We start from the raw sequence: 112300 nt of genomic DNA, 5'->3' as shown, positions 1-112300 counted from the left end.
AGGCGTTCCGCAAGCACTTCCTGACGTTCCTGGTGTGCTTCGCCGTGATGTGCTCCGGCATCACCTCGGCGTCGGCGGCCTCCAGAGCCTTCGCGGCCAACCTCGTCACCGGGTTCGGCCTGGACGGCGGCGACGGGCTGATCCTGGCGATCGCCCTCGGCTTCATGGCACTGGTGCTGCTCGTCAACCTGCGGGGTGTAAGCGAAAGCCTGAAGGTCAACGTGTTCCTGACGGCCGTGGAGCTGTCGGGTCTGCTGCTCGTCGTCCTTGTCAGCGGCTGGTTCATCGCCGGGGGGAACGCCGACTTCTCCCGCGTCGTCGCCTTCGAGAGCGCCTCCGACAAGAACGTCTTCCTCGCCGTCAGCACCGCCACGTCGCTCGCGTTCTTCGCCATGGTCGGCTTCGAGGACTCGGTCAACATGGCGGAGGAGACCAGGGAACCGACCCGGATCTTCCCCCGCATGATGTTCACCGGGCTCGGCATCACCGGCCTGATCTACGTCCTGGTGTCCGTGTGCGCGGTCGCGGTCGTGCCCGTCGGCCGCCTCGCCGACAGCGAGACGCCGCTCGCCACCGTCGTGCAGACGGCGGCCCCCGACTTCCCCATCTCCGACCTGCTGCCGTTCATCTCCATGTTCGCCGTGGCCAACTCGGCGCTGATCAACATGATGATGGCCAGCCGTCTGCTGTACGGCATGAGCCGCAAGGGCGTCCTGCCGCCGTTCCTGTCCAAGGTGCACGCGGTACGGCGCACCCCGCAGGCGGCGATCCTGTTCACCACCGTCATCGCCTTCGGCCTCATCACGTTCGTCTCGCTGAACCCCGACAGCCCGGTCGTCGCCCTGCTCGGCGGCACGACCTCGCTGCTGCTGCTCACCGTCTTCGCCGGTGTGCACGTGGCCGTCCTGGTGCTGCGCAAGGACACGGTGGCGGCACCGCACTTCCGGGCCGGCCGCGTCCTGCCCGTCGTGGGGGCGGTCGCCTGCCTCTACCTGGTGCTGCCGTGGTCGTCGGGACGCCCCGGCGACGAGTACCGCATCGCGGGCGTGCTGCTGCTCATCGGCGTCGCCCTGTGGGCGGTGGCCTGGTTCACCCGCGACCGCACCCCCTCCGCCACCTCCTCCGCCACCGACGACACGGAACGCCAGGCGCGGCGCTGACACCCGGCGGGCCGGGCGGGCACGCGCCTGCCCGGCTCAGCCCGCGAACGGTCCGCGGACCGCCTTGAACCGCTGCATCGCCGTCAGCCGGACCGCGAAGCAGGCGGCGGCCACCGCGGCACCGGCGTTCAGGAGGTCGGCCGCCATGTACTGCGCCACGGCCTCCCGCACCTCGGTGAGGCTGTCGCTGTCGGCGTACCGCGACGCGGCGTACCGGCCGAGCAGCGTGCCGCCGACGAACAGCCCCCACCACACGTTCACCGGCCAGAACGACGGCCGCCGGGGCAGCGGCGCGGCCGCGCCCCACATGTCGACGGCGACGCGGTACGGCATCCAGAGGTTCACCAGCGGGATCAGCCAGCCCCCGATGGCCCATCCGCGGCCGTTCCGGAAGGCGTCGGGTGTCAGCACGCCCAGGTCCCGGCGCATCAGGAAGAACCAGACGACGAAGACGACCATGCCGGGCAGGGTCACCATCCCCTGGAGGTCACCGGCCCGCTCGTACAGCGTGTAGGCGCCGTCGAGCGCCCTGCCCGGGTCGCCCTCGGTCAGCATGCGGATCCGGAGACCGGCGAACACCGCGAACAGGTCGGTCAGGGCCATGCCCGCCAACAGCACGCAGACGACGGCCAGGAGCACCTGGGACGCGGGCCGCACGGCGCCGGGCAGACGCGTGTGCGGCTGCGGCTGCGGAAGCGGATCAGAGGAAACGGACATGACGACGACCCCCCACGGGCGACGAGTGGAAACGGCCCGCGGAGATCGCGTGCGGAGGAACGATAGGCGAGGACGGCGGCCCCGTCCACGCGGTTCGCGGCGGCTGCGCACGGGCCGCCCGCCGCCCCGGGCGCGTCACTCGGGCGCGGAGGTGTCCGGAGCCGCCGGCAGCGGCCCCAACCGGCTGCGGAGGAACGGCTCCTGGGAGAGGACGGCACCCACGCTCAGGGCGATCGCCACGGCGACGCACACCACGATCAGCCAGGACAGCATCACGAAGACCGAGCCGACCGAACCGTAGTCGGCCAGCGCCCGGTTGAGGGCCCGCGGCATGTAGAAGTGCGCGGACACGGACAGACCGCTGACCGCGACCGCCGTGATGACGGCACCCGGCAGCAGCGGCTTCCACGGCACGGCCCCGCCCAGCAGCAGATGCTGCGTCCACCACCACATCAGGGCCTGCATCAGCAGCACGATCGGAAAGCCCAGCGTCGCCCCCAGCCCGAACCCGTTGTGCAGCAGCCCCTGCACGACCAGCGCGGCCAGCCACAGCGCGATCCAGGCCAGCCACCGCCACGGCGCCACCTTCGCCCGCGAACGGGGCATGACCCAGGCCCTGCGGCACAGCCGCTGCACGGCCCGGCTCACCGCGGTGGCCGACAGCAGCACCATCAGACCGCCCACCACGCCCGTCGCCTGCCGCAGATCCTCCGACGGCGGGTGGAACGTCTGCTCCACGTCCGCCTTGGCCTGCCCGGTCAGCCCGAACACCGTCGTGATGGACGTCGTCACCTGCTCCTGCACCGACTCCGGCGCGTACGCGCTCAGCACGAACAGCAGCGGCACGGCCGTCAGGAAGCACTGCGCGGCGATCCGGGTGGCCGAGTCGAAGATGTTCACCGACACCAGGCGGTCCACGATCCCGGTGATCACCGGGAACCGGCGCTCCAGCCGCGCGTGGACGGCCGTCGCCCACTCGGTCGCCGCCCGGGCACGCTCCCGCCACCAGGTGGCGCGCAGCGGTGACGCCCGACGCCGGCGAGTCTCCATCGAGCCGCTCCTTCCCACGTCCAGAGTGCGCGAGGACGCGGTGCCCGGCACCCCGTCGGCCGCCCCGTGTGCGCGGCCACGCGAAGATGCGGGCGCCAGGCGCGCGCGCGTACCCTCGACGCGTACCGTGCCCGATGGGATCGCCCATGGTCCTCGACCTGATGCTCGTCGCCCTCGCCATCACACTCGATCCCCTCCCGCTGATGGCGTTCGTCCTCGTGGTGGCGTCGGCCAGGGGAGTACGCACCGGGCTCGCGTTCATCGCCGGATGGATGGCGTGCTTCGCCGCCGTCCTGGTCCTCGTCCTGACCCTGACCGGCGGCAGACCGCCGGAACCGCGCTCACCGCCGTCCACGGCCGGCCTCGCCCTCCGACTCGCCATCGGCGTCGCGCTGGTCGCCTACGGCCTGCGCAGGCACCTGCTGCGCCGCCGCGGCCGCGAGGAGAGCGGACGGCGCGACCGCAGAGCCGAGGCACCCGCCGGCGACACGCGCGATGGATCGTCGTCGTTCCTCGGCTCCCGGCTGGAGCGGGGCGCCGTCTGGCCGGCGGCCGTCCTCGCCGTGCTGCTCCAGCCGTGGGGCCTGGTCGCCGCCGGAGCCGTCACCGTCGTGGACGCCGACGGCGACGACACCTCGACGTGGTTCGTCCTCGTAGCGTTCTGCCTGCTCGCCACCGCCAGCCTGCTCTGCGTCGAGACGTACATCGCGGTCCGCCCCGAGCGGGCCCGGCAGCGGCTGCTCGCCATGCGCACCTGGATGGCGGACCACGCCGGGCAGGCGATCGTCGCCGGCAGCGTCCTCATCGGCCTGTACCTGGTGGGGAGGAGCGTCTACGGCCTGGCCGGCTGACCGGGCGCCCGCGGTCCCGCGCGCCGATCCGGGACCGCCGCCCTACTCTGATGCGGAGGGGGAGACCGGTACCGGCACACCGGGAGGTCCGCCCCGATGGACGACTACCCCCTCATCGAGGACCACGGCCTGGTCGGTGACCTGCAGACCGCGGCCCTCGTGAGCACCGACGGCAGCGTCGACTGGTTCTGCGCCCCGCGGTTCGACTCGCCGAGCGTGTTCGGCGCCCTGCTGGACAAGGACAAGGGCGGGCACTGCACGGTCCGTCCCCGGCACGGCGCGTACGCGACCAAGCAGTTGTACCTCCCGGACACCGCGATCCTGGTGACCCGGTACATGACCGAGGCCGGCGCCGGCGAGATCCACGACTTCATGCCCGTCACCGGCACCACCGTCACCGAACGGCACCAGCTGGTGCGGATGGTCCGCTGCGTGCGGGGCAGGATGACGTTCGAGGTGGAGATCGCCCCCCGGTTCGACTACGGACGCCGCCCGCACCGCCTGCACATCACCACGCACGGGGCGACGTTCATCGCCGACGACGGCTCGAACCTCACCGTGCACCCCGTCCGGGAGCCGCACGACGAGCGGCTGCTCGACGTCCTCGCCGACCGGCGCGACGCCCTGCACTTCACGATGACGCTGGAGGCCGGGCAGGAGCGGGGCCTCGTCCTCGAATGGGGCGGCGACGGGACCTCGCGGACCATACGGCTGGCCGAGTACGAGGATATGTTCCGCGAGACCGTGCGGTACTGGCGCTCGTGGCTGCACCAGTCCCGGTACACCGGCCGCTGGCGGGAGACGGTGGAGCGGTCCGCGATCACCCTGAAACTGATGACGTTCGCGCCCACCGGGGCGGTCGTCGCCGCCCCCACCGCCGCGCTGCCCGAGCAACTGGGCGGCGAACGCAACTGGGACTACCGGTTCACGTGGATCCGGGACGCGTCCTTCTCCGTGTACGCCCTGCTCGGCCTGGGCTTCACCGAGGAGGCGCAGGCGTTCATCCACTGGCTGTCCGACCGGGTGAGGGAACGCGCCGGAGCCCGTGGCCCCACCGGCCCCCTGAACATCATGTACCGGGTCGACGGCTCCTCCGACCTCGGCGAGCAGACCCTCGACCACTGGGCGGGCTACGCAGGCTCGTCCCCCGTGCGCATCGGCAACGGCGCCGCCGGCCAACTCCAGCTCGACATCTACGGCGAGGCCCTGGACAGCATCTACTTCGCGCACCGGCACGGGCACCCGATGGGCCACCACGGCTGGACCGCGCTGCTGACCAACCTCGACTGGCTGGTCGACCACTGGGACCAGGTGGAGGAGGGCCTGTGGGAGACCCGCGGCGGGCGCCAGGACTTCACCTACGGCCGAGTCATGTCCTGGGTGGCCTTCGACCGGGCGCTGCGGCTCGCCGAGGCCAACGGGCGGCCGGCCGACCCCGACCGCTGGCGCAGGGCGCGCGACGCCTGCTACGAGCAGGTGATGAGCAAGGGCTGGAGCCGGTCCCGGCGGGCGTTCGTGCAGCACTACGGCAGCGACGTCCTCGACTCCTCGCTGCTGCGGATGGCGACGGTCGGCTTCATCACGCCCCAGGACCCGCTGTGGACGTCCACCCTCACCGCCATGGAGGAGGAACTCGTCAGCGACAGCCTGGTCTACCGGTACAACCCCGAGGCGTCCCCGGACGGCCTGGCCGGCTCGGAGGGCACGTTCTCGCTGTGCACCTTCATGTACGTCGACGCCCTGGCCCGCGCCGGACGGACCGACCGGGCGCGTCTGGTGTTCGAGAAGATGATGGGCTACGCCAACCACCTGGGCCTGTACTCGGAGGAGATCGCGCCGACCGGACGGCAACTGGGCAACTTCCCGCAGGCGTTCACCCATCTGGCCCTCGTCGACGCGGCCCTCACCCTGGACGCCGCACTCGACCGGAAGTGACCCCCCTCCCGGCCCGTCAGCCGCCGGTGGCGAACCCCGGGAACAGCGTCATCCCGCCGTCCACGAAAAGGGTGGCGCCCACCACGTAGTCGAACAGGTCGGAGGCGAGGCCGACGGCGGCGTACGCGATGTCCTCCGGGTCGCCGATGCGCTCGTAGGGGATGAGCCGCTGCAACTCCGCGCGCGCCTCGGGGGTCTGCCAGGCGTCGCGGTTGATGGGGGTCCTGATGGCACCCGGGGCGATGGCGTTCACGCGGATCTTCTTCGGCGCGAGTTCCTGGGCGAGGGTCCCCATCATCATCTGCACCCCGCCCTTGGACGCCGCGTAGTTGACGTGCCCGGCCCACGGGATGATCTGGTGCACCGAACTCATGCAGATGATCTTCCCGGCGGCGCGGGACACCTCGGGGACGACGCCGCGCCGCAGGAACTCCTTGGTGACCTCCCTCGCGCACAGGAACTGCCCGGTGAGGTTGACGTCGATGACCTTGCGCCACTGCGCGAGGGTCATGTCCGTGAGCGACGCGTCCCGCTGGAGACCGGCGTTGGCGACGAGGATGTCGACCGTGCCGAACTCCTCGATCATCCGGTTCGTCATGGCGACGACCTGGCCCTCGTCGGAGACGTCGGCCCGGTAGGCGGCCGCCCGCACCCCGTGGGACCGGATCTCCTCGGCCACGGCCTCGGCTTCCTCCGCCCCCGTCACGTAGTTGACGACGACATCGGCGCCGGCCTTCCCCAGCGCCACGGCCGTCGCCCGCCCGATCCCGGAGTTCGCCCCGGTGACCAGCGCCTTCTGCCCCTTCAGCAGCTGCGGGGGGATGACGTCACGGGGTCTGGCCTCGGGGGAACTCACGATCACGGTCTCCTGCGCTGCGCGGCCGACTGCCCGGGCCACCGCCCGGAGATCACCCGCCACCCAACCACCCCCACGCCCCCGTCTCCGCGTGGCAGGGCCCGTCGTTGCGCCGACCGGCGCAGCGTCTTCGCCCACGCGACGGCCGCTCTACGAGCTCCGGGTGCCCCCGCTCGCCTGCTGCGCCGCCGGTGCCTCCGCCGGCTTGCCCACGGGTGGGACCGCGCGGCCCGGGGGCAGGAGTTCCACCGTCGCGAAGCCCACGACCGCCGCCAGGAGCACCACCGGCGTCATCTCCGCCCCGCCCATGAGCAGGACGACCAGTACCGCGCTGCTGACCGGGAGGCGCAGCGCGGCGCCGCCCGCCGCCGCCATGCCGGCCGCCATGCCCGGCACGACGCCCAGGCCGGGCAGGGGTGACAGGAGCACACCGGCCGCCGCTCCCAGGAACAGGGCCGGGAACACCGGGCCGCCGCGCAGACTGCCCAGACACGCGGCGTACGCGGCTCCCTTGCAGAGCAGGACGGCGATCAGCGCGCCGACCCCCCACGCGTGCGGGTCCTGCGCCAGCTGCGCCAGCGTGGACTGACCGGACGACGCCACGTCCGCCGGGTCCCGGTCCGTGGCGAGGGTGTACACGGCCCCGCAGACACCGGCGGCCAGCGCGCAGACCACCGTACGGGGCACCGGGCGCCCGGCGACGAAGACCGCGGCGAGCCGCCCGGTGTTCATGATCAGGTGCACGGCGAAACCGACGGCGACGGCCAGGGGGATCGACCAGATGACGTCCCCGGCGTCGATGTGCGGTGTCGGCACGCCCAAATGCAGGGTCAGGCTGCCGGTGGACAGGCCGGTCCAGCGGCCGAACCCGGTGAAGACGAGGGAGCCGACGCCGCTGGCCAGGAGCGCCGGCAGCATCACCGCGAACAGCTGCGGTCCGCCCACCCCGGCGACCTCTATCAGGATCACCGCGCCGATCAGCGGGTTGCCGAAGATCGCCGGCAGGGCCGCGGCCGCGCCGGCCGCACCGAGCAGCGCGGCGCTCTGCGGCGTCGTCGGCGCCCGGGCCAGCCCCGCGAACAGCATGGCCAGACCGCCGCCCAGCGCGATCAGCGGGGCCTCGGGGCCGAGCGTGGCACCCAGCGGCAGGCTGGCGAACGCGGCCAGGACGACCCCCGGAAGAGTGGCCGCGGTCATCCCGGGAGCGTGCAGCCCGGCCGCCGGCACATGCCCGCCCGCGCCGGGCAGATGACGGACCACCAGGCCGACGCAGACGCCGGCGACCGCCAGCAGCGGCAGCGGCCACCACCACGGCGCCGTGTCCCAGCCCAGCGCGTCGGGCAGGTCCGCCCACAGCGCGTGCTCCAGTTCGTGCAGCCCGGCCAGGAACCAGAACGCCAGCAGGGAGACCGGAACACCGATCAGCGCGGAGAAGACGAGCGCCTTCAGGTACGCCGGGTTGCGCAGCATCGCGCGCAGCCGGTCGGCCTCCTCCGGCTGGGTCCGTCCGCCCGGCGGGGACGTCTCGCGCGCGTCCTGCTCGTCGTGCGTCAAGCGAGGATCCGGCGCTTCTGTGCCTCGAACTCCTCCTCGCTGAGCACCCCTTGGGCCTTGAGGTCACCGAGCTGCTTCAACTGGTCGATCTTGGTGGTCATGTCGTCGGCGTTCGGCACCGGCTCGGCCGGGGCGGGCGCCACGGGCGCGGCCTCCTGCCCGTAGGCGAACTGCCGCTGACGGTCCTGCTCGGCCCACCGGCCCGCCTGCCGGCGCGAGACCCGGTTGGACACCGCCGTGGCGGTCCCGGAGATGACGGCCGTGCGGGCGACCCCGCGGAGCAGTCCTGGCATGTCACTCGTCTCCCTGCTGAGATGTGCCCGGGGCGATGGCCGCCGCTGTCACCGTGCGCCGGCGGTGCCGCCCGCGGGGGCCGCCGCCTCGGCCGCGTCCAGCGACGCCTCCAGGCTGTCCATGGGGATACGGCCGCTCGCCACGAGTTCGGCACCGCCGCGCCGCAGCGCACGGGCGAGGGGAGCGGCCCACAGGTTCTCGTAGACCAGTACCGCGGCGGAGTTGCCCGCCTCCAGCGCGGCGCAGGCGTCCTCCAGGTCGCCCTGGTCCAGCAGTCCGGAGGAGGCCCCCTCGAAGATCGTCAGGTCGACCTCGTCGCCGGTGTCGCGCAGTTCCAGGGCCTCGACCGACCCGTCGGTGCCCTTGCGGACGAAGGCCAGGTCGAGGACGCGGATGATGCCCCGGTCGACCAGGTCGACGAGCAGGGGAAGCCCCTCGCCCGTCATCCGGCTGCCGGGGAACTCGACGATCAGGTAGTCGACGGGCCCCATGTCCGCGATGTCCTGGTGCATGGCCTCTCCTCACACGAACGGGTTCGGGCCCGGTCCCGACGCGGGCGGCGGGGGCGTACGCACGCAGCCCGAGTCCGGCCCTGCAGTCATTGCAGCACTCGGCCCGCCCCCCTGCATCCGGGGCGCCGCCCGACGGCCGACGGGCCGGCGGTGCCGGTTGGGCCGGTGCCGCGCGGGCACTCGGAGCGGGTCCCGACGTCTCCGCGCGCAGGAAAGTGAGGGATCACGGTGGCGAAGAACGCGAAGAAGTCCGACGACGGCCTCGCCAAAGGCGACGAGGTGACGTGGAAGAGTCACGGCAGCACTGCCGAGGGCACCGTCGAGCGGAAGATTACCCGCCGTACGGAGGCCGCCGGCCGGACCGTCGACGCCTCCGCGGAGGAACCGCAGTACGAGGTGCGCAGCGAGAAGTCCGGCAGGTCCGCCGTCCACAAGCCGTCCGCGCTGCGCAAGAAGTGAGCGGGGCCGCATGCAGACCTTCCTGCCGGACCCCGACTTCCACCGGACCGCGCTGCTGCTGGACCGGCGCCGGCTGGGCAAGCAGCGCGTGGAGGCGCTCCAGGTCCTGCGGGGCCTGACCGTGCCCGGCTACGGCTGGCGGCGGCATCCGGCCGTCCGCATGTGGACCGGTTACGAGGAGGCCCTCGTCCGGTACGGCCTGGAGATCTGCCGGGTCTGGAGGGACCAGGGGCACCAGGACAGCTGTGCCGCGTCCCTGGTCTCCGGGCTGGCGGCGCACCGCCCCGGCCCCGTCCGGGGGCAGGAGGAACTGGCGGAGGCGGCCGAGCTGCCGCCGTGGCTCGGCGACGAGGCCTTCCACGAGAGCCACCGCTCGGCCCTGGTCCGCAAGGACCCCGACGTGTACGCCGCGCTGTTCCCCGGCGTGGCCGACGACCTGCCGTACGTGTGGCCGGCCTCCGACCGGGAGCGCGCGGCCGCCGCCGGCTGACCGGCGACGGCGGAAAGGAGACGGGGCGTGCTGGGCGTGGTGCGTGACCATCTGGGACAGGCCCTGTTCCGCCGGGTCGCGGGCCCCGACGGCCCGGCGACCCGGGCCCGTATCCATCAGGCCCCCGGGCCCCGCTGGTTCGGGCCCGACCGGCCGATCCGCGCGGTCCACGGCGACGCGTCCATGTTCATCGGCGGGCTCAGCGCGCTGCTGCTGCAGTCCCTGCACCCGCTCGCGATGGCGGCCGTGGCCGGGCACTCCGGCTACCGGGGCGACCCGTGGGGCCGCCTCCAGCGCACCAGCACGTTCCTCGCCGTGACGACGTACGGCACCGCCGAGGACGCCCAGCGGGCCGTCGACCAGGTCCGCGCCATCCACGAGCGCATCCGGGGCACGACCGCCGACGGGGAGCCGTACCACGCGGCCGATCCGCATCTGCTCGGCTGGGTGCACGCCGCCGAGACGGACAGCTTCCTCCGCTCCCACCAGCGCTTCGGCGCGCACCCGCTGGACGCGGACGGCTACGACGGCTACGTCGCCGACGCCGCGCGGGTGGCACGGGCACTCGGCGTGATCGACCCGCCGCGCGACCGCCGGGAACTGGCGGCCCGCCTCGCCGCCTACCGGCCTGAACTGCGGGCCACCCCCGAGGCCCGGGCGACCGCCCGCTTCCTGCTCCTCCAGCCACCCGTGCCCCTGCCGGTACGCCCCCTGTACGGCGGCCTCGCCGCGAACGCCGTGGCCCTGCTGCCACCGTGGGCCCGGCGCCTGCTGTGGCTGCCCCGCATCCCGCTCGTCGAGGACGTAGCGGTACGCCCCACCGGTCAGGCCCTCACCCGCACCATCCGCTGGGTGATGCGCCCCCCGACCACACCCGGCCAGGGCTGACCGCACCTCGTCGCGACCGTGCGCCGCGCAGCGCGAGAGAGCCGGACAGGAGGACGCCTGGCCGCGGCCGGCGCACCGCCCGCATCCGGCCCGGGGGCCCCGCACGTCGGGTGGCCGGCAGGGTGTGCCGTGCACATCCGGGGAGCCGGCGCGCCGCCTCAGCCCTCCCGACTCGCAGGCGCCAGCGTGCCGAACGAGGCACAGGGCCGTACGGCCGAGGCTGCAGCTCGTTCGTGGCCTGCGGGTGAAGTCCGCCCGGGTCGGGTCGGTGTGTCGTCCGGGCGGTGGGGGGTGACGCCGGGCGCCCCCGGATCGGGCGTGCCCGCCTCAGCCCTTCCGCATCCACGCCCGTGTCCCGAACGAGGTGCAGGAGCGGGCCGCCAGAGCCGTCGCCGCTCGCAGGGCGTCGGTGAAGGCCGGGCCGGTCAGCTCGGTGTGTCGGGCCAGCCCGTGGGTGAGCGCGCCGTGCAGGACGTCGCCGGCGCCGAGCGTGTCCACCACGTGCACCGCGGGCACCTCCACCGTGCCGCCGCCGTCCGGTCCGGCCCACACCAGGGGGCACGGCCCCTGGCTGACGGCCGCCCAGGTGACGCCGTGGTCCCGCAGGAACCGCAGGGTGCCGTCGGTTTCCGCGGTGCCGGGCGGCCGGAAGGCCGCCGAGCACACGGCCACGTCGATGTACGGGAGCAGGTCTTCCGTACCCGGCTTCCAGCTGCCCCCGTCGAGCACGGTCCGCCGCCCCGCCGCGCGCGCGGCACGCGCCGTGGCGAGCGCCAGGGCCGGGTGGTGGCCGTCGAACTGCACGATGTCGCAGGCGGATACCAAGGCGTCCGGATCGGGGGGCGGGCCGAGCCGTTGCCCGCGGGCGTTGGTGGAGGCGACGGCACGCTCCCCGGTGCCGGCGGTGACCAGGACCGAGGACACGGCGGGCGGCTCGTCCCGGCCGGCCGCCAGGTCGGTCACGGCCACCCCCGCCCGGTCGAGGTCCGCGCGGACGGTCTCGCCCAGCGGGTGCGAGCCGACCGCGGTGAGCAGCCGCGCCACGCCTCCCAGATGGGCGAAGGTCACGGCCGCGTTCGCCGCCGGGCCGCCGGCCGTCACGAGCTGGTCCCGTGCCGTCAGCTTCTCGTCGGGGCCGGGCACCCGGTCCACGAGCTGGACGACGTCGAGCGTGCACAGTCCGACGAACAGCCCGCGCGGGCGGCCCCTCGTCCGCGGTTCCATCCCCCCTGCTCCTTCCGCCGGTGCGTGCGTACGGTGTAGCCATGGATCCTCCGGCCCCGAGGCCGGCCGCGCAAGGAAGGTGCCTTTCGGCCGTCCGGGGGCACACGGAGGACACACCGGGGCGGCACGGCGTGGCTCACAAGGGCGTGGCGGGCCCGCCTCCGGGAGTACCCGGACCGATCGCAGGGAGGCAGGACGTGGAAGGGCCGCAGGACACGGAGACCCCGCGCCGCGAGGCAGTGGCGTCGGCGCCCGCCGCGCTGTCCCAGGCCCTGGACGCCCTCGGCGCAGGCGCCTACGTCGTCGACGAGCGGGGCTGCATCCTCGCGGTGAACGCGCAGGCGGAGCGCATGCTCGGCAGATCCGCCGACGAACTCGTCGGCCAGGACGCCCACGACCTGCTGCACCGCGGCCCGCACGGCCAGCCGCTGCCGCACAGCCAGTGCGCCATGCGTCATGCGTTCCACGCGGGCAGACCGGCCCAGGGAGCGGGGGAGTACTTCGCGCTTCCCGACGGTTCCGTCCGCCCCATAGGCTGGATGATCACGCCGTACGCCGCCGGCGGCGACGAGGAGCGCACCCTGGTGCTCTTCCATCCGCAGGAGATCGTCGAGGAGCCGGCCTCGCCGCCGGAGACCCCGACCGCCCCGCTGACCGAGCTGGAGCGGCTGGCCCTGCTCGCCGAGGCCACCGCCCAGCTGACCTCGACGCTCGACACCGACGAGACGCTGCGCCGGCTCGGTCATCTGGTGGTGCCCCGGCTCGCCGACTGGGTGGTCGTGGACCTGATCACCGAGCGCGACGAGGTGTGGCGGGACGTCGTCGCCCACGCGGACGGGGCGACCCTCAAGCGGCACGAGGACCTGGAGGGGCCCATGCCGCCCGTGCTGGCGGAGTCCCAGTGGCCGCTGTCGAGGGCCCTGCGCGGGGCGTCGTCCACGGTGACCGGACCCGAGAGGTACCACCGTGAGCCGGATTCCGGGATCGCGGTCGAGCAGCGCCGCCTGTTCGACCGCACGGGCATGCACTCGGCGGCCATCGCCCCCATCCGCGGCACCCGCGAGGTGCTGGGCGCGCTGACGCTGGGCCGCGCCGAGGACCCGGTGGCCTTCACCCCCGCGGACCTCCCGCTGGTCGAGGACATCGCGCGCCGCGCCGGGCTCGCCCTGGACAACGCCCGCCTGTACCAGCGCCAGCGCAAGGTCGCCGAGACCATGCAGAACCACCTGCTGCCGCAGATGCCGGGCGTCCCCGGCCTGGAGATGACGGCCCGCTATCTGCCCGCGCCCGACGCCTCGCAGGTGGGCGGCGACTGGTACGACGCCTTCCCGCTGTCCGACGGGGCGACCGCGCTGGCCATCGGCGACGTCGTCGGCCATGACCTGGAGGCGGCGTCCGGCATGGCGCAGCTGCGCAACATGCTGCGGGCCTACGCCTGGTCGCAGAACGAGCCCCCCAGCCGGATCGTGACCCGGCTCGACGAGGCGATGGAGCACATCACCGACGTCAGCATGGCCACCATGATCTTCGCTCGCATCGAGGCGCTGGAAGACGGCACCTGGCGTCTGTCCTGGACCAACGCGGGACATCCGCCGATGCTGCTCATCGCCAGGGACGGCGTGGCCCGCTTCCTCGAGGAGGGGCACGGCGTGGCCCTGGGCACCGGGCTGCGCGCCCGGCGGCCGGACGCGCAGATCGTGCTGGAGCCCGGCTCCACCCTCGTGCTCTACACGGACGGCCTCGTCGAGGAACACGGCCAGATCCTCGACGTGGGCCTGGACCGACTGCGCCGGCACGCGGCCGCGTACGTGCACCGGCCGCTCACCGTCCTCGCCGACCAGGTGCTGCGCCGCGTCCGCCCCGCCGACAACGACGACGACGTGGCGCTCCTCGCGCTGCGCGCCCCGGCCTGACCGGCACCGCCCCAAGAACCATGCGCGCACGACTTGTTGACGCGTGGTCGACCACAGTGGTTCAGTGGCTCAGTCACTGAACCACACCCGGGCTGGGGGCCTCGAATGGGAGCACTGCCGCGCGAGACGGTCGTCGACGTACTGGAGCAGCGCCTGCGCGAACGGATCCTCGCCGGGCGCCACCCCGCCGGGAGCTATCTGCCGCCCGAGAGGGAACTCGCCGACGAGTACGGCGTCAACCGCACCACCCTCAAGCACGCGTTCGGCCGCCTGGTGCACGCGGGCCTCCTGGAGACCCGGCACGGAGTGGGCACGCGCGTCCGCGACTTCCTGCGGCTGGGCGGGGCGGACCTGCTGCCGATGCTGGTGCGGCACAGCCCCGACTGGATCGGGGAGATCTTCGAAGTGCGCCGCAGCATCGGCGCGTTGATCTCCGAACGCGCCGCCTCCCGTGCCACGGACGCCCAGATCGCCGAACTGCGCCGGCTCGTCGCGGCCGTCGCGGAGGCCGACGGTGGCGAGGACGCGCAGCTCGCGGACGCCGAGGTGCACCGCGCGCTCGCCCGAGCCACCGGCAACCGGGTGTACGTCCTGCTGACCAACACCCTGTTCAACGCCTATCTGCCGGTCCGCTCGGCCCTCGTGGGGCCCTTCCAGGACGCCCGGGCCGCCCACGACCGGCTGGCCCCCGTCGTCGAGGCCGTCGCCGCGCGGGACGAGACCGCCGCCCGCACGGCCGCCGGGGCCTACCTGTCCACGACGGAACGCGTCATGCTCGAAGGACTGGCCTCCGCCGGCCGGGGTCGCGGCGGGGACCGGTGAGCGCCCGCGGAACGGAGTTCCGGGAGACCCTCCTGGGCCGTGTACGGCTGGACGGCGAGGACCGCGAACGCCCCGTCCGCCTCGACCTCGTGGCCCGCGCCGGCACGGTGGTGCTGCCCCACCGCACCACCCGGGCCCGGCTCACCGGCCGCGTCCGGATCGCGGGTCGCGCCGACGACGCCGAAGCCGTGGGGGAGTTGGAGATATCCCCGCTGGCCCGGCGCAGGATCCGCTACCGGATCACCTTCACCCTGGAGGGCCGGCGCCTCGAACTCGACGGCTGGAAGTCCCTCTCACCGGCGCGGCCCGTCACCTCGATGACCGTCCTGCCGTACAGCCTCCACGAGGACGGGCGGCCGGCCGGTCAGGGCACGCTCCGCTTCCCGCTCGGCACCGGGCTGCTGCCGTTCGTCGCGAGCTTCCGCTTCCCCCGGACTTCCGCGCACGACCCCGGACGGGACCTCGCGGCCCGCTGGGACGGGCGGCCGGGCCGCACGGAGGTCTGGTACACGACCCTGACCGACCCGGCGACCGGCACCGGGGTCTGGCTGCACCACGAAGTCGTCGCCCCCACGGACGGATCGGCCGCCTACGCGCACGGCTGGGCCGCCCTCTTCCCCCAGGACGGCCCGGTGCGGCACGCCCGGTTCGGGCCCGTCCCCGCGACCGGCGGCACCGACGGCTTCACCGCCGGCGACGTCCGCGTCGCCCCCGGAGCGCTGTCCGGCAGCGCCGGCCCGCTCACCTGGTCGCTCACCGAGACACCGCAGGGCCCGCCGGTGCGCACCTTCCCCCGCTGGTCCTGGCGTCACCCCTGGCTGCCCGCCAGCCACATGCTCCCGGCCTCCCGCTGCCGCTACACCGGGACCGTCCGGCACGGCGACGGCGAAGAGCTGCGCCTGGACGGCGCGTTCGGGGCGAGCGCCCGCATCTACGGCCACGGCAACGCCGCACGCTGGGCGTGGCTCCACGCGGACCTGGGCGGCGGCGACGTCCTCGAGATCGTGGCCGCCGTGTCCACCCGCCCCGGACTCGACCGGCTGCCCCCGCTCGTCTTCCTGCGCCTGCTGCGCGGCGGACGGACCTGGCCGGGGCGCGCCGAGCGCAGCGCGGTGGGCTGGGCGGGAGCCGGCCGGTTCACGGCCGACCTCGCCCTGCCCCGCTGGCGGGTGACCGGCCGGGCCGGACTGCGCCGGATCCGGGTGACGGTGACCCAGCCCGAGGAGCGGACCCTGGCCCTGGACTACACCGACCCCGACGGGTCAGCCGCGGTCTGCCGCAACAGTGAGAGCGCCGACGCGGAGATCCACCTGGAACGCTGGTGGGGGAGATGGCGGCCGGAGGCGCACTGGCGGCTGGCGGGCACCGCCCACGCGGAGGTCGGCGAGCGATGAACCCCCGTACGGACACCGCCCTGCCGGCACTCACCGCCGCGTTCCTCGGGGACGACGGCACCACCGACTGGGTGCGGGGTGTGCCACGGCGTCTGCGGACGCTGCTGGACGCGATGCCGCGCTCCGCCCGCACCGCCGTCCACGGAGCGGCCCTCGCGGTCGACGCGTACGCTCTGGCCCGCACCGGCCGCCGTCTCACCGCGCTGGCCCCCGGGGAACGCGAGCGCCTGCTGGCCCGGCTCGCCGCCCACCGGACCGCCCTGCCGGTCCTCGACGCGCTCAAGGTGCCGGTGCTGCTCGCCGCCGGGACGGAACGGATGCTGCACCGCGAGGCACCGGCCGCGCGGCCCGCCGCCGACGACCCGCCGCTGGACTGCACGCCGTCCGCGGCCTGGCCCAACCGGTCCACCGCCGACGCCGTCGTCGTCGGGTCCGGCGCCGGGGGTGCCATGGCGGCGCGCACCCTGGCCCGCGCCGGCCTGCGGGTCGTCGTCGTGGAGGAGGGTGAGCACCACACCACGGCCTCGTTCGCGGGCCGGACGCCGCTCGACCGTTTCACCGGGCTGTACCGGGACGCCGGAGCCACGATCGCGTACGGCGCCCCTCCGCTGGTCGTCCCCACCGGCCGCGCGGTGGGTGGCACCACCGTCGTCAACTCCGGGACCTGCTACCGCACTCCGGACCACGTCCTCACCCGCTGGCGCACCATCCACGGCTTCGCCGCCGCCGACGGTCTCACCACCCACCTCGACGAGGCGGAACGCACCCTGCGCGTCGCCCGGCAGCCGCTCGACGTCCTCGGCGAGAACGGCCGGCTCGCCCTGTCCGGCGCCCGGCGCCTCGGCTGGGCCGCGGGCCCCCTGCGCCGCAACGCGCCCGGCTGCCAGGGCTCCTGCCAGTGCGTCGTCGGCTGTCCGACCGGCGCCAAGCAGAGCGTCCAGCTCTCGGTGCTGCCCGACGCGTGCGCGGCAGGCGCCCGTATCGTCACGGCCGCCCGCGTCCGGCGCCTCCTCGTCGACCGCGACCGGCCGGGCGGCCCCCGGGCCTCGGGCGTCCTGGTGAGCCGCCCCGACGGCAGCGAACTGGAGATCCTCAGCCCCCTGGTCGTCGTGGCGGCCGGCGCGCTGGGGACCCCGCAGCTCCTGCGCCGCTCCGGCCTGGGCGGCCATCCGGGACTCGGACGGAACCTCAGCGTCCACCCCGCCATCAGCGTCGCGGGCCGCTTCGGCACCCCCGTCGGCGGCGGGCAGGCCGTTCTGCAGAGCGTCGCGGTGGAGGAACTGCACGCCGACGGCATCCTCATCGAGGCGACCGCCGCACCCCCGGGCATGAGTTCATTCGTGCTGCCGGGCGTCGGACGCGCCCTGCGCGACGCGCTGGAGGACACCGAACACCTGGCGACCCTCGGGGCGATGGTCGCCGACCGCCCGTCGGGCCGGGTCCTCGGCCGGCACGGCACCCTGCTGCGCTACGCCCTGGCACCCCGTGACGCGGGCCGTCTGCTGCGCGCCCAGCGGGCCATGGGCCGCCTGCTGTTCGCCGCCGGCGCCGAGGAGGTCCTGACCGGCGTCCCGCACGCCCCACGCGCCGGCGACATGGCGCAGCTGGAGGCCCTGCTGGCGGACGTGGCGGTACGGCACCTGCATGTGTCCGCGTTCCACCCCACCGGCACGGCGGCGGCCGGCGCCGACGAGGACCGGGCACCGGCCGACCCGGAGGGACGGCTGCGGGGCGCGCACGGCGTGCTGATCGCCGACGGGTCCGTCCTGCCCAGCTGCCCCGAGGTGAACCCGCAGCTCAGCATCATGGCGGCGGCCCTGGCCGTCACGGACCGCTGGCTGGCCCGGACCTGACCGGGCGGGTCGTGGAAGGCCGGGGGCGGCGGCACCGCCCCCGGCCGTGTATCAGGGGAGCTTGACCGCCAGGAGGTCGACCGGCCGGATGTCCGGTGCCTCGCTGAGCAGCGTCGCGGCGTTCTCCGTCAGCGCGGCCGCGATCCGGCCCCGCAGGTGCTCCTGACGCCCCTGCTCGTCCGCGAACGTGTCGAAGACGCCGAAGGTGGTCTCACCCTGCCGGAACGCGAACCACGTCACCGTGTGCTCCTCCTGCCGGGCCAGCTCCACCGCGTCCCGCAGCAGCTCCGCGACCTTCTCCGCGTGCTCGGGCCTCGCCTCGATGCGGGCCAGCAGTCCCAACGTGCTCATGTGGTGCTCCAGTTCGTGATGGTCGTCATGGTCGGGATGGTCGTCACGGTCGTCACGGCCGTGACGGGAGGGGTGCCGGTACCGGGCACCGGATGTCGTCCGGACACCCCTGAATCTAGGGCGCGGTCCGGAACCCGCCCAGCGTCGGGAACGACGTGTCCGATACCGTTCCCGACATGGATGTGGCGGTGCTGGCGTACGACGGTGTCTTCGATTCCGGGCTCGCGGCCCTGCTCGACGTGCTCGACGGGGCGAACGCGATGCGCGAGGAGCTTCCCGAACCGCCGCCCGCCTGGACGGTGTCCACCGTGGGCTTCCGCCGGCGGGTCCGCACCGGCGCCGGGCACCTGGTCGAGACCCGCCCGGCCGCCACGGCGAAGGACGCCGACCTGCTGATCGTCCCGGCCCTCGCCGAGCGCCGCCCCGACGCCCTCCTCGCACAGGTCTCGGGTCCGGCCGGGGCGCCCCTGCGGCAGCTGGTGGCCGAGACGCGGGAACGCCGTGTCGCTGTGGCGTCGGCCTGCACGGGCACGTTCCTGCTGGCCGAGTCGGGTGTGCTCGACGGGCGCCGGGCGACCACCAGCTGGTGGCTGGCGCCGTACTTCCGTACGCGCTACCCGCGGGTGACGCTCGACCAGACCCGCATGGTGACCACTTCCGACGGGGTGACCACCGCGGGCGCGGCGTTCGGGCACGTCGACCTCGCGCTCGCGGTGGTGCGGATGAGGAGCCCCGCCCTCGCGGAGCTCGTCGCCAGGTATCTGGTCATCGACGAGCGGCCCTCCCAGGCCGCGTACACGATCTCCTCGGCCCTCGCGCAGAGCGATCCGACGCTGGCCGCCTTCGAGCGCTGGGCCAGGATCCATCTGGACCAGCCGCTGTCGATCGGCGACGCGGCCCGGGCCCTCGGCGTCAGCGAGCGCACCCTCCAGCGGGTCGTACGCCGCACCCTCGGCACCTCGCCCGTCCGTTTCGTGCAGGACCTGCGCGTGGAACGCGCCTCCCATCTGCTGCGCACCACGGACCTGCCGCTCGAGGTGATAGCCCGCAAGGTCGGCTACGAGCACGCCACCACGCTCCGGGTCCTGCTCCGCGAGCGGACGGGTGAGACGGCGGGAGCCCTGCGGGGCCGCTGACCGCCCGTCGCCCGCCCCCCGCCGTCTACCGGCAGCCCCGTCTCCCGTCTTCCGTTGCCCGTCTCCCGTGCCCCGTACGGGAGTTCACCGCGGTCGATATTGGTTGAGTCGTTGACAGGTCCATACCAGGGCGGGACGCTGAGAGCGCTCTCAGATCGTCGATCCCCCACTCGAACGGAGACGGAGCATGGGCAAGACACTCGAACGCCGGATCGCGGCCGCGGGCCTGTCCCTCGCCACGATCCTCGGCGGCACGCTGCTGGCGGCCGGGACGGGCGCACCCGCCCACGCCGCCGTCCCGGCGACCATTCCGCTGAAGATCACCAACAACTCGGCGCGCGGTGACCAGGTGTACATCTACAACCTCGGCACCGAGCTCTCGACCGGACGCCAGGGCTGGGCCGACGCCGGCGGTACCTTCCACCCCTGGCCGGCGGGCGGGAACCCGCCGACTCCCGCGCCGGACGCCTCCATCCCCGGCCCCGCCGCCGGACAGTCGACGACCATCCGGATGCCGAAGTTCTCCGGCCGCGTGTACTTCTCGTACGGGCGGAAGCTGGAGTTCAAGCTGACCACCGGCGGGCTCGTCCAGCCCGCCGTGCAGAACCCCAGCGACCCGAACCGCGACATCCTGTTCAACTGGTCCGAGTACACGCTCAACGACGGCGGCGTGTGGCTCAACAGCACCCAGGTCGACATGTTCTCGGCGCCCTACTCCGTCGGCGTGCAGCGCCCCGACGGCAGCACCGCGACCGCCGGCAGGCTCAGGGCGGGCGGCTACAACGCCGTCCTGAACGGACTGAGGAACCAGCCCGGCGGCTGGGGGAACCTGATCCAGACCCGCTCCGACGGCACCGTGCTGCGCGCGCTGTCCCCGCTGTACGGCCTGGAGACCGGCGCGCTGCCCGCCTCGGTGCTCGACGACTACATCAACCGGGTCTGGCAGAAGTACTCCTCGGCCACCCTGACGGTGACACCGTTCAGGGACCAGCCGAACACCAGGTACTTCGGCCGGGTCTCGGGGGGCGTCATGCGCTTCACCAACAGCGCGGGCGCGGTCGTGACCCAGTTCGAGAAGCCGGACGCCTCCTCCGTCTTCGGCTGTCACCGCAAGCTCGACGCGCCCAACGACCAGGTGCGCGGCCCGATCTCGCGCACCCTGTGCGCGGGATTCCACCGCTCCACCCTGCTGGTCAACCCCAACCAGCCCGACGCGTCGTCGGACGCCTTCTACCGGGACGGCGTCACCGACCACTACGCGCGGGTGATCCACTCCCAGATGGCCGACGGCAAGGCGTACGCGTTCGCCTTCGACGACGTCGGCAACCACGAGTCCCTGGTCCACGACGGGGACCCGCGCCAGGCGTCGATCACCCTCGAGCCCTTCAACTGATCCCTACCGAACGCACGCCGCCGGCCGCCGGGAGCCCGTCCCCCGGCGGCCGGTGGCGTGTCGCCAGCCCTCTTGCTTGCAAGCGCGCTCTGGAAGCCGATGCGTCCAGTGGGCGTACGCAAGGGATGCCGCGGGGTACCCGAACACGTACGAACTGACACGGGAAAGGGCTGTAGGCATGCAGATCGATCTGACGGGCCGCACCGCGCTGGTGACCGGTTCCACCCAGGGCATCGGCGCGGCGATCGCGGTCGGGCTCGCCCGCGCGGGGGCGCGGGTGGGCGTCAACGGCCGCAGCCCGGACCGTGTGGAGCGCAGTGTCGCCGAGTTCAGCAGCCGGGCGCCCGGCGCCCGCCTGGTCCCGGTGGCGGCGGACGTGACCACGCAGGAGGGCGTCGACCGGGTGGCCGAGCTCCTCCCGGAGGTGGACATCCTCGTCAACAACCTCGGCATCTTCGGCTCCGCCGACCCGTTGGAGATCAGCGACGAGGAGTGGCGGCGCTACTTCGACGTCAACGTGCTGTCGGCCGTACGGCTGATCCGCCGGTACCTGCCCGGCATGGCCGAGCGGGGCTGGGGGCGGGTGCAGAACATCGCCAGCGACTCGGCGATCGTGACTCCCGCCGAGATGATCCACTACGGCATGTCCAAGACGGCCCTGCTCGCGGTGAGCCGCGGATTCGCCAAGCAGGCGGCCGGCACCGGGGTCACCGTGAACTCCGTCCTCGCCGGCCCCACCCACACGGGCGGTGTGGAGGACTTCGTCTACGAGCTGGTGGACAAGGACCTGCCCTGGGACGAGGCGCAGCGGGCCTTCATGCGCGAGCACCGGCCGCAGAGCCTGCTGCAGCGCCTGATCGAGCCGGAGGAGATCGCCAACATGGTCGTCTACCTAGCCTCCGACCACGCGTCGGCCACGACGGGCGGCGCGGTCCGGGTCGACGGAGGGTACGTGGACTCGATCCTGCCGTGACGGCCGTACACGAGGCCGGGGGAGCGCGCCCCACGCGTGGGTCGAGATCATCCCAACGGCCTACGGACCGAACGATTCACCAGGTGAACGGGGCGCGCGGGGCCCGGAGCGCCGGGGGCCCGGCGGAATGCTGAGGGGCGTACCGACCCATCGACGGGCGGGGACGTCCGGTCCGCCGCCCGCACCGGCCAAGGAGTTCCCTTGAGTTTTCGCCGTACGCTGACCGGCGTCCTCGGTTCCGCCGCCCTCGCGCTGACCTCCCTCGGGATGGTGACCGCCCATGCGGCCCCGGCCGCCGCCGACCCCTGCGGCTTCTACGAGACCAGCTCCGACGCGTACTACAACCACTGCACGTCGGACGGCTCCCGTGTGGTGATCCAGGTGCGGGTCGCCTACGCCGCCGACTACGAGCGCTGTGTGGCGCCGGGCCGCACCTGGCTGGGCTCCGCCGCCAAGATCCAGGGCGCGCACTACGTCGGCCGCACCTGCTGACGGACCGCCGGAAGGCGCCAGGAGCGGCCCCGCCCCCCACCGGCCGTGGTGGGGGGGCGGGGCCTTTCCGCCGTCCGGGTCAGTCCGGCTGCCGGGCGGCCGCCTGGCGGGTGCGCTCGTAGTGGCGTCTGGCCTTCATGCGGTTGCCGCACAGGGCCATCGAGCACCAGCGCCCCTTGTTCGTCTTGCTGCGGTCCAGCAGGAACCGACGGCACTCGTCGTTGGCGCAGGGGCGCAGTCTGCCGGGCATGGCCTGCTGGAGCGCGCCCCAGGCCAGGACCGCCTCCACGGCCAGGCGCCGGTCGGCGGGCGGCCTCGGCTCCCAGGTCACGCCCTCGGCGTCGACGCGCGGATGCGAGGTGACGCCCTCCAGCAGCGGGCCCAGGGCGGTGGCGGGAACGTCATCGCGGACGACCCGCTGGAGCAGGTCGCGTGCCTCGACGAGATGCCGGTGCTCGGCTGCGGTGCCGCTGCCGCCGTGCTCCCGCTGCCAGGCGCGGGCGGCCTCGGGGTCGGCGAACACATCCGCCGGGGTGCCGTCGACCACCGGGGTGGTGTTGAGGAGCTCCACCAGCGTGTCCTGCTCCATGCGTCCGCCTCCTCACCGATCAGTTCGCCCAGCGCAGGCTACAGCGTGCCTCCGCCTCTCGATTGTAACCCTTGAAAGTGTGTTGACAGGTTAGGTCGGCCGTGGTCGACTGTGCTTATAACCGCCGAACGGCTCTAGAGGGGTTAGAACAATGGAGTACGCAGTGCACCACCGCACCGCCACCGTCGACGGCCTGGAGGTCTTCTACCGGGAGGCCGGCGATCCCGGCGCGCCCACCGTCGTGCTGCTGCACGGCTTCCCGACCAGCTCGCACATGTTCCGCGGCCTGATCCCGGAGCTCGCCGACCGCTACCGCGTCGTCGCTCCGGACCACATCGCGTTCGGCAGGTCCGCGATGCCGGCGCTCCAGGACTTCCCGTACACCTTCGACGCGCTCGCCGACATCACCGAGGGGCTCCTGCGGCAGCTGGGCGTCGACCGGTTCGCGATGTACGTGCAGGACTACGGCGCCCCGATCGGCTGGCGCCTCGCCCTGCGGGACCCCGGCCGGATCACGGCGATCGTCACCCAGAACGGCAACGCCTACGAGGAGGGGCTCGTCCCGGCCTTCTGGAAGGACGTCTTCGCCTACGGCGAGCGCCCCGGCCCCGACACCGAGCCCCCCATGCGGACCGCCCTCACCCCGGAGGGCGTGCGCTGGCAGTACCTCACCGGCGTGCCGGACCCGAGCCTCGTCAGCCCCGACGCCTGGACCCACGACCTGGCCCTGCTGGACCGGCCCGGCAACGACCTGATCCAGCTGAAGCTGTTCCGCGACTACCCCATGAACGTGGCCCTCTACCCGGAGGTCCACCGCTGGTTCCGCGACACGCAGGTCCCGCTGCTCGCCGTCTGGGGGGCCAACGACCCGATCTTCGGCCCGGCGGGCGCGGAGGCGTTCCGGCAGGACCTGCCCGACGCCGAGATCCGTCTGCTGGACACCGGGCACTTCGCCCTGGAGTCGCACCTGGGCGCCATCGCCGGCGCCGTGCGCGACTTCCTCGGCCGCGCCCTGGCATGACCCCGAGCACCGCACCGGCGGCCGAAGGAGAGGAGACGGTCCGTATGAACGCGTCGGGCTTCCACGAGGGGGAGCGGACTGTCCAGGCGCGGGCGGGCGCCACGGAGGAGGCGGCCCGGCTGCACGGCATGCTGCGGCCGCCGTGGCTGGGCGGCGGGCTGCGGGCGGCCCTCGCCGCGCGGACCTTCGCCGTCCTCACCGCCCGCGACCGGGACGGGGCACTGTGGATCTCCCCCCTCACCGGCCGGCCGGGGTTCCTGGACGGGGACGGCACCACCCTGACGGTGATCGCCGCGCCCCCGGCCGGTGACCCGCTGCACGGCCTGCCCGTCCCGCAGCCCGCCGGGCTCCTCGCGATCGACCTCGGTCTGCGGCGCCGCATCCGTGTCAACGGCAGACTCACGGACCGTACGGACGGTGTCCTGACCATCGAGGCCGAGCAGGCGTTCGGCAACTGCCCCGCCCACATCCGCCCCCGCCTCCTCACCCCCGACGCCACCGCCCCGGCGGGCCCGCCTGCGCCCGAGGCCGTCCGGGCCGCGCTCGACGACCGGGACCGCGAGCTGATCTCACGCGCCGACACCTTCTTCCTCGGCACGACCCATCCCGCCCGGGGCGCCGACGCCTCCCACAAGGGTGGCGCGCCCGGCTTCGTACGGATCGACGGCGGGGAGCTCTGGTGGCCCGACTACGCCGGGAACAACCTGTTCACCAGCCTCGGCAACCTCGCCGTCGACCCGGCCGCGGCCCTGCTGTTCCTCGACTTCACCACCGGCCGCACCCTGCACCTCGGCGGCGAGGCGACGGTCGAGTGGCTCGACCCCGCGGACGCCGGGGACGAGGGCGGCACCGGGCGGCGGGTCCGGTTCCGGCCCCGGCGGGTGCTCGGCGGCCTCGTCCCGCTGCGCGAGGCGGCTCCCGGCCCGTGATCGACATGAGCGCGGGCGCCGGACCGTCTTGACTGGTACCGGAAGGAGCACCCGGATGCCCTCATTGCTGTCGGTCAACGTGGGACTGCCCAAGGACGTGCCCTGGCAGGGCCGGACCGTCCACACGGGCGTGTGGAAACACCCCGTGCCCGGACCGGTCATGGCCCGCCGGCTCAACCTCGACGGCGACGGCCAGGGGGACGCCCAGGGCCACGGCGGGGAACAGCGCGCGGTGCTCGTCTACCAGATCGACTCCTACCGTCACTGGCAGCGGCACCTCGGGCGGGACGACTTCGTCCCCGGGCAGTTCGGGGAGAACCTCACCGTCGACGGCCTCTCCGACGACGAGGTCTGCATCGGCGACCGGTACCGGATCGGCGAGGCGGAGTTCGAGGTGAGCCAGCCCCGGGTGACCTGCTACCGCGTCGGCCTGCGGATGGGCGTGCCCGAGATGCCCGCGCTGCTCGTAGCCCACCACCGGCCCGGCTTCTACATGCGGGTCGTCCAGGAGGGGCTGATCCGGGCGGGCGACCCGATCGTCCGGACCCGGACCGGCCCCGGCGCGCTGACCGTCGCCGCCACGGACGCCCTGCTCTACCTCCCCGGCCGCGACCCGGCCCTGCTGCGGCGCGCGCTCGCCGTCCCCGCGCTGAGCCCCGGCTGGCAGGGTTCCTTCCGCGACCTGCTGGCCGCCGAGGAAGGCGGGCCCGCCGCCGACGGGCCCGCCTGGGAGGGCTTCCGGACCCTGCGGGTGTCCGACGTGGTCGCCGAGACGGACACGGTCGTCTCCCTCCACCTGACCTCGGCCGACGGGACACCGCTGCCCGACGCCCGCGCCGGCCAGTACCTCACCGTGCGGGTCCCGGGCAGCGGAGGGCCCGCCCCGATCCGCAGCTATTCGCTCTCCGCGGTGCCCGGCGCCGACGGCTACCGCATCAGCGTCAAACACGAACCGCACGGCAACGCCAGCGGCTACCTCACGACGGCACTGCGGCCGGGAGCCGTCCTCGACGTCGCGGCGCCGCGCGGCGACTTCGTCCTGGAAGGCGGCACGGAACCGGTCCTCCTCGTCTCCGCCGGCATCGGGGTCACCCCGGTCCTGGGCATGCTGCACGAACTGGCCGCCCGTTCCCCCGACCGGGACGTCTGGTGGCTCCACGGCGCCCGCGGCCCACGCGAGCACCCCCTGGCCGCCGAGGCCCACACCGTGCTCGGCTCCCTGCCGCACGCCCACGAGCACGTCTTCTACAGCGCCGCCACCCCCGAGGAGCGGGACCGGGCCCACGCGGCCCCGGGACGGCTCACCCCGGACGCCGTCCGGGCCCTGGGCGTGCCGTCCGAGGCGAGCGCCTACGTCTGCGGGCCCACGGCGTTCATGACCGACATGCGGCAGGCCCTCGCCGACGCGGGCGTCGACCCGGCCCGCGTCCACACGGAACTCTTCGCGACCCTGCCACCCATCACCCCCGGCCTCACCGGGACCGAGGCTCCGTCCCCCCACCCGCCGGCAGGGCCGCCCGGCACCGGACCGCGGGTCACCTTCGCCCGCAGCGGTGTGACCACGCCGTTCCCCGACGGGGCGCGCAGCCTCCTCGACCTCGCCGACGCCTGCGACGTACCGGCCCGCTGGAGCTGCCGTACCGGGGTGTGCCACACCTGTGTCACCCCGGTCCTGTCGGGCGAGGTCGGCTACGCGCCCGCGCCGCTGGAGCCGCCGCCGGCCGGACAGGCCCTCATCTGCTGCTCGCGGCCGCGCACCGACGTCGTCCTGGACATGTGAGTCAGGCGGGGCCGGCGCGCAGGAGGACGAGTTCGGCGTTCAGCTCGCGCAGGAACCGTACGACGACGCCCAGTTCGTCGGGGGAGAAGCGGCCGAGGGCCGTGTCGGTGCGTTCCGCCAGGGGACGGAAGTAGTCCCGGGCCAGGGCCCTGGCCGGCTCGGCGTAGTGCAGGTGCACCACCCGGCGGTCGCCCGCAGCACGGACGCGGTGGATGTGCCCCGCCCGCTCCAGACGGTCGAGGCACGCCGTGACGGCGCCGGACGTGAGGTTCAGCTGCCGGCGAAGCCGGCCGGGGGTCATCGGACCGGCCTCGGGATCGGCGTCGAGGATCGCGATGAGCGCCTGCATGTCGGTCAGGTGCAGTCCATGCGCCTGGGCGAACTCCTGCGTGACGCGGTTGAACTCGCTGTTCATCCGGCGCAGAAGAACGGCGAACGACTGCAACCCTGTCGGGTCGTCCGCCGGAACAGTGGGGGAGGGCACATCGGGACCGCTCATGAATGCAGTATAAGATCACTCAATGAGTGAGATACTTTGCCATTGAGTTAACTTGACTACCGCATGGGATGCTCATGAGAACCGCACCGCGCTGGGCCCGGTGGCTCGTCCCCGTCGTCCTGCTGCTCGTCTGGCTGGGCGTCGGAGGAGCGCTCGGGCCCTACGCAGGCAAGCTGGGCGAGGTGGCCACCAACGACCAGGCCGCCTTCCTGCCCCAGAGCGCCGAGTCCACCCAGGTGCTCAAGGCGCGGGAGGCCTTCGACCAGTCCGAGACACTGCCCGCCGTCGTCGTCTGGACGGCCGACGGTGGGCGGGTCTCCAAGGCCGAGCAGGCCGAGGCCACCCGGGCCGTCGCCAAGCTCGCTGGAGAGCCCGGCATCGTGGGCCGGCCGTCGCCCGCGCTGCCCTCCGACGACGGCGAGGCCCTCCAGGCCGTCGTCCAGCTGAGGCCCGACCTCGGCGACGCCCTGGAGCCCACCCTCGACGCGGTCCGCGACGCCGCCGGAAGCGTGTCCGGCACCACGGCCCAGATCGCCGGACCGGCCGCCAGCCAGGCCGACCTGTCGGACGCCTTCGCGGGCATCGACGGACTGCTCCTCGGCGTGGCCCTGGGCGCGGTCCTGGTGATCCTGCTGCTGGTCTACCGCAGCGTGCTGCTGCCGCTGCTGATCATCCTGGGCTCCGTCTTCGCCCTCTCTCTCGCCTGCGCCGTGGTCTACGTCCTGGCCGACCACGACGTCGTCCGGGTCGACGGACAGGTGCAGGGCATCCTCTCCATCCTGGTGATCGGCGCCGCCACCGACTACGCGCTCCTGCTGGCCGCCCGCTTCCGGGAGGAACTGGCCCGGAGCGGTGACCGGGCCGACGCCGCCCTCGCCGCGGTGCGCCGCTCCTTCGGGGCCATCACCGCGAGCGCGGCCACCGTCGCGCTCGGCCTGCTCGCGCTGCTCGCCAGCGACCTCACCAACAACCGCGCGCTCGGACCGGTCGGCGCCATCGGCATCGTGTGCGCCGTCCTGTCGACGCTCACCTTCCTGCCCGCCGTGCTGGCCCTCCTCGGGCGCGCCGCCTACTGGCCGTCGAAGCCGCAGCCGCCCGAGGAGTCCGCGCAGGGCCGCGGCGTGTGGCGCCGGGTCGCCGCCACGGTGGACGGCAGGCCCCGCCGCACCTGGGTGGTGACCGCGCTGATCCTCGCGGTCTTCGCGGCCTTCTCGCCCCAGCTGTCCTCCAAGGGCGTGCCGCTCGACGAGATCTTCGTCAACGACGCGCCGTCGGTCTCCGCCCAGCGCACGCTCGGCGAGCACTTCCCCGGCGGGTCCGGGAACCCGGCCGTCATCATCGCCGCCGCCGACCGCGTCGACGAGGTGACAGCCGCGGCCGAGGACACCGAGGGCGTGGCGTCCGCCGGCGCCGTCTCGAAGTCCGGCCGTCCCGGCGGCGGGGAACCCCTCGTCGTCGACGGGCGCGTCCGTGTCGACGCCACGCTGAAGGCCGCCGCCGACAGCGACGCCGCCAAGGCGGCGGTCGAGCGGCTGCGCGCGGAGGTGCACGCCATCCCCGGCGCGGACGCCCTGGTCGGCGGCTATACGGCGCAGCAGTACGACACCCAGGAGACCGCGGCTCGCGACCGCACGGTCATCGTGCCGGTCGTCCTCGCGATCATCCTGCTGATCCTGATGCTCCTGCTGCGCTCCCTGCTCGTCCCGGTGCTGCTCGTCGCGACCGTCGCCCTGAACTTCCTGGCGACGCTCGGGGTGTCCACGCTCGTCTTCGAGCACCTGCTCGGCTTCAGCGGCACGGACGCGTCCGTCCCCCTGTACGGCTTCGTCTTCCTGGTCGCCCTCGGCGTGGACTACAACATCTTCCTGATGTCCCGGGTCCGCGAGGAGGCGCTGCTGCACGGCCACCGGGAGGGCGTGCTGCGCGGCCTGACCACCACCGGAGGCGTGATCACCTCCGCGGGCGTGGTGCTCGCCGCGACCTTCGCGGCCCTCATGGTGATCCCGCTGGCGTTCCTCGTGCAGATCGCGTTCATCGTCGCCTTCGGCGTCCTGCTGGACACGCTCGTGGTCCGCTCACTGCTCGTCCCCGCGCTGATGATCGACATCGGGCGGCGGGCGTGGTGGCCCAGCTCCCTGGCCCGGCGCGAGACCGAGCCGACGGAGGCGGTCAAGGAGACGGTGTGACAGCGGGCGGGGGCTCCTCGGACAACCGGGGAACCCCCGCCCGGGCAGCGGAGCCCAGCCCCGACGGCCTGCCGCACCGGCCGGACCCGACGCCGCGCACCAGCCGTCAGGCGCGGGCGGCCCGCCGCGCCTGATCACGGATACAGTTCCCCGGCCGTGGAAAGGAGCCGGGATGAACGGGCCGACGGAACTGTACGGTCTCGCCGCCGGTCTGATGATCGCGCTCGTCACCGCGCCGGTCGGCGTGTCGGGCGCGGTGTTCCTGCTGCCCGTGCAGCTCAGCGTGTTCGGCGTGCCCAGCCCGGCGGTCACGCCGACCAACCTGCTGTACAACGTGGTCGCGGGCCCCGGCGCCCTCCTGCGGCACCTGCGGGAGGGCACCCTCGGCGGCCCGCTGGTACGGCTGCTGGTGCTGGGCACCCTCCCCGGCGTGGTGATCGGGGCCGTCGTCCGGGTCTTCGCCGTCCCCGGCGCCACCGTGTTCCGGCTCCTGGTGGCCGGGCTGCTCGCACCGCTGGGCCTGTGGCTCGTCGCGCGCACCCTGTGGCCCGCCCGGACGCCCCGGCGCGCACAGCCGTCGCCGCGCGCCGTCACCGCGCTGGCCCTGGCGGTCGGCATCGTCGGCGGGATCTACGGCATCGGCGGCGGCTCCCTGCTCGGACCGGTCCTCGTGGGGCGCGGCATGCCGGTCGCCGTGGTCGCCCCGGCCGCCCTCGCATCCACGTTCGCCACGTCGGTGGTCGGCGCGGCGGCCTTCGCCGTGCTGTCCCTCACCGGCTCGGGCGACGTCGCCCCCGACTGGTCCCTCGGCCTGGCCTGCGGCGTCGGCGGGCTGATCGGCGGCTACCTCGGGGCGTACCTCCAGCCCCGGCTGCCCGAGCGGGCGCTGCGTCTGCTCCTCGGCGCCCTGGCCGCCGGCGTCGGGGGCCTCTACCTGGTGCGGGGACTGGGCTGAGGGAGCGGCCGGGCGCTGCGCGAGCCGCGCCCGGCGCCCGCGCCGCTCACCGGACGCCCGGCAGCCCCGCAGCTCAGGGCAGGGCGAACAGCTTCGCGGCGTTGTCGTGGCACACGGCCCGCAGCCACTCCTCCCCGAGTCCCAGCCGTTCCAGCGCGTGGAGCTGATGGACGTACGGATAGGGGATGTTGGGGAAGTCGGAGCCGAGCAGCACGCGGTCGCCGAGCGCCGCGAGGCGGGGGAGCGCCCCGCGCGGGAACGGCATCAGGTCCTCGGAGAAGTCGGTGAACGCCATCGTGGTGTCCAGCCGCACCTGCGGGTACCGCTCGGCGAGACCGAGGAAGTCCTCGTACTCGGGCATGCCCAGATGGGCGACGATCAGCCGCAGTCCGGGATGGCGGGCGAGCACCCGCCCGATCGGGCCGGGACCGGTGTGCCTGCCGGGCGCGGGTCCCGAACCGCAGTGGACCACCACGGGGACGGCGGCCTCCGCGAGCAGCCCCCACGCCGCGTCCAGCAGCTCGTCCGCCGGATCGTACGCCCCGACCTGCACATGCGCCTTGAACACCCGGGCGCCCGCGTCGACGGCCTCCCGGACGTACGTCTCCACGCCGGGCTCGGGGAAGAGGGTCGCCGTGTGCAGACAGCCGGGGGTGCGGCCGGCGAAGCCGACGGCCCAGTCGTTGAGCCAGCGGGCCATGCCGGGCTTGTGCGGGTAGAGCATCGCGGTGAACGCCCGCACTCCGAAGTCCCGCAGCAGGTCCGCGCGTTCGCGCTCCTCCGCCCGGTAGGTGATCGGCCACTCGACACCGCCGGTCAGCGGCCCCAGCGCGTCGAAGTACGCCCACACCTTGCGCAGGACGCGCTCCGGCATGAAGTGGGTGTGGACGTCGATCAGACCGGGCAGCCCGAGCCCCTCCCAGAAGCGGCGGACCTCCAGCGCCTCGGCGCCGCGGCCCGGCACGGCGGGCTCGGCGGAACCGATGCGGGGCTTCTGCGGCGAGCGGTGGTCCGTCATGCCGTTCACGATCACCCCCGCCGCCCGGACCGGTCCACTCCCTTCCCCTGTGCCGAAGCTCACGCCGCGGGCGGCTGGGGTCTTTCGTTCGGATCAGGCCGGACCCCGCGAGCCCGGCCTGATCGGCAGGACACCCCCTAGGCCTCCGCGCGCCGGCGCACCATCTCGTCGATCCAGACAGGCGCGAACGGCGAGGTGCAGCCGGGGGACGTCGGATAGTCCTTCAGCACCTCCAGCCGCTCGCCGACGGCGATCGCCCGCGCCCGGTACCCGGGGTGCTCGATGCCGATCTGGGCCAGGCAGTGGTTCATCGCCCACTGCAGCCGCGGCGGGGCGTCCTTCATCTCCGCCTCGATCGTGTCGAGCAGCCCCGGCAGGTCCAGGCCGTCCGGCCGCCTCGCCACCCGCTCGGTGGTCAGCGCCCAGCCGGCGCTCGCGACCACGGGGTCCGGATCGGCGAACCAGGCGACGCGCAGCTCCTCGGCGTGCGGGCTCTTGCGCACCACGTACGTCACGAGCCAGTCGTGCACCTTGGGGGTGCGCGCCTCCCGCAGCATCCCGTCCAGCTCGTCCCGCCCGAACGCCTTCGGACGGCAGATCAGCAGGGCCAGCAGCCGCGCCGCCGAGTCACCCGTCGCCCACAGCTCGCGCGCGAGCTCCTGCTGCGTCTTCAGCCGCTTGGCGACCGCACGGAGCCTGCCCAGGTTCACGCCGTGGTCGTCGCCGTGCCGCTCGTTCACCGCGCGTGCCCTGGGGTCCTCCAGCGCGGCAAGCTCGGCCATCACCCCGGTCACCGTCGTACCGGTCCCCGCCGCCTCCGCCATCACGGCCTCCCGTCGAAACACGCCCTGCTGTGCGCGGGCAGCATACGGCGCCGGTTGGACGTCCGGAGTGCGGGAACCCGGGCGGCGAAGCGGACCGCCGACGCGGTCCCGGCATCTGGGAGGTCTCCGTGGCCGTACGCCATCGTCTGATCCACGTCGGGCCGAGTGCCGTCTGGGACGTCCTCTCGGACGGCACCCGGTACGCGGAATGGGTCGTGGGCACCGCGCGGTCCGAACCCGTACGCGGACAGTGGCCGCAGACGGGCTCGGCCATCCGCTTCGAGATCAGGATCGGCCCGGTCCGCCTGGTCAACGAGACGGTCGTCCGCCGGTACGAGGAGGGCCGCCTGCTGGAGCTGGAGGCCAAGGCGGGCCCGCTGGGCACGGCCCGCATCTCCATCGAGGTCCGGTCGTGGGGCGAGAAGACCCTGGTCATCGTGGACGAGCACCCCCTTCAGGGCGCCGGCGGCCGGCTGCACAACGCCGGCTTCGAGGCACTGATCCAGCTCCGGCACCGACCCATGCTCGCCCGTCTCGCACGGCTCTGCGAGAGCGAGGCGAACCCGGACGCGCGGCCGGACCGGCAGGACACCGCCGGTCCCGCGGAGGCTCACGGAGCCGGCCATGCCTGACGCCGTGGTGATCGGCGCCGGCCCCAACGGTCTGGTCGCCGCCAACGTCCTCGCCGACGCCGGATGGCACGTGGAGGTGCTGGAGGAGCAGCCGGAGCCGGGCGGCGCGGTCCGTCACGACCGGGGGGTGGACCCCGACTTCGTCAACGACCTGTTCAGCTCGTTCTACCCGCTCGCCGCCGCGTCGCCGGTGCTGGCCGGGCTGCGTCTGGAGAACCACGGACTGCGCTGGAGTCACGCGCCCAGCGTCGTCGCCCACCCCCTCACGGACGGCAGCTGCGCCCTGCTGGACCGTGACGTCGACGTCACCGCCGCGTCGCTGGAGGCGTTCGCACCGGGCGACGGGGACGCCTGGCGGCGCCTGCACGACATCTGGGAGCGGCTGCGCCCCGACCTGCTGGACACCCTGTTCACGCCGTTCCCGCCGGTGCGGGCGGGGGCGCGGCTCGCCCTGCGGCTGCGGGCCGCGGGCGGACTGCGCATGGCCCGCAGCCTGGTCCTGCCGGTGCGCCGCCTCGGCGAGGAGGAGTTCCGCGGCCAGGGCGGGCGGGTCCTGCTCGCCGGCAACGCCCTGCACGCCGACCTCGCCCCGGAGTCGGCCGGCAGCGGCGGCTTCGGCTGGCTGATGACGATGCTGGGGCAGACGTACGGCTTCCCGGTGCCGGCCGGCGGATCCGGCGCGCTGACCGACGCCCTCGTGCGGCGGCTCCGCTCGCTCGGCGGCGAGGTGCGCTGCGGACAGCGTGTGGAGCGGGTCGTCGTGCGCGGCGGACGCGCCGTCGGCGTACGGACCGCCACCGGCGACGCCGTGGCGGCCCGCCGGGCGGTCCTGGCCGACCTGTCCGTGCCCGCCCTCTACGGCGACCTGGTCGAACCCGAGCATCTGCCCCCGCAGACACTGGACGACCTGCGGCGCTTCCAGTGGGACTTCGCCACCTTCAAGGTCGACTGGGCGCTCGACGGGCCGGTGCCCTGGCAGGCCGAGCAGGCCGCCCGCGCCGGCACCGTGCACCTCGCCGACGGCGTGGACGAACTCACCCGCTTCGCCGCGCAGATCGCCATGCGGCAGGTCCCGGACCGCCCCTTCCTGCTCTTCGGCCAGATGACCACCTCCGACGCCTCCCGCTCCCCGCTGGGCACCGAGTCCGCCTGGGCCTACACCCACGTGCCCCACGACATCCGCGCCGACGCCGGGGACGAGAACATCACCGGCATCTGGAACGCAAAGGACCAGGAACTGATGGCCGACCGGATGGAACGCCAGGTGGAACGCTTCGCTCCCGGCTTCCGCCGGCTGATCCGGGCCCGTCGCGTCCTCGCACCGCCGGCCCTGCAAGCCCTGAACGGCAACCTGATGGGCGGTGCCATCAACGGCGGCACCACCGCCATGCACCAGCAGCTCTTCTTCCGGCCCGTCCCCGGCACCGGCCGTCCGGAGACCCCCGTCCCCGGGCTGTTCCTGGCCTCCTCCGGGGCTCACCCGGGCGGCGGAGTGCACGGCGCGCCCGGCGCGAACGCCGCACGCGCCGCCCTGCACCGCAACCGGCCGCCCGGACTGGCCCGCGCCCAGCGCTACCTGAGCGGCCGCGACCGCACCGGCACACGACGATGACCTCACGCCCCACCCACCGCTGACCGCACGACGCCGTCGAGGAGAACGATGACCGCGCACGACGACGCCCCCGCGACCCACGACCGCATCCGGCCCCGCCCCGCCGGGGTCGACGACCAGACCGTCGAGGCACTCGGGGCGCTCTCGAAGGCCTTGGAGACCACCGAGCGGGCCCGCGGTCGCCTCTACGACTTCCACCAGCTGACCGGGACCGCCGACCTGCAGCTCGACCGCGCGGTCGAGCTGCTGCGCGAGGCCGGGCATCCCGAGTGGGCCGAGAAGGTCCGCGAGGAGATCCTCGGCCGCAACGTCATCCCCGGGCACTGGACGTTCCAGATCGTCGAGGCCTACAACGCCACCTACTACCGCCCGTTCCAGGAGCTGGAGGCGCGTGCGCTGCGAGAGCTCGCCGACGGCACGGACCACCTGTTCGAGGCGGAGATGAAGGAGGAGCGCCGGACCCCCGGCCACCCCCACCACACGCCGGTGCCGCCGACCGAGGAGTCCTGACGCCGGCCGTGCCCGGCCGCACCGGCGACCGCGACCGCCGTCGCAACCGAGAGGAGGGACCGCCCGTGCGCAGCAGCCCGCTCGCCGACCGGACGGTCGTCGTCACCGGAGCCGCCCGCGGCCTGGGCGCCGCCATGGCCCGGCAGATCGCCGGACGCGGCGCCCGCCTGGCCCTGCTGGGCCATGAGAAGCCGGAACTGGAAGCACTGGCCGAGGAACTGCCGGGACCGGCGCTGGCCGTCGAGGCCGACATCACCGACCCCGACGCCCTCGCGGACGCCGCCGCACGGGTACGGGCCGGGCTCGGTCCCGTGTCCGCCGTGGTGGCCAACGCGGGGATCGCCGAGGGCGGGCCCTTCCCCTCCTCGGACCCCGCAGACTGGGCCCGCGTCGTGGAGGTCAACCTCACCGGCAGCGCCCACACGGCACGTGCCTTCCTGCCGGACCTCTTCGACACCCGGGGGTTCCTCCTCCAGGTCGCCTCGCTCGCCGCGATCGGCGCCGCGCCCCTGATGAGCGCCTACTGCGCCTCCAAAGCGGGCGTCGAGGCCTTCGCGCACTCCCTGCGCGCAGAGGTGGCGCACCGCGGGGTCGGCGTGGGAATCGCCTACCTCAACTGGACCGACACCGACATGATCCGGGACGCCGACCGGTACGCCGTCCTGCGCGAACTGCGCGGCCACATGCCACCGCCCGCACGCCGGGTGTACCCGGTGGAGCAGATCGCCGCCCGTCTGGTCACCGGCCTCGAACGCCGCCGTACGGCCGTCTACGCCCCGGCGTGGCTGCGCCTGACCCAGCCGGTACGCGCGGCGATGCCCCCGGTCGTGCTGCGCGTGGCCCGCCGCGCCATGCCCCGGCTGGAGGCGGAGATCCCCTTCGACCACACCGGCCTCCTGGGCGCAGGCGGAGAGGCCGACCGAACGGCGTCCGCCGGGCGCCGCTGAGGGCGGCTCCCGGCATCCGGCGTGATGGGCTCGCCCGTCAGGCGCACGGCCGCGTGGGCCGCCGTGCCGGCCAGCCTCGACGGTGGGCGCGCCGGGCGCCGCTGAGGGCGGCTCCCGGTATCCGGCGCGTGTGTCCGGCGTTTCGGGGGCCTCAGGCGGTCGGGACCGGCTGAGGAGCCGGCGTCGGGTGTTCGCCTGTCAGGCGGAGGGCCGCGTAGGCCGTCGTGCCCGCCAGGGTCCCGAAGGTGAGCGCGGCCGGGACGTGGGCGCCGAGGGCGGCCAGGAAGTGGGTCGGGCCCCAGACGCCCAGCGTGTCGTCGAGCGGGATACGCAGCACCTGGCCCGTCAGCAGGGCCAGCACCGTCGCGCAGACGCCGCCGGCCGCCATCGCGGGGAAGGTGACCCGGGTCAGCAGACCCGGCAGCAGCCGCAGGGCCCACCACACCACCGCCAGCATCAGCACGTCGACGAGGCGGTACACCAGCCAGTCGCCGAACGGCGTGGTCGACGGGCCCGTCCAGCCGCCGAGGATCAGCCACTGGCGCAGCAGGTCGCCGGGCTCGGACAGCCGGCCCGAGCCGCTGAACGCGGTGTGGATGCGGGCCGCGACCCGGTCGTAGGAGAGGATCAGCAGGGACACTGCGACCACGGCGGTGCCGAGGGACGCGGCCAGGCGGGCGGGGCGGGCCGGCACTGCGGGCCGGGGCGGTGTCTCCCCGTCCTTGGCGACGGCTCGCCCCACCAGCACCGTGAGCCCGGCGGTCAGCAGGGCCACGAGCACCGCCACCGGTCCGCTCGACTCGACACCGGCGGCCAGCTGCGGCAGGAACCGGTAGCTGCCCCGCCCGCCCGAGGCGATCAGCCACGGGGTGGAGACGGCGGCCGCGAGCGTGCCGGCCACCGGCCCCCACGCCCACAGCGCGAGCAGCGTGCCGGGCGTCCGCCCGTGCGAGGGCGGCATCCTGCGCAGGAGGAGCAGCGCGCCCGCCCCGTAGAAGACGAAGAGCGCCACGAATCTGATCTGCATCCCGGTGCGTCGCAGATCGGAGTACCCCGGGGTCCCGCTCACCCCCGTGTCGTCACCGGCGGGGGTCAGCACCGACGCGTCGTAGGCCCAGGGGGCGAGCCAGCGGCGCAGCTCCTGGACGGACTCGATGCCGAGCGCGCGGGTGGCGCCCTGGAGCTGGAGGGCGTGGGCGCTCGCGCCCGCCCACCACAGCAGCAACGTGATCAGTATGGCCCCGGCCACCGCCGGTATCGCCGCGCGCCGGTATGTCATGTCGTCCCCCGTCGTCCTGGGCCGGCCTTGGGTTGGCAGGCAGCGGAAGGATAGACGGAGTTGATCTTCGGACGTGGCCCCCGTGACCGAAACGCGACCCCGGGGCCGCGGGTCAGCCCCGCCCGAACTTCTCCCGGGCCGCGGGGGTGACCGGGGTGAAGAAGTTCACGAGGGTCCCGTCGGGGTCGCGGAACAGCAGGGACCGGTTGCCCCACGGCATCGTGGTGGGCCCGGCGACGACGTCGTCGACGACGCCCGCCAGGTTCGCGTGCACGCGGTCCACGTCGTCGACGAGGAACTCGATGATCACGCTGTGGTTGTCCGCCGGGCGGGCGGACCCCGGGGCGAACAGCGGGACGGTGCCGGTGCCGGCGATCGCGAGGGTCGCCGCCGGGGTCCTGAGCTCGGCGAACTCCTCGGTGGCCCAGGCGGCGGGCACCCCCAGGACGCGCTCGTAGAACGCGACGAGGCGGGCCACGTCGGCGGTGATCATACGGACGGAGACGAACTGCATGGGGCTCTCCCGGGTCGTGCTGGACGGCTTGCACCGCGAGGCTAGGCGAGATAGAGGACAGAATCGGTCCTGTATCCGCGGTAGGTTTCGGCGTATGTCCCGACCGACCGCCCGCGTGCTGACCCTCCTGGAGCTGCTGCAGTCCGGCGGCACCCGTACCGTGGCCGAGCTGGCCGAAAGACTCGGCGTCGAGGGGCGCACCGTGCGGCGGTACTTGGAACAGCTGATCGAGCTGGACGTCCCCGTGGAGTCGGTGCGCGGGCGCTACGGCGGCTACCGGCTCGGCCCCGGCCACCGGCTTCCCCCGCTGATGCTCGGCGACGAGGAGGCGCTGGCCGTGCTGCTCGGCCTGGTCGCCGGGCGCCGGGCGGGGCTGACCGCGGCCCAGCGCACGGCAGCCGAGACGGCGTCGGCGAAGATCCGGCGCGTGCTGCCCCGGCACCTCGCCCACCGGCTCGACGGCCTCCTGCAATCCCTCTCCTTCACCGACGCGCCCGAGGAGCAGGACACCCCGGACGCCGGGGTGCTGCTGGCCCTCGCCGACGCCGTGCGCCACCGACGGCCCGTCGCGATCCGCTACACCGACCGCGAGGGGCGCCGCAGCGACCGCACCCTGCACGCGTACGGGATCGTCGCGCACGCGGGTCGGTGGTACCTCACCGGCCGGGACCCCGGGATCGACGAGGACCGCACCCTCCGGCTCGACCGCATCGCGGGCGTGCGGGCCCTGCCCGGCTCGTTCCCCGCGCCGGAGGGACCCGGTCCGGCCGAGCGCGTCGTGTCCGGGTTCGCCACGGCCGCATACCGGCATGAGGTGACCCTGCGGATCCGGGCGACGGCGGGCGAGATCCGCGCCCACCTGCCCGCCGGCGTCGCGGTCCTGGAGGACACCGGGGCCATGGACGGCCAGGACGGGGCCGACGGGAGCTGGCTGAGGGCCGAGCTGCGGGCGGAGCGGCTGGACTGGCTCCCTCCGGTGCTGGCCGCCCTCGACCGGCCCTTCGTCGTCGAGCGCCCCGCCGCCCTGCGCGACCTCGTCGCGGCGCTCGCCGACCGCCTGGCCGCCTCCGCGCGCCGCACCTCGCCCCGGGGACCGGCCTGAGCGGCACGCCGAAGGGGTGCCCGGGGAGCCGTGGCTCCGGGGACACCCCTCGGTCGCCGCTCTGGTTCAGAAGTCGGTGGAGAGACCGCTGACCTCGGCGATGCCGCGCAGCTCCTCCGTCTCCTTGTGCCGTTCCCTGATGTACTCGGCGATCTCGCCGAGGCGTTCCGGGTCGGAAGCGGTGGTGGCGTCGGTGACGATGCGAACGGGACCGGTCTCGTCGACGTCGATCTCGACCACCTCGTTGTCCATGCGGCCGGTGACCGCGGTGGCGATCACGAGGGCGGCCTCTTCACGGACCTCTTGGGGCAGGTCGTCGGCCCCGGAGTCGAGCGCGAGGTCGAGGCTGGACAGGCGCTCCTCCTCGATCGCCTGGAGCACGGGCTCCACCAGGCGTCGCAGGAGGCGGTAGTCCTCCGTGTCCATCCGAATGCGCAGGAGGTCCAGGTACACGTCCACGGGCCGGCCGTCGCCTTGCGGAATCTCGAATTCGCTCATTCGCCCCGTGTTTCCCGCGCGGCGCGGCTCACACACGACGCCAGCGGGCGAGTGCGAAGGAGAAGATCCCGAACAGCACCAGGCCCGCCGCCACGCACACCAGCAGCCACGGCCCGAGCGGCGTGTCGGCGAGGCTGCGCAGCGTGTCGTCCACCCCCTTCGCCCGGTCCGGCTCGTACTCGACGGCGGCACGGACCGCGAAGACGCCGGCCGCGGCGAACACCAGACCGCGCGCCGCCCCGCCGGCCACCCCGGTGACGTCGACCAGCCGCCGGGTGCGGCGGCTCATCCGGCCCAGCTGGAGCTTGTCGTGGTACTTGCGCATGACCGCCCGCGCCCCGATCCAGACGCCGGCGGCCACGACGCCGATCCCGGCCGCACCGACCAGCCACTGACCCCCGGGCAGCTCCAGCGCCCGTGCGGTCACGTCCCGCGACTGCTTGTCGCTGGACCCGCCGCCGCTCTGGTGCCGGGTGGCCGCGAAGTACAGCACGGAATAGGCGACGAAGACATAGAACCCGCAGCGGACCGCGGCCAGCAGCCGCTTGCGCGGGCTGCGCCCGTCCTCACCGAGGGAACCGAAGACGGCCTCGCTCAGCCGCCACAGCGCCATGCCGACCAGCCCGATGCCCAGCGCCCACAGCAGGACCGCGCCGAACGGCCGCTGCGACAGCTCGGCCAGGGCACCCCCGCGGTCGGCCTGCCGGCCGGTGCCGCCGAACGCGACCTGGAGGGCCAGCGCCCCGACCAGCAGATAGATCACCCCACGCGCGGCCAACCCGGCCCGTGCCGCCCCCCGCGTGACCGAACCCCGCGCGGCCCGCCGGGCCCGCAGCCCTCCGGCCGACGCCATCGCACTCGTGTTCATGTAGACCTCCCGGACATGCGGATGCCCCGGCGGGGCCACCGCACACGCGGCGCTTCCATCCGGGCCGTCCGGGACGTGACCGGCGGGAACGCGGGTGCCGGGAGGGGCGTGTGTGCCGGAGGGGTCAGCCGCCGGTCCGGTCGAAGGTGAGATGGGTGACGCCGCTCGACGTGGTGACCGTGTCGACGGTGTAGTCCTTCTCCAGGTCCTCCAGCCCGTCCCAGAGCCGGACGCCCCGGCCGAGCACGATCGGCACGACCACCACGTGCAGATGGTCGATCAGCCGGGCGGCGAGGAAGTCCCGGATCACGGTGGCACCCCCGCCGATCCGCACGTCCTGCCCGCCCGCGGCCTCACGCGCCGTCTCCAGCGCGGCGGCCGGCGAGGTGTCGAGGAAGTGGAACGTGGTGCCGCCCTCCATGGCGACCGGCGGCCGGGTGTGCCGGGTGAGCACGAACGTCGGGGTGTGGAACGGCGGATTCGGCCCCCACCACCCCTTCCACTCGGGGTCCTCGTGCCAGCCGGGATAGCCGTACTTGCCGGCGCCCATGATCTCGGCGCCGATCCCGGGTTCGAACCGCCGGACGAACGCGTCGTCGGGGCCGCTGGTCCCGCCCTTCTCGCCGCTCCTCTCGCGCCACCAGCGGGTGGCGAACATCCACTGGTGCAGCCGTTCCCCGGCATGCCCGAACGGCGCCTCGCGGCTGAGTCCCTCGCCCGTGGCGAAGCCGTCGAGCGAGACCGAGAAGTTGTGCACACGGGCGAGTGACATGCGGCGGCTCCCTGCTCCTGCGGTCGGAGATTCCATGCTCCTGCGGTCGGAGGTTCCACGCCCCAGCTTGGCCGCTCCGCGTCCGCCGCGCAGCGAAACGGCGCACGGCGCGTCGCGCCCGCCACGAGACCGGTGACATTGCCGGTCCCCGCGGGCCGCACGGTCCCCGACAGTGACACGGCCAGCCCACGGCGGGCCCCGCCGCGGGCACGCGGCCGACTCCCCATGTCCCGCGTGCCCGTGGCGCCGGCCGCCCGCCATGACAGAGAGGACGACCCGTGCAGCTGCACCCCCACAGCACCGAGCCCGCGAGGCGCCGGACCGGACGCCTGGCCGGCGCCGCCGTGGCCCTCGCCGCGCTCCTCGGACTCGGCACGCTCGGTGGTCCGGGCGCCCACGCCGCCGACAATCCGTACGAGCGCGGACCGGCTCCGACCACCTCCAGCATCGAGGCCCTGCGCGGCCCGTACGCCGTGTCGCAGACCTCCGTCTCCTCGCTCTCGGTCACCGGATTCGGCGGCGGCACCATCTACTACCCGACCTCGACCAGCGACGGCACCTTCGGCGCCGTGGCCGTCTCGCCCGGCTTCACCGCCTACGAGTCGTCGATCGCCTGGCTGGGACCGCGGCTCGCCTCGCAGGGCTTCGTGGTGTTCACCATCGACACGAACACCACCGTCGACCAGCCCGACTCGCGGGGCCGCCAGCTCCTGGCCGCGCTGGACTACCTGACCCAGCGCAGTTCGGTGCGCGGGCGGGTCGACGCGAGCCGCCTCGGCGTCATGGGCCACTCCATGGGCGGCGGCGGCAGCCTGGAGGCCGCCAAGACCCGTCCGTCGCTCCAGGCGGCGATCCCGCTGACCCCGTGGAACCTCGACCAGAGCTGGCCCGAACTCACCACCCCGACCCTGATCTTCGGCGCCGACGGCGACACCATCGCCCCGGTCGCCACCCATGCCGAGCCGTTCTACAGCGGCCTGTCCTCGAGCCTCGACCGGGCGTACCTGGAGCTGAACGGGGCGACCCACTTCACGCCCAACACGTCGAACACGACGATCGCGAAGTACAGCATCTCCTGGCTCAAGCGGTTCATCGACAACGACACCCGCTACGAGCAGTTCCTGTGCCCGCTGCCCCGGCCGAGCCTGACCATCGAGGAGTACCGGGGCAACTGCCCCCACACCTCCTGACATCGCACAGACCGGGGCGGTGGACGCGCGCACGGCGTCCACCGCCCCGTTGTGCCCGGGCACGGCCCCCGGCGCGGACGGCTGGGCGCCGGCACAGTCCCGCCACGCCGCCACCCCCGCCAACGCGCAGGTGACGCCCGGTATTTCGGCCCGGCCCGCACGGACGCGGGCCTTCCGCGTCGCGTTACGCGCCCGTAACGTCACGGGAATGACCACAGACAGGAGCAGCACGCGGACGGCTCCCCCGGGGCGGGGCCGGACCCGTGAGGACGGCGCCGGGCCGGTCGTGGTCGACCGGGGGCGCCTCGAACTCGCTCGAGGCAGGCGGCAGTTGTTCGACGGGCCGGTGGACGACGCCCGGGAGAGCCTGCTGCTGGCCGCGTCCCTGCTCGCCGCCGACGCCCCCGAACTGGCCGAGGCGGCCCGGATGTCCGCGGCCGAGGCCGCCTGGGCGGCGGGCGACATCGCGGCCTGCCTGAGCACCCTTGACGGCGACGGTCCGGCGGACGCCTCCTCCGGACCGCGGTGGGCCCGGGACGCCTTCCTGCGGGACCACCGCGACGGCATGCGCGCGCTGCTGGCCCGGCGCCCCGAGCAGGCCGTCGGCCCGCTGCGGCGGGTGCTCGACCGCGCCCGCGCGGACGACCGGCCCGAACGCCTGCTGCGGGCGGCGTCCGCGGCTCTGCTGCTCGGGGACCTGAGGGAGGCCCGCGCCGCCGGCGCCCGCGCCCTGGCCTCGGCCCGCAACGCGGACTGCGCCGCGTCGGAGGCGCGTGCCCTGGAGTACCTCGCCTACGGCGAACTGCGGGCCGGCCGACACGCGCAGGCGCGCGCCCACGCCGAGGAGGGCGTCCGGGCCGCCGCGCTGGCCGGGCACCGCAACACCGCGGCCAGCCACCACGCCATGCTGGCCCTGGCCGCCTCGATCGAGGGCGACACGGGCGCGGTCGAGGGGCACGCGGCGACCGCCCTCGCCGTCGCCCGCCGGCACGGCCTGGCGCAGGCGGCGACCCTCGCCGAATGGGCCGTCGCCCGCGCCGATCTGGCCCGGGGCCGCCCTCTGGACGCCGCCGACCGGCTCGGGCCGCTCGTCGGACCCGGCGCCCGGCGCGGGCACTTCGCCGTGTGGATGCTCGCCGTACCGTGCCACGTGGAGGCCGCGGTGCTCGCCGGGCACCCCGAGGACGCGCGGGCGGTCCTCGGCGACCTCGAGCTGTGGGCGGCTTTCGGCGCCGACCCGCACGCCCCGGCGCAGCTGGCCCGCTGCCGGGCCCTGCTCACCCCCGGCGACCGCGCCGACGCCCTCTACCTGCGGGCGCTCGCCCTGCACGACGAGGCGGGCGGTGACTTCGAGCGCGCCCGCACCGAGCTGCTGTACGGCCGCTGGCTGCGCCGGCGCCGGCGTCTGCGCGAGGCCCGCGCCCGCCTCGGGGCCGCCCTGGTCGGGTTCGAGCGCTGCGGCGCCGGCGCCTGGGCCGAGCAGACCCGCGGCGAACTGCGGGCCAACGGCGCCGCGTCCAGGACCGAGCGGGCCGCGGGCCTGGCCCGGCTCACTCCGCAGCAGCTGCGCGTCGCCCGGTACGTGGCCGAGGGCGCCACCAACCGCGAGGTGGCCCAGCGGCTCGCCGTCAGCACCCGCACCGTCGACTACCACCTGCGCAACGTCTTCGCCGCGCTCGGCGTCCGTTCCCGTATCGAACTGGCGCTCATGGTCGGCCAGGAGGACCGGTGAGCCGTGCCGGGACAGCCCCGCGCGGGCGGCCGCGACCGGCCCCAACCGAAGAATACGGCTGCACACCCCTAGGGACCGACCGGACGGTATGCCATCCTTCGATGCAGGACGATTCGGGTGGCGACCGCCGCACGGGCAGCGCACCCCGCCGGACACCGCTGAGCCGGCCCGGCGCCGGAGCCCTGCCGGGAAGCCGAGGCTGGGGGAGGACCGCGATGCATCCTGCCGTACGCGCACGCGCCATGATCCGCACCGGACCGGTGCCCGTGCCGCGGCAGCGGGCCCCGCGCCTGCGGTCGCTGATCGACGCCGACGCGCTGCGCGTCCTGCACCGGGCGGCCCGCGTCCTGCTCGACGACCTCCCGGCGCTCACCGACCGGCTCCTGGCCGCCCTCGGCGAACAGGAACCCGCCTACCGCACCGCGCTGGCCCACGACCACGGCGCCACCTGGGAGGAGGCCCACCGCTCCCTGCGGCACAGCGTCACCTCCCTGCTCGACCCGCGCGGCACCCGCGACGCCGCGCACCGCTGCACCTGGCGGATCGGGGTCGCCCGCGCCGAGCAGGGGCTCCCGCTGGACGCCCTGCTGCACGCGTTCCGGCTCGGCGGCTCCCTGGTCTGGCAGCGGCTGGTCGAGGAGACCTCCCGCTCGGCGCCCGAGGACGTCCGGCTCCTCGTGCACGTCGCCACCGACGTGTGGGACTTCGTCGACGAACACTGCGGCATCGTCGCCGAGGCGTACCGACACACCGAGCGGCAGCTCGCCTGGCGGCGCGAGAACCGGGTGCGGCTCCTCGCGGCCGCCCTCCTCGACGGCACGAGCCGCATCGCCGACCTGCCGGAGACCGCCGAGGGCCTGCGCCTGCCGGAGCAGGGCCGCTACGTCGTCGTCGCGGTCGCCGGCGGCCGGCCGCAACTGCCGGCGGGCGTCCGCGCCACCGCCGTACCGCCCGGTGCGAGCGTGTACTGGCACTCAGGAGGGGATGTGGACCACGGCATCGTCCTGGTCGGCGACGAGGGAAACGACGGCGACGACGGCGACGACACGGACGGCCGCGACCCCGTGGAGGCGCTGGGCCTCACCGCCGACGGCGTGCCCGGGCGGCGCGTCGGCGTCGGCGGCACGGTGAACGGCCTGGCCGCGGTCGGCGACGCCCGCCGTCTCGCCGACCTCGCGCTCGGCATCTGCCCGCCCGGGGGCGGCACCGTCCGGCTCACCGAGCATCTGCCCGAGGCCCTCGTGGTCTCCTGCCCCGAGCTGGGCGCCACCCTCACCCAGCAGGTGCTAGGCCCGCTGCTGCGCCTCGATCCGGCCGACCGGGACGTCCTGCTGGACACCCTGACCGCCTGGTTCGACTGCGACGGCTCCGCCCAGCGGGCCGGGGAGCGGCTGTACTGCCACCGCAACACCGTCCTGAACCGGCTGCGCCGCTGCGAACAGCTCACCGGCCGCTCCCTGGCCCGCCCGGTCGACGTGGTCGAGATCAGCCTCGCCCTGACGGCCCGGCGCCTGCTGCGCGGCTGACCGGCCGCGCCCGCCCCGGCCGCCGTACGGAGATGCGCGGCCGGGCACCGGATGGTGCACTCGGGTGAGGAGGCCGGGGGGCCGGTCGGCTGGAGGCGCCATGGCTGACAGGGGACACCGGCGCGGGCCCCTCCCGCCCGCGCCCCGGCCCTGGCCGCGCGGCGGCGTGCGGACCAGGGTGAACGCCGTGGCCTTCCGCGTCGCCTCCCTCGGCGTGCGGCACGCGGTACGGCGGCTGCCCGAGGTGCTCAGCGAGGGCGAGACCGTGCAGCTGCTCGCCACGGGCGCCCACGGCCGCGGCACCGGCGTCCTCGTCATGACGGACCGGCGCCTGCTCCTCTACGGCCACGGCCTGCTGACGCGGACGGTGCAGGAGTTCCCGTACGACCGGATCAGCTCCGTCCAGTGGACCGGCGGCCTGCTCACGGGCACGCTGCGCGTCGTCGCGGCCGGTGGCGGGACCGAGCTCCGGCAGGTCCCCCGGGACCAGGGCACGGCCTTCGCCGACCTGCTGGGCCACCGCCTCGCCGCCGGCGGCCCGCCCGCGCCCGGCTCCGCCGGCCACGTCGCCGCGCGCCTGGCCACCTTGGACGGACTGCGCGCGTCCGGCACCATCACGGACCAGGAGTACCGGGACCGCAGGACGGAGATCCTGAAGAGCCTCTAGGGGGTGTCTTGCCCGGCCTGATCGGCAACACACCCCCTAGGGGGTGTCCGGACTCGCGGCCGCGGAGCCTCCAGGTGTGCTGTTCCGGCTCCCGGCGGTGCTGGCCCGGCTCCCGGCGCCAAGGGCCTGGTGGGCACCCGCACAACCCCGGGCCACCCCCGTTGGGACCGCGCAGCGACCTGGGGCGCGGGCCTGTACCGGCCGGTCGCGGGCGTGCTGTCGTGGGCTGCCCCTCCCCCCGACGCACTCGTGCCGCGCGGCACGGATCCGAGGAGACGTGATGCCCGAAGCACCACCGGACGACGAGCCGGCCCTGCGCGTCGAAGCCCTCGACGTGACCTACGGCCGGGCCGTGTCCGCCCTGCGTTCCGTGTCCCTGACCGTCCCGCACGGCTCGGTCGTCGCCCTGCTCGGCGCCAACGGGGCCGGCAAGACGACCCTCCTGCGCGCCGTGTCCGGCACGCTGCGCCTGCACCGCGGCGCCGTCACGGCCGGCCGGATCCGCTACGGAGCCACGGAACTCGACGGACGCGACCCGGTCGCCGCCGTGCGCGCCGGGGTCGTCCAGGTACCCGAGGGCCGCCGTGTCTTCGCCGGGCTCACCGTCGACGAGAACCTGCGCACCGGCGGCCTCGGCCTGGGGCGGCGTAGACCGGCGCAGGTCGACGAGGCCCGCGACCGGGTCTTCACCCTCTTCCCGCGGCTGGCCGAACGCACCCGGCAGGCCGCGGGACTGCTCTCCGGCGGCGAACAGCAGATGCTCGCCATCGGCCGCGCCCTGATGGCCGCGCCACGGCTGCTCCTGCTGGACGAACCCTCCCTGGGCCTCGCCCCGCAGATGGTGTACCGGATCGCCGAGGTCGTCCGCGAGATCAACGCGCAGGGCACCGCCGTCCTGCTGGTCGAGCAGAACGCGGGCATGGCGCTGTCCCTCGCCGACACCGCCCACGTCCTGGAGGTCGGCGAGGTCCGGCTGTCCGGGCCCGCCGACGAACTCGCCCGCACCGACGCCGTACGCCGGCTGTACCTGGGGGAGACACCGGAGCCCGGCGACGCCGGCGGGGCGACGAAGACCACCGAGGGGCAGGGAGCCGCGTGACCGTCCGCACCACCGCACCGCCGGAACTGGCCGTGACGGACGTGACCGTCCGCTTCGCCAGTCTCACCGCCCTGGACACGGTGTCCTTCACCGTCGCCCCGGGCACCGTCCACGCGCTCATCGGCCCCAACGGAGCCGGCAAGTCCACCTGCTTCAACGTCCTCTCGGGACTGTGCCGCCCGGCGTCCGGCACCGTACGCCTCGGCGGCGCCGACCTGACCCGGCTCGCCCCGCACCGCATCGCCGCCCTCGGCGTGGCCCGCACCTTCCAGAACATCGTCACCACCCAGGGCACCGTCGCCGACAACCTGATGCTCGGCCGGCACGCCCTGTCCCGGGCCGGCTTCGCAGCCAGCGCGCTGCGCCTGCCGCACGCCCGCCGCGAGCAGCGCACACACCTCGCACGGGCCCGCGAGATCGCCGAACTCACCGGCCTCGCCGAGCACTTCGACAGCCCCGTCGCCCTGCTGTCCTACGGCGACCGCAAGCGGGTGGAGTTCGCGCGCGCCCTGTGCCTGGAACCGAGCGTCCTGCTGCTGGACGAGCCGGTCGCCGGGATGAACGCGGCCGAACGCGCCCGCGCCGTCGAGGTCGTGCACACCGTACGCGCCGAACTCGGCCTGTCCGTCGTCCTCGTGGAACACGACATGGGCCTGGTGATGCGGCTCGCCGACGAGGTCACCGTCCTCGACTTCGGCCGGGTCATCGCCCACGGCACCCCCGACGAGGTCCGCGGCGACCCCGAGGTGCTGCGCGCCTACCTCGGCACCGGCGCCGACGAGGAGGACGCCGCATGACCACCTTCCTGGACACCCTATTCAACGGCCTCGCCCTGGGCGCGGTCTACGCCCTCGTCGCCCTCGGCTTCGTCATCATCTTCAAGGCGTCCGGCGTCATGAACTTCGCGCACGGCTCGCTGCTGCTGCTCGGCGGCTACCTCACCGCCGTGCTCCACGACGACCTCGGCTTCGCCGCCGCCCTCGCCGTGTCCGTCCTGGTCACCGCGGCCGTGGCCGGCGCCATGGACCGCTTCCTGCTCCAGGCCGGCGGGGGAGCGGACCCGCACACCGCCCACGTCCAGACCATCGTCACCATCGGCGTCGACATCGTCATCCTCACCGACCTGTCCCGGCGCATCGGCGGCGACCTCCTCTCGCTCGGCGACCCCTGGGGCGACGACGTCAGCGCGCTGGGCCCGGTCACCGTGGCCGACAGCCGGATCGCCGCCATCGTCGTCTCGGCCCTCGTCATCACCGGCGTCTTCGCCCTCTTCCGGTACACCTCCTGGGGCCTGTCGCTGCGGGCCGCCGCCGAGGACGTCGAGGCCGCCTCCCTCATGGGCGTGCGGCTGGTGCGGGTCCGGATGCTCGCCTGGTGCCTGGCCGGCGCCCTCGCGGCCCTCGCGGCCGTCTTCCTCGCCGCGTTCCCCGCCCCCGGCCTGGAACGGACGACCGGGCAGATCGCCCTGAAGGCGTTCCCCGCGGCGATCCTCGGCGGCATGGCGTCCCCGCCGGGCGCGCTCGCCGGCAGCCTGCTGATCGGACTCACCGAGGCGCTCGTCGCCGGCTACCAGTCCGAACTGCACGTCCTCGGCGAGGGGTTCGGAGACGTCGCCCCCTACGCGGTGATGGTGCTCGTGCTGCTCGTCCGGCCCACCGGGCTGTTCGGCGGAAAGGCGGCGGTCCGTGTCTGAACGACCCTCCCGCACCCGCGCGCTGCGCCTCGGCCGGACCTTTGCCGCCGTGGCCGTCCTGTGCGCCCTGCCCTTCTACCTGGACGCGTTCTGGCTGCGCATCGGCCTGTTCTCGATGGCCGCGGCCGTCGGCGCGGTGGGCCTCGGCCTGCTGTCCGGCACCGCCGGCCAACTCTCCCTCGGCCACGCCTTCTTCCTCGCCGTCGGCGCCTACGGCTATGTGTGGCTGGCCGGCGAGCCCGGACCGGGGCTCCCGACCTCCGTGGCCGCCGTGCTGGCGGTGCTGCTGGCCGGGGCGGCGGGCGGGCTGTTCAGCCCCGTCGCCGGCCGGGTGCGCGGCGTCTACCTGGGCGTCGCCACGCTGGCCCTGGTCTTCCTCGGCCACCACGTCCTGCTCACCGCGGACTCCGTGACCGGCGGCTTCAACGGCCGTTCCGTGCCGCCGCTGGAACTCGGCGGGTTCTCCTTCTCCAGCGACTCCGAACTGACGCTCCTGGGCGTGCCGTTCGGGGCCGAGGAGCGCCTGTGGTACCTGGGGCTCGCCCTGTTCGCGGTCACCTGGTTCACCGCCCGGGGGCTGCTGCGGGGCCGTCCCGGACGCGCCCTGGTGGCGCTGCGCGACAGCGAGACCGCCGCCGCCGTGATGGGCGTCGACGTCGCCCGCCACCGCGCGGCCGCGTTCGTGGTGTCGTCGATGTACGCGGGCCTCGCCGGGGTGCTGCTCGCGCTGGCCTTCCGCCGGGTGGTGCCCGACTACTTCGGACTCGTCCTGTCCATCGACTACCTCGCGATGATCGTCATCGGCGGGCTCGGCTCGGTCGCGGGCGCCACCGCGGGCGCGGTCTTCGTCACGGCGCTGCCCCTGCTGATGACCCGTTACGCCGACCAGCTCCCGCTCGTCGCGGCCCCGGGCACCGACGACGGCACCGTCGGCCCCACCGAGGCCGCCCGCTACCTCTACGGCGCCGCGATCGTGCTGATCCTCCTCTTCGCCCCCGACGGACTGCACGGCCTGGCCCGCCGCCTGCGCGCCCGTCTGCGCCGCATCCGCGCCGCGCCCCCGCCCGCCGGCGCCACCGCGCCCTCCCCGTCCCCCGCGTCAGCCGTACGAGCCAAGGAGCCCACCCCGTGAAGCCCACGCACGACCCCGCGCACCGCGCCGCCCCCCGCACCAGGACCCTCCTGGCCGCGGCCCTCGCCGCCCTGCTGCTCGCCGGCACCGGATGCAGCTCCAAGGCCGACTCCTCCAAGAACGCCGGGGAGGGCGCCGGCGGCATCAAGACCGGCCCCGGCGTCACCGACAAGACGCTCAGGCTGGGCGCGCTGACGGACCTCACCGGGCCGTACGCGACCCTCGGCAAGAGCATCGTGCAGGCCCAGCAGATGTGGGCCGACGAGGTCAACGCCGACGGCGGCATCTGCGACCGGCGCGTGGAGATCGTCGTCAAGGACCACGGCTACGACGTCCAGAAGGCGGTCACCGCCTACGCCGACCTCTCCTCCGACGTCGTCGCCCTGCCCCAGGTCATCGGCTCGCCCGTGATGGCCGCGCTGCTCGACGACATCGAACGGGACAAGGTGCTGACCTTCCCGCAGGCCTGGGCAGCCTCCCTGCTCGGCAAGGACTCCGTGCAGGTCCTGGGCACCACCTACGACGTCGACATGATCGCCGCCGTCGACTACCTCACCCGCACCAAGAAGGTCGCGAAGGGCGACACGATCGGGCACGTCTACTTCGAGGGCGACTACGGCGCCAACGCGCTCGAAGGCTCCGAGTGGGCCGCGAAGAAGGCGGGTGTGAAGGTCGCCGGGCAGAAGATCAAGGCGACCGACACCGACCTGTCCGCCCAGGTCTCGGCGCTGCGGAAGGAGGGCGTCAAGGCGATCCTCATCAGCGCCGGGCCCGCCCAGACCGCCTCGCTGGTCGGTGTCGCCGCCTCACGGGGCCTGAAGGTGCCCGTGGTCAGCAGCGCCCCCGGCTACGCCCCGCAGCTGATGAAGACACCGGCCGCGCCGGCCCTCGCCGCCCTGCTGCACATCGTCAGCGCGGCACCCGCGGTCAGCTCCGACCTGCCCGGGGTGCGCGAGATGGTCGCCGCCTACCAGAAGAAGTACCCGGGCTCCCTGCTGGACGCCGGGGTGCTGTCTGGCTACAACGCCGCCCGGATCCTGGGCGACGACCTGAAGAAGGCCTGCGAGAAGGGCAGTCTGGCCCGCGAGGACGTGGTCGCGGCGCACCGCGGGCAGTCCGCGGTCGACGTCGGCCTCGGCACGGCGCAGGACTTCTCCGACAAGGCCCGGCCGGCCAGCACCGAGAGCTATGTGCTCAAGCCCGACGCCAAGGCGGTCGGCGCCGTCGTGAACGAGGAGGACGCGCAGACCGCGCCCGGGGTGAAGGAGTACCTGGACTCCCGCGGCTGACGACGCGCCAGGCCGTCCCCGTACGGGACGGGCGGGCCCCGGCGGCCCCCGCCCGTCCCGTACGATCAGCCGGTCCCCAGCCGCGCGAGGAGAAGTTCCCGGTGACCTCCGTCGTACCCCCGTCCCGTCCCGCTCCCTCGCCGACGCCGGTGGAGCTGCTGACCCGCACGGAGGACGGCGAGTCGCTTGGTTCCCTGCTGTGGCGGGCCGGGGAGGGCTGGCGGATGATCAGCAACGCCGTCCTCGGCGGGGGCATCGGTGAACGCGCCTGGGTCCTCAACGCGCAGGTCGCCCACGGCTACCGGCGCACCGACCCGGACCGGCACCTCGCCGGACTCGCCCGGGACGCGGGCGCGCACGGGCCGGGCGTCGGGCTGATGACGGCCGCGGACGTCCGGGCGTACGGCAGCGGGCACGACGGCGGGGTCACGGCCGTCGCCACCGCGGGCCTCGGCGTGCGCGGCTGGGCGGCGGACTGGACGGAGACCGCCTCGCCGGCCGTTCGCCCCGGGACCGTGAACATCGTGGTCGCCGTGCCCGTGGCCCTGACCGACGCGGCCCTGGTCAACACGGTGATGACCGCGACCGAGGCGAAGGTGCAGGCGCTGGTCGACGCCGGGCTCGACTGCTCCGGCACCCCCACGGACGCCGTGTGCGTGGCCGCGCGCCGCCCGCGCCCCGGCGAGGAGACGCACGCGTTCGGCGGGCCCCGCTCCCTGTGGGGTTCCCGCGTGGCCCGCGCGGTCCACCGGGCGGTCGGCGCCGCGAGCCGGTGAACCTTTCCGGTCACAGCACTAGCTCTCCGTCGGACCACCGCTCGCCGTGACCTCACGGCCGGTGTCCATGCCCCGCAGCGCCTGCCGCACCGACCACAGGACGGCCACGAAGGGCACGGCCACCACCGCGCCGATGAACCCGGCCGCGATGGCCCCGCCCACGACGGCCAGAGCCACGACGACGGGGTGCAGGCTGACCGCCCAGCTCAGCACGAGGGGATGCAGCACATGCCCCTCGAGCTGCCCGATGACGACGATCAGGGCCACCACGATCAGCGCCGTCATCGGCCCCTTCGCCGCCAGCGCCACGACGGCCGCGACGGCCAGCGCGACGGGTGAGCCGATCAACGGGATGAAGGCGGCCGCGAACTCCAGCAGCGCGAGCGGCACGGCGAGTGGCACCCGCAGCGCGAGCAGGGCGACCCCGACGAGCACGGCGTTGGTGCCCGCGACCAGCAGGATGCCGTGCGTGTACCCCGTGAAGGTCCGCCAGGCGGCCCGGCCCGCCACCCCGACCGGCCGTCGCGCGGACGCGGGGAGCTGGTCGCAGATCCACCGCCACTGCCGGTCGCCCGAATGCGTGAAGAACACGGCGCAGAACAGCGCCAGCGCGAGCACGGTGAGGACCTCCACGAGCCGGCTCGCCCCGCTCACGGCCTCACTGATGACCGTGGAACGGTGCTCGGACAGCAGGGTGCCGATCCGCTTCTGCACATCGCTGAAGGTGTCCTCGGGCAGCCGGAACGGCGGCCCCTCCAACTGGTCCTCGATCCGGTCGATGCCCTTCTCGAACTCGCTCTGCAGGCCCCTGCGCTGATCGGCCACCGTCTCGGCGACCAGCACCAGCGCCCCGATCACGAGCGCGAGGGCGCCGACGAGGGCCGTCGCCACCGCGAGCGGCCGGGGCAGCCGGCGGGCGAGGAGCCCGGTGACCGGCCGCAGCACCGTGGTGAGGACCAGCGCCAGGAACACGGCGACGGCGATCCGGTGGAACTGCCCGAGCACCGAGAAGGCGGCCCGTACGACGACCGCGACCGCGATGATCCGCCACGCGTAGGCGGCCGACGTCCGCAGCCAGCCCGGCACGCCCGTGCCCGCGCCGCCCGGGCGACCCGGCGGCGGGGAGGACGGATCGCGGGAGGTGGCCATCTCCAAGCCCCCTACCACCGGGTGTCCGGCGGATCGCGGACGGCGCCGGGAATTCGCCCGAAGGCCGGTACCCCACGACAATCAGGAGATGTACGGCATCTCCGGCCGCCCGGTCGCGTCATGCCGTGACGCGTCGCCGTGGGCGCCGGCCCGGGAGGACATGCTGATGGGCGCTGAGGGTTCGCCGCCGGTGCGGACGGCGACGCACCGCGGGCACCGGCCGTGACCGGCCCGGCGCGGCGGACCGCGATCCTGCGCCGGGCGGTGCGCGTGGCGCTCGCCGCGTCCGTGGGCTTCTACACCTGCCTGTACGGCTTCGACGAGCCGGTGCTCGCGCTGTACGCGCTCTTCGCGCCGATCTCGCTGGGCCTGCTGTCCACCGTCCCGGGCTCCGGGCGGCAGCGGGCCGCGGTCATGCTCAAGGCCCTGCCCGTGGGCCTCGCGCTGGTGGCGCTCGGCACCGCGCTGGCCGTGCACACCTGGGCGGCCGTGCTCGGCATGCTCGTCGTGGGCTTCCTGCTGGCCTTCGCGGCCGTCGCGGGCCCCCGCCCGGCCGGGGCCGCCCCCGCGCTCCAGCTGTTCTACATCCTCGCGTGCTTCCCGCCGTACGACCCCGGCGCGCTGGGGCTGCGGCTGGCGGGACTCTCCCTCGGCGTGCTGCTCCTCGTGCTGTGCGAACTGTTCGTCCTGCCGGACCCGCCCGACCCGACCTACCGTGCCGCGCTCGCGGCGGCACTGCGGACGGCCCGCGACGCCGTCACGGGGGAGGCCGTGCTCTCCCCGCAGGCCCTGCGCGAGGCGGGGGCGCGGCTGCGGCTGTCCGGGGTGGCGCCCGCGCAGCGGCCCGCCGGACCCGGACGCGCCATGCGCGGGCTGGCCCAGGCGGGGACCGCCGGCCGCCGGCTCCTCGAACTGCTGGCCCATCTGACCGAGACCGGCGAGCTGCGCGCCCTCGCCACCGGGGGGCAGGGCGCGAACGGCACGGACCGGGCCCTGCGTTCGCTCCTGCCACGGGTGACGGGCCTGCTCGACGAGACCGTCACCGCGTTGCGCACCGGCCGCGCCGCGCCCGGCCCGCACCGCATGGACGAAGCGATCGAGGACTTCCAGCGCATCCGCGTCCGGCAGGCCGCCGGACCCGCCGAAGAGGTGCCGCCCGCGGACGTGCTGCGCCGGCAGGCGCTGCTGCTGTCGATCGCCGAGGCCGTGCGCACCCTGGAGATCTCCGTGCGGGTCGGCCTGGACGGGCGGCGTACCGCGCCCATCGACCCGCCGGTGCTGTTCTGGTACACGTACAGCACCACCCCGCGGCTGTGGCTGCGGCGGATCACCGGGAACCTGACACCGCGTTCCGTGCAGTTCCACAACGCGTTGCGCATCGCGCTGGCGCTCGCCGCGGCACGGCTCGTCGCCGGGTCGCTCGACCTGGCCCACGGCTTCTGGGTGCTGCTGACCGTGCTCACCCTGAGCCGGACCACCGTCGGCGAGACCTGGGCGGCGATCCGCCTGGCCGTCCTCGGCAACCTGCTGGGCGCCGTCACCGCCGGGGCGCTGCTCATCGGGCTGGGCCGGCACACCGACGCCTACGCCGCGATGCTGGCCCCCGCCATGCTGCTCGCGTTCTCCGTGGGGCCGCTGCTCGGCATCGCCTGGGCGCAGGGGCTGTTCACGCTGGTGGTGTCGTCCGCCTTCGCCCAGATCACCCCGGCGTCCTGGCAACTGGCCGAGGCCCGCGTCGTGGACGTCGTCACCGGCAGCGCGATCGGACTGCTGTGCGGACTGCTGGCCTGGCCGTCCGGTGCGCGGGCGGAGGCGCGCCGCACCATGGCGGGGCTCCTGCGCGAGTGCGGCCCCCTGATCAAGGGCACCGTCGGCATGCTCGCCGCCGTGCCGCCCGGGTCGGTGCCGCCCCCGCCGACGCTGCCCGCCCTGCACCGGTACCGGCTCGCGGAGGCCGCCTACGCGCAGTTCCGCAGCGAACCCGGGGGCGGCGGGCACGGCGGGGCCGACTGGCAGGCCGTCCTCATGACCGCGCACCACGTCTTCCTGGGCGCCCAGTGGCTGCCCCGCTTCGACCTCCCCGTCGCGGCGCTGCCGCCGTCCGCGGCCGACCGGGAACGGGCCGGCGCCCGGGCCCTCGCCGAGACCACCGACCGGCTGGCCGCGCTGTGCGCCGGTGAACCGCCGCCGCCCCGGCGGACGGACCCCCCGGCCGAGCGCCCGCCGGGGCCGCCCACGCCGGCGCTGGTCGACCTCGACACCTGGCTGCGCGGCCTGGCCGCCCAGCTCGGCCGGATCGAGTCCCGGCTGCCCGGAGCGCTCGCACCCCCTGGCGGTTCGAGCGGGCGAAACCCCGTGCCGTAGCGCGGGAACGTGCCCGGGCGGTGGTCCACTGGGAGTCCGTTTCACTCCGACATGTACCGGTTCCGGTCGGCACGGGACCTGGGACAGCCGGGTGAGCCGCGGGCCCCGGGGGTACGCGGGCCTCACCTTCACGGCCGCGTTCGGCCCATGGAGTGCATTCGGCCGGCAGACCGAGCAGGCGGGGAACACATGGGCGCATCCACACCCGAGGCGTCGGCAGAAGTGCAGGTGTGCAGGTGACGGAGAGTGAGAAGGGGTCGTGCATGCTGGAACTGAGGCCGACGGCAGCCGACGCGGCCCACGAGCCCGGGACGGCCCTCGACGCCGCCCGCGGTGTCGACGCCGTGCTGGACGACGTCCTGGACACGCGACTGCGGCAGGCCCACCAGGTGGACCCGGTCCACGCCGAGGACGTCGCCGGCCGGGTCGCGGCCCTGATCCGCAGAGGCGGCAAACGGCTGCGCACCGCGTTCGTCTGGTGCGGATGGCGGGCGGCCGGCGGCACGGGCGACGCCACCGCCGTCCTGCGCACCGGCGCCGCCCTCGAACTCCTCCAGACGTGCGCGCTCATCCACGACGACCTGATGGACGGCTCACCGCTGCGCCGGGGCGGACCCGCGATGCACGTGGAGCTGGCCCGCCTGCACACCGCCGCCCGGATGACCGGCTCGGGGGAGTCCTTCGGCGCCTCCGCCACCGTCCTCGCCGGCGACCTGGCCCTCGCCTGGGCCGACGACCTGCTCACCGAGACGGCCATGCGCCTCCCGCACGGCCCGCGGCTGTACGAGGAGTGGCGGGCCATGCGCGGCGAGATGGTCGCCGGGCAGTACCGCGACCTGCACGCCCAGGCCACCGGCACGTCCGGCGTCGAGGAGGCGCTCACCGTCGCCACCCTGAAGAGCGCCCTGTACACGGTCGAACGGCCGCTCGCCCTGGGCGCCGCGCTCGCCGGGGCCGACGCCGGGACGGTGGACGCGCTGCGCCGCGCCGGACGGGACGCCGGGCTCGCCTTCCAGCTGCGCGACGACCTGCTCGGCGCGTTCGGCGACCCCGCGCTCACCGGGAAGCCGGCCGACGACGACCTGCGCACCCGCAAGCTGACCTATCTCCTCGCCGTCGCCGTCCGGCTCGCCGACGCCTCCGGCGACGAGGAGGCCATGGCGGCGCTCGCGCCCGGCCCCGCCACGCGGCCGGACGACGCCGTCGAACGGATGCGCAAGGCGCTGGAGTGGACCGGCGCCCGCGCACTGACCGAGACGAAGATCGCCGAACTGGCCGCGGCGAGCCTGCGGCACTTCGAGGAGACCGGCGCGGACACCGCCGTGCGCGAGGAGTTCGCCGCGCTGGTCGCGCGGGTCTCGGGCGGCGTCCCCGAGCGGACGGAGGACATCGCGTGAGGACCGTACCGGGACCGACGGAACACGTCGTCGTCGTGGGCGCCGGGCTGTCCGGCCTCGCCTGCGCCCTCCACCTGCTGGGCGCCGGACGCCGGGTCACCGTCGTCGAACGCGACACCGGCCCCGGCGGCCGGGCCGGACGCGTCCAGCTCGGCCCGTACGCCGTCGACACCGGACCCACCGTCCTGACCATGCCCGACCTGGCCGACGAGGCGTTCGCGGCGGTCGGCGACAGCCTCGCCCGGCACGTCGAGCTGATCCCGCTGCACCCCGCCTACCGGGCGCTGTTCGCCGACGGCAGTGCACTGGACGTGCACACCGACGGCGCGGCCATGGAGGAGGAGGTGCGGCGGTTCGCCGGGCCGGCCGAGGCGGCGGGCTACCGCGACCTGCGCGGCTGGCTCGAACGCCTCTACCGGGCGCAGATGGGCCGCTTCATCGACGCCAACTTCGACTCACCGCTGCAACTCCTCGGCCCCGACCTGGCCAGGCTCGCCGCCCTCGGCGGCTTCGGCCGCCTCGACCGGCGGATCGGCCGCTTCCTCGGAGACGAGCGGCTGCGGCGCGTCTTCTCCTTCCAGGCCCTGTACGCCGGGGTCGCGCCCGCCCGCGCTCTCGCCGCCTACGCCGTGATCGCCTACATGGACACCGTCGCCGGCGTCTGGTTCCCGCGCGGCGGCATGCACGCCCTGCCCCGCGGAATGGCCGACGCGGCCGCCGAAGCCGGCGCCGACCTGCGCTGGTCGGCCGAGGTGGACGCGCTGGAGCAGTCCGCCGGCCGGGTCCGCGCGGTACGCCTCGCGTCCGGCGAGCGCATTGCCTGCGACGCGGTGGTGCTGACCTGCGAACTGCCGGCCGCCTACCGGCTCCTGGGCCGCACCCCGCGCCGCCCGGTCCCGCTGCGGCACTCCCCGTCCGCCGTGGTCCTGCACGCCGGAACCGACCGCACCTGGCCCGGCCTCGCCCACCACACGCTGTCCTTCGGCGCGGCGTGGGAGTCCACCTTCGACGAACTCACCCGCACGGGCGACCTGATGAGCGACCCCTCCCTGCTCATCACCCGCCCCACCGCCCACGACCCCGAACTGGCCCCGCCCGGACGGCATCTGCACTACGTCCTGGCCCCCTGCCCGAACACCGACGTCGGCCCGTCCGCCCCCGCCTGGCGCGACCTCGGCCCCCGCTACCGGGACAGTCTCGTCGCCGAGCTCGAACGGCGCGGCCTGACGGGCTTCGGCGCGAGCGTCCAGGAGGAGATGCTGGTGACCCCGCTGGACTGGGCCGCCCAGGGCCACGCGGCGGGCAGCCCCTTCTCGGTCTCCCACACCTTCGCGCAGACCGGCCCCTTCCGGCCCCGCAACCTCCTGCGCGGCCTCGACAACGCCGTCCTGGCCGGCTGCGGAACCACCCCCGGGGTGGGCGTGCCCACGGTGCTCGTCAGCGGCAAGCTCGCCGCCGCCCGCATCACCGGCGTCACCGCGCGCCGCCGCCCGCCCCGCGCCCGTGCCCTCCCGCCGACCGGGCGCCTCGCGTCCGCCCCGACCGTACGAGGTACCGATGTCCCGTCGTGAACTCGACGCCGCCCGGATCACCGACCCCGCGCTGCGCGACGCCTACCTGCGCTGCCGGACCCTCAACGCCCGCCACGGGCGCACCTACTTCCTCGCCACCCGGCTGCTGCCGGTGGAACGCCGCTGCGCCGTGCACGCCCTGTACGGCTTCGCGCGCTGGGCGGACGACATCGTCGACGACCTCGACCGCGGCGGCACCCCGGCCGAACGGGACGTGCTGCTGCGCCGCCTGGAGAGCGACCTCGCCCACGGACTGCGCGCCGGCGGCGGCGACGAACCCGTGGTCCGCGCCGTCGCCGACACCGCCGCCCGGTACGGCATCGACACCGCGCTGTTCGCCGACTTCATGGCCTCGATGCGGGCCGACCTGACGGTCACGGACTACCCGGCCTACGCCGACCTGCGCGCCTACATGCACGGCTCGGCCGCGGTCATCGGCCTGCAGATGCTGCCGGTGCTCGGCACCGTCGTACCCCGCGAGGAGGCGGCCCCGCACGCCGCGGACCTCGGCGTCGCCTTCCAGCTCACCAACTTCCTGCGGGACGTGGGCGAGGACCTGGACCGGGGCCGCGTCTACCTGCCGGCCGACCTGCTCGCCGCGCACGGGGTGGACCGGCCCCTGCTGGAGTGGAGCCGCCGCACCGGCCGGCGCGACCCCCGCATCCGCGCCGCGTTCGTCGCCGCCGAGGCCCTGACCCGCGAGGTCTACCGGGCCGCGGAACCCGGCATCGAGATGCTGGAACCCCGCGTCCGGCCCTGCATCCGCACCGCGTTCACCCTGTACGGCGGCATCCTCGACGCCATCGCCGAGCAGGGTTACGACGTCCTGCACCGCCGCGCGGTCGTCTCCCCCGGCCGCCGCGCGGCCACCGCCGCGGCCGGCGCCGTCCGCATCCTCGCGGCCCGCCGCCACACCACCACCCGCGCCGCGCACCCGGCCCCCCGGGCCGGGCAGCCGGCGCCGCATACGAAGGGGCAGGCACGGTGACCCGACGACCGGACGACGCCCGCTGGACCTCACCGCTGCGCTTCCGGCGCCCGCCGGACTGGGCGCGGCAGCAGCCCTCCTGGCGGCAGGCCCGCCCCGCGCTCATCGCCGACGCCCTCAAACGCGCCTCGGCCCGCCCCTCCGGCAACTGGTTCGTCGTCGGCGCCTCCCGGGACATCCGGACCGGTGAACGCCCGTACGGCCGAACGGTCGGCGGCGTCGAGGTCGTGCTGTGGCGCGGGGAGGACGGGACCCCGCACGCCGGGTCCGGGATCTGCCCGCACCTGGGGGCGCCGCTGCGCGACAGCCGCGTGGTGTGCGGCACGCTGGTGTGCCACTGGCACGGACTCGCCCTGGACGGGGCGCCGTTCGCCGGCTGGGAGCCCTACCCCGTGCACGACGACGGCGTCCTCGTCTGGGTACGGCTCGACCAGGTCGGCGGCGAGGAGCCGCTGGAGCGGCCGGTGGTGCCGCGGCGCCCGGCCGGGGGCGCGCTGGACGCCGTGTTCACGGCCGTGGGGGAGTGCGAACCGCAGGACGTGGTCGCCAACCGGCTCGACCCCTGGCACGGCTCGTGGTTCCACCCGTACTCGTTCGTCGACCTCAAGGTGGTCGGCTCACCGGACGGCGACGGTGACGACGCGTTCGTGGTCGACGTCTCCTTCCGGGCGCTGGGCTCCTGGGTGGTGCCGGTGCGCGCCGAGTTCACGGCACCCGACCCGCGCACCGTCCTCATGCGCATCACCGAGGGCGAGGGGGCGACGTCCGTGGTGGAGACCCACGCCACGCCGCTGACCGCCGAGGGCGCGAGCAGGCCGCGCACGGCCGTGGTCGAGGCGATCGTCGCCGCCTCCGACCGCCGCGGCTTCGCCCTGGCCAGGGCCGCCGCCCCGGCACTGCGCCCCCTCATGCGCCGCACGGCCGGACGCCTGTGGCGCGACGACCTGGCCTACGCGGAACGGCGCTGGACCCTGCGCAGCACGGGGCGCTTCCCCGGCTGAGCGCAGGGCGGGCGCCTCAGCGGGCCGCCAGCGCCCGCAGCACCGGTGACCGCCCCGCGCGGGGCACCGTCCACAGCACCTGGCCGCGCACCCCCCGCGCGGCCAGCAACGCGTTGGCCGCGAGGAAGCCCGTCGTGGCGGCCCGTTCCATCAGGGCCACGGGAAGGTCGCAGCGGACGGCGTCCCCGGCCAGCGTCAGCCAGGGGTGCGGGGTGCGGACCCGGGGCCGGCGGTCGTACGAACCCACCGGGAACAGGGGGCAGTCGGCACGCCACTCGTGCCGGGCGTCCACCACCCGAGCCTCCCGGGTCTCCGGATACACCTCGTGCAGCCGTTCGAGGAGACCGCGCTCCACCTTCTCGTGCCGGCCGCCGGTGACCGCGTAGGCGTGCAGTTCCACCACCGAGCCGCCCGTCCGCCGGGCCCAGCGCCGGGCCTCGCCCTCGTAGCGGTCGAGGACGCTGATGTTGTCGAGGCCGTCGTAGCCGCTGGTGCCGAGGAAGCCGGGCCGTTCCGGGCGGACGGGCCGGTCCAGCCAGAGCCGGGACACGAGGAACGGCGGGGCCGTCCGCAGCGCGTCGACGTCCTCCCGCCAGTCCTCCGTCCCCAGTGAGGGCGACGCGGCGACCAACCGCCGAAGCGCGCCGGGATCGAGGGCGAGCACCACCGCGTCGTGCGCCGTGGCCCCGGAGCCGGTCTCCACCTCGGCGCCGCCGCCAGCGCGCGGCTCCACGGTGTGCACGGGCGTGCCGGTGCGCACGACCGCGCCCAGCCGCTCGAGGTAGTCGCCCAGCGGCTCCCACAGGGCCTGCGGGAACGGCTCGTCGGGCACGTCGAAGAGCAGCCCCTCCGACGAGCCGAGGAAGTAGATGTGGAACATCAGCAGCAGCTCGGCCGCCGACAGCTCCGCGGGGTCGGCGAAGAAACTCCGGGAGAACACCTCGAACGCCAGATGGTGCGCGGTCTCCGGGAAGCGCACCCCGTCGAGGAAGCGCGTCGCGCTGATGCCGTCGAAGCGCTCGTACACCTCCGGCACGCGCACGTCGAGCAGCGGCAGGGCGGCACGCGCGTTCATCGCGGCCAGGTCGCGCCAGCCGAAGGTGGGGCTGAGGACGACGAAGCCGAGCGCGCTGAACGGCGGGGTGCGCGGCACCTTCGCGAAGCTGTCGGTCAGGCCGCCGCTGTGCCGCAGCGGGTAGTCCGGCAGCGGGGTGAGCCGGTCCAGCCCGGGATCGGTGCGCCGCAGCAGGCCGCGCAGGTTGTAGTACTGGCGGAAGAACGCGTGGAACCCGCGGCTCATCGTGACGTCGGAGCCGTCCGCCAGCCGGGTGCGCGTACCGGCGAGCCGGCCGCCCAGGGACTGCTCCCGCTCGTACAGGGTGACCCGCGCGCCCCGCTCGGCCAGCAGGGTGGCCGCGGCGAGTCCCGCGATCCCGCCGCCGATCACGGCGACGGACGGCGCGTCCCCGGCCGCGAACCGCTCCCGTCCGGGCGCGGGCATCAGTACCTCGGCCTTGCGGTCGCGGCCGCGCCGGGCCGCGGCGGGGCGGGTCCGGGCGCTCATCGGGCCTCCTCCGGCCGTGCGGAGGAGCCGTTACGGGCGAGGAAGGTGTGCACGATGCCGGTCTGCCACCCGGCGACGGGCAGTGCCCGTACGTCCGTGAAGCCGGCCCGGGCCAGCCGGTCCGTGAACTGCGGGACGGTGTCGAAGCCGAGGACGCTGTGCCCCAGGTGCCGGTACAGGACGCGGTCGCCCGTGAGGCTGCCCATCGGGACGATAACCCCGTCGCACACCGCCCGCCACAGCGCCCGGTGAACCGCCGAACCGCTGAGGCTGTACTCGTGGACGGCCAGCCGCCCGCCCGGCCGCAGCAGGGAGGACCGGACGGTGCCGAGCACCTGGTCGGGGTCGGTGACGTTGCGGAACAGATAGGCGGCGAACACCGCGTCGTACGGGCCCTCGTCGGCCGTCACGGTCTCCTCGGCCGTGCGGTGCAGGAACCGCACCCGCTCCGGCCAGGGCTTGGCGAGCGCCCGGCGCAGCATGCCGGACGACGCGTCGACCGCGGTGATACGGGCGCGGGGCGCGGCCCGCAGCAGGGCGCGGGTGGAGGCGCCGGTGCCGCAGCCGAGGTCGAGGACGTGCAGCCCCTCGCCGCCCCGGGGAAGCCGCAGCCGCCGTGCCGAGCGCAGGAGTTCGGCGCGGTAGCCGGGGTTGAGCGCGGTGAGGCGGTCGTAGGTGCCCGACGCGTGGTCGAAGGCGCGGGCCAGGTCGTGGTCGCGCAGCAGTGTCATGGGAGGCGGTCTCCGGATCGTGGTGCTGGGTGGGATCGGCGGGGCAGGAAGGGCAGTTCGAGGGCGGTGCGCAGCATCGGGCCCACGGGACCGCGCAGTCCGATGGACCACTCCTCGCGGAGCGTCGTGCCGCCGTCGAGGAACCGCAGCAGCCGCTCGGCCGGGGTGTGGGCGAACAGGCCGGTGAAGAAGGCGGGTCCGTCGATCCGGCCGGTGTCCAGGGCGCGCAGCATCACCGCGTCCATGGCCAGGGCCCGCCGCCCGTGCGGCGCCGGCACGCGCGGGCGGCCCGCGGCCAGGGAGGCGGCGACCGCCAGGCTCTGGCGCTGGGCGGCGGCGAAGGTGTACCCGGTCGAGGGGCGGGTCGCCCCGCCCGCCGTGCCGATCCGGTACACCGACGGCCCGACCCGCACCGGGAAACGCGCGTCGGTCATCGGCACGACGCCCTGCTCGGCCGTCTCCACGGCGAACGCGCCCAGCCCGAGGACGTCGTGGCAGTACCGGTCGAGGGCCTTCTCGTAGGCCGGGGTCGTCAGGGGCGTCCGGGAGAACTCCGTGTACTCGACGAGGGCGTGGTCGGGCGTGAGCGGCAGGACGTACCCGAAGGCGAGCCCGTGCACGGGCTGCGGCACCCGGAAGTCCATCAGGTCGGCGACGGCGGGGTCGAACCGGGGCCGTGCCGTCCGAACGAACCAGCCGCGGAAGTGCTGGAGCAGCCGCGTACGGGCCGGAGGCAGGGCGGTCAGGGGCCGTGAGTCGAAGACGAGGCGGGCCCGCACGGTCAGCGGACTCCCGTCCGGCGCCGTGCAGTCGGCCTCCGCCCCGCCGGGCGTGTCACGTACGGCACCGGCCGTGGCGCGCAGGACGCCGCAGCCGGGCCGCTCCGCCAGCCGGGCGTGCACGTACTCCTCGAACCGCGTCGAACGCAGCATCCGGTAGCGCAGCGGGGACGGGTCGACGGTGTGTGCGGCGCCGTCGCCGCCGTGCACCCGCAGCCGCGGCCAGGACGCGCTGACGACGCCGTCGAGGCCGCACGTGCCGTCGTCCCAGAAGCACCAGGTGCGGACCGGAGGACGGGACGGGCCGTCGGGCGGCTCCACGACGAGCACGCCCGCGCGGCCGGTCCCGGCCAGCCGGTGCGCGAGGGAGAGCCCGGCCGCACCGCCGCCCAGGACCAGCACATCGGTCTCCCGGACTGGAGTCGCGTTCATACGGCCCCCCGGAGGGGGGCGGTGCGCACAAGGGGGCCGTCGCTGGTCACGCCTCGCTCCGGATCCGGGGGCCGGTCGCCGTCTCGGTACGCCCCCTCTTCCGGCCGCCGCCCGCCGCCGGATGCACCCGGGCCGCACCGGGGGACACCGCGCACGCGCCCCGGCACCCGGTCACCGCGGCTCCCGTCCGGACAGGCCGTCATGGTCCTCCTCGCCTCGTCGCGACCACAGCTACCGCGCCGGACGGGTCGCCGGCGGACGGCCCGCCCGTGGCCCCGGCACGGCCCACCCGAATCGCCCTGCGCGATGCGCGTACCCGCCGCGCGGCGGTCGAGACGGCCCCGGTCACCCCGGCATGCGCTGCTCCACGGCGGCGACCGCCTCCTCCAGGCTCGTCGGGCGGGGCATCCCGGGCATCGGGGCCCCCGCCCAGCCCGGTCCCAGGGGCAGCACCACCGGCCTCCGGCGTGCCCCCCGCACACCCCACTCCATCGCGGCCACGTGCTGGGCCAGCGGCCGGCTCGCCGTCGACCGGCCCTGGGCCCACAGCCCCACCACCGCGGGCCCGGTCCGCCGTACGGCCGCCACCAGCGACCCGGCCGGCAGCGCCCCGCCGAACATCCGCACGGGGACGCCGCGTTCGGTCAGGGCGGCGGCCAGCACCTCCAGCGGCAGCGTGTGGGTCTCCCCGGGGACGCACGCGAGCACGGCGACGGCGCCCGGACGGTTCGCGGCCACGGGCCGCGCGCCGCGCCGCAGCGCGCCGGAGACGTGCCAGGACAGGAAGTGCTCCACCTCGACGTAGCGGTCGCCCGAGCTCTCCCACTTCCTGCCGACCGCCTGCAGCGTCGGCATGATCACCTCGGTCCAGGCGGTGACCATTCCGTGCTCCTCGATCGCTTCCGCGAGCAGGGTGTCCAGGGCGGGCGCGTCCAGCCGCAGCGCCGCGCGGGCGATCCCCTTGCACTCCTGGCGCACGTCCCCGAGACGCAGCCCGCTGCCGGCCCGGCTGCGCCCGGGCTTGCCCCGCGGGGCCGGGGAATCGACGCGAGTCCGGATGTCGCCGATGTCCTCGGGTGCCTCCTCGCGGGCCAGGCGCGCCGCCTCGGCCGGGGCGAGCCCGTTGGCGGTCAGCGCGCACATGCGCTCCAGCCGGGCGACGTCGGCCGGTGTCCAGCGGCGGTGCCTGCCGCCCGTGTGCGCGTCCGGGCCCAGGCCGTAACGCCGGTCCCAGGTGCGGACGGTGGTGGGGGCCACGCCGAGCCGCCGGGCGACCTCGCCCGTCGTCAGCCCGCCGCCGGCCCCGGCGTCCCCGTCGTCGTGCGTGCCTGTGTCCATACCGGCAGTGTACGACGCACAAACGACGCGTGTTGCCTGCGTCGTTTCGTGGTTCCGACACTGAGGGCCGCGCCGGTCAGCGGCGAAAGTCACAGCTCGTACGGCGGCCTTCCCCGGCAGACGGCGAGCGGCAGGAGGAACCGGGCCATGAGCACGCAACTGCGAACCGTCACGTCCGCGCCCCCGTCCGCCGGCGCCGCGCCGGCCGAGGAGACCCTGTACGAGGAGGAGCTGGCCCGCGGTCTGCTCGCCGCCGACGAGCAGGCCTTCGCGGCGATCTACCGGCGCTGGGGCTCTCTCGTCCACACCATGGCCACCCGGTCCCTCGGCGACACCCACGAGGCCGAGGACGTCACCCAGCAGGTGTTCATAGGCGCCTGGCGGGGACGGCACGGCTTCCGTCCCGAGCGCGGCCCGCTCGGCGCCTGGCTCGTCGGCATCACCCGCCGCAAGATCGTCGACGCGCTCGCGGCGCGCACGAGGCGCCTGACGCTGGCCGAGGTCGCGGGCCACGCCTCCACGCCGGACGTGGCCGGGGGCGTCGGGCCCGACGACGTACTGGACCGGGTCCTGCTGGTGGACGAACTGTCCCGGCTGCCCGCCCGGCAGCGACAGGTCCTCTGCCTGGCCTTCTTCCACGACCTGACGCACGCCCAGATCGCCGAGCGCACGGGCCTCCCCCTGGGCACCGTCAAGAGCCACACCCGTCGCGGCCTGTACCGGCTCCGCGGCGTCCTCGAGCAGAGCCGCACCGACGCGCGGAGCATCTAGGGTCTTTCGTCGGGATCAGGCCGGATCCCAACGAAAGACCCTGGGCGCATTGATCACGAGCGTCCCGTTCGGCTCCACCTTCGAGACACGCCCCAGGCCGCATCCGCCGCCCGCCCCGCGCCCGAAACAGCGACGAGTCCTCATGGAGGACGAGTTCACGCGCGAGAGGACGATCCATGAAGGCCCGCACCGCCCCGCCGCCCGCCGGCCGCCGTGTCTGAGGCCGCGCCCGGGCACCTGGCGCCCGCCACCCTGGTGGAGTGGGCGCTGCGCGGCGACCTACCCGGCGACGACGGAGAAGCCACACGCCACCTCACGTCCTGCGCGGCATGCCGGGAGCAACTGTCCCGGCTGCGCCGGGTCGTGACCCTCGCCCGCGAGGTCGAGGCGCGGGACCTCCCCGCGGTCCCGTCCCGGCACGTCTGGGAACGCATCGAGGAGGAACTGCGCGCCTCAGGCGAGCCGGACGGCCGTCTGCCCGACGACTGAGCCGGCGCGACGCAGGACGCCGTCAGGGCGACTCCTCGGCGGAACGGCACACCGGGCAGGTCAGCCGGCGCGCGGGCCGGCTGTGGATGACCTTGCCGGGCTGCGCGGAACCCCGCATCTGCACCGGCTCCGTGTGCACGTGCTCGGGGCAGACCGCCGCCCCGCACACGTTGCACACCGCGACCGCCTCGGTCATGCGGTCCAACTGGTTGCACTCGTAACAGTTCATATTCCGGACCTCTCCGCCGGCGCGCTCGACAGCGTCGGCCCGCCACGCTCGCCGAGGGCGGCAGGTCCCCGGCGACTGCTCCGCATGGCTATGGAATGCCCGGCGGGGCCCCACCGCAACTCAGACGCCGGGGATGGGCGCTCACCCCGGTGGACGTACTGAGCGGGACACGGCCCCCTCCGGCCGTGAGGATGAGCGGGTGCCGGGCCCCCGCGGCCCCCGCCGGACGCCCCGACGCGAGGGAGAAGCATGAATCAGACGGATCCCGCCGGGAGCGGGCTGAGCCGGAACCAGGGGCGCCCGGCCCCCGAGGACGGCCCGGACCTCCGGCGTGTCGGGGCGCACCCCGACTTCTGGTACCCGGTCGCGCTGTCCCGCAAGGTGCGCCGGGGCCGTGCCGTCGCCGCCGTCTTCGCCGGGGAACGCATCGCCCTCTTCCGCACCCGCGGCGGCATCGTGCACGCGCTGGAGGACCGGTGCGCCCACCGGCAGGTGCCGCTCAGCATGGGCGTCGTGGAGGGCGAGACACTGCGCTGCTGCTACCACGCGTGGGCCTACCGCGGCGACGGCCGCATCTCGCAGATCCCCTACCTCTCCAAGGGCGACCGCAGACCGCCGCGCGGAGTGCGCGGCTATCCCGTGCGCGAGGCGTACGGACTGGTGTTCGTCTTCCCCGGCGACCCGGAGAAGGCCGCCGTCACCGAGCTGCCCGACCTGCTGGCGTACGGGTCACCGCACTACCGGACCATGACGTTCTCCCGGACCGTGCGCTGCCACTACTCGTTCATGCACGAGAACCTCCTCGACATGAACCACCAGTTCCTGCACCGGGGCGTCGTCGGCACCCTGCACCCCGAACTGCTCGGCTACACGACCACGCCGCGCTCGGTCGAGGCGCGCTACCTGTTCACGCACGCCGGGGGCAAGCGCAACCGGGGCGCGGGCCTGCTCGCCGCCGAGGGACTGGGCGGCAAGGACTCGGCGGACGTCATGACCATCCGCACCGAGTACCCGTACCAGACGCTCGACCTGGTGCCGGAGGGCGCCGACCACCCGGCCTTCCGGCTGTGGGCCGCGTACGTGCCCGAGGACGCCGAACAGCGCACCTGCCACGCCTACGGACTGCTCATGATCGAGAAGCCGAAGGTCGCCGCCGCGCTGCACCTGGCGTGGCCGCTCATCCGGCGGTTCACCGAGCGGGTGTTCGCCGAGGACCGCACGGCCGTGGAGGCCGAGCAGCGGGCCTGGGACGAACAGGGCGAGGACCGCAACCACGAGGTGTTCCCGCTGATCCTGGACGTGCGCTCGGTGCTGCGCGGCAACGGCGTCCCGCTGGGCGCCGGCACCCCGGCGTGCGGGCCGGGCGCGTCCGGCGGCTGTGCGCCGGTGGCAGCGGGCCTGCCGCCGGCGTACGGCGGGACGGGCGTCGAGTTCCCGGCGGCCGACGGAAGCTGACCGTGCGGCCCCCGTGACGGCCGGGACGGACGCGTGGTCATGGGACAGCCGTGCCCGGGGTACGCGGCCCGGGGCCAGGGCGGCCACCGTGTGCCCGCGCGACGCGCCGGACGGCACACGGCACCACGGGAGGGCGGGCACACGACGGTGACCATCGGCGATGCGGTGAGTGCGTGGCTGGGAGCGGGGGCGCTGCTCGCGGCCGTGCTGCCACGGGTCGTGGCCGGACGGCCGCTGTCGCTGCCGCTGGTGTTCCTGGCGGCCGGCAGCGGCGTGTACCTGCTGCCGCTTCCGCTGCCCGAGGTCGATCCGGTCGCCGACCGGCTGGTCACCGAGCACGTCACCGAGATCGTGGTGATCATCGCGCTGATGGGAGCCGGGCTGGCCCTCAACCGCCCCGTCGGCCTGCGGCGCTGGGGCACCACCTGGCGGCTGCTGGGCATCACCATGCCGCTCACGGTCGGTGTGACCGCGCTGACCGCCTGGTGGCTGCTGGACTGGCCGCCCGCCGCCGCCCTCCTGCTCGCCGCGGTCCTCGCGCCGACCGACCCGGTGCTCGCCTCCGAGGTCCGGGTGGGGGAGCCCACCGAGGACCCGCACGACGAGGACGAGGTGCGCTTCTCCCTCACCAGCGAGGCGGGACTCAACGACGGCCTCGCCTTCCCGCTGACCTACGCGGCGCTGGCGCTGGTGGCCGCCGCGGGCAGCGGCTGGTCGGCCGACTGGATCGGCGAGTGGGCGGCGAAGGACCTCGTCCTCAAGTCCGTGATCGGCGTGGTGAGCGGCCTGGTCGTGGGGCGGCTGCTGGGCTGGCTGTTCTTCTGGACCCGCTGGCCCGTGCTGCGCCTGTCCGAGCACCGGGAGGGCTTCGTCGCGCTCGGGGCGACCTTCCTGTCGTACGGGGTGACGGAACTCGTCGGCGGATACGGCTTCCTGGCCGTGTTCGTCACCGCCTGCGCGCTGCGGGCGGCCGAGCGGGCCCACGGCTTCCACAACGTCCTGCACGACTTCGTCGAGCAGATCGAGCGGCTGTTCACGGCGGGCGTCCTGTTCCTGCTGGGCGCGTTCGTCGCACGGGGCGGCCTCGCCGCCCTGACCTGGCAGGGCGCGGTCACGGCGGTGCTGCTGCTGGTGGTGATCCGCCCCTGGGCCGGCTGGATGGGGCTCCTCGGCGGACGGCCGGACCGCCGGGAACGCCGGGTGATCGCGGCCTACGGCATACGCGGCATCGGATCGCTGTACTACCTCGCGTACGCCCTCGGCCACCACGACTTCCCGGTGCCGGCCGAGGAGCTGTGGGCGGTGGTGGCGTTCACCGTGCTGGCCTCCGTCGTCCTGCACGGGGTGACGGCGGGCCCGGTGGTGGGCCGCCTGGACCGGCTGCGCGACGGGGCGGAGAACGGGCGGAAGAGCGGAGCAGAAGCTGCGTGACGGGCCCGGTGCCCGCAGGCTGGACCGTGGCACCCCGGCGACCGAGGGAAGAGGGACGGCGTGGACGACGCGGAGCGCGAGGCGACCTGGAGCGAGTTCCGGGAACTGGTGAACATGACACCGTCCCGGCTCGACGAGTGGCTGGAGACCGACGAGTCACGCGAGTCCGGGCAGCACAAGGACGGCGGTGAGTCCACCGGGCACGCCTCCGGGCGGCGGATCGCCGAGATCCTCCGCACGAGGAAGGGCGACCTGACGGACGACGACTACGGGCACATGCGCAAGGTCGTCGGCTACGTCCGCCGCCATCTGGCCCAGCGGCCCTCGGGAGACGTGGACGAGAGCCGCTGGCGGTACTCGCTGATGAACTGGGGTCACGACCCGCTGGCCTGACGGCGGGCCGGGTCCGGCCCGCCGGGCCGCGGGGTCAGCTCGGGGCGATGGCCTTCTCCGCCGCCGTCTTGATCCGCTCGCCGAACGCGGGCGCGTCCTTGCGCGAGGCGGCCACGGCCAGGCCCACCAGGAGCTTGCCGACCCCGTGGCCCTCCAGGACGTTGTAGAGACGGACCCGGGTCCGTCCGTCGCCCAGCGGCTCCAGGTCGTAGCCGCCCTCGTCGGCCGTCACGCTGTTCTTGGACACCTCGGCCCACCGGATCCGCGCCGGCGCCTGGAGCTCGGTGATGCGGAACTCGCGGGCCGTCTTCATCCCGGCGTCCTTGACGGTGCTGCGGAAGACGGTGCCCACGGAGGTCGGCGTGTCGGGGACGCGCTCGATCCTCTGCACACGGGGGCTGAACTGCGGGTCGTTGCGGCCGTCGGCGAGATAGTCGAACACCGCGTCCACGGGCCGGTCGACCTCGAAGGTCGTCTCGAACTGTCCGGACATCGGCACTCCTCCCAAGTCGGAGCAGTCGTCTGCCCGCGACCCTATGGGAGAGCCGGGCACCTCGCGAGGCGAACGGGGGAACGCCCCCGTCCACCCGGACGCCTACGCGTCCGGGCCGGCCGCCATGACCACCCGGATCGTCTTGCCCTGAGCCGTGGGCGTCACGGTGACCTCCCGGCCGAGCTGCTGCACGAGGGGCCATCCGAAGCCGCCCGGGGTGGTGGCGCCGGTCCGCGGCACCGTGTGCGGGGTGGTCGGCGAGGAGTCGGTGACGCTGATGGTGAGCAGGTCGCCGTCGAGGGTGGCGTCGAACGCGACGAGACCGCCGCCGTGCCGTACGGCGTTGGTGACGAGCTCGGTGACGACGAGCAGGATGTCGTCGAGGACGGTCGGGGAGCCGCCCGTCCCCGCCACCCGGTCGCCCAGGAGAGCGCGGACGTGGGAGCGGGCCATGGCGGCGGTGACGGGCCGCTGCGTCGGTGCGGCGGCGAGCTCTGCTGCGGTCACATCTCCTCCTTCATGCCCCACTTGTCCCTGACACCCCTTTCCTGGTTCCCGCAGAGCGGGTGAGTATGGCTGGTCATCCGCGACGAGAACTGATCTCCTCGTGGATCAGGTCCAGGGCCGACGCGAGGTCGGGGGCCATGGTGAAGACGCGGGCGGTGTCCGTGAGGTCCAGCAGGCGCCGTACGAGCGGGCTCACCGCGACCAGGACGAACGGCAGGCCGGCCGCGGCGTGGCCCTGCCGGGCGGTCAGCAACGTGTGCAGCAGGGAGGAGTCGGCGAACGTCACCCCGCCCAGGTCGGCGACGGTGGCTGCCGCGCCGCCGGCACGGGGCGCGGCGAGGGCGGCGGTGGCGGCGCCGGACTCGTCGGCGTCGAACTCGCCGGTGACCCGGACCACCCGCACGTCCCCGACCAGGGTCTCGATGATCTCCACTTCGTCGTTCACCGGAGCATTCTCACAGGCTGCCGTGCGCGGGAGGAAGGTGGGTACGCACCTGTGGCCCAGCCCCCGTGGACCGTGAGCGGTGACGGCGGGGCGCAGGGCGGGTGCCGCACGCGTCAGGCCCGGGACGGTGGCGGGGGAGAGGGCGGCGCGGCGGCCTCGCCGGACGTGTCCGGCACTTCGGCGCCCGTGGCGTCGTCGTCGAACAGGAAGGCCGTGCCGGTCAGGTCCAGCAGGCGCCGCAGCAGGGCGGGCCGGTTGTCCAGGTGCAGGCTCACACCCGCCTCGGCGCAGGTGCGGTGGACCATGAGCAGCGAGGCCAGGCCGAGCGAGTCGCACAGCGTCAGCCGCGCGCAGTCCAGGTGCAGCCGCCGGGGTGCCGGATCCGCGCACAGCAGGGTGCGCGCCGCCTCGGCGAGGTCGTCGGCGCTGTCCCAGTCGAGGTCGCCGGTGATGCGGATGTGCGCGTCGCCGGAGGCGTCGTGGGCCGTGTCCAGGTGGAAGACGCTGTCGTCGGGTGCGGTGTTCATGCGGGTGCGCCGGGGCCGGGTACGGAGGGACGGGTGCCACGCCGGCGCAGCGTGTCGCGTCCCTGGTCGAGGAGTCCGAGCGTACGGGGGAAGTCCTTGAGCTCCTTCTGGAGCAGCGCCAGGGCGGGCTCCAGTACGCGCGCGGGCACCTGGCGGGCCTCCAGGATGTCGGCCGTCCAGTCGAGGAAGCCGGTGAACAGGCCGCTGTCGTCGGTGTACAGGGAGCAGGCGAGGAACTCCACGATGTGCAGCACGTCCTCGGCGGTGCGCTCCCGCTGCGCCTCGCTGTAGGCGCGCATCGCGGGCAGCCGTTCCTCCAGCCCCGCCAGGGTGTTCCTGACCAGCCGGCGCTTGGCGCGCACGACCAGCGTGTACTCCTGGTCGACCAGATGCGGCAGGTCGTCGACGCTCTGCCGGACGGCGCCGCCGGCGGGGCGGGGCAGTCCGCGCTCCAGCAGGCCGGCGGCGGACCGGGCGTCCGGCGCCCAGGCGTCGGCCCCGAGCAGCCGGGCGTAGCGGCCGTCGGTCCCGAAGGCGGCGCCCCCGGCGACGACCGGGACGCCGATGGCCTGCACGGCGGTGATCGCGCTGTGGGCGGTCGGCAGCCTCAGGGGGAGCGAGGACGACAGGGCCACCGCGGTCGGCACGGTGGCGTGCAGATGGGCGATGAGATGCGGGGTGGGGACCTGGGCGCCGAGGAAGTCCACCCGGAGTCCGCGCAGCCGCAGGACCTCCGCCAGCAGCCGGGCCGGCAGGGCGTGCCATTCGCCGTCCACGCAGGCCACGGTCACCGTGGTCCCGGGGGTCTCGGTGACCGGAGCCGGGACGCGGTGCGCCATGGCGGCGATGATCCGCTCGTGGATCGCGGTGGCGGAGTGCTCCTGGGCGACCGAGAAACGGTTCTCCGCCCAGGCACGGCCGACCTCCCGCTGCGTGTGGGCGATGACGTCGAGCAGGACGGCCTCCGGGTCGACGCCGGCGTCCAGCGCGGCGAACACCGCCCGGGCGGCGGCGTCCTCGTCCCGGGCCCACACCGCCTGCCACAACGCGTCACGGGACCGCGCGAGCGTCCCGTCCTCCTGTGCGGTGGTCATGTCGGTCATGCGGTGTACCTGCCCGCCGTATGGCCGTCCACGGCTGTGAGATGCGTCGTCCGGGGAGCGGTGATCGCCATCACCGCGATGTCGTCGTGCCGGTTGTCGCCGATCCACTCGGCGACGAGCATGTGGATCCGCTCGACGACGGCCTCCGCGGGCATCCCGGCGCACTCGGCCAGCGCGTCCCGCAGCCGTGCGTCGCCGAACATCACGTCGCCGAGCGGTCCGCCCCGGGCCTCGGTGACCCCGTCGGTGTACAGCAGGCACGTCTCGCCCGGGCGCAGGTCCACCTCGGCGGTGACCGACCGCACGTCCGGCAGGACGCCGATCAGCGTGCCGGACGTGCGCGCCTCCTCGACGGCGCCGTCCTGCCGGACGATCAGCGGCGGTGGATGCCCGGCGCTGGTCAGCGACAGATGCGCGGTGTTCTCCTGGCGCACGACCGAGGCCAGCACCAGGGTGGCGAAGCGGGTGTGGCGGCTGTTCAGCAGTGTGCCGTTGAGCAGGCGCAGCAGGTGCTGATGGTCGCCGGCCAGCGGGAGCAGCGCCTGGAGCGTGCCGCGGATCCTCCCGGTCAGCACGGCGGCCTCCAGGCCCTTGCCGCACACGTCGCCCAGCACCGCGAGGGTCTTCTCGCCGGGGGCGGCGCCGGGGTGCACGTCGTAGAAGTCCCCGCCGACGCGCTCGGTGTCCTGTGCGGCCCGGTAGCCGCCGGCGAACTCCACGCCGTGGACGCGTCGCAGCAGCGGGGGGAGCAGGTCCTCCATGAGCGTGGCCGTGATGGAGCTCTGCTCCATGTAGAGACGGGCCGCGGACAGGGCGGCGCCCGCGCGGGCGGCGAAGACCCGGGCGAAGAGCTCCTCGGAGGCGTCGAACGCGGCCTGGTCGCTGCGCCGCAGCAGGATCAGTGCGCCCGCCGGGACGCCGTGCCCCGGCAGCGGCGTGACGACGACGGACCCCACCGGGCCGGTGAAGCCGTCCGGCAGCGCCCACTCCGGCAGCGCGGACGGGTCGATCCAGCGGGACGGCACGGGCGGGAAGCCCTGCAGGGCCTCCTTGAGGCCGGGGACGTCGGCCGGGTCGATCCGCAGCGTCCGGTGCTCGACCTCGCCGCCGGCGCACAGGGAGAGGGGGTGGCGGCGCCCGGCGGCGGGCGCGACGAGGACGGCCGCGTCGGCCAGGTACTGGGAGGCCAGCTCGACCGCGACCTCCATGCACCGCTCGGTGTTGAGGGACGCGAGCAGCCGGCTGGAGGCCTCGGCGAGGAAGCGGGTGCGCTCCTGCTCGTTCCTCAGGGCCGTCTCGGCGAGTTCGCGGTGGGTGTCGTCGACGAGCCACCACACCACCTGGCCGTCGGCGCCGGACGTCGCGTGCGCCTCCAGCGTCCACTGCTCGTGGCGGCCGCGTACGGGGCCGGCCGCGTCGGCTCCGCCGACGGCGGCCCGCCGGTGGCCCTCCACGAGCCAGTCCGGGACGGCCCGGGCGAGCGGCACTCCCTTGCCGGCCGCCGGGAAGAGCCGGGCGGCCTGTGCGTTGACCTCCACGAGGGCCCCGGCCGTGTCCACGACCAGGGAGGGGTAGGGCGCCCGCGTCCACGCGGCACCCACGGACGACAAGAGCTCCTGCCCCGGGGGCGAGGAGCCTTCGACACGCGTCATATTCGTCAGCTCCGCGTCATACGGACCTGATCACCCTTCGTTCGACGACAGACCTTCGCATTCTCTCCGAGCCTCGCAGTCCCCCGGGCGGCCCGTCAATCTCGGCCGGGGCGGGGTCCGTGCGGAGCGCGATCCCTCCGGGTACCCAGGCGTGCCCGGACGTAACGTCCCGGGACCGTCCCACGGGTCACCGGCGCCGGGGCAGGCGGCCGGGGGCGGCCCAGGGCGACCCCGAGCAGGACCAGGGCGAGCCCTCCGCACTGCTGGAGGGTGAGGATCTCCCCGGCGACCGCGACGCCGAGCAGCACACCGGTGACCGGGTTGAGCAGCCCGATCAGGCCCACGGTCCCCGCCGGCAGACGGCGCAGCCCGGCGAACCAGGCGACGAAGGCGAGCGCGGTGGCCACCAGGCCCGTGAACGCGAAGGCGAGCAGCGCGGACCCGGAGAGCGCGGGCGGGCCTCCCTCCACCGCCGCGGCGAGCGGGAGCAGCAGCAGGCCGCCGGCCGTGAGCTGCCAGGCGGTGGCCGCGACGACGTCGACGTCCGTGCTCCACCGCTTGGTCAGGATGTGGCCGAAGGCCGACACGAGCATCGCGGCGGCCGAGGCGAGCACGCCCGGCACGCTCACCGACTCACCGCCCGTCAGCACCATGAGGCAGACTCCCGCGAGCCCGGTGGCCGCGCCGGCCAGATGTGTGATCCCGGGCCGTTCGGACACCAGGGACCAGGCGATGAGCATCATCGCGAGCGGGGACGCCGCCATCACCGTGGACGCGACGCTCGTCGGCAGCAGCTGGGAGGCGGCGTACACGAGGACGAAGAACACGCTCACGTTGAGCAGGCCCAGTGTCGCCGCGCGCCCCCACCACGCCCCGCGCGGACGCCGCCGGCACAGGGCCAGCAGCACGAGTCCCGCGGGCAGTGCCCGCAGGGCCGCCCCGTACAGCGGCCGGTCGGCCGGCAGGTACGCGTGCGTGACGTAGTAGTTGGCCCCCCAGGCCACCGGCGCGATCGCGGTGATCGACACCCACCGCATATTGGCTTCCATGGAAGACAATATAGCTTCCCGGGAAGTTATATTGGAGGGATGGAACCCGCTGAATCTCCGGACCGCGTGGCGCGCATCCAGGCCGAGTGGCGCCGCGAACGGCCCGACGTCGACATCTCCCCGCAGGGCGTCATCGGTCGGCTGCACCGTCTCGCCGACCGGCTCACCGAGGAACTCGCCCTCGTCTACGGGCACTACGGGCTCGGCGAGGGCGAGTTCGACGTCCTGTGCGCACTGCGCCGCGCCGGTGAGCCCTACGAACGGGCACCGGGCGAACTCGCCGCGCACACCATGGTCACCACCGGCGCCATGACGAAGCGGATCGACCGGCTGGAGCGCGCGGGACTCGTCACCCGCCGCCGCTCCGCCGACGACCAGCGGGGCCGGATCGTGGCGCTCACCGCGCCCGGCCGGGAACTGATCGACCGGGCGTTCACCGACCACATGCGCAACGAACGGCGCCTGCTGGACCTGCTGTCGCCCGCCGAGGCCGAGACGCTGGAGACCCTCCTGACCACCTGGCTGTCCCGCCTCGGCACACCCCGGGGCGCCTGAGCGCGCGGAAGAGCCCCGGTCGCGCGGGTCGCGACCGGGGCTCTTCGCCGAACGGGATCAGGGGGACGGATGAGGGCGCCCGCCCTCACGGGTCAGCGCTTGGCGGCCTCGGCCGCCTCCGACTCCGTGCCCGCGCGCGCCGTCGTCAGCGTCCCGCCCGCGTTCTCCAGGTGGGCCCGGACGAACCACTGGAACTGCTCCAGGTCCCGCAGGTGCTCGATGAGCAGGTCCTCCGTGGCCGGGTCGATCTCCCCGACGACCTTGATGGCCTTCCGGACGTCCTCGATCACACCGGTGTAGACGAGGTCGAGGGCACCGAGATGCGCCAGGGCGTCCTCCCGGCCGATCGAGTAGTCGTCCCAGGTGCGCTCCTTGACCAGGGAGCCCGGCGTGCCCTGCGCGACCCCGCCGAGCGCCGCGATGCGCTCCGCCGCGTCGTCGGCCATGTCGCGCACCCGGTCGACCTGCGGGTCGATCATCTGGTGCACGGCGATGAAGTGCGGGCCCACCACGTTCCAGTGCACGTGCTTGAGGGTGAGGTGGAGGTCGTTGAGGGCGTGCAGCCGCAGGCGCAGGACGTCGATGAGCCGCCCCGCCGCCTCGCGCTCGATGCCCGGCACCGTGTACTTGGGGGTGAGGTCCTTCGCCATGTTCGCAACTCCTCTTCCGAAAGGGGTGAAGTAGGAGTTCAGGTGCCCTTCTTTCGCCCTGGCAGACCTGTGACGCGCGTTTCATTCACTGATCGGACCACCGTGCGCTGGACCGGTCGGGTGAGCGGCACCCGGCCGGTCCAGCGCCCTCAGGCCACGCGGACGCCGACGATGCAGGTGTCGTCGTCCGTGTCGGACCTGCTGTACGTCAGCAGCCGGTCCAGCTGCTGCTCCAGCGTCGGCGGCACCGTCCGCGCGGCCACCAGCAGCTGCGTCAGCGACTCCTCCACGGACCGGTCCCGCCGTTCGATCAGGCCGTCCGTGTACATCAGCAGGGTGTCGTCCACGGCCAGCTGGACCTCACCCTCCTCGTACGTCGCCTCCGGCAGCGCCCCCAGCAGCAGGCCCTTGACCAGCGGCAGCGGGCTGGCCTCGGTGCCGCGCACCAGGACGGGCGGCAGATGCCCGGCCCGCGCCCAGCGCAGCGTGTGCCGCTCCGGGTCGTACAGGGCGCACACCGCCGTCGCCGTGACCCCGCCGGTCAGATGGTGGACGACCATGTTCAGCCAGGACAGCAGCTGCGCCGGCCCGGCGCCCGTCACCGCGAGACCCCGCAGGGCGTTGCGCAGCACCACCATGCTGGTCGCCGCGTCTATGCCGTGCCCGGCCACGTCCCCCACGCACAGCAGCACCAGCCGCGAAGGCAGCACGACCGCGTCGTACCAGTCGCCGCCGACCAGGTGCTGGGTCTCCGCCGGCCGGTAGCGCACCGCCACCCGCAGGCCCGGGGCGTCCAGCGGGGCCTGCGCGGGCGGCATGATCGCGTGCTGGAGCTGCAGGGCCAGCCGGTTGCGTTCGCTGGCCTGCTGCTCGGAGTGGGCGAGCTGGTCCCGCGTGGCGGCCAGCGCCACCTCCGTCCAGTGGTGCGCCGAGATGTCCTGGTAGGCGCCACGGACGACGAACAGGCGCCCGTCGGTGTCCAGCTCCGGCTCGGCCACCACCCGGATGTGCCGGGTGACGCCGTCCGGCCGCTGGAGCCGGAAGGCAGTCGAGGCGGGCCGCCGGTGGTGCAGCAGCGTGCGCAGGAACCGCCCGATGGGGACCGCGTCGTCCGGGTGGGCGTGCGCCGGCAGGTTCTCCAGCGGGATCGGGCCGTCGGACGGCGGTTTGCCGTACAGGTCGTACAGCTGCATGTTCCAGGTGATCTCGCCGGTCAGCAGGTTCTCCTCGAACCCGCCGATCCTGCCGAGGCGCTGCGCGTGGCCGAGCAGACTCGCCAGCCGTGCCGTCTCGTCCTCCATGCGCCAGATCAGCAGGACGCAGCCGCCGTGCCGGCTCGCGTGGATGTCCGCGACCGCCGCCAGCGGCACCTCGTCCACCAGCGCGGTCAGCCGCATCCGCCGGGCCCGGAAGGGCTCACCCGTGGCGTAGACCCGCTCGACCTGGTCGAACAGCTCGCTCTCCCCGGCGGCCATCGGATACGCCTCCAGCAGCAGCGAACCGCTGACGACGCTGCGGGGACGGCCGCTCGGGTCCAGGAAGCGGCTGTTGACGTGGTGGATGCGGAAGTCGACCAGCTCCCCGTCCGCGTCCAGGTACGGCAGCAGCACCAGCGCCGGGTCGTGCAGGCCGTCGGCCAGGTCCATCAGCTCGGCCACGTCCGGCAGCACCGCCGGACGCCACTCGTCGCCCGCGCGGGGCGGCGTCGACGTCTCCAGCGTGTGCGCGCACAGCTCGGCCAGCGCCTCCACCTGACGGACGATCTGCGGGGACTGCGGCTCGATCGGCGCCGGCCACACGATCTCCAGCACCCCGTGGATCCGGCCGCCCGTGCCCGCCGGTACGGCCGCCCGGCCACCGTCCGGATGCAGCTGCTGGCCGATGGAGGGCAGCTGGGTGTCGGACAGACAGCCGATCCATTGCCCCGCACGCTCGCCCAGCCCACGCCGCGCCACGGTCGCCACCCCCGGCGGGACGTACCGCCAGCGCCCCGCCTCCGCCGCCGAGAACCCGGCGCTGCCCGCCAGGGTCAGCGAGCCGTCGGAGTTCAGCGCCCAGATGGCCACGGCCTCCGCGCCGATCGGCCGCAGGGCGTGCTCCATCAGGGACTCGGCCACGGCCTGCGCGTCGTGGGCGGCCAGCGCCCCGCTCTCGGCGGCCCGCAGCCGCACCGCGGAGGACGCCTCGGCGTCCCCGGAGCCACCGGTCGTACCGGCGAGGAACGCGCTGGTGACCTCCGCGACCCGGTCCTGTGCCGCCTGGTTGATGACCTCGACGGCGAACTCCAGCGGGGACACGCCCGCCTGCTCGGTCAGCTCGGCGAGCTGGCGGGCCGCCTGCGCGGGACCGCAGCCCAGCCGCTCCACGAGGATGCCCTTGGCCAGCTCGATCAGGGCCCGCCCGTCCGCCTCGGCCTGCGCCTCCCGCACCTCCCGGCGCAGCCGCTCCACGGTCGCCGCGAGTCTGCCGACGGGGGAGCGCTGGACGTCGGGGCCCTCGGCCGGTACCTCGACCTCCGCGAGGTCGTCGCCGTCGGGGACGGCCAACGTGCCGCCGGGCACGTCGTCGGGCAGCGGCTCGGCGCCGGGAGCACCGGTGGGCTCCGGCTCGGTCGGCTGAAGAGGATGGCTCACGGTGGACCTGTTCGTCGGCGGGAACGTCCGGGGACGCCGGGCGGTCGGCTGGTGCGCGCGGCGGAACGGCCGCTTGTCAGGGCGACAGCCAGCGCTGGACGCGGCTGATGAGGTCGTTGGTGTCCACGGGCTTGGTGACGTAGTCGTTCGCCCCGGACGCCAGGCTCTTCTCCTGGTCGCCCGGCATCGCCTTGGCGGTGACGGCGATGATCGGCAGATCCGCGTACTGGGGCATCGCGCGGATCTCGGCGGTGGCCGTGTAGCCGTCCATCTCCGGCATCATCACGTCCATCAGGACCAGCGAGACGTCCGGGTGGGCGAGCAGCGTCTCGATGCCCCGGCGGCCGTTGTCGGCGTGCAGGACCTGGAAGCCGTGCAGTTCCAGCGCCCCGCTGAGCGCGAACAGGTTGCGCGCGTCGTCGTCCACCACCAGCACGGTACGCCCCGCGAACGCGCTGTCGACGACCTGGGTGATGGCGTGCTGCGGCTCCTCGGGACGCACCAGCTGGAGCACGTCCCCCGGCTCCTCGGCGGACAGGTGCAGCGTGATGCGCTCACGCAGCTCGTCCAGGCTGGACAGGAAGTCCAGCGGCCGGCCGCTGGCCCGGGAGCGCAGCGCCTGCTCCTGCGCCTGGTCCACGTGGTGACCCGTGTGCACCAGCACCGGCACGCTGGCCAGCGCCGAGTCGCCCTCCATGGCCTGCAGCAGCCGCGCGCCCTCCTCGTCGGCCATGCCCAGCTCCAGCACCACGCAGTGGCAGGGCTCGGCGGCCAGGGTGCTCGCCGCCTCCTGCGCGCCGACGGCCGTGATGATGTCGATCGCTCCGAGCCGGTCGTCGGCGTCGGGCGCGATGTCCGCGACGGCGCGCTCGGCGACCAGGGAGAGCAGGCCGCGGGTGCGGCCCTCGACGACGAGCAGCCGGCGTCTGCGCTGCTCGGGCGCCTTCACCGACGGCGTCTCCGGCGACGATGCCGGCGGCAGCTCCGCCGCCGTGTCCTGCTGCTCCAGGGTCCGGGCCGTGCCGTCGAGCACGCCTTCGAAGTCGGCCCGCGCCACCGGCAGGTAGAGCGTGAACGTGCTGCCCTGGCCGGGGGTGGACTCCACCGTGACCGCGCCGCCGAGCAGATGGGCGATCTCCCGGGTGATGGACAGACCGAGGCCGGTGCCGCCGTACTTGCGGCTCGTGGTGCCGTCCGCCTGCTGGAACGCCCCGAAGATCGTCTCCAGTTGCTGCTTGGGAATGCCGATGCCGGTGTCCTCGACCCGGAACGCCACGATCGGACCGCCCCGCAGGACGCCCATCGGCACCTCGCGGTCCGCGGCCGGCTCGATCCGCAGCCCGACGCCGCCCTGCTCGGTGAACTTCACCGCGTTGGACAGCAGGTTGCGCAGCACCTGCCGCAGCCGGGAGCCGTCGGTGAGCAGGTCGGCCGGCGTGCCCGGCGCGGTCGCCACCGTGAACTCCAGGCTCTTCTGCGTCGTCATCGGGCGGAACGTCGCCTCGACGTACTCCAGGAGCTCGCGCAGCGGGACCCGCTCCGGCGTGACGTCCATCTTGCCCGCCTCTACCTTCGACAGGTCGAGGATGTCGTTGATCAGCTGGAGCAGGTCCGACCCGGCGGAGTGGATGATGCCCGCGTACTCCACCTGCTTCGGCGTGAGGTTGCGCGAGGGGTTCTGCGCGAGCAACTGGGCCAGGATCAGGAGGCTGTTGAGCGGGGTGCGCAGCTCGTGGCTCATGTTCGCCAGGAACTCCGACTTGTACTTGGACGCCAGCGCCAGCTCCTGCGCGCGGGTCTCCAGTTCCTGCCGGGCCTGCTCGATCTGGAGGTTCTTCGCCTCGATGTCGCGGTTCTGCGAGGCCAGCAGGGACGCCTTCTCCTCCAGCTCCGCGTTGGAGCGCTGGAGTTCGTCCTGCTGCACCTGCAACTCCTCGGAGCGCTCCTGGAGTTCCGCCGTCAGGCGCTGCGACTCACCCAGCAGTTCGTCGGTGCGCGCGTTGGCCACGATGGTGTTCAGGTTGACGCCGATGGTCGGCATGAGCTGGGCCAGGAAGTCCTGGTGGATCTGGGTGAAGCGGGTGACCGAGGCCAGCTCGATCACCCCGAGCACCTGGTCCTCGACCACGATGGGCAGCACCACCAGGGCACGCGGGACCGTCTGCCCGAGGCCGGACGAGATGGTCACGTAGTCCGCCGGCAGCTCCTCGACGCTGACGGTACGGCGGTTGCGCGCCGCCTGCCCGAGCAGCGAGCGGCCCACCCGGATGCGCTCCGGGCGGTCCGTGGCGTCGGGGTAGCCGTACGACCCCACGAGCCGCAGCTCCGGTCCGCGGTCGGTGTCCTCGGCCGCGTAGAAGGCGCCGTACTGCGCGGAGACCAGCGGGGCGAGCTCGTCCATGATGAGCTCGGCGACGACCGGCAGGTCCCGGTGGCCCTGCATCAGGCCGGAGATCCGGGCCAGGTTGGTCTTGAGCCAGTCCTGCTCCTGGTTGGCGCGCGTGGTCTCCCGCAGCGAGCCCACCATGGAGTTGATGTTGTCCTTCAGCTCGGCGACCTCGCCGGACGCCTCCACGGTGATCGAGCGGGTCAGGTCGCCCTCGGCGACCGCGCTGGCCACCTCGGCGATGGCCCGGACCTGGCGGGTGAGGTTCCCGGCCAGCTCGTTGACGTTCTCCGTCAGCCGCTTCCAGGTGCCCTCGACACCCTCGACCTCCGCCTGCCCGCCGAGGCGGCCCTCGCTGCCGACCTCGCGGGCGACGCGGGTGACCTCGGCGGCGAACGACGACAGCTGGTCGACCATCGTGTTGATGGTGGTCTTCAGCTCCAGGATCTCGCCGCGGGCGTCGACGTCGATCTTCTTCGACAGGTCGCCGTTGGCCACCGCCGTCGTCACCAGGGCGATGTTGCGGACCTGGCCGGTCAGGTTGTTCGCCATCGAGTTGACGTTGTCGGTGAGGTCCTTCCAGGTGCCCGCCACGTTCGGCACGTGCGCCTGGCCGCCCAGGCGTCCCTCGGTGCCGACCTCGCGGGCGACGCGGGTGACCTCGTCGGCGAACGCGGACAGCGTGTCGACCATCGTGTTGATGACGTCCGCGAGGGCCGCGACCTCGCCCTTGGCCTCGACGGTGATCTTCTGCGACAGGTCGCCGCGCGCGACGGCCGTGGCGACCTTGGCGATCGAGCGGACCTGACCGGTCAGGTTGGACGCCATCACGTTGACGTTGTCGGTGAGGTCCTTCCAGGTGCCCGAGACGCCCCGGACGATGGCCTGGCCGCCCAGGTTGCCCTCGGTGCCGACCTCGCGGGCGACGCGGGTGACCTCGTCGGCGAACGCGGAGAGCTGGTCGACCATCGTGTTGATGGTGGTCTTCAGCTCCAGGATCTCGCCGCGCGCGTCCACGGTGATCTTCTGGGAGAGGTCGCCCTGCGCGACCGCCGTGGCGACCTGGGCGACGTTGCGGACCTGCGCGGTGAGGTTGCCCGCCATGAAGTTCACGGAGTCCGTGAGGTCCCGCCAGGTGCCCTTGACGCCCTTGACGTCCGCCTGCCCGCCGAGGCGTCCCTCGGTGCCGACCTCGCGGGCGACGCGGGTCACCTCGTCACCGAACGCGGAGAGCTGGTCGACCATCGTGTTGATGGTGTTCTTCAGCTGGAGGATCTCGCCGCGCGCGTCCACGGTGATCTTCTGGGAGAGGTCGCCCTGCGCGACCGCCGTGGTCACCTGGGCGATGTTGCGGACCTGGGACGTCAGGTTGCCCGCCATGAAGTTGACCGAGTCGGTCAGGTCACGCCACACACCGCCGACGCCGGGCACCTGGGCCTGGCCGCCGAGGCGTCCCTCGCTGCCGACCTCGCGGGCGACGCGGGTCACCTCGTCGGCGAACGCGGAGAGCTGGTCGACCATCGTGTTGACGGTCTCCTTCAGCTGCAGGATCTCGCCCCGCGCGGGGACGTCGACCTTCTGCGACAGATCGCCCTTGGCCACCGCCGTCGCGACCTGCGCGATGTCACGCACCTGGGTGGTGAGGTTGCCGGCCATGGCGTTGACGGAGTCGGTCAGATCCGCCCAGGTGCCCGAGACGCCCGGCACCTCCGCCTGACCGCCCAGGGTGCCCTCGGTGCCGACCTCGCGCGCCACCCGGGTCACCTCGGAGGTGAACACGGACAGCTGGTCGACCATGCCGTTGAACACGTTGGCGATGTCGCCGAGGAGGCCCTCGCCGTCCGACGGCAGCCGGGTGCCGAAGTCGCCGTCGCGAACGGCGGTCAGACCGGCCAGCAGCTGCCGCAGCTCCTGCTCACCCGGGCCGGTCTCGACGGCCTCGGTCGTCTTGCTCGTCATGCGCACCCTCGTTCCGCTCCCCAAGAGCCCCCGCGCCGAGGACTCGGAACCGCGCCGGCCCTGTGAAGGGCCTGGTCACCAGCGGGTTTCCGCAGTTCGCGGAGACCCGCTGGATGAAAAGATCCGGTGAAGGTTAACTCAGTTGCCGGGCGACAACAAAAGCCGGATCCCCTTGTTCCGGCGGGCCGGAATCGAGGGCCGCGAAGAGGTGTGAAATGCGATCCGCACGGTACACGGAAGGATTTGCCGCGGGGGGAGTCCACGGCATTCCCGGTGGGTGGTCCATGAGGTTTCCCGGGGCGCGCGCGCCCCGGGAAACCCAAGAGGCTGTGGTCCCAACCCCTCGGCCCACCGAGTAGCCCGCGGGGAGATGTCTCACACGGCCGGCGGGCGCCCCGCGTGTCCGGGGCCGCGCGACGGCCTCACCCCTTCACCGCACCCGACGTCAGCCCCTGGACGATGTGGCGGCTGGCGAACGCGAACAGCAGCATGGTGGGCAGGATCGTGAGCACGGCCGCCGCCGACATCGAACCCCAGTCGATGTTGAAACTGGAGATGAACCCGTTCAGCGCCGTCGGTACCGTCTTGTTCGCGTCGCTGTTCATCAGCGTCACCGACAGGAAGAGCTCGTTCCAGCAGTTCACGAAGTTGAAGATGAACGCGGCGACGATGCCCGGCCGCATCACCGGGAGCAGCACCCGGAACAGCGCGGAGAACCGCGACAGGCCGTCGATCATGGCGGCCTCCTCCAGGGCGTCCGGGATGTTCTCGAAGAATCCGCGCAGCATCACGGTGCAGAACGGGATGCACACCGCGATGTAGACGAGGATCAGCCCGAAGCGGTTGTCGACCAGGCGCAGGTCCGTCATCAGCAGGTAGAGCGGGCCCAGGGCGATGAACGACGGGATCATCTGGGTGACCAGCGCCGCCATCAGCAGCGCCGACTTGGTGCGGAACTCGAAGCGGGCCAGCACATAGGCCGAGAGCATCGAGATCGCCGTCGCGGTCGCCCCGGCCACCAGGGAGACGATCAGGCTGTTGGCCAGGTACGTCCCGAAGTCGGCCGTGCCGAACAGACCGCTGTAGTTCTCCAGCGAGAAGTGCTCGGGCCAGTACGCCAGCGGGAACCGGAAGATGTCACCGGGCGCCTTCAGCGAGGTGACGGCGATCCAGTAGAGCGGGAAGACGGTGAAGAGCAGCCACCCGCCGAGGAAGACGAACTTGACGGCCCGGCCGGCCGTGGACTCCTTGCCGATCACGGCCTCGCCCCCTTCTTCTCACGCGTGGCCATGAGGAAGAACACGGCGAACACCAGCAGCGCGGCCACCACGAGGAGGCCGAGCGCGGAGGCCCTGCCGTAGTCGCCCTGCTGAGTGATCTTGATCATCCAGGTGGTCACGATGTGCGTCTCGTCGTTCGGGCCGCCACCGGTCATGCCGAAGATCAGGTCCGGGAAGTTGAAGATCCAGATCACCCGGAGCAGCACGGTCAGCGCCAGCGTGGTGCGGATGTAGGGGATCGTGATCCGGAACAACGTGCGCGCCTTGCCGGCGCCGTCCAGGGCGGCCGCCTCGTACAGCTCGTCGGGGATCGACTGGAGCGCGGCCAGGATCATGATCGCGAAGAAGGTGACGCCGTACCAGACGTTGGCGACGAGCACCGCGACCATCGCCGTGTCCGGGTCCGCCAGCCAGGCGATCGGCTCGTCGATCAGCCCCACCTTCTGCAGCAGGTCGTTCACGACGCCGAACTCGCTGTTGAACATCCAGCGGAACAGGATGCCGATGAGGAATCCGGAGATCGCCCACGGGAAGAAGATCAGCGCCTGGTACAGGCCGCGCAGGACGAAGCGGCGGCGCAGCCACAGCGCGAGCGCGAAGCCGATCACCAGTTGCGGGACGATCGAACCGACCACCCACACCGCGGTGTTGCCGAGGACGGTCCCCCAGGCGGGGTCGGCGAAGACGTCGGCGAAGTTCCTCAGCCCGACCCACGAGGTGTCGGTGAGGTCGCTCAGCTTCCAGTTGCGGAAGGCCATCTGGCCGCCCGCGACCATCGGGTAGTAGGTGAAGACCGCCACGAACAGGGCCGCGGGTGCCATGTAGGCGACGATGGCGAGGCCGCGCCGCGTGGTGAACTCCCGCTTGCGGCGGCCCCCGCGGGGGAGACCCCCCTTGCGGGAGGCCGCCCCCTCGGCCGGGGCCGCGGTCTTCGACGGCGTGGTGGACGTGACCGGCATGTCTACTGCTCCTGCTGCCACTTCTCGGTCCAGAACGCGTCCCAGCCCGCCAGCAGCTCCTTGGGCGACGTCTTGCCGAGGACCAGCTTCTGCACGTCGGCGTCCGCCTTCTGCTGCCACTCGGCCCACCAGCTGACGCCGCGCGGCTGGGTGACGACGAGGTACTTGTCCGGCTGCTCGGTCATCGTGACGTAGCTCGCCCACGGGCCGGACTTGTAGAACGGGTCACTGGTCGCCGACTTGAGGATGGGCACCAGGCTGTTCTTCTTGGTGAACGACGTCGACGCCTCGCCCTGGGACAGGAACTGCACCAGCTTCACGGCCTCGGCCTTGTGGTCACTGCCCTTGGCGACACCCCAGCCGGCGGTGGCCAGCGGCTGCACCGTCTTGCCGCCGGGACCCGACACCAGCGGCGCGGTGCCCCACTGGTCCTTGGAGATCGACTTCGACTCCGACACCGTGGCGATCACCTCGGGGTCCTGGAGCAGGAACGCCGTCGAGCCGTTGGAGAACGCCTCGACCATCTCCGGATAGCCCCAGGAGACCGACGACTTCGGGGACGCCTGCTTGAACAGCTTCAGGTAGTTCTCGATCGCGTCCTCGGCCTCGGGCGCGGCGAAGATCGTGCGCCCGTCCTTGAGCTTGAAGCCGTTCGCCGGGTCGACGTCGTCCGCGAGGTACGCCTCGATGGCGGCGGTCGCGTTGCTGTTGGCGTTGGCGCCGCCGCGGAAGGCGTAGCCGTAGCGCCGCGCGGACGGGTCGTGGACGGCCTTCGCCTGCTCCAGCAGCTCCGCCCAGGTGGCCGGCGGCTTGTCGAAGCCCGCCTTCTCGATGAGGTCGGTGCGGTAGAAGAGACTCAGCCCGTAGAAGCCGTACGGGACGAAGTACGTCCCGCCCTTGGCGTCCTTGGAGGCGTTGACGGCGTTCTCCGTCATCGCCTCCCAGCCCTTCCAGCCGTCGAGGTCCTTCTTCATGTCGTACAGCCAGCCGTTGTTCGACCAGGGCCCGACGGTGATGTCGCGGACCTCCAGCACGTCGACGCCGCTGCCCGACTGGAGCATCTGCTGCAGCTTCTGGTCGGCCTGCTCGGTGGGCGGGGAGACCAGGTTGACCTTGACCTTGGGGTTCCGCTGCTCGAAGTCGGCTATGAGGTCCTTGAGCAGAGCGGTGCGGGTCGGGTTGGTAAGGCTCTCGACCATGTTGAGCGTGACCGTTCCGCTCGCGTCCGGGCTCATCGTGGAGCAGCCGGTCAGGAGCAGCGCCGTGGCGCTGCCGAGCGCGAGAACCGCCGTCCTTCTTCTCATCGTGCTGACCTCTTCCCTGTGTTCTCTCGTGCCCAGGCGCCGAGGACGGGGACGCATTCCTCGGCGAAGTACTCGTAGTCGGCCGCGGTGTTGTAGACGTGGGCGGACAGCCGCATGAAACCGACGCCGCCGAAGCTGGTGAAGGCCGCCTCCACGCCCAGCTCGCCGGCCACCCGGTCGCGCAGCGCGTCGGCCTGGAGCCGGTCGGCGGCGAGGCCGTCCGGCAGCCGCACCAGACGCATGCCGGGGACGGGCATGCCGACGTCGACGGAGGTGTCGGCGCCGGCCGTCCCGGCGAACGCCGCGCCGATCACCAGGGCGCCGTAGTCGGCCAGTTCGTCCATGTACCGGCGGGCGGCGGGCCAGCCCCAGGTGCGCTCCACGAAGTCCAGGGCCGTCGGCGCCGCCAGGTAGGCGGTGGCGTCGATCGTGCCTTGCTGGTCGAAGCGGTCCGGGAACGGCTCCGCCGCCGCCCAGGAGTCGATGAGGGGGTAGAGCTTCTCGCGCAGCGGCCCCCGGGCCACCAGGGCCGCGGTGCCGCGCGGGGCGCAGCCCCACTTGTGCAGGTTGCCGGTCCAGAAGTCGTACGTCGCACCGGCGAGCGGCGCGTCCAGGAGCCCGGGTGCGTGGGCGCCGTCCACCAGGACGGGGATGCCGCGTCGCCGGGCCTCCGTGCCGATGCGCTCGACCGGCAGCAGCCGCGCGGTCGCCGAGGTGATCTGGTCGACGACCACGAGCTGGGTGGCGTCGGTGAACGCGGCGGTGACGGCCTCGTACGCCTGCTCCTCGTCCGCGTCGAGCGGCACATGGGCGGTGCGCACCCGCCCGCCGAAGCGGCGGGCCAGCCGCTCGGCCCCCATCGTCACGGCCCCGTAGCCGTGGTCGGTGACGACGATCTCGCCACCGGGGCGCAGGGTCAGGGCGGCGAAGACGACGCTCGCTCCGGCGCTGGCGTTCGGGACGAGGGCGAGGTCGCCCGCGTCGACCCGCAGGAACCCGGCGAGCCGCGCGCGGGTGGCCGCGAGCCGCTCCGGAAGGGCCGGGAACCACACCACGGGTGAGCGCTCCATCTCCACGCGCAGCAGTTCCTGGCGCTCCTGGGCCACCAGCGGGACGGCCCCGAAGGAGCCGTGGTTGAGGTGCTTGAGGTCGGGGTCCAGGGACCAGGCCCGCTCGGCGGGCGTGCCGTCCGCCAGCAGCAGGGGGCGCGGTGCGGTGGTCACCTCGGTCTCGCTCACAGGTCTCCACATCTGGGCAGGGCGGTCCCGCGGAACACCACGGTCCGCCGGACACATCTGATGACTCGGCATCCTGCACACGTCCGGGAGGCGAAACAAGGGGTCGTACCGTGAAAGTCATCAGATGACTTCTGGGCGATACGCGGCCGACACTTCGGAAACTCGCTAGAGTGCTCCGCGGGGACGGCGGCATGACCGCCGGTCCGTACGGGGAGGAAGAGGGGACGGATGTCCGCAGTCGAGAAGGCGTTCCACGGTCTACGGCACATGATCGGGACGGGGCGCCTCGGTCCCGGCGAGCGCATCCCGCCCGAGGGCGAGCTCTGTGAGGAGCTGGGCGTCTCGCGCGGGTCGCTGCGCGAGGCCGTCCGCATGCTCGCCGCCCTCGGCGTCATCGAGCCCCGGCACGGCTCGGGCACCTACGTCTCACAGCTGCGGCCCGAGGACGTCATCGGCAGCCTCTCCCTGACCCTCGAACTGCTGCCGCTCTCGGGACTGTTGGAGGTCTACGAGATCCGGCGCGTCCTCGAGGCCCATGTGGCCGCCCAGGCGGCGGCGCGCTGCACCCCGGAGAACATCCGCACGCTGTTCTCCCTGATCGACGCCATGGAGGCCACGAGCGACCCGGCCGAGGCGTCCGAACTGGACCACCGCTTCCACGCCGAGATCGCCAGGGTGGGAGGCAACCCCACCCTGGCGACCCTCCTCGCCGTCTTCCGCGCCCGCAGCCGCAAGTACCAGGTCTTCACCCTGCCCGAAGGACCCGAGCTGCGCCGCAAGAGCGACGACGACCACCGCGTCCTGGCCACCGCCATCGCCGACCACGATCCGGTCGCCGCGGCGGGCGCGGCCCAGGCCCATGTCGCCCAGACGGAACGCTGGCTGCGCGCCTTCATGCCGCCGGTCGAGGAGGTGGAGCGGGTCGAGGCGCCCGGGTCCGCGGACTGACGGCCGGTCAGGCGTGCTCGGCCTGGGCGAAGTCGGGCAGCTCGGCGGACAGCAGATGCTCGGCGGCGCCGTCGAGCGCCCGGGCCGTCTCCGTGGACCGGGGCAGCATGGTCGTCTCGTAGGCGCGGACGGCATCGCCGACGGTGTCGTGGCGGGCGAGCGCGAGAGCGAGTTCGCAGGCGTCGAGCAGGGCGAGGTTGACGCCGACGCCCAGCGGCGGCATGAGGTGCGCGGCGTCCCCGAGCAGGGTCGCGGACGGGTCGTGCTCCCAGGCGTGGGGGACGGGCAGGGCGTGGATCGGGCGGTCGACGTAGGGGCCGTCGTTGTCGGCGAACAGCCGCCGCATCCGGGGTGACCAGTCGCGGTAACGGTCCAGCAGGAGGGCCCGGATGCCGTCGGTGTCCTGCAGGGTGAGCCCCTCGGCGGCGATCCAGTCGGCCGGGGCGCGCTGGATGACGTAGACGCGGACGTGGTCGCCGCCGTTGCGCTGGGCGAACAGGCCGCGCTCGCCGTCCGCCGCCGCGGCGCTGCCCTGCCCGACCAGGTCGGCGATCTCCGGGTGCCGGGTTGTGACGTCGTGGAACCACGCCTCCAGGAAACTCACGCCGGTGTACCGGGGCCGGGCCGGTGAGAGCGCGCGGCGCACCGTCGACCAGGCGCCGTCCGCGCCGATCACGAGGTCGCACTCGACGGTCGTGCCGTCGGCGAGACGCAGTTGCCGGGGGCCGCCTGTGGGGCCGTCGACGCAACGCAGGGTGTGGCCCCAGCGCACGGCGCCGGGCCGGAGCGAGTCCAGCAGGAGCCGACGCAGCAGGCCACGGTCGATCTCCGGCTTGAACCGCTCGTCCGGCTCGGGGAGATGGTGGAAGAGGACCGTGCCGGCCGGGTCCAGCTGACGCATCTCCTGCCCCTCGGGGCGGGACAGCCGGTGGAACTCGTCCAGGAGGCCGGCCTCGCGCAGGGCGATCTGGCCGTCGTCGGCGTGCAGGTCGAGGGTGCCGCCCTGGTCACGGGCGTCCGGGCCGGCGTCCCGGTCGTAGACGGTCGCGGTGATGCCGTGCCGCTGGAGGACGCGGGCGCAGAGGAGGCCGCCGGGACCGGCGCCGATGATCGCGATGCGGGGTGCGGAGGTGTGCACGGAAGCTCCGTTTCCTGGGTGGGGAAGGGACGCGGCCGGGGCCGGTGCCTCGCGACCGCCGCTTCAGAAAAGCACACTGGTTCAATAAGTGCAACGACCCAACTTTTGAATCGAAGTAGCTTTTTCAACGGGTCAACCCGCGAGGTAGAGTGCCGCCATGCCCAGTACGCGACCCGACCCCGCGGCCGATCCCTCTCCCGCCCCGATGGGGCGCCGTGAACGGAAGAAGGCCGCCACTCGCCAGGCCATCGCCGATGCCGCCCTGCGCCTGTTCCTGGAGCGCGGATACGAGGCGGTCGGCATCCGTGAGATCGCGGACGCCGCCGACGTCTCCACCACCACGCTGTTCAAGCACTTCCCGGTCAAGGAGGCCCTGGTCTTCGACGAGGACGACGAGCAGGAGGCCCGCCTGCTCGCCGCCGTCCGCGAGCGGCCCGAGGGCCGGTCCATTCCGGCCGCCCTGTGCGAGCACGCTCTGACCACCCGGCTGGGCTCCACCGGTGGTGACGCCCGCTTCGCCGCCTTCGTCGAGCTGGTGGCCGGCACCCCGGCCCTGCGCGACTACGGCCAGAAGATGTGGCTGCGCCACGCCGCGGCGCTCGCGGAGGTCATCGCCGAGGAGAGCGGCCTCGCCGCCGACGACCCCGCCTGTACCGCCCTCGCCCACTTCGCACTGGAGGCCCCGCGCGCGGCCGCCGCCCACGACGATCCCCGTGCGGCCGTCGTCCGCGCCTTCGACCTGCTGGAACACGGCTGGAGCGCCATCCGGGAAGAGGTCTGAGCGGGGCCGTCGACCCGGTGGCTCGGCGCCCCTCGGCTCCGGTGGCCCCAGAAATCGAACACATGATTGAATTCAGTCATGCGTACGTTTCCAGACGACCTCACCCGGGCCCAGCAGGAGTGGAGCGCCACGTACCGGCAGCTCGCCGAGCGGCCCGGCCGTACCGAACTGCGCCGGCGGCTGTACCGGCTGTCGGCCGAGGTGTTCTTCCACCCCTACTGGCAGCACCGGCGGCCCGGCCCCGGCGCGTGGTGGGAGCTGCGGCAGCTGGGCCGCGCGGGCGGCCGGGCCGCCCGATGACCCGCTGGAGTGCGGGTCCGGGCGCCCCGGACGATCCTGAGGACATGGCCGCAACCCCGCGTGTGACCGTGAGTCCACCGTCGCCCACCGGCGGGCGGCGCGTGCGCGTCGACGGCGAGATCCTCGGGCTGGCCCACAACCTCGCCGACGTCGCCGAGTTCCTGCGCCGCGCGGGACTGGAGATCGACCCGTCCGACGTGGCGCTGGCGCCCTGGATCGACTGGCGGGGCGCCGGGCCCGAGAGCTGGGGCCACGAGAGCGACGGCTGACCCCGGGAACACGCCCCGGAAACCGGCCCGGATTCCTCGTGCACGGCTATGGGAACTTCAAGGACGCGTCGTTACCCTCCGCGCATGATTCCCACGGTGGTCTGGGGCACAGGCAACGTCGGGCGCGCGGCCATCCGGGCGGTGGCGGCGCATCCGGCGCTCGACCTGGTGGCCGTGCTGGTGTCGAACCCCGCCAAGACCGGCAGGGACGCGGGCGAACTGAGCGGGATCGGCCGGCCCCTCGGCGTGACGGCGACCGACGACGTGGAGGGGGTGCTGCGGGCACGCCCCCGGGCGGTGGTCTACGCGGCCTCCGGTGACGTACGGCCCGACGGCGCGATCGAGGACGTCGGCCGCGCCCTGCGCGCCGGAGCGGTCGTCGTCACCCCCTCCCTGTACGGCATGTACGACCCCGCCGGCGCGCCCGGCGAGATCCGCGACGTCCTCGCGGCTGCCGCCGAGGCCGGCGGCGGCTCGCTGTTCGTCTCGGGCGTCGACCCCGGCTGGGCCAACGACGTCCTCCCGCTGCTGGTCAGCGGACTGGGCTCGGAGATCGACGTCCTGCGCTGCCAGGAGATCTTCGACTACTCCACGTACGACCAGGAGGAGGCCGTCCGCGATCTGATCGGCATGGGGCATCCGCTCGACCACCAGCCGCTGATGCTGGCCGAGGGCATCCCCACGATGATCTGGGGCGGGCAGCTGCGGATGATGGCCCGCGCCCTGGGCGCCGAACTCGACGGCATCGACGAGACGCTGGAGCGCCGCCCGCTCGAGGAGACAGTCCGCACCCCCACGATGGGGGAGTTCCGGGCCGGCACCCAGGGAGCGGTGCGCCTGGAGGTGCGCGGCATGGTGGCGGGCGAGCCCCGCATCGTCGTCGAGCACGTCACCCGTATCCACCCGGCCTGCGCTCCGGACTGGCCCGCGCCGTCGGACGGCGGGGCGGGGGCCCACCGGGTGATCGTCGAGGGCCGCCCGCGCATCGAGGTGACTGTCGAGGCGACCGACGAGGGGGAGAACAGGGCGGCCGGCGGAAACGCGACGGCGGCCGGGCGCCTGGTGAACGCCATCGACTGGCTGGCCGAGGCCGGACCGGGCCTCTACGACGCACTCGACATCCCCCTGCGCCCCGCGGTGGGCCGACTCGGAAAGAGGTGAGCATGCGGATCGACATCCCCGACGGCGCCGACCCCATCCCGTACGTCTGGGGCGACCTCGTGCCGGAGATCGGCCGGGCCGCCGGCGCCTTCTCCCTGGCCGTCTACGAGCACACGACCCTCGGACTGCGGGAGTTCGAGGCCGCCCGGCTGCGGATCGCGCAGATCAACGGCTGCCTGTTCTGCCTGGACTGGCGCACCGAACGCGACGGGGACAAGGTCGAGGAGGGGTTCCTCGACGCGGTGGCCGAGTGGCGCACGACCGACCGATTCGACGACCGCACCCGGCTCGCCGCCGAGTACGCCGAGCGCTACGCGACCGACCACCACGGTCTGGACGACTCGTTCTGGGAGCGGATGAAGGCGCACTACAGCCAGGCGGAGATCGTGGAGCTGAGCATGAGCATCGGCTCCTGGCTGGCGTTCGGGCGGCTCAACCACGTGCTGGGCATCGACAGCGTGTGTGTACTGCCGACGGCGCGCGGCGCATGACGAGCGGGCCGGGGCCCCGGCGGTCCCGGCCCGCCACGCGGGGAGCAATCCCGACGCGGACGAGGTCGGACGCGGTCAGAAGTCGTCCGCGATGATCCTGTCGATGTTGCGCTCGGCGAGCGCGGTGATCGTGACGAACGGGTTCACGCTCACGTTGCCCGGGATCAGCGACCCGTCCGTCACGTACAGCCCCGCATACCCGTGCAGCCGTCCGTAGTTGTCCGTCGCCCTGTTCAGCACGACGCCGCCCAGCGGGTGGTACGTGAGGTGGTCGCCCCAGATCTTGTAGACGCCGAACAGATCCGTGCGGTAGATCGTCCCCTCCTTGGCGTTGATCTTGTCGAAGATCGTCTTCGCCATGGTGATCGACGGCTGCTTCCACGCGGTCTGCCAGTCGAGCTCCACCTTCCCGGCCGAAGCGTTCCAGGTGAACCGGGCGCGATGCGGGTTGTTCGTGATGGACAGGTAGAAGGACGCCCACGTCTCGATACCGGTCGGCAGGGGCGCCACCTCCGCGAACGCGCCGCCCGCCGCCCAGTTGTCGATGCCCGCCGTCGGGATCGACGACTGGAGCGCCCCCGTCGGGTCCCACAGGTGGTTGGCGCGGCCGCACATGACGTTGCCGTTCTCGCCCCAGCCGTTGCCGACCTCGTCGTTGAGGCCGGGCAGCGCGCCCGTCGCCTTGAGGCGGACGAGCAGCTTGCTGGTGCCGACGCTGCCCGCGGCGAAGAACACCCGTCGCGCCCGTACCGTCTTGGTGGCGACGACGTTCCCGCCCGTGTCGAGCTGCTCCATGGTGACCGAGTAGCCGCCGGTGGCGGGCGTCACCGAGGTCACCCGGTGCAGCGGCGAGATGGCGACCCGCCCGGTGGCGCGGGCCTGCGCCAGGTAGGTCTTGGGCAGGGACTTCTTGCCGTGGTTGTTGCCGTACAGGATCTCGCCGGCGAGCGCCGACCGGGTCACCGAGCCCTCGGCCTCCCGCTTCATGTAGTCCCAGTCGTAGACGTTGGGCACGAACACGAAGCGGAACCCGGAGCGTTGGGCGTGCTTGCGGCCCACGCGCGCGTACATGTACGCCTCCGTCGAGTCGAACCAGGCCGGGTCGACGGTGGACACGCCGAGGGTGCTGTTGGCCCGCGGGTAGTAGACGTCGTACATCTCGTCGGCGTCGACCGACGGGAGCACGGCGGGGAAGCGGCTGCGCTCCGGGGTCACGGCCATACCGCCGTTGACGAGGGAGCCGCCGCCGACCCCGCGCCCCTGGTACACGACGATGCCGCCCATCTCCTCGGCGTCGAGGATGCCCGTGTACCGGGGCACGTCCCGGTCGAGCGGGAAGCCGAGGAAGTTGCTCAGCGGCTGCTTCGTGCGGGTGCGCAACCAGAAGGAACGGTGGTCGGGGCTGGTGGTGTTGGCGAAGATCTTGCCGTCGGTGCCCGGGGTGTCCCAGGCCATGCCCATCTCCACCATGTGGACGTCGACGCCGGCCTGCGCGAGCCGCAGCGCGGTGACGGACCCGCCGTATCCGGTGCCGACGACGAGTGCGGTGACCTGGGCGCCAGGTTCGATCGGCGCCTCCCGGGGGGAGGCGGCGGCTGTGGGGATGTCGAGCGCGCCCAAGGTCGCGGCGCCTAGAATAGAACCTGTTCCAGCAATGAAATGGCGGCGGGAAAGACCTCTTCCTTCCACGTGAACGACTCTTCCGGAGTCCATGCATGTCCCCTTTCTCGCATTGAACGGAAACGAGTTCTACTGAGGGCTGTGAAAGAAGTCACGAGAAACCTCCGGGTAACTTGACAGGTGTTCAGGAATCGCGGTGAGGGCCCGCATCAGGAGCGCACCGGCGGCGCACGCGTCCCGTTGACGGCGGGGCCGGAGCGCCACCGCCCCGGCCCCCGTGGGACCGTGGACCGGACGACACGACCCCTGACCGACTTCGCCCTTGCCCGACGAGCACGCCGAGGAGAGCCGACGGTGAGTCCCGCCGACGACCTGTCCATCGTCCCGATGACGCCCGCCCACGCCGAAGAAGTCCTGACGATCTATCAACTCGGCATCGACGAGGGGCAGTCCACCTTCGAGACGACCGCCCCCACCTGGGAGACCTTCGACTCCGTCAAACTCCCCGAGCACCGGTACGTCGCCCTGGACGCCACCGGCAGGGTGCTGGGCTGGGTGGCCGTGGTCCGGGTCTCCGACCGCCGCGCCTACGCCGGGGTCGTCGACCACTCCGTGTACGTGCACCCCGGCGCCCGCGGCCGGGGCGTCGGCAGAGTCCTGCTCGACGCCCTGATCGCCTCCACGGAGGCCGCCGGGATCTGGACCGTCCAGTCGGGCGTCTTCCCCGAGAACACCGCCAGTCTCGCCCTGCACCGCAAGGCCGGCTTCCGGGTCATCGGCGTCCGCGAACGCATCGGCCGGCACCGCGGGGTGTGGCGGGACGTCACGCTCATCGAACGCCGCAGCCCCGTGGTCGGGTGACCCCCGCACCGGCGGACGCGTTGGGCCGATCGGGCAGGCACCGGCGCGCCTCGGCCGTACCGGCGGGCGCCCGTGCAGGATCGGTGCGGGGGCGGCCTCCTGACGGGTCGCCCCCGCACCCCCACCACGCGCCACGAGGTCCGGCCATGACACTGATCGCCCGCACACCGGTGGCCCGATGAGACCCCCCGAGGGGGCCGAACCCGGCGGCGGCCGGTACGGCGAGGCCGTCTTCCCGCCCGAACGGCGGGGCGAGGGGGAGCGGATCGACTTCGGCGCCCTCGCCTACGACGACGTCACCCTGGCGCGGCTGCGGGCCCTCGGCGCCGGACCCGGTCTGCGCTGCCTGGACGTCGGCGCGGGCACCGGCACGGTCGCGCGCCGGCTGCTGGACGAGGCAGGCGTGAGCAGTGTCCTCGCCGTCGACCGGGACGTCCGGTTCCTCGCCGCGCGAGCCGTCCCGGGCCTGGAGGTACGGCAGGCCGACGTCACCGCACCGGACTTCGTGCAGGGCCGCTTCCACCTCGTCCACGCCCGCTTCGTACTGATGCACCTGCCCGACCGCGAACGGGTCCTGCGGACCCTGGCCGAGCGGGTGGAACCCGGCGGCCACCTGGTGCTCGGCGACGCCGTCGACCTCACCGGCGACCGTGCGCCCGACACGCCGTACACCCGGGTGATGCGCGCGATGTGGCGCGGACTGCGGGAGACCATCGGCACGGACGTCACCTGGGTGCCGTCGTACCCGCGGCTGCTGCGCGAGGCGGGGCTCGAACCGGTCGCCGCCGAGATCCATGTGCCACCGCTGACGCCGGGCAGCCCCATCAGCCGTTTCTGGGCCGACACCTGGGAGCGCAGCCGCGCGGCGATGCGCGCCACCGGTCTCGTCGACGACGCGGCCGTCGACGAGGCGATCCGCTACCTGGACTCCGACGCGTGCGCCGCGCTGTCGGCCGGCCTGCTGACGGCCTGGGGGCGACGCCCTCCCATGTGAACCGTGGCCGGATTCTTTCCTCGCGCAAATCCCCCTGTGATCGGCAGGCATGGACCGCCCGGCCCGGGGCACCTGGTGATCAGCTCGGCGCCGCTCGGTGCCGGGCGGTGCTGTGCGGGGACGGACATCGGGCCTCCCCGCGAGGGGAGTCGGCCGTCCGACGGCCATGTCTCGGGAGAGAGGAAACGCCATGATCCTGCCGGCGGAGAAGGAACTGCGCGGAGCACTGGCCCGGTTCGCGCAGGCGCGCATCGCCCACGACGTCCTCCCCACCGGCCGCACCAGCCGGGCGCTCGAGGACGCCACCTACACGCTGTGCGTGATGACCGGCTCCCGCACCGCCGACGACGCGCTCCGGGCCGCGGACGCCCTTCTCGCGCGCTACGGCGCCGACCGCCGTGAGGGCAGGCCCGAGGACGAGACGCTGGCCGCCTGAGGCGATGTCAGTGGCCTGACCTAGGCTTCCGCGGAAGTCCCCAGCCCTTGCGGAGTGCCCGTGTCACGCCCTGCCCGCCTCGTCGCCTCGCTCGACGCCCCCGCGCCCGTCACCGGCTTCGAGTCGGCCCCGTGCCTGACGTCCGGGCCGGGCGCGCGGTTCCTCGTCCAGCGGGACGACACCGAACTGATCGTGCGTGGACCCGCGGGCCATGCGCCGGTCCCGACGATCCGCTTTCCCGCGCCCTGGCCGCCAGGGTTCGGCTCGTGGGCGGTGTCTCCCGGCGCGGATCTCGCCGTGTTCGCGGGACGGCACGCCCTGCGCGCCGTCGACCGGTCGGGCCGTGCGCGCTGGGAGCTGCGGCACCCCTGCTGGGCGGGGTGCGCCGGACACACGGACGCCTTCGAGTACGTGGACGACCGGGACCACCGGTACTCCGGCAGTGGCTCGGTCGCCTTCGCCGCCGACGGCAAGGTCGTCTGGGCCCATGTACCCGGCCCCTCGGCGGACGAGGACGCGGGCGGGGACGACGGCCCGGAGGAGTGGCTGGTCCTCGACGCCACCGACGGCACGGTGCTGGCCCGCGCCGCCACGGGGACGGTGGCGGCCGGTTCCGTCCACGTCCCGCACCCCGACCCCGGCCAGATGGGCCTGAGCGTCGGCGAGGGGCAGGACGGATCGCCCCTCCTCTGGGGCCGGTGGGACGGCAGGCGGCTCGCCGTGGACACCTTCGGCGGGGAGGACCGCGTACTGCTCGCGGTGAGCCCGTCGGGGGACCGCCTGCTCACCGTGACGCACGACCAGGACACCCTCGCCGTGCACCGCACCGCCGACGGCTCGGTGACGGCCGCCCTGGACGCGGACGTGGTCCCCCCGCACCCGGCGGCCGAGGATGACGCCGGGGACTCCGGGGACGACGAGACCCGCGCCTACTTCGACTACGAGGGCGGCTTCGTCGACGAGGACACCGTCGTCGCCGGGACCGTCGAGAGCGACGAGGAGTCCGGGCCGGGCCGGCACTGGCTCGTCGACGCGGCCTCCATGCGGCTCCTCGGCCGGCTCGCCTACCCGGTCGAGGTGACCGGCCCGCCCAGGGCGCTGGGCGACGGCACCTGGTACACGGTGTCCGCCGCCGACAGCGCCCTGCTCGTCTGGGCCCTCTGACCCTGGCCCGGCCCCCTACCCGCGCCGGTGCAGCTCGACGGCCAGCGGGGTGGCCGTGAACATCGAGGAGTACGTCCCCACCGCGACCCCGATCAGCAGGGCCAGCGCGAAGTCGGTGAGGGAGTCGCCGCCGAACACGGCCAGCGCGGTCAGGATGAACGCCGCCCCCATACCGGTGTTCACGGTGCGGGGCAGGGTCTGCAGCAGCGCCCGGTTCGCGAGCGTCGCGAAGGGCGCCTTGGGGCCGCGCCGCACCATGTCCCGGACCCGGTCGAACACGACGACCGAGTCGTTGACCGAGTAGCCGATGACCGTGAGCAGCGCCGCCAGGAACACACCGTCGATCGGCTTGCCCAGCCAGGCGAAGATCCCGACGAGGATCACCACGTCATGGGCGAGGGCCGCGACGGCCGCCGTGCCGAACAGCCAGCGGAATCGGACGGACAGGTACAGCAGCTGCGCGCCCAGCGCGACGGCCAGCGCGATCAGCGCACCCCGGCGCAGTTCCTTGCCGAGGCTCGGGCCGATCGTCTCGTCCCGGAGCTTGTCGGCCCCGCCGCCCACCGCGCCGACGGCCTCGGTGACCGCGGACGCCTCGGCGTTCGTCAGCCGGTCGGTGCGCACGCTGATCCGCTGGTCCCCGGACGACTGCACGACGGCCCCGGGGAAGCCGGCGTCGGCGAGCGCGGCGCGGGCCCGGTCGGGGTCGACGGGGGAGGAGGTGCCGTACTCGATGAGCCGGCCGCCGGTGAACTCGACGCCGAAGTCAAGACCGCGCACCGCGATGCCCGAGGCGGCCAGCGTCAGCGCCGCCGCGGACAGGGCCAGCCAGCGGCGCGGCCGCCGCATCAGCCGGGGCTCCCTGCGGGCCAGCCGGTCCCGGACCCCGCCGGTGTGCGCGATGCCGCTCAGCCTCGGACGGCGGCGCAGCCAGGGCCGGTTGACGACGGCATCGGCGAGGACGCGGGTGACGACCAGCGCGCTGAACATGGAGGCGAGCACACCGATGCCCAGCGTGACGCCGAAACCGCGCACCGGGCCGGAGGCCAGGAAGAACAGCAGTCCGGCGGCGATGAGCGTGGTGATGTTCGAGTCGGCGATCGCGCTGAACGCGCCCTTGAACCCCGCCGCGAGGGACGACCGGGGGCTCGGCCGGCTGCGGGCGGCGTACTCCTCGCGGGCGCGCTCGAAGACGAGGACGTTCGCGTCGACGGCCATGCCGATCGCCAGGACGAACCCGGCGAGACCCGGCAGGGTGAGCGTGGCGCCGAGCGCGACCAGCGCGGCGTAGGAGATCAGGCCGTAGCAGGCCAGCGCGACGACGGCCAGGGCACCGAGCAGCCGGTACACGGCGATGATGAACACACCGGTCAGCGCGGTGCCGACGACGGCCGCCCAGGCGCTGGCGGTGATGGCCTCGGCCCCCAGCGTCGGGCCGACCGTGCGCTGCTCGACCGTCTCGACGGGCACCGGAAGCGCGCCGCCGTTGATGAGCAGGGCGAGTTCCTTGGCCTCCTCGGCGCTGAACGACCCGGTGATCTGGGTGGCCCCGCCGCCGATGCCGGTGCCGCAGCGGACCGAGGGGTCGACCTGCGGCGAGGAGATGACCTTGTCGTCCAGGACGATGGCGACCCGCCGGCTCGCGTCCCCGGCGGGATGGCAGGCCGCCTCGCCGGTCAGCCGGGCCCAGCCGTCGCCGCCGCCCTTGAAGTCGAGGGTGACGTGCCAGCCGGCCCCGCCCTGCTGGTCGAAGCGGGCGGCGGCCTCCTCGACGTCCCCGCCGGTCAGCGAGGAGGCGGCCAGCCGCAGGGGCTGCCCCGTCTCGTCCTCCAGTACACGCGGACCGTCGGCCCCCGCCTTCGCGGAGGCCGTGCCGAGGACCTCGTGGAAGGTGAGCTGCGCGGTGCGGCCCAGGACGTCCGCCGCCTGGGTCGGGTCCTGGACGCCGGGCAGCTCCACGACGATCCGGTCCGTGCCGGAGCGGGACAGGGAGGGCTCGGCGACGCCGAGCGCGTCGATGCGGTCGCGCAGCACCTCCAGGGTGCGGTCGGTGGCCTCGGCGGCGGAGTCGCCCTCGCCGGGGCGGGTCTCCAGGACGATCTGCGTACCGCCGCGCAGATCGAGCCCGAGGCGTACGGGCATGGTGAACGAGATGAACAGGGACAGGGCGATCACGGCGAGGGCGAGCAGCCCTCTGAGGCGCGGGGCGCGGGTCAAGGGGGGCCTCCGGCAGGCACACCACGGCCACGACGGTGACCGGGGTCGGGCGGGGAAGGGAACGACGTGCGTCAGATGCCGGAGGCGCGCGGCGGAGCACGCCGGTGGTGGTCGTGGCCGTGGTGGATGTGGTCCGGCACGGCGAACGCGCCGGGGGGCGTGCGGGCGTGCGGCGGTTCACGGTGCGGCGTGCCGCCCGCGGTGGGGAGGGCGGGCGGCGCCGGCCGTTCGGCGGGGGCGTCGCCCTGGCCGCGGACCACGGCGGGACGGACGTGGTCGTGTCCGTCGTCCGCCCACGGGGCGCCGCCGGCCGCCGGGAAGGCGGGGGAGCGGTGCGCGGGCGCGGCGGCGTGGGCCGGTGGGCTCAGCAGCGCCAGGAGCACGGAGAGCAGGACGGCGACCGGCCCCGCGGCACGGGGGACGGCGCGTGCGGTGCGCGCCATGTACGTCGGTCCCCCTTCTCCGGTTCCCCGGCTGTCTCGGGCGGTCGGGGCCCGAGGGCCCTGGCCGGGGAGTAGGCGGCCGGACCCTCGGGCAGCTGAGGGCGGGTCAGGGCTCGATGAGTCCGGCCCGGATGGCGTAGCGGGTGAGCTCCAGGCGGTCGCGCAGGCCCAGCTTGTGCAGCAGGTTCGCCCGGTGCCGGTGGACCGTCTTGATGCTGATGAACAGAAGCTCGGCGATCTCCTTGGACGAGTGGCCCTCGGCGACGAGCTTGAGCACCTCCTCCTCGCGGGGCGTGAGGACCTGCCCGGGGGGCTCCTCGCCGTGGCGGACCCGGTCGAGGTAGTTGCGGATCAGGGCGGTGACCGCGCCCGGGTACAGGAAGGGCTCGTCGCGCATGGCCGCCCGGCAGGCGGTGACCAGGTCGCGGTCGGCCACCGACTTCAGCACGTATCCGCTCGCCCCGGCCTTCAGCGCCTGGAAGAAGTACTGCTCGTTGTCGTGCATCGTCAGGATCAGCACCCGCACGTCCGGCTTCAGCGCGTTGAGCTCCCTGGCGGCCTGAAGCCCCGTCATCCGGGGCATCGTGATGTCCAGGACGGCCAGGTCGACGTCCTCGCCGCGGGCCAGCGCGACCGCCTCGGCGCCGTCGCCGGCCTCCGCGACCACCTCGAGGTCGGGCTCCCGGTCGAGGATCAGCCGCACCCCGCGCCGTACCAGCGCGTGGTCGTCGGCGAGGAGGATGCGGATCACGGGTGTGCCGGTGGCGGTCATGACTGCTTTCCGGGGTCGGACGGGACGGGCACCGCGAGCCGGACCTGTGTCCCCGCCCGCGGTTCGGAGGTGATGTCCAGCACGGCCCCCACGAGCAGGGCCCGCTCACGCATGCCGCGGATCCCGGCGCCCTCGCGCGCGACCCCCGTGCCGCGGCCGTCGTCGGTCACGGACAGGACCACCGTGTCCCCCGTGTGACGCAGACTCATCTCCACCTTCCCGGCCTCGGCGTGGCGGGCCGCGTTCGTCAGGGCCTCCTGCGCGACCCGGTACAGCACCAGCTCGGTCTCCGGGTCCAGCGCGGGCAGGTCCGAGTCGAAACGGCGGATCACCCGCAGCCCGGTGTGGGTGGCGAACTCCGTCGTCAGCGACGTCAGCGCACTCACCAGACCGAGGTCCTCCAGCACGCCGGGGCGCAGGCGGCGCACCAGTCGGCGGACCTCGTCGAGGCTCTCCCGGGTGATCTCCTGCGCCTGCTGCAGTTCGGCGCGCAGGGGCTCCTCGGCCTCGTCGGCGGCCCGCTTCAGCACCAGCAGGATCGCGGTCATGCTCTGGCCGACCTCGTCGTGCAGCTCCTGGGCGATACGGCGCCGTTCGTCCTCCTGCGCGAGCAGGGCCCGCGCGCTGCTGGCGGCGCGCTCGTGCTCCAGCCGTTCCAGCATGGCGTTGAAGCCGCTGATCAGTTCGGCGGTCTCACCGCGGCCCCGCTCCGGCAGGCGCTGGCCCGGCCGCAGCAGGTCGACGGTGGTCATCAGCCGGGTGAGTCGGCCCAGCGGGGCCAGCCCGATGCGCAGCAGGGCGGCGTTCGCGATCAGCATCACGGCCAGGCCGCCGACCAGGATGACCGCCTCGGTCAGCAGCACGGGCACGGAGACCGTGACCGGCGCCCACAGCAGCAACGCGGTCGCCGTGCCGAGCACCACGGCGTTGAGGGCGAAGATCCGCCAGAACAGGGACACCGCGATGACGCCTCTCTCCTTGTGACAGGGCTCTGTCCTCCCTTTCGGTCACCGCGTACCCCGGGCATGAGCCACGGCCATGGCTGCGGACCGGCCTGAGCCCCAGCTTGCTCGCCGCCGGCCGCCGCGTCGATGGGTGCCAGTGCCCATTTCCACCGGTCGAAGCCCTGTCGGCCGCAGCGCGGGGGGTCCGTAAATGGGTATCGCGCCCGATGGGATTCCCGCGCGCGATCGGCCACGGTGGGGGCATGACCCAGCCACCGTGACCCCTGTGCACCGCATCCGCCAGGCCTGCCCCGGCAGGCCCGCTTCGTATGCCCCGCCCTGTCACGAACGCTTCGACGCTAGGACCGCCATGTCTGCCGACACCACCCCGACCGATCACCGTCTCAAGCCCGCGACGGCCCACGAGACCCGTCAGCGCCTGGAGCACGAGCGCGCCACCCGGCTCACCCAGCTGCAGGCCCTCGCCGAGGCGGGCGAGGAGGCCGCGGAGCACCTGATGGCGGCGCAGAAGGAGACCCTGCAGCGCGTCCTCAAGGAGATCGACGCCGCCTTCGCCCGCGTCGAGGACGGCCGTTACGGCACCTGCCAGGGCTGCTCCAAGCCGATCCCGGCCGAGCGCCTGGAGATCCTGCCGTACGCGCGGTACTGCGTGCCCTGCCAGCGCACCACCGACTGACGGCCCGTCCCGTCCCTCCCCGTCTCCCGCCCTGCCCGAAGGGGTGAAGTGGTGAACCAGATCACCGGTGAACGCACCGCGGCCCTGTCGGCCGAGGACCTCGCGGCGCTCCGCGAGAACCTGCACGAGCAGCTCCTCTTTCGCCGTGAGCAGCTCCAGCAGCTCACGACCGCGGCCCTGCCGCGCGCCGAGGCGCTGCCCGACCGCCAGGCCGCCGGCCGTATCGAGGTGCGCGTCAAGCTCGCCGCCTCGGCGCGCATGGTCCTCGCCGACGTCGAGGCGGCCCTCGCCCGCATGGACGACGGCAGCTACGGCACCTGCCGGCTGTGCCGCCGGACCATCGACCGCGACCGCCTGATGATCGTGCCGCAGGCCCGCTACTGCTCGCGGTGCCAGCAGGTGAAGGAGGCCTGGCGGTGACGGCGGTCGACCCCCACGCGGCCAGGGCCCGGCACCGGCCCTGGCCCCGGCGCTGCGCCGGCATCGCCCTCGACCTGGGCAGCGCCCGCACCCGCGCGTGGCTCCCGGGCCACGGCCTGCTCTTCGACGTCCCCACGGTGACGTTCGGCGACGGCCCCCTTCACCCCATACGGCGGGGCGTCATCGTCGACACCCCCGGCACCGCCCGGATGCTCGACCGGCTGCTCGGCCCCCGTCTGCCCCGGCTGGGCCGGCCCCTCGTCATCCTGGCGGCGCCCGTCCTCGGCGGCGTGAGCTTCCGCGCGCAGGCCCGCACCGCCGCCGAGGCCCTGCGGCCGCAGAGTGTGCTGACGGTCCCGGCGGCCCGGGCCGTGGCCGAGGCGGCCGGTGCCGACCTGAGCCGGCCCCTGCTCGTGGCGGACATCGGCGCCCACGTCACCGACGTCGTCCTGCTCACCGACGGCACGGTGACCGACGCCCGCCGCACCACCGTGGGCACGAGCGACCTCGACCGGCCGGCGCCGCCCGCGCGGATCACGGAGGCGATCATCGCCATGGTGACCGCCGTCCTGGAACAGGACGACACCCCGCAGACGCTCGACGCCCTGCGGCGCGGCATCCTCCTGGCGGGTGGCGGCGCACTGCGCCCCGACATCACCTACCGCCTGACCGAACAGCTCCACGCCCCCGTGAAGCCGGTACCGGCCCCGCACACCGCCGCCGTACGCGGCGCGGCCGCCCTCCTGCAGGCCGTGCACGGCCACCCGTCGGCCGTGCACGGCCGCCGCGACTCCGCCCGTCATCCGCACTAGAGGCTTCTCCGCCCATGTCCCGCCCACCACGGGCACCGTCTTCCACGGCCCCACCGGAAGCCGGCCACGCGGAAGGAGACCCATGGCCCGCGCCATCCCCCCGGCACAGCCACCACCGGACCACCCCGATCCCGAGGAAGCCCGCCACGTCCTGACCTGGCGCTGGCGGCGCAATCCGCTGCGGCGCCCCACCGACCTGGCGCAGGCGTGGATCGCGCTGGGCCTGTTCCTGGCCGTCCTGGCCGCCACACCGGCCGCCATGTTCCTGGCCGGCGACGCCGCCCACCGCCACTATCTGCACAAGGCCCGCCATCAGGCCGCCACCCGCCACGAGGTCACCGCCGTCACCGGGCACGACGCCCCCCGTCACCTGGAACCGGGCAGCGACGAGGCCGGTGAGGCCCGCTATCCGGTCACCGTCCGCTTCACCGACGACGAGGGCCGCACCCGCACCGCCGAGGCGAAGGTGCCGCCGTCCCTGCCCGCCGGAAGCACGATCCGGGTGTGGGTCGACGCCCAGGGCGAGGTCACCGGACCGCCCCTGACCCGGGATCAGGTCCGCGACAGCGCCCTCGGCTGTGCCGTCCTCGCCGCGCTCGCCGTGCCCGTCGCCGCGGCGGTCGCCTACCGCTGGGCGGTCCGCCGGCTGGAGCGGCGCAACCTCGCCCGGTGGGAGGAGGAGTGGGCCCGCACGGCACCGGACTGGACGGTGCGCTGACCGGCCGTACCGGATCTTCGAGTTCCGCTTGCCGGGCCGACACGGACCCGCAATACCAGGTGCCCATCCGGACACGCCCCGCACCCGCCGAAATGACCGAAGGACGTGCCGAACACCTCCTCATCCGGTCGACCTCCCCCGTCTTCGGGCGTATCGGGCCTGCTCGGGGGCACTCACGTCGCACGCCGACGGCACGTCCGAGGACGTCGGCATCGTGAGGAGAGAGGGAGCTCATGCGGAGCAGAGGGGCGAAGGCGTCCGCGATCGGCACGGCCGTCCTGCTGGGCAGCGTCGTACTGGGCGGCTGCGGGGGCGACAGCGAGCCGGAGGCCGGCAAGCCCGCGGCGGCCGATGGGAGCACCGGCGGCCGGCAGCAGAGCACACAGGCCGTGCGCGCCGCCTACGACAAGACCGCCGAGGCCGACACGGCGAAGATGACCGTCAAGGTGAAGGCCGCGGCCGAGGGGAAGACGGTCGATTCGGACGGCAAGGGCGTCATCGACTTCGAGGACGGCGACAGCACCATGACCGTCACCGCCGAGGGCCGGACCGTCGAGCAGCGCGTGGTCGACCAGGTGCTCTACCAGAAGGTGCCCGGGCAGAAGAAGGACGGCAAGCCCTGGATGAAGATCGACCTCGGGAAGGTCGCGGAGCAGCAGGGCGCCGACCCCGGACAGATCGGCGACCCGGCCCAGTCCGCCGCCTACGCCAAGGCGATCAGCGACGACGACGTCTCCAAGGCCGGATCCGAGAAGATCAACGGTGTCGACACCGTCCGCTACGACGTCTCCGTCGACGTCTCCCGGCTGCCCGGCGGCGAGCGGCTGCGCGAGCAGGTCGGCCCGACCCTGCCCATGCGGCTCTGGCTCGACGACGACGGCCGCATCCGGCGCCAGCAGATCGACATGACCGTCAAGGCACCGGCCTCCGCCAAGCCGGAGGCGAGCGGTTCGCCTCAGCAGGTCAAGGTGAGCACGGTGATGGAGTTCAGCGACTTCGGCACCGACGCCGAGGCCGAGGCCCCGCCGGCCGGTGAGGTCGCCGACGTCACCGACCAGGTGGCGCGCCAGGGCCGGAAGCAGAGCTGACCCCGCCCGGGCCCGGCCGCACCCGGCCGGGCCCACGGCTTTTTCCCGAACCTCGTGAGGTGGGGTGCGGCGGTTCCCGGGCATCCGGAGACGGACAGCCGCACACCGAGGGAGCGTCGAACGAGCATGGGTACCGCCGTCCGCGTGCCACAGACCCGCGACATGATCGGGGACGAACTCTCCGGCGACGAGGCGTTCACGGCCCTGCGCCACTACGGAGGATGGCGGCTCCTGACCGACTCCTTCGCACGGTTCCGCTACGCCGACGGGTTCAGCAACGCCCGCGCCCTCGCCTTCCAGGTCGTGCTCGGCCTGGTGCCGTGCACCGTGGCCCTCGTCGGCCTCGCCACCTCCGTGCACACCGAGGGCGTCGGCGACATCATCGAGCGGACCCTCGGCCGGATCGTGCCGGGAGCCAGCGCCGAGATCGTCGCCGACGCCTTCGACGGCACCCGGCGCACCGCCCACGGCGACATGTGGAGCACCCTCGCCCTGTGGCTCGGCCTGGGCTTCGCCCTGCTCAACCTGGCCTCCGCCATGGGCCAGATCGAGCGCGGCGCCAACCGCATCTACGGCATCGAGCGCGACCGCCCCTTCCCCCGCAAGTACGCCCGCGCGACGGTGCTGGCCCTCGCCGCCGGACTGCCGCTGGGGCTGGGCTTCGTCACCCTCGTCGCGGGCGAGGCCGTCGGCGACGCCGTGGCGGCCTCCGCCGGCCGGGACGGCGGCCCCCGCTGGTGGGACGTGCTCGACGTCCCCGTCGGGCTGGCCCTCGCCTGGGTGGCCTCCGCCGTGATCTTCCGCTGGTGCCCGCGCCGGGTGCAGCCCGGCTACACCTGGCTCGCGTTCGGCTCGGCCGTGCACCTCGTGCTGTGGGTGGCCGCCACCTGGCTGCTCGCCCTGTACGTGGAGGGCAGCGGTGCCTTCGGTGCCCTGTACGGCCCGCTGACCGCGTTCGTCGCCCTGCTGCTCTGGGCCAATCTGACGGCCGTCGCGCTGTTCCTGGGCATCGCCTTCGCGGCCCAGCTGGAGGCGGCCCGTGCCGGGATGGCCTCCGCCGTGCGGCCCGACCCTGGAGCGGGCGGTTGACGCGCCCGACCCCGGGGCGGGCGGATGACGCGCCGGACCCCGGGGCGGGCCCGCCGTCAGCCGTGTGCCGCGGCCGTCACCGTCGCGGGGTCCACACCCGTCAGTTCGACGATGCGGTGCGGTGCGACACCGGCGGCCAGGGCCCGTCCGATCAGACCGTCCCGGCCGTCCGCGCAGTCACGCCAGGCCAGCAGCTCCTCCTCGACGCGGGCCAGCGGCTCGGGTGCCGTCGTGTGCCGGACCCGGCTCAGCTCCTCGTCGCCGAGGGGGACGGGCAGGCGCTCGGCGCCCTCGGGGATGGCCCCGGTCTCCTCCGGCGGAAGCAGCCGCAGCCTGGGGTCGGCCGCGGTGACCCGCTGGGCGTCCAGCCAGGCGCGCACCGCGGGGGTGTCCATAGAGGCGAGATCACCGACGGCGGCCGGGGCCACGCCGAGCGGCGCGGCGGCGTCGGCATCGTCGAGCAGGAACAGGTAGGCGTCCTCGGTCATCCTGGATCCTTCTCCACAGGGCAGATGGGTGGTCGGGAGGGGCTGAACGCCCTCCGCCTACCCCGGCCGCGGCGCCAGTACCGCCCCGCTTCCCAGCACGCTCTCCGATCCCGCCACGCGCACCGGCCGCCCGGTGTGACCGGCCGATCTGTGCTACGGTTGTCGAGTTGCAGTTGTGGTACCCATGAACCTATGTGCGCCTGACGGGAATGTTCATCCATCAGGCGCATATTTCGTTTTACCGGCTTCTCCGGATGGGGCCCGTTGCCTATCAGAAGGAGAACGTCATGGCACAGGGAACCGTGAAGTGGTTCAACTCCGAAAAGGGTTTCGGATTCATCGAGCAGGACGGCGGCGGCCCTGACGTCTTCGCCCACTACTCGAACATCGCGACGCAGGGCTTCCGTGAGCTCCAGGAGGGCCAGCGGGTCTCCTTCGACGTCACGCAGGGCCAGAAGGGCCCGCAGGCGGAGAACATCGTCCCCGCCTGATCGCCGGACGTATTCCGCTCACCGGGGTCCGCATCCTTGTGATGCGGACCCCGGTTTGTGCTGTTTCCAGGAAGGCAGAGAGAACCGCATGGCCCGCAGACCCCAGAAGTCGAATCGACGCGCTACGGCACCCGCCTCACCCACGCCGTCGCACAGGGAATTCCGGTTGCCGGAGAACACGACGCCCGCACTTCCCGCCGTCGAGGACTTCGCCGGTCTGGACATGCCCGAAGCGCTGCTGAAGACGCTCGCCGCCCAGGGCGTGACCACCCCCTTCCCCATCCAGGCCGCCACCCTGCCGAACTCGCTCGCGGGACGCGACCTGCTGGGCCGGGGCCGCACCGGCTCCGGCAAGACGCTCGCCTTCGGCCTGGCCCTGCTGGCCCGCACCGCCGGGCTGCGCGCACAGGCCAAGGCGCCCCTCGCCCTGGTGCTGGTCCCGACCCGTGAACTCGCCCAGCAGGTGACGGACGCGCTGACGCCGTACGCGACGTCCGTGAACCTGCGCCTGACCACCGTCGTCGGCGGGCTGTCGATCACCAAGCAGGCCGGTGCGCTGCGACGCGGGGCCGAGGTCCTCGTGGCCACCCCCGGACGGCTGAACGACCTCGTGGAGCGCGGCGACTGCGTCCTCGACCAGGTCCGCATCACGGTGCTGGACGAGGCCGACCAGATGACGGACATGGGCTTCCTGCCGCAGATCACCAAGCTGATCCAGCAGGTCCGGCCCGACGGTCAGCGGCTGCTGTTCTCGGCCACCCTGGACGCGAACATCGACCGGCTCGTCCAGCGGTTCCTCACCGACCCCGTGGTCCACTCCGTGGACCCGTCCGCCGGAGCGGTGAGCACCATGGAGCACCATGTGCTCCACCTCCTCGACGAGACCGACAAGAAGGCCGTCACCACGCGTATCGCCGCCCGTGACGGCCGGGTCATCCTCTTCCTGGACACCAAGAGGTCCGCGGACCGGCTCGCCAAGCGCCTGCTGGCGGTCGGCGTCCGCGCCGCCGCACTGCACGGGGGCCGCTCCCAGCCGCAGCGCAACCGCACCCTGGAGCAGTTCAAGAACGGCGACGTCACCGCGCTGGTGGCCACCAACGTCGCGGCACGCGGTATACACATCGACGACCTCGACCTCGTCGTGAACGTCGATCCGCCGACGGACCACAAGGACTACCTCCACCGGGGCGGCCGCACGGCCCGCGCCGGCGGCTCCGGCAGCGTCGTCACACTCGTCCTGCCCGACCAGAAGCGGGACGTCACCCGGCTGATGTCGGAGGCGGGCATCCGTCCGCGGACGTCCCGGATCATGTCGGGCGACACCGCGCTGACCACGATCACCGGCGCTCGCGAACCGTCCGGTGTGGCCGTGACGATCCCGGTGCCGGAGCAGCCGCAGCCGGCGGCCTCCCGCCCGGCCCGCAAGACCGGCGCCGCCAAGCCGGCCACGCGCGGCGGGCGGCGGCGCCGTGGCGAGGGCGCGGCCAAGGCGGCACCCGAGGCCGGCGCCCGCACGAGCGGCGGCGGCTCTCCGCGCCGGTCCGCGTCCGGCGCCGCGGGCTCCGCGGCGGGCGCCTCCGCCGGCGGATCGCGGCGCGGGGGTCCGCGCAGGTCCGCTTCCGGTGGGGGAGCGGCCGGCCGTACGGCGGACCGCCGCGGCGGCGGCCGCAACACCCTTTAGAGCTCAGCCCACGCACACGAGGGCCGGCGCTCCGCAGTCCGCGGAGCGCCGGCCCTCGTGCGTGCGCGCTCAGGCCGCGTGCGCGCGGCGCGGGGACGGCTTCGCCGCCGGACGGGCGGGAGCGTCCGCCGCGCCGCCCCGGACCAGCCTCAGATGGCGGCGTCCGCTCCGGGCGTGCCGCGCGGGCCCGGGTGCCGTGGCCAGCCAGTCCTCGACACGGCTCATCACCAGCAGCAGCACGCCGAGACCTGGCAGCAGCAGGACGGCGGTGACGATCACGACGGGTCCCTTCCTCGACTCCACTGCCGGCCGAGTGCCCTGTTCACCGGCCGGGGCGGCCCGTGAGACGTGGAGGTGCCGTGAAGGTCCGCCGTGCCTTGCCGCCGCCTTCGGCTTCGGCCCGCGTCAGCTGTCGTGAACGGGACTTTCGGGGTACTCGCCCGTTCAGCGGACGGCGCCCCGGCGCCTTCCTGCCAGAACCGAGAGACGGGAGGTGATCGCCATGGCGTCGGACACTCAGACGCGCCCCCTCTCCGACCACCAGACGACGAGGTCGGAGCCGGTCGGGGAACTCGTGCAGCGCGCCTCGCAGCAGCTGACGGAGCTGGTGCGGGCCGAACTGCGCCTGGCACAGGCGGAGATGAAGGAGAAGGGCAAGCGGTACGGCAAGGGAGGCGGGCTCTTCGGCGGAGCGGGCCTGGTCGGGTTCCTGATGCTCCAGGCGCTCGTGGCCACGGCGATCGCGGCGCTGGCGGTACCGCTGCCGGTGTGGGCGGCGGCCCTGATCGTGACGGCGGTGCTCGGCGTGATCGCCGCCGTGATGGCGCTGACCGGAAAGAAGCAGGTGTCGCGGGCGGCTCCGCCCAAGCCCCAGCAGGCGATCGAGAACGTCAAGGCCGACGTGGCCGAGATCAAGGAGAGTGCGCACCGATGACTCAGGCCCCCCACGACAAGTCCAGCGCCGAGACCCCCGAGGAACTGCGCGCGCAGGTGGAGCACACCCGGCACGAGCTCGGCAGCACGGTGGAAGCCCTGGCGGCCAAGGCCGACGTCAAGACCCGCGCCCAGGAGAAGGCCGCCGAGGTGAAGGTCCAGGCGGCCGACCGGGCGGGCGCCCTCAAGGAGCAGGCCGCCCACAAGGCCGAAGAGGTCAAGGCCAAGGCGTCCGACGCGACGGCGCGCGTGCAGGCCAAGATGCCGGACCAGGTCAAGGGCACCATGGAGCACGCCCAGCACCTGTGGCAGGACAAGGCGCCCCGGCCCGTCCAGGACAGGGCCGCCCAGGGCGCGCGGATGGCCCGGGAGCACCGGGGCCTGCTGGTGGCGGTCGCGGCGTTCGGCGCCTGCGTGTGGCTGATGCGCCACGGCAAGGACTGACCCCCTCGACGAGGCCGGCGTGCGGCCGTCCGTCGACGGGGCGCGCCGTCGCCCGGGCGGCGCGCCCCGGCCGCGCCGGCCTCGTCATCAGCCGGCGCGCCCCCGCCGCGCCGGCTTCGCCC

Annotated in this window: 111 protein-coding genes (1 of these 111 cut by a window edge); 66 read left to right on the top strand and 45 right to left on the bottom strand. The window is 74.0% G+C overall.

The window, feature by feature from the left end:
- A protein-coding gene (locus ADL34_RS31805; RefSeq protein ID WP_062664774.1) for an APC family permease crosses the window boundary here: on the top strand, positions 1-1160 show its 3' portion. The gene continues 280 nt to the left of window position 1, outside the view; the window shows 1160 of its 1440 coding nt (coding positions 281-1440); the start codon falls outside the window, past its left edge; it ends in the stop codon at positions 1158-1160.
- 36 nt (positions 1161-1196) lie between these two features.
- On the opposite strand, the gene ADL34_RS31800 is transcribed toward ADL34_RS31805, so the two are convergent.
- Positions 1197-1877, bottom strand: coding sequence for a DUF4328 domain-containing protein (locus ADL34_RS31800; protein ID WP_079033999.1), 681 nt, complete (start codon positions 1875-1877; stop codon positions 1197-1199).
- Between the two features lie 135 nt (positions 1878-2012).
- Entirely contained in the window at positions 2013-2927 is a 915-nt protein-coding gene (locus tag ADL34_RS31795; protein WP_062664776.1) for a YhjD/YihY/BrkB family envelope integrity protein, read from the bottom strand.
- Positions 2928-3061: 134 nt separating this feature from the next.
- On the opposite strand from ADL34_RS31795, the gene ADL34_RS31790 reads away from it, so the two are divergent.
- Both ADL34_RS31790 and ADL34_RS31785 read left to right on the top strand, forming a co-directional pair.
- Entirely contained in the window at positions 3062-3778 is a 717-nt protein-coding gene (locus ADL34_RS31790) for a GAP family protein (protein WP_234375150.1), read from the top strand.
- Positions 3779-3874: 96 nt separating this feature from the next.
- A complete protein-coding gene (locus ADL34_RS31785; RefSeq protein ID WP_062664780.1) occupies positions 3875-5713 on the top strand; it encodes a glycoside hydrolase family 15 protein in 1839 nt (612 codons plus the stop codon).
- Between the two features lie 16 nt (positions 5714-5729).
- Here ADL34_RS31785 and ADL34_RS31780 read toward each other — a convergent pair whose 3' ends face one another.
- The 4 genes from ADL34_RS31780 to ADL34_RS31765 form a co-directional block, all read right to left on the bottom strand.
- The gene (locus ADL34_RS31780) at positions 5730-6575 is read right to left on the bottom strand and encodes an SDR family oxidoreductase (protein WP_384606804.1); all 846 of its coding nucleotides are present in this window, start codon (positions 6573-6575) and stop codon (positions 5730-5732) included.
- Positions 6576-6719: 144 nt separating this feature from the next.
- Positions 6720-8039, bottom strand: coding sequence for a chloride channel protein (locus ADL34_RS31775; protein ID WP_062665047.1), 1320 nt, complete (start codon positions 8037-8039; stop codon positions 6720-6722).
- Between the two features lie 80 nt (positions 8040-8119).
- Positions 8120-8416 (bottom strand): SHOCT domain-containing protein, encoded by a 297-nt coding sequence (locus tag ADL34_RS31770; RefSeq protein ID WP_062664782.1) that lies wholly within the window; start codon positions 8414-8416, stop codon positions 8120-8122.
- 48 nt (positions 8417-8464) lie between these two features.
- A complete protein-coding gene (locus tag ADL34_RS31765; RefSeq protein ID WP_234375148.1) occupies positions 8465-8929 on the bottom strand; it encodes a DUF6325 family protein in 465 nt (154 codons plus the stop codon).
- 228 nt (positions 8930-9157) lie between these two features.
- On the opposite strand from ADL34_RS31765, the gene ADL34_RS31760 reads away from it, so the two are divergent.
- Genes ADL34_RS31760 through ADL34_RS31750 form a run of 3 tightly spaced genes read left to right on the top strand, consistent with a single transcriptional unit; the run spans position 9158 to position 10766 of the window.
- Entirely contained in the window at positions 9158-9388 is a 231-nt protein-coding gene (locus ADL34_RS31760) for a DUF2945 domain-containing protein (protein ID WP_062664784.1), read from the top strand.
- Between the two features lie 10 nt (positions 9389-9398).
- Complete coding sequence (locus ADL34_RS31755; protein WP_062664786.1) at positions 9399-9878, top strand: MSMEG_6728 family protein; 480 nt, start codon at positions 9399-9401, stop codon at positions 9876-9878.
- 27 nt (positions 9879-9905) lie between these two features.
- Positions 9906-10766: an oxygenase MpaB family protein gene (locus ADL34_RS31750; protein WP_062664793.1), complete on the top strand. Its 861-nt coding sequence runs from the start codon at positions 9906-9908 to the stop codon at positions 10764-10766.
- A 327-nt stretch (positions 10767-11093) separates the two neighbouring features.
- On the opposite strand, the gene ADL34_RS31745 is transcribed toward ADL34_RS31750, so the two are convergent.
- Positions 11094-11990: a PfkB family carbohydrate kinase gene (locus tag ADL34_RS31745; RefSeq protein ID WP_062664795.1), complete on the bottom strand. Its 897-nt coding sequence runs from the start codon at positions 11988-11990 to the stop codon at positions 11094-11096.
- Positions 11991-12187: 197 nt separating this feature from the next.
- Between ADL34_RS31745 and ADL34_RS31740 the strand changes: the two genes are divergently transcribed.
- The 4 genes from ADL34_RS31740 (at position 12188) to ADL34_RS31725 (ending at position 17972) form a co-directional block, all read left to right on the top strand.
- Positions 12188-13903, top strand: a complete 1716-nt coding sequence (locus ADL34_RS31740) for a SpoIIE family protein phosphatase (protein WP_062664797.1) — start codon at positions 12188-12190, stop codon at positions 13901-13903.
- 105 nt (positions 13904-14008) lie between these two features.
- Positions 14009-14725, top strand: coding sequence for a FadR/GntR family transcriptional regulator (locus tag ADL34_RS31735; protein WP_062664799.1), 717 nt, complete (start codon positions 14009-14011; stop codon positions 14723-14725).
- The gene (locus ADL34_RS31730) at positions 14722-16119 is read left to right on the top strand and encodes a hypothetical protein (RefSeq protein ID WP_079034000.1); all 1398 of its coding nucleotides are present in this window, start codon (positions 14722-14724) and stop codon (positions 16117-16119) included. The genes ADL34_RS31735 and ADL34_RS31730 overlap by 4 nt, the downstream gene beginning before the upstream one ends.
- Entirely contained in the window at positions 16116-17972 is a 1857-nt protein-coding gene (locus tag ADL34_RS31725; RefSeq protein WP_062664801.1) for a GMC family oxidoreductase, read from the top strand. The genes ADL34_RS31730 and ADL34_RS31725 overlap by 4 nt, the downstream gene beginning before the upstream one ends.
- 51 nt (positions 17973-18023) lie before the next feature.
- Here the strand turns inward: ADL34_RS31725 and ADL34_RS31720 are convergent, their stop codons facing one another.
- A complete protein-coding gene (locus ADL34_RS31720) occupies positions 18024-18323 on the bottom strand; it encodes a putative quinol monooxygenase (protein ID WP_062664803.1) in 300 nt (99 codons plus the stop codon).
- A gap of 176 nt (positions 18324-18499) precedes the next feature.
- Here ADL34_RS31720 and ADL34_RS31715 point away from each other — a divergent pair, with 176 nt between their 5' ends.
- The 4 genes from ADL34_RS31715 (at position 18500) to ADL34_RS31700 (ending at position 22317) form a co-directional block, all read left to right on the top strand.
- A complete protein-coding gene (locus tag ADL34_RS31715) occupies positions 18500-19459 on the top strand; it encodes a GlxA family transcriptional regulator (protein ID WP_062664805.1) in 960 nt (319 codons plus the stop codon).
- Between the two features lie 187 nt (positions 19460-19646).
- Positions 19647-20852: a glycoside hydrolase family 64 protein gene (locus ADL34_RS31710; protein WP_062664807.1), complete on the top strand. Its 1206-nt coding sequence runs from the start codon at positions 19647-19649 to the stop codon at positions 20850-20852.
- 178 nt (positions 20853-21030) lie between these two features.
- Positions 21031-21825 carry an SDR family NAD(P)-dependent oxidoreductase gene (locus ADL34_RS31705; protein ID WP_062664809.1) on the top strand — a complete coding sequence of 265 codons (795 nt, stop codon included), beginning with the start codon at positions 21031-21033 and terminating at the stop codon, positions 21823-21825.
- 201 nt (positions 21826-22026) lie between these two features.
- Positions 22027-22317, top strand: coding sequence for a DUF6355 family natural product biosynthesis protein (locus ADL34_RS31700; protein ID WP_062664811.1), 291 nt, complete (start codon positions 22027-22029; stop codon positions 22315-22317).
- Positions 22318-22396: 79 nt separating this feature from the next.
- On the opposite strand, the gene ADL34_RS31695 is transcribed toward ADL34_RS31700, so the two are convergent.
- A complete protein-coding gene (locus ADL34_RS31695) occupies positions 22397-22906 on the bottom strand; it encodes a CGNR zinc finger domain-containing protein (protein ID WP_062664813.1) in 510 nt (169 codons plus the stop codon).
- 151 nt (positions 22907-23057) lie between these two features.
- Between ADL34_RS31695 and ADL34_RS31690 the strand changes: the two genes are divergently transcribed.
- The 3 genes from ADL34_RS31690 to ADL34_RS31680 are packed head-to-tail and all read left to right on the top strand — an operon-like array spanning position 23058 to position 26636.
- Positions 23058-23927: an alpha/beta fold hydrolase gene (locus tag ADL34_RS31690; protein WP_062664814.1), complete on the top strand. Its 870-nt coding sequence runs from the start codon at positions 23058-23060 to the stop codon at positions 23925-23927.
- 44 nt (positions 23928-23971) lie between these two features.
- Positions 23972-24856 (top strand): pyridoxamine 5'-phosphate oxidase family protein, encoded by an 885-nt coding sequence (locus ADL34_RS31685; RefSeq protein WP_062664815.1) that lies wholly within the window; start codon positions 23972-23974, stop codon positions 24854-24856.
- A gap of 55 nt (positions 24857-24911) precedes the next feature.
- On the top strand, positions 24912-26636 hold the full coding sequence (locus ADL34_RS31680; protein ID WP_062664817.1) for an MOSC and FAD-binding oxidoreductase domain-containing protein: 1725 nt from the start codon (positions 24912-24914) through the stop codon (positions 26634-26636).
- 1 nt (position 26637) lies between these two features.
- Here ADL34_RS31680 and ADL34_RS31675 read toward each other — a convergent pair whose 3' ends face one another.
- Positions 26638-27135 (bottom strand): MarR family winged helix-turn-helix transcriptional regulator, encoded by a 498-nt coding sequence (locus ADL34_RS31675; protein ID WP_062664819.1) that lies wholly within the window; start codon positions 27133-27135, stop codon positions 26638-26640.
- Between the two features lie 74 nt (positions 27136-27209).
- On the opposite strand from ADL34_RS31675, the gene ADL34_RS31670 reads away from it, so the two are divergent.
- From ADL34_RS31670 to ADL34_RS31665, 3 genes are read left to right on the top strand one after another with little or no spacing between them, the layout of a single operon-like run.
- On the top strand, positions 27210-29321 hold the full coding sequence (locus ADL34_RS31670; protein ID WP_062665053.1) for an MMPL family transporter: 2112 nt from the start codon (positions 27210-27212) through the stop codon (positions 29319-29321).
- A complete protein-coding gene (locus tag ADL34_RS36280; RefSeq protein ID WP_159039007.1) occupies positions 29318-29455 on the top strand; it encodes a hypothetical protein in 138 nt (45 codons plus the stop codon). The genes ADL34_RS31670 and ADL34_RS36280 overlap by 4 nt, the downstream gene beginning before the upstream one ends.
- 38 nt (positions 29456-29493) lie before the next feature.
- Positions 29494-30276, top strand: a complete 783-nt coding sequence (locus ADL34_RS31665; protein WP_062664821.1) for a sulfite exporter TauE/SafE family protein — start codon at positions 29494-29496, stop codon at positions 30274-30276.
- A gap of 73 nt (positions 30277-30349) precedes the next feature.
- On the opposite strand, the gene ADL34_RS31660 is transcribed toward ADL34_RS31665, so the two are convergent.
- Both ADL34_RS31660 and ADL34_RS31655 read right to left on the bottom strand, forming a co-directional pair.
- Positions 30350-31294: an amidohydrolase family protein gene (locus ADL34_RS31660; protein WP_079034010.1), complete on the bottom strand. Its 945-nt coding sequence runs from the start codon at positions 31292-31294 to the stop codon at positions 30350-30352.
- Positions 31295-31431: 137 nt separating this feature from the next.
- The gene (locus ADL34_RS31655; RefSeq protein ID WP_062664823.1) at positions 31432-32118 is read right to left on the bottom strand and encodes a DNA alkylation repair protein; all 687 of its coding nucleotides are present in this window, start codon (positions 32116-32118) and stop codon (positions 31432-31434) included.
- A gap of 128 nt (positions 32119-32246) precedes the next feature.
- Between ADL34_RS31655 and ADL34_RS31650 the strand changes: the two genes are divergently transcribed.
- From ADL34_RS31650 to ADL34_RS31635, 4 genes are all read left to right on the top strand, one after another.
- Positions 32247-32750 (top strand): SRPBCC family protein, encoded by a 504-nt coding sequence (locus ADL34_RS31650; protein ID WP_062664825.1) that lies wholly within the window; start codon positions 32247-32249, stop codon positions 32748-32750.
- Positions 32743-34362 (top strand): phytoene desaturase family protein, encoded by a 1620-nt coding sequence (locus ADL34_RS31645; RefSeq protein WP_062664828.1) that lies wholly within the window; start codon positions 32743-32745, stop codon positions 34360-34362. Before ADL34_RS31650 ends, ADL34_RS31645 begins: the two co-directional genes overlap by 8 nt.
- 48 nt (positions 34363-34410) lie before the next feature.
- On the top strand, positions 34411-34872 hold the full coding sequence (locus ADL34_RS31640; protein ID WP_062664830.1) for a hypothetical protein: 462 nt from the start codon (positions 34411-34413) through the stop codon (positions 34870-34872).
- A gap of 65 nt (positions 34873-34937) precedes the next feature.
- A complete protein-coding gene (locus ADL34_RS31635; RefSeq protein WP_062665056.1) occupies positions 34938-35819 on the top strand; it encodes an SDR family oxidoreductase in 882 nt (293 codons plus the stop codon).
- Between the two features lie 151 nt (positions 35820-35970).
- Here the strand turns inward: ADL34_RS31635 and ADL34_RS31630 are convergent, their stop codons facing one another.
- Together ADL34_RS31630 and ADL34_RS31625 are read right to left on the bottom strand one after the other, a co-directional pair.
- Positions 35971-37098 (bottom strand): hypothetical protein, encoded by a 1128-nt coding sequence (locus ADL34_RS31630; RefSeq protein WP_062664832.1) that lies wholly within the window; start codon positions 37096-37098, stop codon positions 35971-35973.
- Between the two features lie 112 nt (positions 37099-37210).
- Entirely contained in the window at positions 37211-37612 is a 402-nt protein-coding gene (locus ADL34_RS31625) for a VOC family protein (RefSeq protein WP_062664834.1), read from the bottom strand.
- A 94-nt stretch (positions 37613-37706) separates the two neighbouring features.
- On the opposite strand from ADL34_RS31625, the gene ADL34_RS31620 reads away from it, so the two are divergent.
- The gene (locus ADL34_RS31620; protein ID WP_062664836.1) at positions 37707-38714 is read left to right on the top strand and encodes a helix-turn-helix transcriptional regulator; all 1008 of its coding nucleotides are present in this window, start codon (positions 37707-37709) and stop codon (positions 38712-38714) included.
- A 66-nt stretch (positions 38715-38780) separates the two neighbouring features.
- Here ADL34_RS31620 and ADL34_RS31615 read toward each other — a convergent pair whose 3' ends face one another.
- The 3 genes from ADL34_RS31615 to ADL34_RS31605 form a co-directional block, all read right to left on the bottom strand.
- Complete coding sequence (locus ADL34_RS31615; protein ID WP_062664837.1) at positions 38781-39212, bottom strand: hypothetical protein; 432 nt, start codon at positions 39210-39212, stop codon at positions 38781-38783.
- Positions 39213-39240: 28 nt separating this feature from the next.
- Entirely contained in the window at positions 39241-40080 is an 840-nt protein-coding gene (locus tag ADL34_RS31610) for a DUF1206 domain-containing protein (RefSeq protein WP_062664839.1), read from the bottom strand.
- Between the two features lie 124 nt (positions 40081-40204).
- Positions 40205-40852 carry a dihydrofolate reductase family protein gene (locus ADL34_RS31605; RefSeq protein WP_062664841.1) on the bottom strand — a complete coding sequence of 216 codons (648 nt, stop codon included), beginning with the start codon at positions 40850-40852 and terminating at the stop codon, positions 40205-40207.
- 278 nt (positions 40853-41130) lie between these two features.
- Here ADL34_RS31605 and ADL34_RS31600 point away from each other — a divergent pair, with 278 nt between their 5' ends.
- The 10 genes from ADL34_RS31600 (at position 41131) to ADL34_RS31555 (ending at position 51956) form a co-directional block, all read left to right on the top strand.
- On the top strand, positions 41131-42042 hold the full coding sequence (locus ADL34_RS31600; RefSeq protein ID WP_062664843.1) for a lipase: 912 nt from the start codon (positions 41131-41133) through the stop codon (positions 42040-42042).
- A gap of 208 nt (positions 42043-42250) precedes the next feature.
- A complete protein-coding gene (locus tag ADL34_RS31595) occupies positions 42251-43774 on the top strand; it encodes a helix-turn-helix domain-containing protein (RefSeq protein ID WP_079034001.1) in 1524 nt (507 codons plus the stop codon).
- A gap of 215 nt (positions 43775-43989) precedes the next feature.
- Positions 43990-45300 carry a helix-turn-helix domain-containing protein gene (locus ADL34_RS31590; protein WP_062664847.1) on the top strand — a complete coding sequence of 437 codons (1311 nt, stop codon included), beginning with the start codon at positions 43990-43992 and terminating at the stop codon, positions 45298-45300.
- A 100-nt stretch (positions 45301-45400) separates the two neighbouring features.
- Positions 45401-45967 carry a PH domain-containing protein gene (locus ADL34_RS31585; RefSeq protein WP_079034002.1) on the top strand — a complete coding sequence of 189 codons (567 nt, stop codon included), beginning with the start codon at positions 45401-45403 and terminating at the stop codon, positions 45965-45967.
- Between the two features lie 280 nt (positions 45968-46247).
- A complete protein-coding gene (locus ADL34_RS31580; RefSeq protein WP_062664851.1) occupies positions 46248-47066 on the top strand; it encodes an ABC transporter ATP-binding protein in 819 nt (272 codons plus the stop codon).
- Positions 47063-47863, top strand: a complete 801-nt coding sequence (locus ADL34_RS31575) for an ABC transporter ATP-binding protein (RefSeq protein WP_062664853.1) — start codon at positions 47063-47065, stop codon at positions 47861-47863. Before ADL34_RS31580 ends, ADL34_RS31575 begins: the two co-directional genes overlap by 4 nt.
- Entirely contained in the window at positions 47860-48759 is a 900-nt protein-coding gene (locus tag ADL34_RS31570; protein WP_062664855.1) for a branched-chain amino acid ABC transporter permease, read from the top strand. Before ADL34_RS31575 ends, ADL34_RS31570 begins: the two co-directional genes overlap by 4 nt.
- Positions 48752-49891, top strand: a complete 1140-nt coding sequence (locus ADL34_RS31565; protein WP_420714239.1) for a branched-chain amino acid ABC transporter permease — start codon at positions 48752-48754, stop codon at positions 49889-49891. The genes ADL34_RS31570 and ADL34_RS31565 overlap by 8 nt, the downstream gene beginning before the upstream one ends.
- Positions 49888-51180, top strand: a complete 1293-nt coding sequence (locus ADL34_RS31560) for an ABC transporter substrate-binding protein (protein WP_062664857.1) — start codon at positions 49888-49890, stop codon at positions 51178-51180. The genes ADL34_RS31565 and ADL34_RS31560 overlap by 4 nt, the downstream gene beginning before the upstream one ends.
- A gap of 101 nt (positions 51181-51281) precedes the next feature.
- Positions 51282-51956: an adenosylcobinamide amidohydrolase gene (locus ADL34_RS31555; protein WP_062664859.1), complete on the top strand. Its 675-nt coding sequence runs from the start codon at positions 51282-51284 to the stop codon at positions 51954-51956.
- Positions 51957-51974: 18 nt separating this feature from the next.
- Here the strand turns inward: ADL34_RS31555 and ADL34_RS31550 are convergent, their stop codons facing one another.
- Positions 51975-53105 (bottom strand): AI-2E family transporter, encoded by a 1131-nt coding sequence (locus tag ADL34_RS31550; protein ID WP_062664861.1) that lies wholly within the window; start codon positions 53103-53105, stop codon positions 51975-51977.
- Positions 53106-53327: 222 nt separating this feature from the next.
- Between ADL34_RS31550 and ADL34_RS31545 the strand changes: the two genes are divergently transcribed.
- The 5 genes from ADL34_RS31545 to ADL34_RS31525 all read left to right on the top strand — a co-directional run bounded on the left by ADL34_RS31545 (position 53328) and on the right by ADL34_RS31525 (position 60426).
- Positions 53328-55469 carry an FUSC family protein gene (locus ADL34_RS31545; protein WP_062664864.1) on the top strand — a complete coding sequence of 714 codons (2142 nt, stop codon included), beginning with the start codon at positions 53328-53330 and terminating at the stop codon, positions 55467-55469.
- 263 nt (positions 55470-55732) lie between these two features.
- Positions 55733-56866: a polyprenyl synthetase family protein gene (locus ADL34_RS31540; protein ID WP_062664866.1), complete on the top strand. Its 1134-nt coding sequence runs from the start codon at positions 55733-55735 to the stop codon at positions 56864-56866.
- Positions 56863-58437, top strand: a complete 1575-nt coding sequence (gene crtI / locus ADL34_RS31535; protein WP_062664868.1) for a phytoene desaturase family protein — start codon at positions 56863-56865, stop codon at positions 58435-58437. Before ADL34_RS31540 ends, crtI begins: the two co-directional genes overlap by 4 nt.
- Entirely contained in the window at positions 58424-59425 is a 1002-nt protein-coding gene (locus tag ADL34_RS31530) for a phytoene/squalene synthase family protein (protein ID WP_079034003.1), read from the top strand. Before crtI ends, ADL34_RS31530 begins: the two co-directional genes overlap by 14 nt.
- Positions 59422-60426 (top strand): DUF5914 domain-containing protein, encoded by a 1005-nt coding sequence (locus ADL34_RS31525; protein WP_107115562.1) that lies wholly within the window; start codon positions 59422-59424, stop codon positions 60424-60426. Before ADL34_RS31530 ends, ADL34_RS31525 begins: the two co-directional genes overlap by 4 nt.
- A gap of 16 nt (positions 60427-60442) precedes the next feature.
- On the opposite strand, the gene ADL34_RS31520 is transcribed toward ADL34_RS31525, so the two are convergent.
- The 4 genes from ADL34_RS31520 to ADL34_RS31505 all read right to left on the bottom strand — a co-directional run bounded on the left by ADL34_RS31520 (position 60443) and on the right by ADL34_RS31505 (position 65270).
- Positions 60443-61990, bottom strand: a complete 1548-nt coding sequence (locus ADL34_RS31520; protein ID WP_062664870.1) for an FAD-dependent oxidoreductase — start codon at positions 61988-61990, stop codon at positions 60443-60445.
- Positions 61987-62721, bottom strand: coding sequence for a class I SAM-dependent methyltransferase (locus tag ADL34_RS31515; protein ID WP_062664871.1), 735 nt, complete (start codon positions 62719-62721; stop codon positions 61987-61989). The genes ADL34_RS31520 and ADL34_RS31515 overlap by 4 nt, the downstream gene beginning before the upstream one ends.
- Positions 62718-63932 carry a lycopene cyclase family protein gene (locus tag ADL34_RS31510; protein ID WP_062664873.1) on the bottom strand — a complete coding sequence of 405 codons (1215 nt, stop codon included), beginning with the start codon at positions 63930-63932 and terminating at the stop codon, positions 62718-62720. Before ADL34_RS31510 ends, ADL34_RS31515 begins: the two co-directional genes overlap by 4 nt.
- 345 nt (positions 63933-64277) lie before the next feature.
- Positions 64278-65270, bottom strand: coding sequence for a MerR family transcriptional regulator (locus tag ADL34_RS31505; RefSeq protein WP_062664875.1), 993 nt, complete (start codon positions 65268-65270; stop codon positions 64278-64280).
- A 147-nt stretch (positions 65271-65417) separates the two neighbouring features.
- Here ADL34_RS31505 and ADL34_RS31500 point away from each other — a divergent pair, with 147 nt between their 5' ends.
- Together ADL34_RS31500 and ADL34_RS31495 are read left to right on the top strand one after the other, a co-directional pair.
- On the top strand, positions 65418-66041 hold the full coding sequence (locus ADL34_RS31500) for an RNA polymerase sigma factor (RefSeq protein ID WP_062739844.1): 624 nt from the start codon (positions 65418-65420) through the stop codon (positions 66039-66041).
- Positions 66042-66254: 213 nt separating this feature from the next.
- Positions 66255-66530: a hypothetical protein gene (locus ADL34_RS31495; RefSeq protein ID WP_062664877.1), complete on the top strand. Its 276-nt coding sequence runs from the start codon at positions 66255-66257 to the stop codon at positions 66528-66530.
- A gap of 22 nt (positions 66531-66552) precedes the next feature.
- Here the strand turns inward: ADL34_RS31495 and ADL34_RS31490 are convergent, their stop codons facing one another.
- Positions 66553-66759 (bottom strand): DUF2180 family protein, encoded by a 207-nt coding sequence (locus tag ADL34_RS31490; protein ID WP_062664879.1) that lies wholly within the window; start codon positions 66757-66759, stop codon positions 66553-66555.
- A 249-nt stretch (positions 66760-67008) separates the two neighbouring features.
- On the opposite strand from ADL34_RS31490, the gene ADL34_RS31485 reads away from it, so the two are divergent.
- The 3 genes from ADL34_RS31485 to ADL34_RS31475 all read left to right on the top strand — a co-directional run bounded on the left by ADL34_RS31485 (position 67009) and on the right by ADL34_RS31475 (position 70038).
- On the top strand, positions 67009-68214 hold the full coding sequence (locus ADL34_RS31485; RefSeq protein WP_062664880.1) for an aromatic ring-hydroxylating oxygenase subunit alpha: 1206 nt from the start codon (positions 67009-67011) through the stop codon (positions 68212-68214).
- A 147-nt stretch (positions 68215-68361) separates the two neighbouring features.
- On the top strand, positions 68362-69645 hold the full coding sequence (locus ADL34_RS31480; RefSeq protein WP_062664882.1) for a cation:proton antiporter: 1284 nt from the start codon (positions 68362-68364) through the stop codon (positions 69643-69645).
- Positions 69646-69705: 60 nt separating this feature from the next.
- A complete protein-coding gene (locus tag ADL34_RS31475; protein WP_062664884.1) occupies positions 69706-70038 on the top strand; it encodes a DUF3140 domain-containing protein in 333 nt (110 codons plus the stop codon).
- A gap of 34 nt (positions 70039-70072) precedes the next feature.
- Here ADL34_RS31475 and ADL34_RS31470 read toward each other — a convergent pair whose 3' ends face one another.
- From ADL34_RS31470 to ADL34_RS31440, 7 genes are all read right to left on the bottom strand, one after another.
- Complete coding sequence (locus ADL34_RS31470; RefSeq protein WP_062664886.1) at positions 70073-70531, bottom strand: SRPBCC family protein; 459 nt, start codon at positions 70529-70531, stop codon at positions 70073-70075.
- A gap of 102 nt (positions 70532-70633) precedes the next feature.
- A complete protein-coding gene (locus ADL34_RS31465) occupies positions 70634-71038 on the bottom strand; it encodes an ATP-binding protein (RefSeq protein WP_062664888.1) in 405 nt (134 codons plus the stop codon).
- Positions 71039-71111: 73 nt separating this feature from the next.
- Positions 71112-71483: an STAS domain-containing protein gene (locus ADL34_RS31460; RefSeq protein WP_062664889.1), complete on the bottom strand. Its 372-nt coding sequence runs from the start codon at positions 71481-71483 to the stop codon at positions 71112-71114.
- A gap of 113 nt (positions 71484-71596) precedes the next feature.
- A complete protein-coding gene (locus ADL34_RS31455; protein WP_063892381.1) occupies positions 71597-72010 on the bottom strand; it encodes an STAS domain-containing protein in 414 nt (137 codons plus the stop codon).
- Positions 72007-73104 carry a cobalamin B12-binding domain-containing protein gene (locus ADL34_RS31450; protein ID WP_062665062.1) on the bottom strand — a complete coding sequence of 366 codons (1098 nt, stop codon included), beginning with the start codon at positions 73102-73104 and terminating at the stop codon, positions 72007-72009. Before ADL34_RS31450 ends, ADL34_RS31455 begins: the two co-directional genes overlap by 4 nt.
- A 5-nt stretch (positions 73105-73109) precedes the next feature.
- Complete coding sequence (locus ADL34_RS31445; RefSeq protein WP_062664892.1) at positions 73110-74765, bottom strand: PP2C family protein-serine/threonine phosphatase; 1656 nt, start codon at positions 74763-74765, stop codon at positions 73110-73112.
- A gap of 95 nt (positions 74766-74860) precedes the next feature.
- Positions 74861-75802 (bottom strand): EamA family transporter, encoded by a 942-nt coding sequence (locus ADL34_RS31440; protein WP_062664893.1) that lies wholly within the window; start codon positions 75800-75802, stop codon positions 74861-74863.
- A gap of 51 nt (positions 75803-75853) precedes the next feature.
- On the opposite strand from ADL34_RS31440, the gene ADL34_RS31435 reads away from it, so the two are divergent.
- Complete coding sequence (locus tag ADL34_RS31435) at positions 75854-76369, top strand: MarR family winged helix-turn-helix transcriptional regulator (protein WP_062664895.1); 516 nt, start codon at positions 75854-75856, stop codon at positions 76367-76369.
- Between the two features lie 92 nt (positions 76370-76461).
- Here the strand turns inward: ADL34_RS31435 and ADL34_RS31430 are convergent, their stop codons facing one another.
- The 7 genes from ADL34_RS31430 to ADL34_RS31400 all read right to left on the bottom strand — a co-directional run bounded on the left by ADL34_RS31430 (position 76462) and on the right by ADL34_RS31400 (position 88778).
- Positions 76462-77019 (bottom strand): Dps family protein, encoded by a 558-nt coding sequence (locus ADL34_RS31430; RefSeq protein WP_062664897.1) that lies wholly within the window; start codon positions 77017-77019, stop codon positions 76462-76464.
- 149 nt (positions 77020-77168) lie between these two features.
- The gene (locus ADL34_RS31425) at positions 77169-79652 is read right to left on the bottom strand and encodes a SpoIIE family protein phosphatase (protein WP_079034004.1); all 2484 of its coding nucleotides are present in this window, start codon (positions 79650-79652) and stop codon (positions 77169-77171) included.
- A gap of 76 nt (positions 79653-79728) precedes the next feature.
- A complete protein-coding gene (locus ADL34_RS31420; protein ID WP_062664899.1) occupies positions 79729-83997 on the bottom strand; it encodes a HAMP domain-containing protein in 4269 nt (1422 codons plus the stop codon).
- A gap of 422 nt (positions 83998-84419) precedes the next feature.
- On the bottom strand, positions 84420-85256 hold the full coding sequence (locus tag ADL34_RS31415; RefSeq protein WP_062664901.1) for a carbohydrate ABC transporter permease: 837 nt from the start codon (positions 85254-85256) through the stop codon (positions 84420-84422).
- Positions 85253-86236: a carbohydrate ABC transporter permease gene (locus ADL34_RS31410; protein ID WP_062664903.1), complete on the bottom strand. Its 984-nt coding sequence runs from the start codon at positions 86234-86236 to the stop codon at positions 85253-85255. The genes ADL34_RS31415 and ADL34_RS31410 overlap by 4 nt, the downstream gene beginning before the upstream one ends.
- A 2-nt stretch (positions 86237-86238) precedes the next feature.
- Complete coding sequence (locus ADL34_RS31405; RefSeq protein ID WP_062664904.1) at positions 86239-87540, bottom strand: ABC transporter substrate-binding protein; 1302 nt, start codon at positions 87538-87540, stop codon at positions 86239-86241.
- Positions 87537-88778, bottom strand: coding sequence for an aminotransferase class V-fold PLP-dependent enzyme (locus tag ADL34_RS31400; RefSeq protein ID WP_062664906.1), 1242 nt, complete (start codon positions 88776-88778; stop codon positions 87537-87539). The genes ADL34_RS31405 and ADL34_RS31400 overlap by 4 nt, the downstream gene beginning before the upstream one ends.
- A gap of 228 nt (positions 88779-89006) precedes the next feature.
- Between ADL34_RS31400 and ADL34_RS31395 the strand changes: the two genes are divergently transcribed.
- A complete protein-coding gene (locus ADL34_RS31395) occupies positions 89007-89726 on the top strand; it encodes a FadR/GntR family transcriptional regulator (RefSeq protein WP_062664908.1) in 720 nt (239 codons plus the stop codon).
- A gap of 7 nt (positions 89727-89733) precedes the next feature.
- On the opposite strand, the gene ADL34_RS31390 is transcribed toward ADL34_RS31395, so the two are convergent.
- Positions 89734-90864 (bottom strand): FAD-dependent oxidoreductase, encoded by a 1131-nt coding sequence (locus tag ADL34_RS31390; protein ID WP_062664910.1) that lies wholly within the window; start codon positions 90862-90864, stop codon positions 89734-89736.
- A gap of 157 nt (positions 90865-91021) precedes the next feature.
- On the opposite strand from ADL34_RS31390, the gene ADL34_RS31385 reads away from it, so the two are divergent.
- The 5 genes from ADL34_RS31385 to ADL34_RS31365 all read left to right on the top strand — a co-directional run bounded on the left by ADL34_RS31385 (position 91022) and on the right by ADL34_RS31365 (position 93866).
- The gene (locus ADL34_RS31385) at positions 91022-91645 is read left to right on the top strand and encodes a TetR/AcrR family transcriptional regulator (protein ID WP_062664912.1); all 624 of its coding nucleotides are present in this window, start codon (positions 91022-91024) and stop codon (positions 91643-91645) included.
- 78 nt (positions 91646-91723) lie between these two features.
- A complete protein-coding gene (locus tag ADL34_RS31380) occupies positions 91724-91945 on the top strand; it encodes a hypothetical protein (RefSeq protein ID WP_062664914.1) in 222 nt (73 codons plus the stop codon).
- Between the two features lie 44 nt (positions 91946-91989).
- Positions 91990-92214 (top strand): hypothetical protein, encoded by a 225-nt coding sequence (locus ADL34_RS31375; protein WP_062664916.1) that lies wholly within the window; start codon positions 91990-91992, stop codon positions 92212-92214.
- 84 nt (positions 92215-92298) lie between these two features.
- Positions 92299-93375: a dihydrodipicolinate reductase gene (locus tag ADL34_RS31370; RefSeq protein WP_062664918.1), complete on the top strand. Its 1077-nt coding sequence runs from the start codon at positions 92299-92301 to the stop codon at positions 93373-93375.
- Positions 93376-93377: 2 nt separating this feature from the next.
- Positions 93378-93866 carry a carboxymuconolactone decarboxylase family protein gene (locus tag ADL34_RS31365; RefSeq protein WP_062664920.1) on the top strand — a complete coding sequence of 163 codons (489 nt, stop codon included), beginning with the start codon at positions 93378-93380 and terminating at the stop codon, positions 93864-93866.
- 75 nt (positions 93867-93941) lie between these two features.
- Here ADL34_RS31365 and ADL34_RS31360 read toward each other — a convergent pair whose 3' ends face one another.
- Positions 93942-95579: a GMC oxidoreductase gene (locus ADL34_RS31360; RefSeq protein ID WP_062664922.1), complete on the bottom strand. Its 1638-nt coding sequence runs from the start codon at positions 95577-95579 to the stop codon at positions 93942-93944.
- Positions 95580-95840: 261 nt separating this feature from the next.
- On the opposite strand from ADL34_RS31360, the gene ADL34_RS31355 reads away from it, so the two are divergent.
- The 4 genes from ADL34_RS31355 to ADL34_RS31340 all read left to right on the top strand — a co-directional run bounded on the left by ADL34_RS31355 (position 95841) and on the right by ADL34_RS31340 (position 98941).
- On the top strand, positions 95841-96347 hold the full coding sequence (locus ADL34_RS31355) for a GNAT family N-acetyltransferase (RefSeq protein ID WP_267891464.1): 507 nt from the start codon (positions 95841-95843) through the stop codon (positions 96345-96347).
- Positions 96348-96525: 178 nt separating this feature from the next.
- Positions 96526-97341: a class I SAM-dependent methyltransferase gene (locus ADL34_RS31350; protein ID WP_062664923.1), complete on the top strand. Its 816-nt coding sequence runs from the start codon at positions 96526-96528 to the stop codon at positions 97339-97341.
- A 190-nt stretch (positions 97342-97531) separates the two neighbouring features.
- Positions 97532-97777 carry a DUF5133 domain-containing protein gene (locus tag ADL34_RS31345; protein ID WP_062664925.1) on the top strand — a complete coding sequence of 82 codons (246 nt, stop codon included), beginning with the start codon at positions 97532-97534 and terminating at the stop codon, positions 97775-97777.
- 60 nt (positions 97778-97837) lie between these two features.
- Positions 97838-98941 carry a hypothetical protein gene (locus ADL34_RS31340; RefSeq protein WP_062664928.1) on the top strand — a complete coding sequence of 368 codons (1104 nt, stop codon included), beginning with the start codon at positions 97838-97840 and terminating at the stop codon, positions 98939-98941.
- 15 nt (positions 98942-98956) lie between these two features.
- Here the strand turns inward: ADL34_RS31340 and secD are convergent, their stop codons facing one another.
- The 4 genes from secD to ADL34_RS31320 all read right to left on the bottom strand — a co-directional run bounded on the left by secD (position 98957) and on the right by ADL34_RS31320 (position 103332).
- The gene (gene secD, locus ADL34_RS31335) at positions 98957-101158 is read right to left on the bottom strand and encodes a protein translocase subunit SecD (protein ID WP_062664930.1); all 2202 of its coding nucleotides are present in this window, start codon (positions 101156-101158) and stop codon (positions 98957-98959) included.
- Between the two features lie 71 nt (positions 101159-101229).
- Positions 101230-101601 carry a hypothetical protein gene (locus tag ADL34_RS31330; protein ID WP_062664931.1) on the bottom strand — a complete coding sequence of 124 codons (372 nt, stop codon included), beginning with the start codon at positions 101599-101601 and terminating at the stop codon, positions 101230-101232.
- Between the two features lie 106 nt (positions 101602-101707).
- Entirely contained in the window at positions 101708-102373 is a 666-nt protein-coding gene (locus tag ADL34_RS31325; RefSeq protein WP_062664933.1) for a response regulator transcription factor, read from the bottom strand.
- Positions 102370-103332 (bottom strand): HAMP domain-containing sensor histidine kinase, encoded by a 963-nt coding sequence (locus ADL34_RS31320; RefSeq protein ID WP_062664936.1) that lies wholly within the window; start codon positions 103330-103332, stop codon positions 102370-102372. Before ADL34_RS31320 ends, ADL34_RS31325 begins: the two co-directional genes overlap by 4 nt.
- Before the next feature lie 355 nt (positions 103333-103687).
- Between ADL34_RS31320 and ADL34_RS31315 the strand changes: the two genes are divergently transcribed.
- From ADL34_RS31315 to ADL34_RS31290, 6 genes are all read left to right on the top strand, one after another.
- Positions 103688-104014 carry a TraR/DksA family transcriptional regulator gene (locus ADL34_RS31315; protein ID WP_062664938.1) on the top strand — a complete coding sequence of 109 codons (327 nt, stop codon included), beginning with the start codon at positions 103688-103690 and terminating at the stop codon, positions 104012-104014.
- Between the two features lie 48 nt (positions 104015-104062).
- Positions 104063-104434 (top strand): TraR/DksA family transcriptional regulator, encoded by a 372-nt coding sequence (locus ADL34_RS31310; RefSeq protein ID WP_062664940.1) that lies wholly within the window; start codon positions 104063-104065, stop codon positions 104432-104434.
- Entirely contained in the window at positions 104431-105246 is an 816-nt protein-coding gene (locus ADL34_RS31305) for a rod shape-determining protein (RefSeq protein WP_062664942.1), read from the top strand. Before ADL34_RS31310 ends, ADL34_RS31305 begins: the two co-directional genes overlap by 4 nt.
- Before the next feature lie 82 nt (positions 105247-105328).
- Positions 105329-105964, top strand: a complete 636-nt coding sequence (locus ADL34_RS31300) for a hypothetical protein (protein ID WP_062664944.1) — start codon at positions 105329-105331, stop codon at positions 105962-105964.
- A gap of 233 nt (positions 105965-106197) precedes the next feature.
- Positions 106198-107052, top strand: a complete 855-nt coding sequence (locus ADL34_RS31295) for an LppX_LprAFG lipoprotein (protein ID WP_062664946.1) — start codon at positions 106198-106200, stop codon at positions 107050-107052.
- A 126-nt stretch (positions 107053-107178) separates the two neighbouring features.
- On the top strand, positions 107179-108141 hold the full coding sequence (locus tag ADL34_RS31290; protein WP_062664948.1) for a YihY/virulence factor BrkB family protein: 963 nt from the start codon (positions 107179-107181) through the stop codon (positions 108139-108141).
- Between the two features lie 56 nt (positions 108142-108197).
- Here the strand turns inward: ADL34_RS31290 and ADL34_RS31285 are convergent, their stop codons facing one another.
- Positions 108198-108629, bottom strand: coding sequence for a DUF6003 family protein (locus tag ADL34_RS31285; RefSeq protein ID WP_062664950.1), 432 nt, complete (start codon positions 108627-108629; stop codon positions 108198-108200).
- A gap of 287 nt (positions 108630-108916) precedes the next feature.
- On the opposite strand from ADL34_RS31285, the gene ADL34_RS31280 reads away from it, so the two are divergent.
- Together ADL34_RS31280 and ADL34_RS31275 are read left to right on the top strand one after the other, a co-directional pair.
- A complete protein-coding gene (locus tag ADL34_RS31280) occupies positions 108917-109120 on the top strand; it encodes a cold-shock protein (RefSeq protein ID WP_007502648.1) in 204 nt (67 codons plus the stop codon).
- Between the two features lie 88 nt (positions 109121-109208).
- Positions 109209-110801: a DEAD/DEAH box helicase gene (locus ADL34_RS31275; protein ID WP_062664952.1), complete on the top strand. Its 1593-nt coding sequence runs from the start codon at positions 109209-109211 to the stop codon at positions 110799-110801.
- A 69-nt stretch (positions 110802-110870) separates the two neighbouring features.
- Here ADL34_RS31275 and ADL34_RS31270 read toward each other — a convergent pair whose 3' ends face one another.
- Entirely contained in the window at positions 110871-111080 is a 210-nt protein-coding gene (locus ADL34_RS31270) for a hypothetical protein (protein ID WP_062664953.1), read from the bottom strand.
- Positions 111081-111303: 223 nt separating this feature from the next.
- On the opposite strand from ADL34_RS31270, the gene ADL34_RS31265 reads away from it, so the two are divergent.
- Both ADL34_RS31265 and ADL34_RS31260 read left to right on the top strand, forming a co-directional pair.
- Entirely contained in the window at positions 111304-111735 is a 432-nt protein-coding gene (locus ADL34_RS31265; RefSeq protein ID WP_062664956.1) for a phage holin family protein, read from the top strand.
- Positions 111732-112178: a DUF3618 domain-containing protein gene (locus ADL34_RS31260; protein ID WP_062664958.1), complete on the top strand. Its 447-nt coding sequence runs from the start codon at positions 111732-111734 to the stop codon at positions 112176-112178. Before ADL34_RS31265 ends, ADL34_RS31260 begins: the two co-directional genes overlap by 4 nt.
- Positions 112179-112300: the final 122 nt, after the last annotated feature.

Source organism: Streptomyces sp. NRRL WC-3605 (genome assembly GCF_001509795.1).
Lineage (GTDB): Bacteria > Actinomycetota > Actinomycetes > Streptomycetales > Streptomycetaceae > Streptomyces > Streptomyces viridochromogenes.
Note: the sequence above shows the minus strand (reverse complement) of the source record. Positions and strands in the feature narration are given on the sequence as shown.

Excerpts from the sequence above, each read along its gene's own strand:
- ADL34_RS31670 (WP_062665053.1), top strand. The coding sequence starts at position 27,210 with ATGAGAACCGCACCGCGCTGGGCCCGGTGGCTCGTCCCCGTCGTCCTG.
- ADL34_RS31290 (WP_062664948.1), top strand. The coding sequence starts at position 107,179 with ATGGGTACCGCCGTCCGCGTGCCACAGACCCGCGACATGATCGGGGAC.
- ADL34_RS31330 (WP_062664931.1), bottom strand. The coding sequence starts at position 101,601 with ATGGCGCGCACCGCACGCGCCGTCCCCCGTGCCGCGGGGCCGGTCGCC.
- ADL34_RS31745 (WP_062664795.1), bottom strand. The coding sequence starts at position 11,990 with ATGGAACCGCGGACGAGGGGCCGCCCGCGCGGGCTGTTCGTCGGACTG.
- ADL34_RS31800 (WP_079033999.1), bottom strand. The coding sequence starts at position 1,877 with ATGTCCGTTTCCTCTGATCCGCTTCCGCAGCCGCAGCCGCACACGCGT.
- ADL34_RS31710 (WP_062664807.1), top strand. The coding sequence starts at position 19,647 with ATGGGCAAGACACTCGAACGCCGGATCGCGGCCGCGGGCCTGTCCCTC.
- ADL34_RS31370 (WP_062664918.1), top strand. The coding sequence starts at position 92,299 with ATGATTCCCACGGTGGTCTGGGGCACAGGCAACGTCGGGCGCGCGGCC.
- ADL34_RS31395 (WP_062664908.1), top strand. The coding sequence starts at position 89,007 with ATGTCCGCAGTCGAGAAGGCGTTCCACGGTCTACGGCACATGATCGGG.
- ADL34_RS31530 (WP_079034003.1), top strand. The coding sequence starts at position 58,424 with ATGTCCCGTCGTGAACTCGACGCCGCCCGGATCACCGACCCCGCGCTG.
- ADL34_RS31585 (WP_079034002.1), top strand. The coding sequence starts at position 45,401 with ATGGCTGACAGGGGACACCGGCGCGGGCCCCTCCCGCCCGCGCCCCGG.
- ADL34_RS31755 (WP_062664786.1), top strand. The coding sequence starts at position 9,399 with ATGCAGACCTTCCTGCCGGACCCCGACTTCCACCGGACCGCGCTGCTG.
- ADL34_RS31580 (WP_062664851.1), top strand. The coding sequence starts at position 46,248 with ATGCCCGAAGCACCACCGGACGACGAGCCGGCCCTGCGCGTCGAAGCC.
- ADL34_RS31450 (WP_062665062.1), bottom strand. The coding sequence starts at position 73,104 with ATGACCACCGCACAGGAGGACGGGACGCTCGCGCGGTCCCGTGACGCG.
- ADL34_RS31735 (WP_062664799.1), top strand. The coding sequence starts at position 14,009 with ATGGGAGCACTGCCGCGCGAGACGGTCGTCGACGTACTGGAGCAGCGC.
- ADL34_RS31615 (WP_062664837.1), bottom strand. The coding sequence starts at position 39,212 with ATGAGCGAATTCGAGATTCCGCAAGGCGACGGCCGGCCCGTGGACGTG.
- ADL34_RS31265 (WP_062664956.1), top strand. The coding sequence starts at position 111,304 with ATGGCGTCGGACACTCAGACGCGCCCCCTCTCCGACCACCAGACGACG.
- ADL34_RS31455 (WP_063892381.1), bottom strand. The coding sequence starts at position 72,010 with ATGAACACCGCACCCGACGACAGCGTCTTCCACCTGGACACGGCCCAC.
- ADL34_RS31435 (WP_062664895.1), top strand. The coding sequence starts at position 75,854 with ATGGAACCCGCTGAATCTCCGGACCGCGTGGCGCGCATCCAGGCCGAG.
- ADL34_RS31655 (WP_062664823.1), bottom strand. The coding sequence starts at position 32,118 with ATGGCGGAGGCGGCGGGGACCGGTACGACGGTGACCGGGGTGATGGCC.
- ADL34_RS31360 (WP_062664922.1), bottom strand. The coding sequence starts at position 95,579 with ATGGACTCCGGAAGAGTCGTTCACGTGGAAGGAAGAGGTCTTTCCCGC.
- ADL34_RS31695 (WP_062664813.1), bottom strand. The coding sequence starts at position 22,906 with ATGGAGCAGGACACGCTGGTGGAGCTCCTCAACACCACCCCGGTGGTC.
- ADL34_RS31715 (WP_062664805.1), top strand. The coding sequence starts at position 18,500 with ATGGATGTGGCGGTGCTGGCGTACGACGGTGTCTTCGATTCCGGGCTC.
- ADL34_RS31765 (WP_234375148.1), bottom strand. The coding sequence starts at position 8,929 with ATGCACCAGGACATCGCGGACATGGGGCCCGTCGACTACCTGATCGTC.
- ADL34_RS31770 (WP_062664782.1), bottom strand. The coding sequence starts at position 8,416 with ATGCCAGGACTGCTCCGCGGGGTCGCCCGCACGGCCGTCATCTCCGGG.
- ADL34_RS31625 (WP_062664834.1), bottom strand. The coding sequence starts at position 37,612 with ATGCAGTTCGTCTCCGTCCGTATGATCACCGCCGACGTGGCCCGCCTC.
- ADL34_RS31285 (WP_062664950.1), bottom strand. The coding sequence starts at position 108,629 with ATGACCGAGGACGCCTACCTGTTCCTGCTCGACGATGCCGACGCCGCC.
- ADL34_RS31485 (WP_062664880.1), top strand. The coding sequence starts at position 67,009 with ATGAATCAGACGGATCCCGCCGGGAGCGGGCTGAGCCGGAACCAGGGG.
- ADL34_RS31790 (WP_234375150.1), top strand. The coding sequence starts at position 3,062 with ATGGGATCGCCCATGGTCCTCGACCTGATGCTCGTCGCCCTCGCCATC.
- ADL34_RS31595 (WP_079034001.1), top strand. The coding sequence starts at position 42,251 with ATGACCACAGACAGGAGCAGCACGCGGACGGCTCCCCCGGGGCGGGGC.
- ADL34_RS31375 (WP_062664916.1), top strand. The coding sequence starts at position 91,990 with ATGGCCGCAACCCCGCGTGTGACCGTGAGTCCACCGTCGCCCACCGGC.
- ADL34_RS31550 (WP_062664861.1), bottom strand. The coding sequence starts at position 53,105 with ATGGCCACCTCCCGCGATCCGTCCTCCCCGCCGCCGGGTCGCCCGGGC.
- ADL34_RS31295 (WP_062664946.1), top strand. The coding sequence starts at position 106,198 with ATGCGGAGCAGAGGGGCGAAGGCGTCCGCGATCGGCACGGCCGTCCTG.
- ADL34_RS31510 (WP_062664873.1), bottom strand. The coding sequence starts at position 63,932 with ATGAACGCGACTCCAGTCCGGGAGACCGATGTGCTGGTCCTGGGCGGC.
- ADL34_RS31515 (WP_062664871.1), bottom strand. The coding sequence starts at position 62,721 with ATGACACTGCTGCGCGACCACGACCTGGCCCGCGCCTTCGACCACGCG.
- ADL34_RS31300 (WP_062664944.1), top strand. The coding sequence starts at position 105,329 with ATGGCCCGCGCCATCCCCCCGGCACAGCCACCACCGGACCACCCCGAT.
- ADL34_RS31260 (WP_062664958.1), top strand. The coding sequence starts at position 111,732 with ATGACTCAGGCCCCCCACGACAAGTCCAGCGCCGAGACCCCCGAGGAA.
- ADL34_RS31720 (WP_062664803.1), bottom strand. The coding sequence starts at position 18,323 with ATGAGCACGTTGGGACTGCTGGCCCGCATCGAGGCGAGGCCCGAGCAC.
- ADL34_RS31690 (WP_062664814.1), top strand. The coding sequence starts at position 23,058 with ATGGAGTACGCAGTGCACCACCGCACCGCCACCGTCGACGGCCTGGAG.
- ADL34_RS31610 (WP_062664839.1), bottom strand. The coding sequence starts at position 40,080 with ATGAACACGAGTGCGATGGCGTCGGCCGGAGGGCTGCGGGCCCGGCGG.
- ADL34_RS31645 (WP_062664828.1), top strand. The coding sequence starts at position 32,743 with ATGCCTGACGCCGTGGTGATCGGCGCCGGCCCCAACGGTCTGGTCGCC.
- ADL34_RS31445 (WP_062664892.1), bottom strand. The coding sequence starts at position 74,765 with ATGACGCGTGTCGAAGGCTCCTCGCCCCCGGGGCAGGAGCTCTTGTCG.
- ADL34_RS31590 (WP_062664847.1), top strand. The coding sequence starts at position 43,990 with ATGCATCCTGCCGTACGCGCACGCGCCATGATCCGCACCGGACCGGTG.
- ADL34_RS31705 (WP_062664809.1), top strand. The coding sequence starts at position 21,031 with ATGCAGATCGATCTGACGGGCCGCACCGCGCTGGTGACCGGTTCCACC.
- ADL34_RS31570 (WP_062664855.1), top strand. The coding sequence starts at position 47,860 with ATGACCACCTTCCTGGACACCCTATTCAACGGCCTCGCCCTGGGCGCG.
- ADL34_RS31325 (WP_062664933.1), bottom strand. The coding sequence starts at position 102,373 with ATGACCGCCACCGGCACACCCGTGATCCGCATCCTCCTCGCCGACGAC.
- ADL34_RS31640 (WP_062664830.1), top strand. The coding sequence starts at position 34,411 with ATGACCGCGCACGACGACGCCCCCGCGACCCACGACCGCATCCGGCCC.
- ADL34_RS31620 (WP_062664836.1), top strand. The coding sequence starts at position 37,707 with ATGTCCCGACCGACCGCCCGCGTGCTGACCCTCCTGGAGCTGCTGCAG.
- ADL34_RS31795 (WP_062664776.1), bottom strand. The coding sequence starts at position 2,927 with ATGGAGACTCGCCGGCGTCGGGCGTCACCGCTGCGCGCCACCTGGTGG.
- ADL34_RS31430 (WP_062664897.1), bottom strand. The coding sequence starts at position 77,019 with ATGGCGAAGGACCTCACCCCCAAGTACACGGTGCCGGGCATCGAGCGC.
- ADL34_RS31280 (WP_007502648.1), top strand. The coding sequence starts at position 108,917 with ATGGCACAGGGAACCGTGAAGTGGTTCAACTCCGAAAAGGGTTTCGGA.
- ADL34_RS31275 (WP_062664952.1), top strand. The coding sequence starts at position 109,209 with ATGGCCCGCAGACCCCAGAAGTCGAATCGACGCGCTACGGCACCCGCC.
- ADL34_RS31405 (WP_062664904.1), bottom strand. The coding sequence starts at position 87,540 with ATGAGAAGAAGGACGGCGGTTCTCGCGCTCGGCAGCGCCACGGCGCTG.
- ADL34_RS31605 (WP_062664841.1), bottom strand. The coding sequence starts at position 40,852 with ATGTCACTCGCCCGTGTGCACAACTTCTCGGTCTCGCTCGACGGCTTC.
- ADL34_RS31540 (WP_062664866.1), top strand. The coding sequence starts at position 55,733 with ATGCTGGAACTGAGGCCGACGGCAGCCGACGCGGCCCACGAGCCCGGG.
- ADL34_RS31520 (WP_062664870.1), bottom strand. The coding sequence starts at position 61,990 with ATGAGCGCCCGGACCCGCCCCGCCGCGGCCCGGCGCGGCCGCGACCGC.
- ADL34_RS31775 (WP_062665047.1), bottom strand. The coding sequence starts at position 8,039 with ATGCTGCGCAACCCGGCGTACCTGAAGGCGCTCGTCTTCTCCGCGCTG.
- ADL34_RS31490 (WP_062664879.1), bottom strand. The coding sequence starts at position 66,759 with ATGAACTGTTACGAGTGCAACCAGTTGGACCGCATGACCGAGGCGGTC.
- ADL34_RS31785 (WP_062664780.1), top strand. The coding sequence starts at position 3,875 with ATGGACGACTACCCCCTCATCGAGGACCACGGCCTGGTCGGTGACCTG.
- ADL34_RS31410 (WP_062664903.1), bottom strand. The coding sequence starts at position 86,236 with ATGCCGGTCACGTCCACCACGCCGTCGAAGACCGCGGCCCCGGCCGAG.
- ADL34_RS31630 (WP_062664832.1), bottom strand. The coding sequence starts at position 37,098 with ATGACATACCGGCGCGCGGCGATACCGGCGGTGGCCGGGGCCATACTG.
- ADL34_RS31345 (WP_062664925.1), top strand. The coding sequence starts at position 97,532 with ATGATCCTGCCGGCGGAGAAGGAACTGCGCGGAGCACTGGCCCGGTTC.
- ADL34_RS31380 (WP_062664914.1), top strand. The coding sequence starts at position 91,724 with ATGCGTACGTTTCCAGACGACCTCACCCGGGCCCAGCAGGAGTGGAGC.
- ADL34_RS31675 (WP_062664819.1), bottom strand. The coding sequence starts at position 27,135 with ATGAGCGGTCCCGATGTGCCCTCCCCCACTGTTCCGGCGGACGACCCG.
- ADL34_RS31665 (WP_062664821.1), top strand. The coding sequence starts at position 29,494 with ATGAACGGGCCGACGGAACTGTACGGTCTCGCCGCCGGTCTGATGATC.
- ADL34_RS31725 (WP_062664801.1), top strand. The coding sequence starts at position 16,116 with ATGAACCCCCGTACGGACACCGCCCTGCCGGCACTCACCGCCGCGTTC.
- ADL34_RS31470 (WP_062664886.1), bottom strand. The coding sequence starts at position 70,531 with ATGTCCGGACAGTTCGAGACGACCTTCGAGGTCGACCGGCCCGTGGAC.
- ADL34_RS31385 (WP_062664912.1), top strand. The coding sequence starts at position 91,022 with ATGCCCAGTACGCGACCCGACCCCGCGGCCGATCCCTCTCCCGCCCCG.
- ADL34_RS31500 (WP_062739844.1), top strand. The coding sequence starts at position 65,418 with ATGAGCACGCAACTGCGAACCGTCACGTCCGCGCCCCCGTCCGCCGGC.
- ADL34_RS31315 (WP_062664938.1), top strand. The coding sequence starts at position 103,688 with ATGTCTGCCGACACCACCCCGACCGATCACCGTCTCAAGCCCGCGACG.
- ADL34_RS31420 (WP_062664899.1), bottom strand. The coding sequence starts at position 83,997 with ATGACGAGCAAGACGACCGAGGCCGTCGAGACCGGCCCGGGTGAGCAG.
- ADL34_RS31680 (WP_062664817.1), top strand. The coding sequence starts at position 24,912 with ATGCCCTCATTGCTGTCGGTCAACGTGGGACTGCCCAAGGACGTGCCC.
- ADL34_RS31365 (WP_062664920.1), top strand. The coding sequence starts at position 93,378 with ATGCGGATCGACATCCCCGACGGCGCCGACCCCATCCCGTACGTCTGG.
- ADL34_RS31505 (WP_062664875.1), bottom strand. The coding sequence starts at position 65,270 with ATGGACACAGGCACGCACGACGACGGGGACGCCGGGGCCGGCGGCGGG.
- ADL34_RS31350 (WP_062664923.1), top strand. The coding sequence starts at position 96,526 with ATGAGACCCCCCGAGGGGGCCGAACCCGGCGGCGGCCGGTACGGCGAG.
- ADL34_RS31685 (WP_062664815.1), top strand. The coding sequence starts at position 23,972 with ATGAACGCGTCGGGCTTCCACGAGGGGGAGCGGACTGTCCAGGCGCGG.
- ADL34_RS31440 (WP_062664893.1), bottom strand. The coding sequence starts at position 75,802 with ATGCGGTGGGTGTCGATCACCGCGATCGCGCCGGTGGCCTGGGGGGCC.
- ADL34_RS31660 (WP_079034010.1), bottom strand. The coding sequence starts at position 31,294 with ATGACGGACCACCGCTCGCCGCAGAAGCCCCGCATCGGTTCCGCCGAG.